The sequence below is a fragment of the Marinobacterium aestuariivivens genome, assembly GCF_042661465.1.
Classification (GTDB): domain Bacteria; phylum Pseudomonadota; class Gammaproteobacteria; order Pseudomonadales; family Balneatricaceae; genus Marinobacterium_A; species Marinobacterium_A aestuariivivens.
The window spans coordinates 1,877,228-1,988,891 of sequence record NZ_JBHSWE010000001.1; the positions used below are offsets into that span (position 1 = coordinate 1,877,228).

Annotated in this window: 105 protein-coding genes and 7 pseudogenes (2 of these 112 cut by a window edge); 45 read left to right on the top strand and 67 right to left on the bottom strand. The window is 64.0% G+C overall.

Annotation, left to right across the window (positions count from 1 at the left end; all coding sequences use genetic code 11):
- Position 1 carries a 1-nt sliver of a branched-chain amino acid aminotransferase gene (locus ACFQDL_RS09820; RefSeq protein ID WP_379908844.1) on the top strand. Its footprint begins 995 nt before the window's first position, so only 1 of the gene's 996 nt is visible here; the start codon falls outside the window, past its left edge; the stop codon is cut by the window's left edge — 1 of its three bases falls inside, at position 1.
- Between the two features lie 174 nt (positions 2-175).
- Here the strand turns inward: ACFQDL_RS09820 and glnE are convergent, their stop codons facing one another.
- Both glnE and ACFQDL_RS09830 read right to left on the bottom strand, forming a co-directional pair.
- Complete coding sequence (gene glnE, locus ACFQDL_RS09825) at positions 176-3,094, bottom strand: bifunctional [glutamate--ammonia ligase]-adenylyl-L-tyrosine phosphorylase/[glutamate--ammonia-ligase] adenylyltransferase (RefSeq protein ID WP_379908845.1); 2,919 nt, start codon at positions 3,092-3,094, stop codon at positions 176-178.
- A 154-nt stretch (positions 3,095-3,248) separates the two neighbouring features.
- Positions 3,249-4,367 (bottom strand): CYTH domain-containing protein, encoded by a 1,119-nt coding sequence (locus ACFQDL_RS09830; RefSeq protein ID WP_379908846.1) that lies wholly within the window; start codon positions 4,365-4,367, stop codon positions 3,249-3,251.
- Positions 4,368-4,568: 201 nt separating this feature from the next.
- On the opposite strand from ACFQDL_RS09830, the gene ACFQDL_RS09835 reads away from it, so the two are divergent.
- From ACFQDL_RS09835 to ACFQDL_RS09865, 7 genes are all read left to right on the top strand, one after another.
- A complete protein-coding gene (locus tag ACFQDL_RS09835) occupies positions 4,569-5,249 on the top strand; it encodes a TIGR00153 family protein (RefSeq protein ID WP_379908847.1) in 681 nt (226 codons plus the stop codon).
- Positions 5,250-5,272: 23 nt separating this feature from the next.
- A complete protein-coding gene (locus ACFQDL_RS09840) occupies positions 5,273-6,538 on the top strand; it encodes an inorganic phosphate transporter (RefSeq protein WP_379908848.1) in 1,266 nt (421 codons plus the stop codon).
- Positions 6,539-6,677: 139 nt separating this feature from the next.
- Entirely contained in the window at positions 6,678-7,844 is a 1,167-nt protein-coding gene (gene argE / locus ACFQDL_RS09845; protein WP_379908849.1) for an acetylornithine deacetylase, read from the top strand.
- A gap of 1 nt (position 7,845) precedes the next feature.
- On the top strand, positions 7,846-9,192 hold the full coding sequence (gene argA, locus ACFQDL_RS09850; RefSeq protein ID WP_379908851.1) for an amino-acid N-acetyltransferase: 1,347 nt from the start codon (positions 7,846-7,848) through the stop codon (positions 9,190-9,192).
- 254 nt (positions 9,193-9,446) lie between these two features.
- Positions 9,447-10,511 (top strand): YjgN family protein, encoded by a 1,065-nt coding sequence (locus ACFQDL_RS09855; protein ID WP_379908852.1) that lies wholly within the window; start codon positions 9,447-9,449, stop codon positions 10,509-10,511.
- Positions 10,486-10,704 carry a DUF7092 domain-containing protein gene (locus tag ACFQDL_RS09860; RefSeq protein ID WP_379908854.1) on the top strand — a complete coding sequence of 73 codons (219 nt, stop codon included), beginning with the start codon at positions 10,486-10,488 and terminating at the stop codon, positions 10,702-10,704. Before ACFQDL_RS09855 ends, ACFQDL_RS09860 begins: the two co-directional genes overlap by 26 nt.
- An 89-nt stretch (positions 10,705-10,793) precedes the next feature.
- Positions 10,794-11,498: a M48 family metallopeptidase gene (locus tag ACFQDL_RS09865; protein ID WP_379908855.1), complete on the top strand. Its 705-nt coding sequence runs from the start codon at positions 10,794-10,796 to the stop codon at positions 11,496-11,498.
- A 39-nt stretch (positions 11,499-11,537) separates the two neighbouring features.
- Here the strand turns inward: ACFQDL_RS09865 and ACFQDL_RS09870 are convergent, their stop codons facing one another.
- The 4 genes from ACFQDL_RS09870 to ACFQDL_RS09885 all read right to left on the bottom strand — a co-directional run bounded on the left by ACFQDL_RS09870 (position 11,538) and on the right by ACFQDL_RS09885 (position 14,809).
- Positions 11,538-12,902 carry an ATP-binding protein gene (locus tag ACFQDL_RS09870; protein ID WP_379908856.1) on the bottom strand — a complete coding sequence of 455 codons (1,365 nt, stop codon included), beginning with the start codon at positions 12,900-12,902 and terminating at the stop codon, positions 11,538-11,540.
- A complete protein-coding gene (locus ACFQDL_RS09875; RefSeq protein ID WP_379908857.1) occupies positions 12,902-13,585 on the bottom strand; it encodes a response regulator in 684 nt (227 codons plus the stop codon). Before ACFQDL_RS09875 ends, ACFQDL_RS09870 begins: the two co-directional genes overlap by 1 nt.
- Positions 13,586-13,596: 11 nt before the next feature.
- A complete protein-coding gene (locus ACFQDL_RS09880; protein WP_379908859.1) occupies positions 13,597-14,001 on the bottom strand; it encodes a PepSY domain-containing protein in 405 nt (134 codons plus the stop codon).
- A gap of 256 nt (positions 14,002-14,257) precedes the next feature.
- Positions 14,258-14,809 carry a glycine zipper 2TM domain-containing protein gene (locus ACFQDL_RS09885; protein ID WP_379908860.1) on the bottom strand — a complete coding sequence of 184 codons (552 nt, stop codon included), beginning with the start codon at positions 14,807-14,809 and terminating at the stop codon, positions 14,258-14,260.
- 362 nt (positions 14,810-15,171) lie between these two features.
- On the opposite strand from ACFQDL_RS09885, the pseudogene ilvD reads away from it, so the two are divergent.
- Positions 15,172-17,015, top strand: a pseudogene (ilvD, locus tag ACFQDL_RS09890) (dihydroxy-acid dehydratase).
- Between the two features lie 400 nt (positions 17,016-17,415).
- Positions 17,416-17,610: a (2Fe-2S)-binding protein gene (locus ACFQDL_RS09895; protein WP_379908861.1), complete on the top strand. Its 195-nt coding sequence runs from the start codon at positions 17,416-17,418 to the stop codon at positions 17,608-17,610.
- A 164-nt stretch (positions 17,611-17,774) separates the two neighbouring features.
- Here the strand turns inward: ACFQDL_RS09895 and ACFQDL_RS09900 are convergent, their stop codons facing one another.
- The 10 genes from ACFQDL_RS09900 to ectA all read right to left on the bottom strand — a co-directional run bounded on the left by ACFQDL_RS09900 (position 17,775) and on the right by ectA (position 24,863).
- Positions 17,775-18,122 carry a TSUP family transporter gene (locus ACFQDL_RS09900; RefSeq protein ID WP_379908862.1) on the bottom strand — a complete coding sequence of 116 codons (348 nt, stop codon included), beginning with the start codon at positions 18,120-18,122 and terminating at the stop codon, positions 17,775-17,777.
- Complete coding sequence (locus ACFQDL_RS09905) at positions 18,122-18,535, bottom strand: TSUP family transporter (protein WP_379908863.1); 414 nt, start codon at positions 18,533-18,535, stop codon at positions 18,122-18,124. Before ACFQDL_RS09905 ends, ACFQDL_RS09900 begins: the two co-directional genes overlap by 1 nt.
- 10 nt (positions 18,536-18,545) lie before the next feature.
- Positions 18,546-19,790: an EAL and HDOD domain-containing protein gene (locus ACFQDL_RS09910; protein ID WP_379908864.1), complete on the bottom strand. Its 1,245-nt coding sequence runs from the start codon at positions 19,788-19,790 to the stop codon at positions 18,546-18,548.
- Between the two features lie 203 nt (positions 19,791-19,993).
- The gene (locus tag ACFQDL_RS09915; RefSeq protein ID WP_379908865.1) at positions 19,994-20,146 is read right to left on the bottom strand and encodes a hypothetical protein; all 153 of its coding nucleotides are present in this window, start codon (positions 20,144-20,146) and stop codon (positions 19,994-19,996) included.
- 5 nt (positions 20,147-20,151) lie between these two features.
- Positions 20,152-21,582: an aspartate kinase gene (locus ACFQDL_RS09920; RefSeq protein ID WP_379908866.1), complete on the bottom strand. Its 1,431-nt coding sequence runs from the start codon at positions 21,580-21,582 to the stop codon at positions 20,152-20,154.
- On the bottom strand, positions 21,491-22,228 hold the full coding sequence (locus ACFQDL_RS09925; RefSeq protein ID WP_379908867.1) for a phytanoyl-CoA dioxygenase family protein: 738 nt from the start codon (positions 22,226-22,228) through the stop codon (positions 21,491-21,493). Before ACFQDL_RS09925 ends, ACFQDL_RS09920 begins: the two co-directional genes overlap by 92 nt.
- Positions 22,177-22,575 (bottom strand): phytanoyl-CoA dioxygenase family protein, encoded by a 399-nt coding sequence (locus ACFQDL_RS09930; protein ID WP_379908868.1) that lies wholly within the window; start codon positions 22,573-22,575, stop codon positions 22,177-22,179. Before ACFQDL_RS09930 ends, ACFQDL_RS09925 begins: the two co-directional genes overlap by 52 nt.
- A gap of 101 nt (positions 22,576-22,676) precedes the next feature.
- A complete protein-coding gene (locus tag ACFQDL_RS09935; protein WP_379908869.1) occupies positions 22,677-23,078 on the bottom strand; it encodes an ectoine synthase in 402 nt (133 codons plus the stop codon).
- A 13-nt stretch (positions 23,079-23,091) separates the two neighbouring features.
- Positions 23,092-24,369, bottom strand: a complete 1,278-nt coding sequence (gene ectB / locus ACFQDL_RS09940; protein WP_379908870.1) for a diaminobutyrate--2-oxoglutarate transaminase — start codon at positions 24,367-24,369, stop codon at positions 23,092-23,094.
- A 53-nt stretch (positions 24,370-24,422) separates the two neighbouring features.
- Positions 24,423-24,863: a diaminobutyrate acetyltransferase gene (gene ectA / locus ACFQDL_RS09945; RefSeq protein ID WP_379912992.1), complete on the bottom strand. Its 441-nt coding sequence runs from the start codon at positions 24,861-24,863 to the stop codon at positions 24,423-24,425.
- Positions 24,864-25,247: 384 nt separating this feature from the next.
- On the opposite strand from ectA, the gene ACFQDL_RS09950 reads away from it, so the two are divergent.
- Together ACFQDL_RS09950 and ACFQDL_RS09955 are read left to right on the top strand one after the other, a co-directional pair.
- Positions 25,248-25,745 carry a MarR family winged helix-turn-helix transcriptional regulator gene (locus ACFQDL_RS09950; RefSeq protein WP_379908872.1) on the top strand — a complete coding sequence of 166 codons (498 nt, stop codon included), beginning with the start codon at positions 25,248-25,250 and terminating at the stop codon, positions 25,743-25,745.
- 69 nt (positions 25,746-25,814) lie between these two features.
- Positions 25,815-26,555 (top strand): HD-GYP domain-containing protein, encoded by a 741-nt coding sequence (locus ACFQDL_RS09955; RefSeq protein WP_379908873.1) that lies wholly within the window; start codon positions 25,815-25,817, stop codon positions 26,553-26,555.
- Here ACFQDL_RS09955 and ACFQDL_RS09960 read toward each other — a convergent pair.
- Positions 26,550-27,758, bottom strand: a complete 1,209-nt coding sequence (locus ACFQDL_RS09960; protein WP_379908874.1) for a GGDEF domain-containing protein — start codon at positions 27,756-27,758, stop codon at positions 26,550-26,552. The genes ACFQDL_RS09955 and ACFQDL_RS09960 overlap by 6 nt on opposite strands.
- Before the next feature lie 130 nt (positions 27,759-27,888).
- Between ACFQDL_RS09960 and ACFQDL_RS09965 the strand changes: the two genes are divergently transcribed.
- On the top strand, positions 27,889-28,503 hold the full coding sequence (locus tag ACFQDL_RS09965; RefSeq protein ID WP_379908875.1) for a M15 family metallopeptidase: 615 nt from the start codon (positions 27,889-27,891) through the stop codon (positions 28,501-28,503).
- Between the two features lie 145 nt (positions 28,504-28,648).
- Positions 28,649-31,219 carry an ATP-dependent chaperone ClpB gene (gene clpB, locus ACFQDL_RS09970; RefSeq protein ID WP_379908876.1) on the top strand — a complete coding sequence of 857 codons (2,571 nt, stop codon included), beginning with the start codon at positions 28,649-28,651 and terminating at the stop codon, positions 31,217-31,219.
- Between the two features lie 214 nt (positions 31,220-31,433).
- Here clpB and ACFQDL_RS09975 read toward each other — a convergent pair whose 3' ends face one another.
- Positions 31,434-31,739, bottom strand: a complete 306-nt coding sequence (locus ACFQDL_RS09975; protein WP_379913492.1) for a hypothetical protein — start codon at positions 31,737-31,739, stop codon at positions 31,434-31,436.
- Here ACFQDL_RS09975 and ACFQDL_RS09980 point away from each other — a divergent pair.
- The 3 genes from ACFQDL_RS09980 (at position 31,632) to purT (ending at position 33,522) form a co-directional block, all read left to right on the top strand.
- A complete protein-coding gene (locus ACFQDL_RS09980) occupies positions 31,632-32,033 on the top strand; it encodes a hypothetical protein (RefSeq protein WP_379912994.1) in 402 nt (133 codons plus the stop codon). The genes ACFQDL_RS09975 and ACFQDL_RS09980 overlap by 108 nt on opposite strands.
- Positions 32,033-32,194, top strand: coding sequence for a hypothetical protein (locus ACFQDL_RS09985; protein ID WP_379908877.1), 162 nt, complete (start codon positions 32,033-32,035; stop codon positions 32,192-32,194). Before ACFQDL_RS09980 ends, ACFQDL_RS09985 begins: the two co-directional genes overlap by 1 nt.
- Positions 32,195-32,346: 152 nt before the next feature.
- Positions 32,347-33,522: a formate-dependent phosphoribosylglycinamide formyltransferase gene (purT, locus tag ACFQDL_RS09990; RefSeq protein ID WP_379908878.1), complete on the top strand. Its 1,176-nt coding sequence runs from the start codon at positions 32,347-32,349 to the stop codon at positions 33,520-33,522.
- A gap of 28 nt (positions 33,523-33,550) precedes the next feature.
- On the opposite strand, the gene ACFQDL_RS09995 is transcribed toward purT, so the two are convergent.
- Positions 33,551-33,790 carry a GlsB/YeaQ/YmgE family stress response membrane protein gene (locus ACFQDL_RS09995; protein WP_379908879.1) on the bottom strand — a complete coding sequence of 80 codons (240 nt, stop codon included), beginning with the start codon at positions 33,788-33,790 and terminating at the stop codon, positions 33,551-33,553.
- A gap of 259 nt (positions 33,791-34,049) precedes the next feature.
- On the opposite strand from ACFQDL_RS09995, the gene ACFQDL_RS10000 reads away from it, so the two are divergent.
- Positions 34,050-35,075, top strand: a complete 1,026-nt coding sequence (locus ACFQDL_RS10000) for a phytanoyl-CoA dioxygenase family protein (RefSeq protein WP_379908880.1) — start codon at positions 34,050-34,052, stop codon at positions 35,073-35,075.
- A gap of 65 nt (positions 35,076-35,140) precedes the next feature.
- Positions 35,141-35,476: a DOPA 4,5-dioxygenase family protein gene (locus ACFQDL_RS10005; RefSeq protein ID WP_379908881.1), complete on the top strand. Its 336-nt coding sequence runs from the start codon at positions 35,141-35,143 to the stop codon at positions 35,474-35,476.
- 67 nt (positions 35,477-35,543) lie between these two features.
- Here ACFQDL_RS10005 and ACFQDL_RS10010 read toward each other — a convergent pair whose 3' ends face one another.
- From ACFQDL_RS10010 to ACFQDL_RS10020, 3 genes are all read right to left on the bottom strand, one after another.
- Positions 35,544-36,425 (bottom strand): nitrilase-related carbon-nitrogen hydrolase, encoded by an 882-nt coding sequence (locus ACFQDL_RS10010; RefSeq protein ID WP_379908882.1) that lies wholly within the window; start codon positions 36,423-36,425, stop codon positions 35,544-35,546.
- Positions 36,422-37,009 carry a GNAT family N-acetyltransferase gene (locus tag ACFQDL_RS10015; protein ID WP_379908883.1) on the bottom strand — a complete coding sequence of 196 codons (588 nt, stop codon included), beginning with the start codon at positions 37,007-37,009 and terminating at the stop codon, positions 36,422-36,424. The genes ACFQDL_RS10010 and ACFQDL_RS10015 overlap by 4 nt, the downstream gene beginning before the upstream one ends.
- Positions 37,010-37,229: 220 nt before the next feature.
- Positions 37,230-37,496 carry a hypothetical protein gene (locus ACFQDL_RS10020; RefSeq protein ID WP_379908884.1) on the bottom strand — a complete coding sequence of 89 codons (267 nt, stop codon included), beginning with the start codon at positions 37,494-37,496 and terminating at the stop codon, positions 37,230-37,232.
- A gap of 418 nt (positions 37,497-37,914) precedes the next feature.
- Here ACFQDL_RS10020 and ACFQDL_RS10025 point away from each other — a divergent pair, with 418 nt between their 5' ends.
- Both ACFQDL_RS10025 and ilvN read left to right on the top strand, forming a co-directional pair.
- On the top strand, positions 37,915-39,636 hold the full coding sequence (locus ACFQDL_RS10025; RefSeq protein ID WP_379908885.1) for an acetolactate synthase 3 large subunit: 1,722 nt from the start codon (positions 37,915-37,917) through the stop codon (positions 39,634-39,636).
- 2 nt (positions 39,637-39,638) lie between these two features.
- On the top strand, positions 39,639-40,130 hold the full coding sequence (gene ilvN, locus ACFQDL_RS10030) for an acetolactate synthase small subunit (RefSeq protein WP_379908886.1): 492 nt from the start codon (positions 39,639-39,641) through the stop codon (positions 40,128-40,130).
- A 352-nt stretch (positions 40,131-40,482) separates the two neighbouring features.
- On the opposite strand, the gene ACFQDL_RS10035 is transcribed toward ilvN, so the two are convergent.
- Positions 40,483-43,521 carry an MFS transporter gene (locus ACFQDL_RS10035; RefSeq protein ID WP_379908887.1) on the bottom strand — a complete coding sequence of 1,013 codons (3,039 nt, stop codon included), beginning with the start codon at positions 43,519-43,521 and terminating at the stop codon, positions 40,483-40,485.
- A gap of 92 nt (positions 43,522-43,613) precedes the next feature.
- On the opposite strand from ACFQDL_RS10035, the gene ACFQDL_RS10040 reads away from it, so the two are divergent.
- A complete protein-coding gene (locus tag ACFQDL_RS10040) occupies positions 43,614-44,210 on the top strand; it encodes a pyridoxamine 5'-phosphate oxidase family protein (RefSeq protein WP_379908888.1) in 597 nt (198 codons plus the stop codon).
- A 175-nt stretch (positions 44,211-44,385) separates the two neighbouring features.
- Here ACFQDL_RS10040 and ACFQDL_RS10045 read toward each other — a convergent pair whose 3' ends face one another.
- Entirely contained in the window at positions 44,386-44,913 is a 528-nt protein-coding gene (locus ACFQDL_RS10045) for an Orn/Lys/Arg family decarboxylase (protein ID WP_379912996.1), read from the bottom strand.
- 36 nt (positions 44,914-44,949) lie between these two features.
- Positions 44,950-46,640 (bottom strand): annotated as a pseudogene (locus ACFQDL_RS10050) (Orn/Lys/Arg decarboxylase N-terminal domain-containing protein); the annotation flags it as partial.
- A 230-nt stretch (positions 46,641-46,870) separates the two neighbouring features.
- On the opposite strand from ACFQDL_RS10050, the gene ACFQDL_RS10055 reads away from it, so the two are divergent.
- Genes ACFQDL_RS10055 through ACFQDL_RS10070 form a run of 4 tightly spaced genes read left to right on the top strand, consistent with a single transcriptional unit; the run spans position 46,871 to position 49,963 of the window.
- Positions 46,871-47,230: a hypothetical protein gene (locus tag ACFQDL_RS10055; protein WP_379908889.1), complete on the top strand. Its 360-nt coding sequence runs from the start codon at positions 46,871-46,873 to the stop codon at positions 47,228-47,230.
- Complete coding sequence (locus tag ACFQDL_RS10060; protein ID WP_379908890.1) at positions 47,188-47,535, top strand: ABC transporter transmembrane domain-containing protein; 348 nt, start codon at positions 47,188-47,190, stop codon at positions 47,533-47,535. The genes ACFQDL_RS10055 and ACFQDL_RS10060 overlap by 43 nt, the downstream gene beginning before the upstream one ends.
- Positions 47,436-49,370 carry an ABC transporter ATP-binding protein gene (locus ACFQDL_RS10065; protein WP_379908891.1) on the top strand — a complete coding sequence of 645 codons (1,935 nt, stop codon included), beginning with the start codon at positions 47,436-47,438 and terminating at the stop codon, positions 49,368-49,370. The genes ACFQDL_RS10060 and ACFQDL_RS10065 overlap by 100 nt, the downstream gene beginning before the upstream one ends.
- Positions 49,313-49,963, top strand: coding sequence for a Crp/Fnr family transcriptional regulator (locus tag ACFQDL_RS10070; protein WP_379908892.1), 651 nt, complete (start codon positions 49,313-49,315; stop codon positions 49,961-49,963). Before ACFQDL_RS10065 ends, ACFQDL_RS10070 begins: the two co-directional genes overlap by 58 nt.
- Here the strand turns inward: ACFQDL_RS10070 and folX are convergent.
- Positions 49,945-50,325, bottom strand: a complete 381-nt coding sequence (gene folX, locus ACFQDL_RS10075) for a dihydroneopterin triphosphate 2'-epimerase (RefSeq protein ID WP_379908893.1) — start codon at positions 50,323-50,325, stop codon at positions 49,945-49,947. The two genes, ACFQDL_RS10070 and folX, sit on opposite strands and share 19 nt — an antisense overlap.
- Positions 50,326-50,476: 151 nt before the next feature.
- Here folX and radD point away from each other — a divergent pair, with 151 nt between their 5' ends.
- Positions 50,477-52,219, top strand: a complete 1,743-nt coding sequence (gene radD, locus ACFQDL_RS10080; protein ID WP_379908894.1) for a DNA repair helicase RadD — start codon at positions 50,477-50,479, stop codon at positions 52,217-52,219.
- A 41-nt stretch (positions 52,220-52,260) separates the two neighbouring features.
- On the opposite strand, the pseudogene ACFQDL_RS10085 reads toward radD, so the two are convergent.
- Positions 52,261-54,064, bottom strand: a pseudogene (locus tag ACFQDL_RS10085) (PhoX family protein).
- A 236-nt stretch (positions 54,065-54,300) separates the two neighbouring features.
- Between ACFQDL_RS10085 and ACFQDL_RS10090 the strand changes: the two are divergent.
- A complete protein-coding gene (locus ACFQDL_RS10090; RefSeq protein ID WP_379908895.1) occupies positions 54,301-54,960 on the top strand; it encodes an HAD family hydrolase in 660 nt (219 codons plus the stop codon).
- Positions 54,961-54,973: 13 nt separating this feature from the next.
- Positions 54,974-55,375 (top strand): acyl-CoA thioesterase, encoded by a 402-nt coding sequence (locus ACFQDL_RS10095; RefSeq protein WP_379908896.1) that lies wholly within the window; start codon positions 54,974-54,976, stop codon positions 55,373-55,375.
- Between the two features lie 28 nt (positions 55,376-55,403).
- On the opposite strand, the gene ACFQDL_RS10100 is transcribed toward ACFQDL_RS10095, so the two are convergent.
- Positions 55,404-55,964, bottom strand: a complete 561-nt coding sequence (locus ACFQDL_RS10100) for a methyltransferase domain-containing protein (protein WP_379908897.1) — start codon at positions 55,962-55,964, stop codon at positions 55,404-55,406.
- Positions 55,965-56,054: 90 nt separating this feature from the next.
- Here ACFQDL_RS10100 and ACFQDL_RS10105 point away from each other — a divergent pair, with 90 nt between their 5' ends.
- The gene (locus tag ACFQDL_RS10105) at positions 56,055-57,068 is read left to right on the top strand and encodes an MBL fold metallo-hydrolase (RefSeq protein WP_379908898.1); all 1,014 of its coding nucleotides are present in this window, start codon (positions 56,055-56,057) and stop codon (positions 57,066-57,068) included.
- Between the two features lie 212 nt (positions 57,069-57,280).
- Here the strand turns inward: ACFQDL_RS10105 and rep are convergent, their stop codons facing one another.
- Positions 57,281-59,293 carry a DNA helicase Rep gene (gene rep / locus ACFQDL_RS10110; protein ID WP_379908899.1) on the bottom strand — a complete coding sequence of 671 codons (2,013 nt, stop codon included), beginning with the start codon at positions 59,291-59,293 and terminating at the stop codon, positions 57,281-57,283.
- Positions 59,294-59,597: 304 nt separating this feature from the next.
- Here rep and ACFQDL_RS10115 point away from each other — a divergent pair, with 304 nt between their 5' ends.
- Entirely contained in the window at positions 59,598-60,659 is a 1,062-nt protein-coding gene (locus ACFQDL_RS10115; RefSeq protein ID WP_379908901.1) for a GGDEF domain-containing protein, read from the top strand.
- Positions 60,596-61,309 (top strand): putative bifunctional diguanylate cyclase/phosphodiesterase, encoded by a 714-nt coding sequence (locus ACFQDL_RS10120; RefSeq protein ID WP_379908902.1) that lies wholly within the window; start codon positions 60,596-60,598, stop codon positions 61,307-61,309. Before ACFQDL_RS10115 ends, ACFQDL_RS10120 begins: the two co-directional genes overlap by 64 nt.
- Positions 61,310-61,492: 183 nt before the next feature.
- Here ACFQDL_RS10120 and ACFQDL_RS10125 read toward each other — a convergent pair.
- Together ACFQDL_RS10125 and ACFQDL_RS10130 are read right to left on the bottom strand one after the other, a co-directional pair.
- Positions 61,493-63,003: pseudogene (locus ACFQDL_RS10125) on the bottom strand (YifB family Mg chelatase-like AAA ATPase).
- A 103-nt stretch (positions 63,004-63,106) separates the two neighbouring features.
- Complete coding sequence (locus ACFQDL_RS10130; protein WP_379908903.1) at positions 63,107-63,376, bottom strand: accessory factor UbiK family protein; 270 nt, start codon at positions 63,374-63,376, stop codon at positions 63,107-63,109.
- A gap of 321 nt (positions 63,377-63,697) precedes the next feature.
- Here ACFQDL_RS10130 and glnK (ACFQDL_RS10135) point away from each other — a divergent pair, with 321 nt between their 5' ends.
- The 7 genes and pseudogenes from glnK (ACFQDL_RS10135) to astB all read left to right on the top strand — a co-directional run bounded on the left by glnK (ACFQDL_RS10135) (position 63,698) and on the right by astB (position 71,124).
- Positions 63,698-64,036, top strand: a complete 339-nt coding sequence (gene glnK, locus ACFQDL_RS10135; protein ID WP_379908904.1) for a P-II family nitrogen regulator — start codon at positions 63,698-63,700, stop codon at positions 64,034-64,036.
- 41 nt (positions 64,037-64,077) lie between these two features.
- A complete protein-coding gene (locus ACFQDL_RS10140; RefSeq protein ID WP_379908905.1) occupies positions 64,078-65,352 on the top strand; it encodes an ammonium transporter in 1,275 nt (424 codons plus the stop codon).
- A gap of 463 nt (positions 65,353-65,815) precedes the next feature.
- Positions 65,816-66,154, top strand: a complete 339-nt coding sequence (glnK, locus tag ACFQDL_RS10145) for a P-II family nitrogen regulator (protein ID WP_188858634.1) — start codon at positions 65,816-65,818, stop codon at positions 66,152-66,154.
- 273 nt (positions 66,155-66,427) lie between these two features.
- On the top strand, positions 66,428-67,255 hold the full coding sequence (locus ACFQDL_RS10150) for a DUF1338 domain-containing protein (RefSeq protein WP_379908906.1): 828 nt from the start codon (positions 66,428-66,430) through the stop codon (positions 67,253-67,255).
- 19 nt (positions 67,256-67,274) lie between these two features.
- Positions 67,275-68,309: an arginine N-succinyltransferase gene (gene astA, locus ACFQDL_RS10155; RefSeq protein WP_379908907.1), complete on the top strand. Its 1,035-nt coding sequence runs from the start codon at positions 67,275-67,277 to the stop codon at positions 68,307-68,309.
- Positions 68,306-69,777 (top strand): annotated as a pseudogene (gene astD, locus ACFQDL_RS10160) (succinylglutamate-semialdehyde dehydrogenase). Before astA ends, astD begins: the two are co-directional and overlap by 4 nt.
- A 21-nt stretch (positions 69,778-69,798) precedes the next feature.
- The gene (gene astB, locus ACFQDL_RS10165; protein WP_379908908.1) at positions 69,799-71,124 is read left to right on the top strand and encodes an N-succinylarginine dihydrolase; all 1,326 of its coding nucleotides are present in this window, start codon (positions 69,799-69,801) and stop codon (positions 71,122-71,124) included.
- Between the two features lie 115 nt (positions 71,125-71,239).
- On the opposite strand, the gene ACFQDL_RS10170 is transcribed toward astB, so the two are convergent.
- Both ACFQDL_RS10170 and ACFQDL_RS10175 read right to left on the bottom strand, forming a co-directional pair.
- Positions 71,240-72,523, bottom strand: coding sequence for a sensor histidine kinase (locus ACFQDL_RS10170; protein WP_379908910.1), 1,284 nt, complete (start codon positions 72,521-72,523; stop codon positions 71,240-71,242).
- Positions 72,520-73,224, bottom strand: coding sequence for a response regulator (locus ACFQDL_RS10175; protein ID WP_379908911.1), 705 nt, complete (start codon positions 73,222-73,224; stop codon positions 72,520-72,522). The genes ACFQDL_RS10170 and ACFQDL_RS10175 overlap by 4 nt, the downstream gene beginning before the upstream one ends.
- A gap of 144 nt (positions 73,225-73,368) precedes the next feature.
- Here ACFQDL_RS10175 and ACFQDL_RS10180 point away from each other — a divergent pair, with 144 nt between their 5' ends.
- Positions 73,369-73,854: a Spy/CpxP family protein refolding chaperone gene (locus ACFQDL_RS10180; protein WP_379908913.1), complete on the top strand. Its 486-nt coding sequence runs from the start codon at positions 73,369-73,371 to the stop codon at positions 73,852-73,854.
- A 71-nt stretch (positions 73,855-73,925) separates the two neighbouring features.
- On the opposite strand, the gene ACFQDL_RS10185 is transcribed toward ACFQDL_RS10180, so the two are convergent.
- The 22 genes and pseudogenes from ACFQDL_RS10185 to ACFQDL_RS10290 all read right to left on the bottom strand — a co-directional run bounded on the left by ACFQDL_RS10185 (position 73,926) and on the right by ACFQDL_RS10290 (position 95,496).
- Positions 73,926-76,025 (bottom strand): TonB-dependent receptor family protein, encoded by a 2,100-nt coding sequence (locus ACFQDL_RS10185; RefSeq protein ID WP_379908914.1) that lies wholly within the window; start codon positions 76,023-76,025, stop codon positions 73,926-73,928.
- Between the two features lie 85 nt (positions 76,026-76,110).
- Entirely contained in the window at positions 76,111-76,902 is a 792-nt protein-coding gene (locus ACFQDL_RS10190) for an ABC transporter ATP-binding protein (RefSeq protein WP_379908915.1), read from the bottom strand.
- A gap of 22 nt (positions 76,903-76,924) precedes the next feature.
- Positions 76,925-77,998 (bottom strand): FecCD family ABC transporter permease, encoded by a 1,074-nt coding sequence (locus ACFQDL_RS10195; RefSeq protein ID WP_379908916.1) that lies wholly within the window; start codon positions 77,996-77,998, stop codon positions 76,925-76,927.
- Positions 77,998-78,999, bottom strand: coding sequence for a FecCD family ABC transporter permease (locus ACFQDL_RS10200; RefSeq protein ID WP_379908917.1), 1,002 nt, complete (start codon positions 78,997-78,999; stop codon positions 77,998-78,000). Before ACFQDL_RS10200 ends, ACFQDL_RS10195 begins: the two co-directional genes overlap by 1 nt.
- A gap of 16 nt (positions 79,000-79,015) precedes the next feature.
- Positions 79,016-79,963 (bottom strand): ABC transporter substrate-binding protein, encoded by a 948-nt coding sequence (locus tag ACFQDL_RS10205; protein WP_379908918.1) that lies wholly within the window; start codon positions 79,961-79,963, stop codon positions 79,016-79,018.
- A gap of 74 nt (positions 79,964-80,037) precedes the next feature.
- Entirely contained in the window at positions 80,038-80,817 is a 780-nt protein-coding gene (locus tag ACFQDL_RS10210; protein WP_379908919.1) for an HpcH/HpaI aldolase family protein, read from the bottom strand.
- The gene (locus ACFQDL_RS10215) at positions 80,817-82,016 is read right to left on the bottom strand and encodes a type III PLP-dependent enzyme (RefSeq protein ID WP_379908920.1); all 1,200 of its coding nucleotides are present in this window, start codon (positions 82,014-82,016) and stop codon (positions 80,817-80,819) included. The genes ACFQDL_RS10210 and ACFQDL_RS10215 overlap by 1 nt, the downstream gene beginning before the upstream one ends.
- 14 nt (positions 82,017-82,030) lie before the next feature.
- The gene (locus ACFQDL_RS10220; protein WP_379912997.1) at positions 82,031-83,245 is read right to left on the bottom strand and encodes an IucA/IucC family protein; all 1,215 of its coding nucleotides are present in this window, start codon (positions 83,243-83,245) and stop codon (positions 82,031-82,033) included.
- Positions 83,145-83,837 (bottom strand): annotated as a pseudogene (locus tag ACFQDL_RS10225) (IucA/IucC family protein); the annotation flags it as partial. The gene ACFQDL_RS10220 and the pseudogene ACFQDL_RS10225, both read right to left, overlap by 101 nt.
- A gap of 2 nt (positions 83,838-83,839) precedes the next feature.
- The gene (locus tag ACFQDL_RS10230) at positions 83,840-85,021 is read right to left on the bottom strand and encodes an MFS transporter (protein ID WP_379908921.1); all 1,182 of its coding nucleotides are present in this window, start codon (positions 85,019-85,021) and stop codon (positions 83,840-83,842) included.
- Positions 85,018-86,070: an IucA/IucC family protein gene (locus ACFQDL_RS10235; RefSeq protein ID WP_379912999.1), complete on the bottom strand. Its 1,053-nt coding sequence runs from the start codon at positions 86,068-86,070 to the stop codon at positions 85,018-85,020. Before ACFQDL_RS10235 ends, ACFQDL_RS10230 begins: the two co-directional genes overlap by 4 nt.
- Positions 86,001-86,786: an IucA/IucC family protein gene (locus ACFQDL_RS10240; RefSeq protein WP_379908922.1), complete on the bottom strand. Its 786-nt coding sequence runs from the start codon at positions 86,784-86,786 to the stop codon at positions 86,001-86,003. Before ACFQDL_RS10240 ends, ACFQDL_RS10235 begins: the two co-directional genes overlap by 70 nt.
- Positions 86,783-87,994: an ATP-grasp domain-containing protein gene (locus ACFQDL_RS10245; protein ID WP_379908923.1), complete on the bottom strand. Its 1,212-nt coding sequence runs from the start codon at positions 87,992-87,994 to the stop codon at positions 86,783-86,785. Before ACFQDL_RS10245 ends, ACFQDL_RS10240 begins: the two co-directional genes overlap by 4 nt.
- 636 nt (positions 87,995-88,630) lie before the next feature.
- Positions 88,631-89,323 (bottom strand): tRNA (guanosine(46)-N7)-methyltransferase TrmB, encoded by a 693-nt coding sequence (gene trmB / locus ACFQDL_RS10250; RefSeq protein WP_379908924.1) that lies wholly within the window; start codon positions 89,321-89,323, stop codon positions 88,631-88,633.
- A gap of 119 nt (positions 89,324-89,442) precedes the next feature.
- Positions 89,443-90,234, bottom strand: coding sequence for a thiazole synthase (locus ACFQDL_RS10255; protein ID WP_379908925.1), 792 nt, complete (start codon positions 90,232-90,234; stop codon positions 89,443-89,445).
- Between the two features lie 46 nt (positions 90,235-90,280).
- The gene (thiS, locus tag ACFQDL_RS10260) at positions 90,281-90,922 is read right to left on the bottom strand and encodes a sulfur carrier protein ThiS (protein WP_379908926.1); all 642 of its coding nucleotides are present in this window, start codon (positions 90,920-90,922) and stop codon (positions 90,281-90,283) included.
- A gap of 154 nt (positions 90,923-91,076) precedes the next feature.
- Positions 91,077-91,934 (bottom strand): RNA polymerase sigma factor RpoH, encoded by an 858-nt coding sequence (gene rpoH, locus ACFQDL_RS10265; RefSeq protein ID WP_379908927.1) that lies wholly within the window; start codon positions 91,932-91,934, stop codon positions 91,077-91,079.
- 354 nt (positions 91,935-92,288) lie between these two features.
- Entirely contained in the window at positions 92,289-92,546 is a 258-nt protein-coding gene (locus tag ACFQDL_RS10270) for a hypothetical protein (RefSeq protein WP_379908928.1), read from the bottom strand.
- Positions 92,477-93,295, bottom strand: a complete 819-nt coding sequence (locus ACFQDL_RS10275; RefSeq protein ID WP_379908929.1) for a cell division protein FtsX — start codon at positions 93,293-93,295, stop codon at positions 92,477-92,479. The genes ACFQDL_RS10270 and ACFQDL_RS10275 overlap by 70 nt, the downstream gene beginning before the upstream one ends.
- Positions 93,282-93,953 (bottom strand): cell division ATP-binding protein FtsE, encoded by a 672-nt coding sequence (gene ftsE, locus ACFQDL_RS10280; RefSeq protein ID WP_379908930.1) that lies wholly within the window; start codon positions 93,951-93,953, stop codon positions 93,282-93,284. The genes ACFQDL_RS10275 and ftsE overlap by 14 nt, the downstream gene beginning before the upstream one ends.
- Before the next feature lie 22 nt (positions 93,954-93,975).
- Positions 93,976-95,274, bottom strand: coding sequence for a signal recognition particle-docking protein FtsY (gene ftsY, locus ACFQDL_RS10285; RefSeq protein WP_379908931.1), 1,299 nt, complete (start codon positions 95,272-95,274; stop codon positions 93,976-93,978).
- Positions 95,275-95,364: 90 nt separating this feature from the next.
- Positions 95,365-95,496 (bottom strand): hypothetical protein, encoded by a 132-nt coding sequence (locus tag ACFQDL_RS10290; RefSeq protein ID WP_379908932.1) that lies wholly within the window; start codon positions 95,494-95,496, stop codon positions 95,365-95,367.
- 130 nt (positions 95,497-95,626) lie between these two features.
- Between ACFQDL_RS10290 and ACFQDL_RS10295 the strand changes: the two genes are divergently transcribed.
- Both ACFQDL_RS10295 and rsmD read left to right on the top strand, forming a co-directional pair.
- Positions 95,627-96,811: a hypothetical protein gene (locus ACFQDL_RS10295; protein WP_379908933.1), complete on the top strand. Its 1,185-nt coding sequence runs from the start codon at positions 95,627-95,629 to the stop codon at positions 96,809-96,811.
- A 100-nt stretch (positions 96,812-96,911) separates the two neighbouring features.
- Positions 96,912-97,547, top strand: a complete 636-nt coding sequence (rsmD, locus tag ACFQDL_RS10300) for a 16S rRNA (guanine(966)-N(2))-methyltransferase RsmD (RefSeq protein ID WP_379908935.1) — start codon at positions 96,912-96,914, stop codon at positions 97,545-97,547.
- 181 nt (positions 97,548-97,728) lie between these two features.
- Here the strand turns inward: rsmD and ACFQDL_RS10305 are convergent, their stop codons facing one another.
- Both ACFQDL_RS10305 and ACFQDL_RS10310 read right to left on the bottom strand, forming a co-directional pair.
- Positions 97,729-98,355 carry a TetR/AcrR family transcriptional regulator gene (locus ACFQDL_RS10305; RefSeq protein ID WP_379908937.1) on the bottom strand — a complete coding sequence of 209 codons (627 nt, stop codon included), beginning with the start codon at positions 98,353-98,355 and terminating at the stop codon, positions 97,729-97,731.
- Between the two features lie 70 nt (positions 98,356-98,425).
- Positions 98,426-99,688, bottom strand: a complete 1,263-nt coding sequence (locus ACFQDL_RS10310) for a M48 family metallopeptidase (protein ID WP_379908938.1) — start codon at positions 99,686-99,688, stop codon at positions 98,426-98,428.
- A gap of 165 nt (positions 99,689-99,853) precedes the next feature.
- Between ACFQDL_RS10310 and coaD the strand changes: the two genes are divergently transcribed.
- Positions 99,854-100,333 (top strand): pantetheine-phosphate adenylyltransferase, encoded by a 480-nt coding sequence (gene coaD, locus ACFQDL_RS10315; protein ID WP_379908940.1) that lies wholly within the window; start codon positions 99,854-99,856, stop codon positions 100,331-100,333.
- A gap of 33 nt (positions 100,334-100,366) precedes the next feature.
- Positions 100,367-100,615: a YfhL family 4Fe-4S dicluster ferredoxin gene (locus tag ACFQDL_RS10320; RefSeq protein WP_379908941.1), complete on the top strand. Its 249-nt coding sequence runs from the start codon at positions 100,367-100,369 to the stop codon at positions 100,613-100,615.
- Between the two features lie 93 nt (positions 100,616-100,708).
- Here ACFQDL_RS10320 and ACFQDL_RS10325 read toward each other — a convergent pair whose 3' ends face one another.
- The 4 genes from ACFQDL_RS10325 to ACFQDL_RS10340 form a co-directional block, all read right to left on the bottom strand.
- Positions 100,709-101,215, bottom strand: coding sequence for a DUF501 domain-containing protein (locus ACFQDL_RS10325; protein ID WP_379908942.1), 507 nt, complete (start codon positions 101,213-101,215; stop codon positions 100,709-100,711).
- Between the two features lie 4 nt (positions 101,216-101,219).
- Positions 101,220-102,182, bottom strand: a complete 963-nt coding sequence (locus ACFQDL_RS10330) for a M14 family metallopeptidase (protein WP_379908943.1) — start codon at positions 102,180-102,182, stop codon at positions 101,220-101,222.
- A gap of 146 nt (positions 102,183-102,328) precedes the next feature.
- Positions 102,329-104,392, bottom strand: coding sequence for an ATP-dependent DNA helicase RecG (gene recG / locus ACFQDL_RS10335; RefSeq protein ID WP_379913001.1), 2,064 nt, complete (start codon positions 104,390-104,392; stop codon positions 102,329-102,331).
- Positions 104,393-104,402: 10 nt separating this feature from the next.
- On the bottom strand, positions 104,403-105,317 hold the full coding sequence (locus ACFQDL_RS10340) for a hydrogen peroxide-inducible genes activator (protein ID WP_379908945.1): 915 nt from the start codon (positions 105,315-105,317) through the stop codon (positions 104,403-104,405).
- Between the two features lie 15 nt (positions 105,318-105,332).
- Between ACFQDL_RS10340 and ACFQDL_RS10345 the strand changes: the two genes are divergently transcribed.
- Positions 105,333-106,214, top strand: a complete 882-nt coding sequence (locus ACFQDL_RS10345; RefSeq protein ID WP_379908946.1) for an SDR family oxidoreductase — start codon at positions 105,333-105,335, stop codon at positions 106,212-106,214.
- Positions 106,215-106,350: 136 nt separating this feature from the next.
- Here ACFQDL_RS10345 and ACFQDL_RS10350 read toward each other — a convergent pair whose 3' ends face one another.
- The 6 genes and pseudogenes from ACFQDL_RS10350 to ppk1 form a co-directional block, all read right to left on the bottom strand.
- Positions 106,351-106,941, bottom strand: a complete 591-nt coding sequence (locus ACFQDL_RS10350; protein WP_379908948.1) for an ABC transporter permease — start codon at positions 106,939-106,941, stop codon at positions 106,351-106,353.
- On the bottom strand, positions 106,872-107,825 hold the full coding sequence (locus ACFQDL_RS10355; protein ID WP_379908949.1) for an ABC transporter permease subunit: 954 nt from the start codon (positions 107,823-107,825) through the stop codon (positions 106,872-106,874). Before ACFQDL_RS10355 ends, ACFQDL_RS10350 begins: the two co-directional genes overlap by 70 nt.
- A gap of 64 nt (positions 107,826-107,889) precedes the next feature.
- Positions 107,890-108,468, bottom strand: coding sequence for a transporter substrate-binding domain-containing protein (locus tag ACFQDL_RS10360; protein WP_379913003.1), 579 nt, complete (start codon positions 108,466-108,468; stop codon positions 107,890-107,892).
- Positions 108,399-108,644 (bottom strand): transporter substrate-binding domain-containing protein, encoded by a 246-nt coding sequence (locus ACFQDL_RS10365; RefSeq protein WP_379908951.1) that lies wholly within the window; start codon positions 108,642-108,644, stop codon positions 108,399-108,401. Before ACFQDL_RS10365 ends, ACFQDL_RS10360 begins: the two co-directional genes overlap by 70 nt.
- Positions 108,645-108,841: 197 nt before the next feature.
- Positions 108,842-109,616, bottom strand: a pseudogene (locus tag ACFQDL_RS10370) (ABC transporter ATP-binding protein).
- A 534-nt stretch (positions 109,617-110,150) separates the two neighbouring features.
- Positions 110,151-111,664, bottom strand: the 3' portion of a protein-coding gene (gene ppk1 / locus ACFQDL_RS10375) for a polyphosphate kinase 1 (protein WP_379908952.1). It continues 673 nt past the right edge of the window; 1,514 of the gene's 2,187 nt are visible here — the last part of the coding sequence; its start codon lies beyond the right edge, outside the window — the gene reads right to left on this strand; it ends in the stop codon at positions 110,151-110,153.

Consider the following 111,664-nt stretch of genomic DNA (forward strand, 5'->3'; position numbering starts at 1 on the left):
AGCGGTGACGCGCTACCCGCTCGGTGTGACCCAAATGTAGGGTGGAATGAGTGCCGAAGGCGCGAATTCCACCGGTGCCACCCGGTTACTCCGTGCCTTCCCCCTCGATTGATCCCACCGGCGCCTGATATCGCCGGTGGAATTCGCAAGCTCATTCCACCCTACGCTCTTTCAATCAACTTTGCCGCTCAGCCCCCTCCATCACCTGCGCCCAGATCCGGCTGACGCCTTCGCGGTAGTCCTGCATCTCCGAGTCGGCGATGACGCTGGACTGCTCCTGCAGGCTGAGACGATGGCCGACCGCGCGATAGGCCTTGTAGGCTTCGCGCAGCAGCTCGGTATCCGCCGCCGGCAACAGACCGGCCTGCTCGACGGCATCCAGAATGCGGATGTTGTCGGTGTACTGCATCAGTGCCGGATACTGATGAGCGTGGGCCAGCACCTGATACTGCACCATGAACTCGATATCGACGATGCCGCCGGCATCCTGCTTCAGATTGAACACCGCCTCCTCGTCGCCGGCCGCCGGGCGTGTTCCGAGGTGCTCGCGCATTTTCTGCCGCATCTCCACCACTTCCTGACGCAGCTTCCCGCTCTCCCGTTCCCGCGCCAGGATCTCGGCCCGGACCTCTTCGAAGCGCTGCGCCAGACGCGGACAGCCGGTGACGACCCGGGCGCGGGTCAAAGCCTGGTGCTCCCAGGTCCAGGCCTCCTTGAGCTGGTACTCGCGAAACGCCTTCAGCGAGCTGACCAGCAGGCCCGCATTGCCCGAGGGACGCAGGCGCATGTCGACCTCATACAGCAACCCGCCGGCCGTGAAGGTATTGAGCATATGGATGATGCGCTGTCCCAGGCGGGTAAAGAAAACGCTGTTGACCAGCGGCTTCTCGCCGTCGGTCGAGAGGTTCGGGTCGGCGTCATGGATAAAGACCAGGTCGAGGTCGGAACCGTAGGACAGCTCGATACCGCCAAGCTTGCCGTACCCCAGCACCACGAAATCGGGGTCGCAGGGCTCGCCGGGCGCCTTCTGTGGCAGGCCGTGCTTCTCGGTCAGCAGACGCCAGGCCGTCTCGAACACGCTCTCGAGGATGCTCTCGGCGGTCCAGGTCAGGTAGTCGCTGACCTTCATAAGCGGCAGCACACCGGTGATCTCCGACGCCGCAACGCGCAGTACATGGGCATTCTTGAAGTAGCGCAGCGCCTCCATCTGCTGTTCGGTATCCTCCTGCGGGATGCGCAGCAGCTGTTGACGCAATTCGTGCTGCAGCATCTGCTTGTCGGGCGGGGCATAGAGGGTGCGCGGATCGATCAGTTCGTCGAGCAGGATCGGCAGCCGCGAGAGCTGGTCCGAGAACCAGCGGCTCACCGAGCAGAGCCGTACCAGCTGCGCCATCGCCGCCGGGTTTTCCGCCAGCAGCACCAGATAGGCCGAGCGGCGCAGCACCGCCTGGATCAGCTGAAGCACCCGTGACAGCGTTTCGGTGGCGTTCTCCACCCGGGCCACCTGCACCAGCAGCGATGGCAGCACCGCGCGCAGCCGTTCGAGGCCGACGGCCTGCAAAACGCCGACGGTACGTGACCGGCGCAGATCGTCCAGCAGCGCCCAGGCCTTCGCCGGATCGTCGAAACCGCGTTCGGCCAGAAACTGCCCGGCGGCCTCTGCTTCCAGGTCGCCCTCCCACAGCGCCAGCCAGTCGGCGGCACCATCGACCGTCTCGACGTGCGTTTTTTCAGCCGGCGCGATCACATCGGCGAAGTGAGTGCGCACACAGCCTCGGTGCCGCTCCAGCTCGGCGCTGAAGGACTCCCAGTCATCGGAGCCCAGCGTGACCGCCAGGCGCAGGCGCGTCTGATCGTCGAGCGGCAGCTCCTGGGTCTGCTGATCGTTGAGGGCCTGCAGCGCATGTTCGACATTGCGCAGATATTCGTAGGCCTCGAGCAGTTCGTCGATGGCCGCCCGGGGCATGCCGAACTCGGTCAGCAGCGGCAGGATATTGAGCAATTCACGCTGCTGCAGCCGGCGATCGCGACCGCCGCGGATCAGCTGGAACGCCTGCGCGATAAACTCGACCTCGCGGATGCCGCCGGAGCCGAGCTTGACGTTCTGCTCCAGCCCCTTGCGTCGCACTTCGCGATTGATCATCTCCTTCATGTCCCGCAGCGACTCGAAGGCACTGAAGTCGATATATTTGCGGTAGACGAAGGGCCGCAACAGCTCGAGCAGCCGGACGCCGGCACCATGGTCGCCGGCCACGACACGTGCCTTGATCATGGCGTAGCGTTCCCACTCGCGCCCCTGGTCCTGATAGTAACCTTCCATTGCATCGAAACTGACGGCCAGCGGGCCCGCGGCGCCGAACGGACGCAGCCGCATGTCGACGCGGAACACGAAACCGTCGACGGTGACATTGTCCAGCGCCTGAATGAGCTTTTGCCCCAGGCGGATGAAGAAGTCCTGGTTTTCGAGGCAGCGGCGGGCGCCTTCGGTTTCGCCGTTGCGGGGATAGGCAAACATCAGATCGATATCGGACGACAGGTTCAGCTCGTGGGCACCCAGCTTGCCCATCCCCAGCACCACCAGTTTCTGGGGATGGCGCTGCCCCTGCGCATCGGGCCGGGAATGGGGCGTACCCCACTTTGCGCAGGCCTCCCGGTAGAGCCAGTCCAGCGCCTCCTCGATGCAGGCATCCGCCAGCCAGGACAGCTCCCGGGTGGTCTGGCGCATATCGGCCAGCCGGGTCAGGTCACGCCAGACGATGCGCACCATTTCGCGGTGGCGGAACTGCCGCAGTGCACGCTGCAGACCCGCTTCATCCGACTGTTCGCGCAAGCGCCCGCCCAGGGCGGCGCGATAGTCCGGCTGGCCATAATCCCGGTGCAGGTCGCCGCTGCCAACAAGTTCTGCCAGCAGGCCGGAACGCTGTGCCAGCTGTTCGGCGACATAGTCGCTGCCGAGCAGCACCCGGGTCAGCTCCTCGGCCAGGCTCGCCGGCACCTCCTCCAGGGAGGCCAGGCAGGCATCGAGCTTCCGCCAGCGCTGGTTGACGAGGTCATGCAGCGGTTGCGGGATCTGGGCAAGTTGCGGTTCTAGCATTCTCGGTCCTCTTCATTCGGCGGCCAGGGATCGCAGGTTGGAATGAGCCCCGAAGGGGCGAATGCCGACGCAGCGCCACGAAACCCGGAATTCGCAGGCTCATTCCAGGCTACGGGTGAATTCCGACACCTGGACCGGTCCCCCAACGGACAGTTTAAAGCGGCAGCTTATCAAGCTCCGGGGTGAAAAACGCCAACGGCTGCTGCGCTGTCGCAACGTCTGCGGCCCGATTCAGCAGCCGGCTGCACTCGAGCAGCAGCAGGCCCGGCTCCGGTGCACGCAACAGCGCATCGAGACGTCGCAGCGCGACGGGCGCCTGTTGCGCACTCCAGCCTGCAACCTGGGACTCGTCGAGCATCGCCAGCAGGGTGCGCCAGGACAGCGCCTGATCGAGTGCGCAGTTCAGAAGACCCAGACGCGACAGCAAGGACTCGCTTTCGCCCGACAGCAGCGGCGCAAAGCAGGCCAGCGAGGCCCTGAGGCGCTGCAGTGCCTGCGCCGCCAGCGTTGCGCCCAGCCAGTCCTGGTTGTCGCGCCAGAGTTCCAGTCCGCGGCTGACGTCATTGAGAGCATGCTCGGCCAGTGCCTGGAAGGCCTCGCCGGCACGCATCGTTTCGGTCACCGGCGATGCCCCGGACATTGCCGGCTGCTCGGCGGTCAGGAGGCGATAGCCGCGCTCGGCCTTGCTGATATCGCTGATCAGCAACGGCACCGCGCCGGCCAGCTCCAGTGCCGCCGCGTAGAGCTCTGCAGGCTCACCCTCCTTCAGTTCCAGCTCGACCTCGCACAGCAGCTCGTGACCCTTATGACCGTCCCGGGCGACAGCCGTGACCTCCCCCTGATCGAGGGCGATCTCGATCAGGGCACCGTCGCGTCGCAGCAGCCAGGTCGTGCGTTCGAAATCGGTGCGAAAGACAGGCCCGATGCACTGCAGCACAGAGTCGGACGCCAGACGTCCGGGCCATCGGGCCGTTTTCAGCAGCTCTTTGTCCAACTCGTTGCCGGCAAGATCCCATTCCCACTCGTTGCGCTGATGCAGCCCGCCCTGGCTGGCTCCCCGGGTTTTGAGGGTCTGGATATGGCGACCGTCCTGCTCGCGGATGCGAAGCGCCACGCCCGCAGCCGTCAGCGCCAGGTCCGGTGTGTCGAAATACTGGTTGTGCAGCGCCCGGCGGCCGCAATACTCGGCCTCCTCGACCAGCAATGGCAGTCGCTGCAGCCGTTTCACCTGGTCCTGCGCCAGGCAGAGCTTGAGTTCTATTTCCCGCGCCATCTTCTTCGTCTCTCCATTCGGCCCAGGCCCCAGTGTAACCGGCCCGACAGCAACTGCGTAGGGCCATTGCCGCGCACCAGCAGTACGAAAACCGGGACAGAGATCATGAATTCGTTAAAAAAAGATTAAGCTTTGACTACAACCACGCTTTTACCGCACTTATACTTGCGCCCGAAGTCGTGACAACCAACAGGGAACCCCATGGTAACCAACAATCCGATCCTGCAGATGTTTGCGCGCTCGCCGTTCAAACCGATGCAGGAACACATTGCCAAGGCACATGCCTGCGCCCTCGAGCTGGTCCCCTTCTTCGATGCCGTGATGGCCAACGACTGGGAAAAAGCCGAGGCCGTCCAGCAGAGGATCGCCACGCTGGAGCATGAAGCGGATGCGTTGAAAAAGGATGTTCGCGCCCACTTGCCCAACAGCATTTTCCTGCCGGTGCCCCGCTCGGACCTGCTCGACCTGCTGCGCATGCAGGACAAGATCGCCAACCGGGCCAAGGATATCGCCGGCCTGATGCTGGGTCGCAAGATGGAAATTCCGGCGGCGATCCAGCCGCAGATGAAGACCTTCGTGCGCGGAGCACTGAAAACCTCTGCCCAGGCCCTGACCGCCCTGAATGAGCTCGACGAGCTGATCAGCTCCGGGTTCGGCGGCCACGAGGTCAACACGGTGGAAAACATGATCCACGATATCGACGACTACGAGCATGATGCCGACGACCTGGAACGTGAAATCCGCAGCGCCCTGTTCCAGGTGGAAAAAGAGATGCATCCGCTGGATGCGATGTTCCTCTACAAGGTGATCAACTGGATCGGTGATCTCGCCGACCGGGCCCAACAGGTAGGCGGACGCCTGCACCTGCTCCTGGCCCGCTAAGCCCCCGTACCAAGGAATCCAACATGAGCATCATTGCGCAATACGGCGACATTATCGTCATTCTTGCCTGCATCTTCGGTTTCTTCATGGCCTGGGGCGTCGGCGCCAACGACGTGGCCAACGCCATGGGCACTTCCGTCGGCTCCGGCGCCCTGACCCTGAAACAGGCGATCCTCATCGCCATTATGTTCGAATTTCTCGGCGCCTATCTGGCCGGCGGTGCCGTGACCGCCACCATCCGCAAGGGCATCATCGACCCGGCCCTGCTGTCGGGCTCGCCGGAACTGCTGGTCTACGGCATGCTGGCCTCGCTGCTGGCCGCAGGCCTCTGGCTCCTGATCGCCACCCACTACGGCTGGCCGGTCTCGACCACCCATTCCATCGTCGGCGCCATCGTCGGTTTCGCCGCCGTCGGCATTTCGGTCGAAGCGGTACAGTGGGGCAAGGTCAGCAGCATCGTCGCGAGCTGGGTGGTATCGCCACTGACGGCCGGCGTGATCGCCTTCTTCCTGTTCAAGAGTGTGCAGCGCCTGATCCTCGACACCGCAGATCCCTTCGCCAACGCCAAGAAGTACGTGCCGGCGTACATCTTCCTGGTCGGCTTTATCGTCGCCATGGTGACGTTCACCAAGGGACTCAAGCACGTCGGCCTGCACCTGAGCTGGGGCCAGAGCGCACTGGCCTCGATCCTGATCGGCATTCTCACCATGCTGGCCGGCATCTGGCTGCAGCGCAATATCAAGCCCAACGCCGCAGCCGACCGTGACTACCACTTCTCCAGTGTCGAGAAGATCTTCGGCATCCTGATGATGTTCACCGCCTGCGCCATGGCCTTTGCCCACGGCTCCAACGACGTCGCCAATGCCGTCGGTCCGCTGGCTGCCGTTGTCGGCGTCGTCGCCGCCGGTGGCGAAGTGGCCCAGAAGACAGCGATGCCGGCCTGGATCCTGCTGCTCGGCGGCGGCGGCATCGTCGCCGGCCTGGTGATGTACGGCCACAAGGTCATCGCGACCGTCGGCAACAACATCACCGAGCTGACCCCGAGCCGGGGCTTTGCCGCAACTCTTGCCGCCGCCACCACCGTGGTGGTCGCTTCCGGCACCGGCCTGCCGATCTCGACCACCCACACCCTGGTCGGTGCGGTGCTCGGCGTCGGTATCGCACGCGGCCTGGCGGCACTCAACCTGAGAGTCGTCGGTACGATCTTCGTGTCCTGGATCGTGACGCTGCCGGCCGGTGCGCTGCTGGCGATCATGTTCTTCTTCATGTTCAAGGGGATGTTCAGTTAAGGGTGTCGCGTCACCGCCATGGATGGCGGGTGTGCTGACAACGCAGGAGCAGTTGTCAGTAGACGCGTGACGCGACCATGGAATACCGACCTCAAAGGCTGCACAATAGGCACACGCCATTCTGCAGTCGAGGTCGACCATGCCCGCCATCCCCGATCTGGTAACCATGCTCCGTGAACTGATCGCGACCCCGTCGATCAGCTGCACCGCGCCTGACTGGGACCAGAGCAACCTCGGCGTCATTGAAAAACTCGAAAGCTGGCTCTCGGAGCTCGGTTTTCGTACCGAAGTCATGCCCATCACGGGCTTTCCCGGCAAGGCCAACCTGATCGCGACGCTGGGCACCGGTCCCGGCGGCCTGGTGCTCTCGGGCCACACCGATACCGTGCCCTGCAACGCCGAGCTCTGGCACAGCGACCCCTTCCGTCTCGACGAGCGCGACAACCGCTTCTACGGTCTCGGCACCTGCGACATGAAGGGCTTTTTCCCGCTCGCGATCGAGGCCGCCCGCCGCTTCGTCGACCAGCCGCTGCAGCAACCGCTGATCATCCTCGCAACGGCCGATGAGGAGAGCTCGATGAGTGGCGCCCGGGCCCTGGCCGAAGCCGGACGCCCCAAGGCGCGCTATGCGGTGATCGGCGAGCCGACCGGCATGAAGCCGATCTATATGCACAAGGGCATCATGATGGAAGCGGTCAGGATCACCGGCCGCGCCGGCCACTCCTCGGACCCGAGCCTGGGCGCCAGCGCGCTGGAAGCGATGCACGGCGTCATGGGCGAACTGATCGCTTTCCGTCGCGAGCTGCAGCAACAGTACCGCCAGAGCGACTTCGCCGTTTCGGTGCCGACACTGAACCTCGGCTGTATCCACGGCGGCGACAACCCGAACCGGATCTGCGGCCGCTGCGAGCTGGAGTTCGACCTGCGCCCGCTGCCGGGCATGAGTATCGACGTGCTGCGCGAGGCGATCCACAAGCGCCTGGCGCCGCTGCAGCAGCCCTATGGTGTCAGGATCGAGGTCGAGGCGCTGTTCCCGGGCATTCCGTCGTTCCAGAACGAACGCACCTCGGAACTGGTACGGACCGCCGAGCAGCTTACCGGGCACCCGGCCGAAGCGGTCGCCTTCGGCACCGAAGCCCCCTTCCTCAAGGACCTGGGGATGGACACCATTGTCATGGGGCCTGGCCACATCGACCAGGCCCACCAGCCCGACGAGTACCTGGGTTTCGACCAGATCAAGCCGACCGTCGCGATACTGGAAAACCTGATTCAGAAATACTGCCTGCAGGGCACAGCGGACACCTGAAGTGATTAACGAACTACAGCAATACGTCAACTGGTTTCGCCACTCGTCCCCCTATATCAATGCCCATCGCGGCAAGACGTTCGTGCTGATGCTCGGCGGGGATGCGGTGGTCGATGCGAACTTCGCCAACATCGTCCACGATATCGCGCTGCTCAACAGCCTTGGCGTGCGCCTGGTGCTGGTCTACGGTTCACGCCTTCAGATCGAGCAGCGCCTGGCCGCCCGCGGCATCGAATCGCGGCTGCACCACGACATGCGCATCACCGACAGCGAAACCCTCGAGTGCGTGATCGAGGCCTGTGGCTATCAGCGCGCCCTGATCGAGGCCCAGCTGTCGATGGGGCTTGCCAACACGCCGATGCACGGCGCCCGTATCCGCGTCTGTTCCGGCAATTTCGTCACCGCCCGCCCCTATGGGGTCTACGAGGGCGTCGACCTGCTGCACACCGGTGAGGTACGTCGCATCGACAGCAAGGCGATCGGCCGTCACCTCGACCATGGCGAGATCGTGCTGCTGTCCAATATCGGCTACTCGCCGACCGGCGAGATGTTCAACCTGGCCATCGAGGAGGTCTCCACCGCCGCCGCCAGGGCGCTGGAGGCCGAGAAACTGATTCTGTTCGGCGCCGACAAGGGCGTGTTCGACAGCCGCGGCGAGCTGCGCAGCGAACTGTTGGCCCGCACGGCTGAGCGCATGGTCAATCAGTACCTGCACCGAATGGAGTCCGAAGCCCCCGACCAGGAATACACCGAACTTGCCCGCCAGCTCGAAGCGGCGGTCGAAGCCTGCAATCTCGGCATTCCCCGTTGTCACCTGATCAGCTACCAGGAGGACGGCGCCCTGATCTCCGAACTCTTCACCCGCGACGGGTCCGGTACCATGGTGATCCGCGAATCCTACGAGCAGGTTCGCCAGGCCACGATCGAGGATGTCGGCGGCATCATCGAGCTGATCGCCCCGCTGGAACAGGCAGGCATTCTCGTGCGCCGTTCCCGCGAGCTGCTCGAGGCCGAGATCGAGCAGTTCACCATCGTCGAGCGCGACAGCGCCATCATCGCCTGCGCGGCGCTCTACCCCTTTACGGACGAGGCGATCGGCGAGCTGGCCTGCGTCGCCGTCTCCAGCCTCTACCGCGGCGGCGAACGCGGCGACATGCTGCTCAACGCCGTCGAGGACCGGGCCCGGGAGCTGGGCCTGGAGCGCCTCTTCGTGCTGACCACCCGCACTGCCCACTGGTTCGTCGAGCGCGGCTTTGCCGAAGCCTCGCTGGACAAGCTGCCGGGCAGGCGCCAGGAACTCTACAACTACCAGCGCAACTCCAAGGTGTTTATCAAAAAGCTGGGGTGACGGGTTACGCGTTACGCGTTACGCGTGGGTAGGATGGGTCAAGCGATGCAACGACACTATCCTCCAGTTCCCTCGCGGCCCGGGCATCGCGGACCCATCATATCGATCGTATTGCAGATCGATTTGTCACCGGCGGCACGACAACCGGCGACAGCCAGGGTGACGGTGGCAAGATGCGGCTGCCTGGTCCAGAATTGTACGAGTCGCAGGAAAGCGACTCTCTTTCATCCAACGCTACCAGGGAAGGTTCCGTTATGAACTGCTCAGCCCCCGCTGCGTCCGGATCGCTCCGGGCCGCTCCCCGTCGCCTGCCGTTCGAGTTCAGCGGCGACACCCGGGAATATTTCCGCATCTGGATAATCAACCTGTGCCTGACCGTCCTGACCCTTGGCCTCTATTCCCCCTGGGCCAAGGTACGCAAGATGCGTTACTTCTATGGCCATACGGCCCTGGACGGCAGCAGTTTCGAATATACCGCCGACCCCGTGACCCTTCTCAAGGGGCGGCTGATCGCAGTTGCCGCGCTGGCACTCTACGCCCTCTGCACCACCTACCTGCCGCTTATCGCACCGCTGTTCGGCCTGGCATTCATCGTCGCGATGCCCTGGCTGATCGTGCGATCGCTGCGGTTCGGACACTATCACAGCCGCTACCGCGGCATCCGTTTCGATTTCGACGGCCAGTATCGCAATGCAGCCATCTGGTACCTGCTCGGCCCCTTGGCCAGCGTCCTGACCCTGGGTCTGGCCATTCCCTACTTCGCTTGCCGACAGCAGCAGTGGCTGGTACGCAACAGCCGCTTCGGCACCAGCCGCTTCGACAGCGACCTGAGGGTCGGCAGCGTCTACGGCGTCTATATCATCGGGCTCGGCATCGGCCTGCTCGGGTTCCTGATACCGGCCCTGCTCGGTACCGCGTCAGTGCTGCAACCCGGCACCGGCAGCCTACTGGCCCCACTGTTCGGGCTGCCGTTCTTCTATCTGGCCGGTGTCTTCGTCAGGACCCGGATCACCAACCTGACGCTGAACCATGCATGCCTCGACGAACACCGCTTCGAGAGCCGGATGGAAACCCCGGCGATGTGCTGGCTGCTGGTGACCAATACCCTGGCGATCCTGTGCTCCTTCGGCCTGCTGATCCCCTGGACCCAGATCCGCATGGCACGCTACCGGGCCGACTGTACCGAAGTGTGCCGGCCGTCGAGCCAGATCACTTCATCCAGGCTCAGGAAGCACAGCTCAATGCCCTGGGTGAAGAGCTCGGCGAGGCCCTGGATATCGAAGTCGGCCTCTGATGCAGATCGAGGGCTTTATCTATGACGGCGACAGTTCGGCCCGGCAACCGGGTACGCTGGAAGTCGATGACTCGGGCCGGATACTGTTGCCGGACGGCACCCGGCTAGACTGGCGCGCGCTCCACTGCAGCGAAGCCGTCGGCAGCGCCCCCGTTATATCGCCCTGCCAGACGGGCGCCGCTTCGAGACCCGCGACCACCGCCAGCTCGACCTGCTAGACCGGCGCTTTGCCCCCGGACGTGCCGGTCACCGACTGCACTGGCTGGAGGGCCGTCTGGCCTGGACGCTGGCGGCCGCGGTTCTGACGGTGCTGGTCTGCGGCGCCGGCCTGCGCTACGGCTTGCCCGCACTGGCCCGCCAGGCCGCCTTCTCGCTGCCGGCCAGCGTCGCTGAACACAGCAGTCGGCAGACGCTGGCAGCGCTGGACCGCTGGCTGTTCGAGCCATCGCTGCTGCCGGAAGAACGGCGGCAGCAGGTGGAGGCGCTGTTCGACACCCTGGTCGCCGACCTGCCCGGCGACTTTCATTACCGACTGGCGTTCCGCCGCTCCGAGGAGGTCGGCGCCAACGCCTTTGCGCTCCCCAGCGGCCAGATCGTCGTCACCGACCAGCTGGTCGAGCTGGCCGCCGACCCCGATGCCCTGGCCGGCGTACTGGCCCATGAGATCGGTCACGTGCGCGAGCGTCACGGCCTGCGCAGGGTGCTGCAAAGCAGCGCCCTGCCACTGCTGCTGATCGCCGTCACCGGCGACCTCAATGCCGCCGGCTCGGTGCTGGCGGCACTGCCGACGGTACTGGTGGAAAGCCACTACTCCCGCCGTTTCGAACGGGAAGCGGATCGCTACGCGCGTGAAAGCCTGCTGCGTCAGGGCCGCGACCCGTCGCGGCTGGCCGGGTTGCTGGACAAACTGCAGCGCCAGCGGAAAAGCGGCGTGCAGCTGCCGGGCTGGCTGAAAAGCCATCCGGACAACGACGAACGCCGGGCACTGCTCCGCGCAACCGATGTGCAATGAATGGTGCGGTTCGTTGCACTCACCAGCACCCTACCGCAGCTACACCGCCGGCAGCGTCAGACTGAAGCGGGCACCGCCCAGCGGTGCCTCGCCGATGCACAGCTCGCCGTCGTAGCTGCTGAGGATATCGACGGCTACGGCCAGGCCGATGCCCTGTCCCGGGGCCGAGGTGTCGAGACGGGCGCCACGCTGAAGCACCGTATCGCGCCGCTCGGGCGAAACCCCGGGACCATCGTCGTCGATATCGATCTGCAAATCGCCGTCCTGCAGCGAAGTTCCGACCCGGACCTGCCGTTTGCCGTACTTGCAGGCGTTTTCAAGCAGATTGCCGAGCAACTCCATCAGGTCGCGTTCGTCACCGGCGAATTTCAGTCCGGGCTGCTGCTGCAAATCGATCTCGACCCCCTTGTCTCGATAGACCTTCATCAACGCGCCACTGATCCGCTGCAGTACCGGCCCGATCTCGACGCCGGCCGCCATTGGCCGGCCGTTGCTTTTAACGGCACGAGCCAGCTGGTACTGGACGATCTGATCCATGCGTTCGATCTGCTCGTCGACGATGGTGCGGTAGGCGTCATAGGGCAGCGCCTCTTCGGCCGAGCCGCGGATCACCGCCAGCGGCGTTTTCAGGCTGTGGGCCAGGTCGCCCAGGGTATTTCGGTAACGCTCACGCTGACGGCGTTCGCTGTCGAGCAACAGGTTGAGGTTGGCGGTCACGGGCTGAACCTCGAGCGGGTAGCGACCGCCGAGGCGGTCGGCGTCGCCGCTCTCGATCCGTTTCAGGTCCCGCGCCAGGCCGTCGAGGGGCTTGAGGCTCCAGCGCAGAATCACGTACTGCACCAGCAGCGCCAGCAGAAACAGCAGGCTGAGCCAGCCCACCAGCTGGTTGCGATAGGCCTGCAGCTCCTTCAGCAATGGGGTATCGGTTTCCAGCACGTTGATCAGGAAATGGTGTTCGCGCCCGCCACCCTCCCAGACGACCGGATACTGATACAGATAGAGGCCATGCTCGGGCAGGTGGGCGAACAGCACCTGCCCGGGCCTGAGAGGTGCATCGTCCAGCGCCAGCAACAAACCGGCGGGCAGTAGCATACTGGACTCGGAACGCCACTGCAGAGCGCCGCTCTGGCTCTGGATAACACCGTAAAGCCCGGACTCGAGCTGACCGAAACGGGGCTCGCGCAGAGTCTGGGGGATACTCATGCGCCCGCTCTGGAATTCGGCGGCCCCGAGCAGCAGATAGACCTGCAGCTTGAGCCGTTCCCGTTCCGCCGTTTCCAGACTATGGAGAAAAGCGTTCTGCAGGGCGAACCAGGCACTGAAAAAGACCACCGGCAACAGGCTGCAGGAGAAAACCAGCAGCCGTGCCCGCAGCGAGCGCACCCGGGGCCAGCGCAGACGCATCAGGCGTCGGCCGGCGCCAGGTCGAAACGGTAGCCGAGGCCCCGTACCGTGGTGATCGGCTGCAGTGTCTGCTCGGGATCGAGCTTCTGACGCAGACGGCGAATAAAGACCTCCAGCACATTGCTGTCGCGGTCGAAATCCTGATGGTACAGATGCTCGGTCAACTCGGTCTTGGAGATGGTTTTGCCGGCATTCAGGATCAGATACTCCAGCGTCCGGTACTCGTAGCTGGTCAGCTTGACCGGCCGGTCATTGAGCGTCACGACCCGGCCTGCGGTATCCAGCGCAATGGGGCCATAACGCATCACCGGGGTCGCATGGCCGGCGGCGCGACGCAGCAACGCATTGAGACGCGCCACCAGTTCCTCGATATGAAACGGCTTGACGAGATAATCGTCGGCTCCGGCCTCGAGCCCTTCGACCTTGTCCTGCCAGTCGCCGCGGGCGGTCAGAATCAGCACCGGAAAGGTCTTCTGCGCTTCGCGCCAGCTTCGTATCACATCGACACCGGGCAACTTCGGCAATCCCAAATCCACCACCGCCAGATCGTAGGGATATTCGAGCCCCAGAAACTCCGCATCCTCGCCGTCCGCGCTTTCTTCCACCGTGTAACCGCGACTTTCCAGCGCCGTTTTCAGCTGGCGCCTCAGGTCGTTGTCATCCTCGACTATCAGTACTTTCATCCGCTTCTACCTCAGGGATTAATGATCTGTCCCGACTGCGCATCGACCAGCACTTCGCGGACCCGGCCTTCATGGACCAGACGGATGCGATAAGCCGTCCGGCCCTGGGACTCGATCGCCGTGGCCTTGACCACCTGCCCCTTGTAACGGCTCCGGACCAGCTCCACCGCCTGCTGCAAGCTGACCTCCTGCTGCGCCACACTCAGGCGCCGCGACTGCCCGGGCGGCGTCACCATCGCCGTCACCGGCTGCACACCGGACAGCAGCGCCGGGCCGTCAGCATGTCGCGACAGCAGCAGCGCGCCGGGTGTCGTGGCCGCTTCGGCACGGGCAAGCGGTGACAGCAGCAGGCAGAAGCCGAGCCCGACAACCGCCAGCAGGGACGGTACGGGGTGCCAGTGCGACATTCGCAACATCAGGTTGTGCTCCTCTTGTTCCGCCCCCGGCTGAGGCATTATCAAGCCGGTATGAAAATACCGTTCATGTCCACATGATGCGTGGAGGCATCATCATTGGCCGAAGGCCAATGCGAGCCCTTGAAATTCAAGGGGTTTCGCAAAATTCCGCCCGGTTTTCAAGGGCGGTCACGCACATGCATCCATGCGTGCGCGACATACCGTACATCCTGTACATAACAATTAAATAGGCAAGGATGGCTATTTAATTGCCGGGTTAATAGCCGTGCCAGTGAACCGGCGACACATCGACTCTGACCCTGATACGTTTGCCGGGGTGGCGTTCGGTACGGGTATGGTAGATCCGGCCACGATAACGATAGCGGACCTGGTAGCCGGTAACGGCTTCATGATACTCAAAATCGGGCTCGACGGCACAGCGACGCTCCGTGACGTAACGGCTGCGATGGTGTCTCTGAGCCGCCAGTTCATGCCCCAGCGCCGCGCCTACGGCGGCACCGACCAGGGTACCGGCCCGAGGGTCACGCTCACCGAACTCATGTCCGACGACACCGCCGATCACAGCGCCCATCACGGCGGCGCCGGCCCGGTCTCCAGGATGCGCCCCGTCAACCCGGACCCGCTCGTCCCAGCAGACTTCGCGCTCCACCCGCACCCGCTGCCGCCGCACGATCGGGTCGACATCGATCACCCTGGCATAGTCGTAACCGCGGCCATCACGATGATGATGACGATGACCGTTATCCGCCTGAGCCGGGGAAGCCAACAACAGGGCGACCACCAGAGCGGATATCAGTGTGCGCAGCATGGTCAGCCTCCTAGTCCCGGCCGGACATGTCTCATTCTGGAGACCACTCTAGTCGCAAGCGGCTGAATCCGGCATGAACTTTGGGAAAGCCACAGGCTAGTGTACTGTTTCACCCTAATAGATACTTATAGAGCCCGCCAAGGGGCCGTCCGCGGTGTTGCATTTTCTCGACATAGACCCACTATGCCTTCAAAAATGCGCCTTGCGGCCAACCCCTTGGCGACTCGCTATAAGTGCCTTTAAGAGTGAAACAGTACACTAGAAGCGGCAACTCTTGGTGGTCCGGCCTCGGCCTCTGATATACTCGACCCTTAGCCAAACAAGCATTCAGAGACTCTGCAAGCAGCCGAGGATATCAGGTCATGCCGCAATATCGTTCCAAGACCTCAACAGCAGGTCGCAACATGGCCGGGGCACGTGCGCTCTGGCGCGCCACCGGGATGAAAGACGAGGATTTCCACAAGCCGATCATCGCCGTCGCCAACTCCTTTACCCAGTTCGTGCCCGGGCACGTGCACCTCAAGGATATGGGCCAGCTGGTGGCGCGGGAAATCGAAAAGGCCGGCGGCGTGGCCAAGGAATTCAATACCATTGCAGTCGATGACGGCATCGCCATGGGTCACGATGGCATGCTCTACTCGCTGCCGAGCCGCGATATCATCGCCGACTCCGTCGAGTACATGGTCAACGCCCACTGCGCCGATGCGCTGGTCTGCATCTCCAACTGCGACAAGATCACGCCGGGGATGCTGATGGCGGCGATGCGTCTCAACATCCCGGTGATCTTCGTCACCGGCGGCCCGATGGAAGCCGGCAAGACCAAGCTGGCCGAGCACAAGCTCGACCTGGTGGATGCGATGGTCATCGCCGCCGATGACAGCGCCTCCGACGAGAAGGTCGCCGAGTACGAGCGCTCCGCCTGCCCGACCTGCGGCTCCTGCTCCGGCATGTTCACCGCCAACTCGATGAACTGCCTGGCCGAAGCCCTGGGCCTGGCCCTGCCGGGCAATGGCACCGTGGTCGCGACCCACGCCGACCGGGAAAAGCTGTTCCACCGCGCCGGTCATACCATCGTAGAGCTGGCCAAGCGCTACTACGAACAGGACGACGAGTCGGTACTGCCGCGCAGCATCGGCAACCTGAAGGCATTCGAGAATGCCATCACCCTGGACATCGCCATGGGCGGTTCGACCAACACCATCCTGCATCTGCTGGCGATCGCCCAGGAAGCCGAGCTGGACTTTACCCTCCAGGATATCGACCGCCTGTCCCGCACCGTGCCGCAGCTGTGCAAGGTGGCGCCGAACACCCCGAAATACCATATCGAGGACGTCCACCGTGCCGGTGGCATCATGGCGATCCTCGGCGAGCTCGACCGCGCCGGCAAGCTGCACACCGATGTACCGACCGTCCACAGCGCGACCATGAAAGACGCCCTGGACCAGTGGGATATCATGCGCAACCCCAGCCCCGAAGTGGTCGAGTTCTATAAGGCGGGTCCGGCCGGCATCCCGACCCAGGTCGCGTTCAGCCAGGCCACCCGCTGGCCGACCCTGGACGGTGACCGGGCAAACGGCTGCATCCGCTCCCTCGAGCATGCCTTCTCGCTCGAAGGCGGCCTCGCGGTGTTGTACGGCAACATTGCCGAAGACGGCTGCGTGGTAAAAACCGCGGGCGTCGACGATTCCATCCTGGTGTTCGAGGGTCCGGCGCACATCACCGAATCCCGGACCAGGCGGTGCACCATATCCTCGAAGGCCAGGTGAAGTCCGGCGATGTGGTCATTGTCCGCTACGAAGGTCCCAAGGGCGGGCCCGGCATGCAGGAAATGCTCTACCCGACCTCCTACCTGAAGTCCAAGGGACTGGGCAAGGAATGCGCCCTGCTCACCGACGGCCGCTTCTCGGGCGGCACCTCGGGCCTGTCGATCGGCCACGTCTCGCCGGAAGCGGCGGCCGGTGGCGCCATCGGTCTGGTCGAGAAAGGCGACATCATCCGTATCGACATTCCCAACCGCACCATCGACGTCAAGCTGTCGATGGAGGAGCTGGCCCACCGCCGCTCGGCCATGGAAAACAGGGGCAAGGACGCCTGGAAGCCAGTCGAAGAGCGCCCGCGCAAGGTATCGGCCGCGCTCAAGGCCTATGCCCTGCTGGCCACCAGCGCCGACAAGGGCGCAGTACGCGACCTGTCCAAGCTCGACTGAGCGTGTTCCCAACGCACTAAGGGCAGCTTCGGCTGCCCTTTTTTGTGACGGGTGACATGCATTGCCTGCAGGTTGAGTGGAAGTCGGAACGACCGTAACCAATCGACCTGTACTGCGATAGATATGACGGGTTTCCCGATAACCGCTCCTGCGTTATCGGGATTTCCACCATCCCTGGCGGTTCCCCGATGCCCCGGCCGCCTGGAATGTGTAGAGGCCGTGCCATTGCATCGCTCTACCCATCCCGTCTTTACGTCTTTAGGCTATCGATTACAAAATATCAGTAGCCAAAACTTATCAAAAATCTTTCAAGTTAAACGCCGCGATTGCCTGTTGCCAATAAAAGTGATGATAACTATTATCATTACCGTTCTATCAAAAAAGCATCCCGGACCAGCGCATGAAGATCTGCATCTGCAAAAATGTCAGCGACCGCGAAATTCGTGAAGCCATCGATAACGGCGCCCGCAGCATGCGCGACCTGCGCGAAGAGCTCGGTGTCGGCAGCGACTGCGGCAAATGCGCCTGCGCGGCCAAACGGATCATCCGCACCCACAATTACGACGACCTCGCCGTCGAAATTATCGCTGCCTGATCAGGCACGACAGCACCGGCCCGCGCACCGAGGACCAAGCCTTTTTTCGCAGGATGCCGCAGAGCGCAGCGACCACCAGGGATGGTGGGAAGTCTGGCATTGCAGGAGCAAATGCCAGCGAAGCTGCATCATATCGGTAAGCACAGCCCCCAACGCCAACCTCTTCAGCCGACCGACATCGACTGCCAGATCAACCGCACCGCCAGCAGCGTCACGATTAGCCGGAACAGCGGCCTGAACCAGGCCGGCGGCATGCGATCGAGCAGTTTCAGCCCCAGCCAGGTACCGCACGCACCTGCCGTCACCATCAACAGCACGAACGGCACCCATTCGAGAAACATGAACCCGAGACTGCCGAAAACCACGAGCTTGAGACAGTGCTGCACACTCATGCAGGCTGCGAAGGTCGCCACGGTGGGAAACTTGCCGGCGTTGAAGCGGTGTACCCAGGCCGCCACCAGCGGGCCGGTGGCCCCAACGAACATCGAGATCAGCGTTGTCAGGGCGCCCATCAGCAGCAACCCCGGCCGACTGAGCTCCCCTTGCCGAACCCCGGTCCCCAGAGCAGGTAGAGGATGAAGCCGGCGACGCTGAGCTGAATCCAGCTCAGCGGCAGTTGCACCAGCACCCAGACAGCCGTTAGCGCGCCGAACAGTGCGCCCAGGGCGAAGGGCGCCACCCGCGGCCAGTCGACATGGCGGCGCGTCATCAGCGCGCGATTGAAATTGGAGCCCAGCTGAACCAGGCCATGGACGGGAATCAGGGCGGCGACCGGCAGCATCGAGGCCATCACCGCCAGCAGCAGCACGCCACCGCCGATACCCAACGCCGCAGTGATCATCGAGGTCAGGCCACTGAGCAGCGTCAACAGCAGCGCCTGCTCCAGGCTCAACGCCGACGGCAGCCAACCGTAAAGCCAGTCCATGGCGGCGGTCTCAGTTATCGGACATCGCCTGCATTACCTGCTGTCCCCAGGCGAGGCTGTGACGGTAAGCCACCTCATAGTAGGCCGATTCGACCAGGCGGCGCAGGGCCTCGAACTCGCCACGCTCGTAATGCTCGACGTCGTCCAGCACCTCGCCCAGTTCCCCGGCGCGATTGAGCAGCGCATCCTTGATCTCCTGGCGCAGCGGCACCTGCTCCATCAGGTCCGCCATCTCCATATCGAAGAGTACGTCCAGCTGCGACAGCAGACCGACGATAAAGTAGTTGATCGGCTGGCTGCGCCCCATCAGCTCGGCCAGCAGCTCGCACATGCGCCCGCGTACCAGCATATTGCGGGTCAGCTCATCGGGCTTGCCGACTTCGCCGCTGGCCAGAAAGAGGGTGACCCAGCGACGGATCTGATCCAGCCCCAGCAGGGTAATGGCGTGAGACAGCGACTCGATCTCGCGGCGAAGGTTGAAAGCCGCCGAGTTCACGACCCGCAGAATCTTGTAGGTCAGGGCGGCATCGTTGACGGCGATCTGTTCGAGGGCCGCCGCCGTGGTCTCGGGATTCTGCAGTTCGGCGAGCAGCTGCAGCAGCACCACCTTGTTGCCGCCAATTTTCTTGCCGCGCACCGGCACCGGCTTGCTGAGGAAGAATCCCTGGTATAGAGAGAAGCCCATCTCCAGGCACTGGCGGAACTGATCCTGATTCTCGACCTTGTCCGCCAGCAGCTCGAGGTTGAAACGCTTGAGTTTCTGGATGATCGCCGGCAACGCGTGCAGACCCAGCTTGAGAATATCCAGCTTGAGCACATGGACGATCTCGAGCAATGGCTCGAACCTGGGATCCTGGGGGTCGTAATCGGCAAGTACCAGGCGGTAACCGCGGCGTCCCAGATCCCTGAGCTTGTCCAGCAGCGGTGGCGTCACCTCCGTATGCCCCAGCAACTCCAGGGCGAAGGTCTCTTTCGGCAGCTCCGGTAGCGAGCTGTCCAGCAGCACCTTGTCTGTCAGCTTCAGATAACAGGGCAAGCTGCGGATCTCGCCGTCGCGACAGATACTGGCGTAGGTGTTGACGATCACCGAGAGGGTGGCACGATCGTCGGTCACCGAGTTGTCGAATTCGCCGGTCTGGTTGCGAAACAGCAGCTCGTAGGCAACGACATCCTGGTTCTTGGTGAAGATCGGTTGCCGGGCGAGCAGCACCGGCAACTGCTCGGACTCTTTAAGGGATTTCAGCGCGGCACTCAAGGTCAGGGCTCTCCGATAGCTCCGTCATTCAGGTCTTCAACAGACGCTGCCAATAATGACATCAACGGCCGGCGAAATCGAATTTTCGCGAGCCTGACCCCTGCAGGAGCTGCGCCCCGCAGCGAACACCGCCGGCACCTCGGCCAACGTGTTCGCACCGGCGCGGCGCTCCTACAAGTGTTATTCAAGCTTCGGCGCGACCTTTATGCCGCCGAGATCACGTCCTCGTAGCCTTCGCGCTCGACCAGTGCACGGTGCAGCACGGCGACCGCCTGGGCGTAATCCTCTTCGTTGACCACGCACTGCATCTCGACCTGACGGATCGACTTCTTGCGGGTCGTGGCCCGCCTGGACATCTGTTTTACGCCGCCGAGATCACATCCTCGTAGCCCTCGCGCTCGACCAGTGCACGGTGCAGCACGGCGACCGCCTGGGCGTAATCCTCTTCGTTGACCACGCACTGCATCTCGACCTGACGGATCGATTGATGCGCTGCCTGGACACTGATGTCGGCCTCGGCCAGCGCCGACATCATCCGTGCCAGCATGCCCTTGACCTTGAGATCGGAGCCGATCGCCGAAACGATGGCGACGTTGTGCACGTTGACCTCGGCGGCCCTGTACTGCTCCTCGATCAGGCGCGCGGCGCGATTGACCTTCTTGCGCGAGCCGGAAACATAGTAGGTGATGCTGTTGGCATCGGAGTCCTTGTTGACGACATAGAGCTTGAGCTGCTTCAGCAGCCGGGTAATCTCGATATCGTAGGCAACATCACCGAGCATCTCCTGGTCGAACACCTCGAGGCCGAAGACGTCCTTGCGCCCAGCGACGATCTCAACGCAGGGACGGTCGCTGGTATAGGACTGGCTGATCAGGGTGCCGCCGTGCTCCGGCTCGAAGGCGTTCTTGATGCGCAGCTCCACGCCGGCGCGGCGCAGCGATTTCGCAGCCTTCGGATGGATTGCCTCCATGCCGAGATTGGACAACTGGTCGGCGACATCGAAGTTGGTGCGGCCGATCGTCACCACCTTATCGGTACCGACCAGCATCGGATCGGCACTGCTAAGATGGTACTCCTTGTGAATGATCGCCTCGCGGGCACCGGTTTCGGCCGCGATCTGGGCAAAAGTGATCTCGCTGTAACCGCGATCGTAGGTGTTCATCAGGCCTTCGGCGCAGTGGGTGTAGCCGGTGGCCACCGCCAGTTCGCTGGCGAAATCGACCTGGGCGAAGCTGGTGCGCACCATCTCGTCGAAGGACTGCGGCGCCTCCTGGTGCCAGCCGGTCAGATCCACCAGCCGGGCATTGACGCCGCGGGCACGCAGCGCCAGCACGGTATTGTGGGCGCTGTGGGCCTCGCCGATCGCTGCCAGCATCTCGCGCACTTTCATCAGGTGCTCCTCGAGCTGGAAGTGGCCGTAGGTACAGAGGCGCTGCAGGCTCTGCATGCAGTCGCGGGCATCGTCGATACGCTCCTGCACGAAGCGGTCCGCCGCACTGCGCTCGTAGTCGGCGGCAAACAGTTCGGCATTCTTGCGCAGCATGCGATCGCGCACATCCTCGAGCGCGCCGAGCCAGGCATCCTCGCTGTCGGCATCGGCGAAGCGGGCATAGATGCCGGGCTCACCGGTTTTCTTGTGCTCCAGCAGCAGGTTGGTCATGCCGCCATAGGCCGAAACCACGAAGATGCGGTTATACAGGTCACTGCCGGCGCGATCGCCGAGCAGAATATTTTCCATGACTTCCTCGAAGCGGCTCATGGAGGTACCGCCGATTTTCTCTACTGTATGCATAGTTGTTGTGGGGGTCATGTCCTTGTGAGTCCGGCGCCGCCGGATGGTCAGGCGCCGGAATATGAATGGATGGCAACGGCTCAGAGATACCGCTGGGGGCAATGGCCAGCGGCGCTACAGGACCGCGATCGGCGATGAAGCCCGGGCGCGGTGCCTGATGGCAGTACGGATCCTGCAGACTGTTCCCGACCTGGTTGTAGACGAAGAACAGATTGCTGCGTGGCGCCGGCGTGATATTGCTGTTGGAGCCGTGCATGGTATTGCAGTCGAAAAACACCACGGAGCCTGCCGGCCCGGTTGCGGTATCGATACCATAACGACTGACAAGCTCGCTCAGGCTGTTATGGTCCGGCACACCGTATTCCTGCTTGCGCAGCGAGTGCTGGTAGTGGTTTTCCGGCGTTTCGCCGACACAGGTGATGTAGTGACGGTGCGAACCCGGTACCAGCATCAGCGGACCGTTGTTGATGTCATTGTCGGTCAGCAGGATGGAACAGCTGAGCGCCCGCATGCGCGGCATGCCGTCCTCGACATGCCAGGTCTCGAAATCGGAGTGCCAGTAGAACTCCTTGCCGTTGAAGCCGGGCTTGAAGTTCATGCGCGACTGATGGATGTAAATATCGCCGCCCAGAATGAAGCGAGCCACCTCGGCGATACGCGCATCCCCGCCACGCGGGCGAACAGCGGGTTACTCTTGTGGATCTCGAACAGCGAGCGCAACGCGCCGCTCTGGGGCTCCCGGATGGCCTCGTCCGATGCCAGCACCTCGGGATCCTGACGCAGGCGATCCAGTTCAGCACGCAGCACCGCCACTTCCTGCGGAGAAAAGAGTTCCGGCAACACCATATAGCCGTCGCGCTCGAACCGAGCCATCAGCTCCGGCGCAACAGGCGCGGCTTCCAGGTCTTGCCGGTACAGGACCGGATCCTGGCGTTCCAGCCATTCTGGCCGGTCCAGCTGACGTGACGGATACAGATCTTCTCGCGAACTCATGGGCCCTCCAATCGGGTTTAACAGTCTGACGACAGGCCCCCGGCCGGGCGCCTGCCGGTAATACGGCGACGGGGATCTTTCGATCCCCGCCCTGGCAGCTATCAGGCGACTTCTTCGGCTTCCAGCGGATAGACGCCATTCTCGTCATGGACTTCCTTGCCGGTGAGCGGCGGGTTGAAAACGCAGGCGAGCTTCAGCTCGCTGTTCGCCCTCAGCAGGTGCTCGTCGTGCTTGTCGAGGTTGTAGAGCGTGCCGGGCCGGATCGGATAGATCTTGCCGTCGGCCAGGGTCTCGATTTCACCTTCGCCGCTGATGCAGTACACCGACTCGAAATGGTTCTGATACCAGATGTGCGTCTCGGTGTTGGCGTAGATGGTGGTGATATGGAAGGAGTAGCCCATGTTGTCCTGCTTCAGCAGCATGCGCGTACTTTCCCAGGTGCCTGTTTCCGATTCCACGCGACGTTCGGACTTTTCGCACTCTTCCAGTGTTCTGACGATCATTCCAGGGGTCTCCTCAGGATGCAGCAGTTTCAAGGTTTTCGGCCATGGCACCGGCAAAGGCACCGTCCAGAATATCCAGCGCGGCACGCAACTGATCTTCGGAAATCGTCAGCGGGCACAGGCATTTGACGACCTGATCACGGGCGCCGCTGGTTTCGATCACCAGATTCCGCGCAAAGGCGCGACGACAGATATCGGCAGCGACTTCGCCATCGGGACACTCGATGCCGACCATCAGACCGCGGCCCTTGACCCTGAGTGAATCCGGGCCGTGGCGCCGGACGATGTTCTGCATGCGTTCCCTGACCAGCGCGCCCTTCTTCTTGACCTCTTCACCGAACTGGTTGTCGCGCCAGAAGGTTTCGATGGCGGTGGCGGCGGTGACGAAGGCGTGGTTGTTGCCGCGGAAGGTGCCGTTGTGCTCGCCCGGCTTCCACTGGTCCAGCTCCTTGCGCAGCACCAGCACGGCGAACGGCAGGCCGTAGCCGCTGAGGGACTTGGAGAGCGTCACCATGTCCGGCTTGATTCCCATTTCCTCGAAGCTGAAGAAGGTGCCGGTGCGGCCGCAGCCCGCCTGGATGTCGTCGACGATCAGCAGCATGTCGTGCTTGCGGCACAGGCGCTCGAGGCGGCGCATCCAGTCGGCGGAGGCGACGTTGAGACCACCCTCGCCCTGCACGGTTTCGACGATCACGGCGGCCGGCTTGTCGATGCCGCTGCTCGGATCGGACAGCAGCTTGTCCATGTAGGCGATGGTGTTGAGCTTGTCGCCCATGTAACCGTCGAACGGCATGCGGGTGACGTCACCCATTGTCACGCCGGCCACGCCACGGTGGTGCTGATTGCCGGTCGCGGCCAGCGCACCGAGGGTGCAGCCGTGGAAGCCGTTGGTGAAGCTGATGATATTGCGGCGTCCCTTGACCTTGCGCGCCAGCTTCAGCGCCGCCTCGACGGCGTTGGCGCCGGTGGGGCCGGTGAACTGCACGACGCAGTCGCCCATGCCGCGTGGCGCCAGAATCACGCGATTGAACACCTCGAGGAAGGTTTCCTTGGCGTCAGAATGCATGTCCAGACCGTGGGTCAGGCCGTCCGCTTCGATGTACTCCAGCAGCGCCTTTTTCAGAACCGGGTTGTTATGGCCGTAGTTCAGGGTGCCGGCACCGGCGAGAAAATCGATGTAGCGGGTGCCGTCCCGGGTGATCAGCTCGGCGCCCTTGGCCTGCTTGAACACCACCGGGAAGGAACGGCAGTAACTGCGGATTCCGGATTCATTCTGCTCAAAAATGTTCATTCTTTCTCCTGTTAATCGAATTGGGGGATCGGCTGTCGCTGTCTCGGGGTCGACTATTTGAGCTCGGGCACCGGCAGCCTGAACGGGCCGGCGCGATACAGCAGCTCGTCGTCATGCTGACCGGCGAAATGGACCTCGCGCGAGAACAGCAGTTTGCGATCCCAGGGAGCATCGAGGATGCCGAAGACCTTGCGAAACAGGGCTTCGGACGCCTCGTTGCCGGGCGAAATCGTGGTCTCGATATAGCGCACCCCTTCCTTTGCCTGCCGGCGCACCAGCGCCAGCAGCATGCGGCTGCCGAGCCCCAGCCCTCGTGCGGCCTCGTGGACGGCCACCTGCCAGACAAAGAGGGTGTCGGGCCTTTTCGGCGGACGGTAGCCGGAAATGAAGCCCAGCAGTCGACCGTCATCGGCCTCGGCAGCAATGGCGGTGTCCGCAAAGTCGGAACACTGCAGCAGATTGCAGTAGACGGAGTTCGTATCAAGTGGGGGCAGCTGGCAACCAGCTGATGAAGTGCGTGACCGTCTCGGTCACAGGGCGGGCGAAACGTTATCGAGTCAGTATCCATAGCCTGTTAATATTTAGCAATTCTATGCTTTTTAGTATAAAACATATCCAACATAGAACATCAACCTTAGTCAGGCGCATAATTATCAATGATTTGAGCATTGCGCGCGCTATCACAGGAAGAAAACTCATTAGCATTGCTATGTTTTGTTACAATACAGAGACTGTTTCACTAAGAAAAAGTTTCGTTTGCCGAAACATATCAACGGAACCCGCGCCGCCGTCGCCACCATTACCGGTTCGAAACCATTGCATTAGCCGGCACGAAAACGTACAAAGTGCCGTCCGACTCACCCAGCCACCGAGCACCAATGAGAAAAAGCCAGTCCGCTCTTATCCTGATTCGCCAGATCATTCGCGCCACCGATCTGCACGACAAGCAGCTCAGCCGGGCCACCGGACTGACACTGCCCCAGTTGCTGACCCTGCAGACCCTGCAGGAGGGCGGTTCGATGACCATTGGACGACTGGCACGCGAGCTGAACCTGGCCCAGGCCACCGTCACCAGCCTTTTGGACCGGCTGGAGAAGAAGCAACTGATCGAGCGCCAGCGCGACAGCCAGGACAAGCGCAAGGTCTGGGCCTGCCTCTCCGAGTCAGGCAATCAACTGCTGGCCTCGGCGCCGACCTCGGTGCAGGACAGCTTTATCGATCAGTTCGAGGGGATGGAGCAGTGGGAGCAGTCGATGGTGATCACCGCCCTTGAGCGGGTCGCCGGAGTGCTCAACGCACTGGACATCGACGCCGCACCGGTGCTGGATATTGGTGAGCTGGATCGCTCATCGGGCGACCGTGACAAACACCAGTAACAGACAAAAAAGACACCTGCCGGCTGCCTGTTTATACTGATAACCCAGACCCTATTGCAGGATGCCGGAATGAATGGACTCTATCGTCTCCCCGATCTCGGGCCGGACGCACTTCAGCAGGAACTGGCATCAGTGCAGGACACCGCCATTCTCTGCCTGGCATCGATGGCCCGCATGCGCGACCATGCCACCGGCAACCATATTCTGCGTACCCAGCATTATGTCCGCATCCTGGCTCTGCACCTGCGCGACCATCCGGGATTCAGCGACCCGCTCGACGATGATCTGACGCTGGAACTGCTGTGCAGGACGGCCACGCTGCACGATATCGGCAAGGTCGCGATACCGGACGGCATCCTGCTGAAACCGGGCCGGCTGACCGCTGAGGAGTTCGAGCAGATGAAGCTGCATACCGTCTACGGTCATCAGGCGCTGCAGAACGTGGAGGCCCTGACCGCCGTAACGCTCGGCCACCATAGCCGGCTGTTCCTGCGCATCGCCCGCGAGATCACCCTGAGCCACCATGAACGCTGGGATGGCCAGGGTTATCCACAGGGACTGATGGGCGACGAGATCCCCTGCACGGCCCGCATCATGGCACTGGCCGATGTCTACGATGCGCTGATCTCCCGCCGCCCCTACAAGGACGAAATGTCCCACGAGCGGGCGGCCGCCTGCATCCTCGAGGGCGCGGCAGCCATTTCGATCCGGCTGTCGTGGATGCCTTCGACGCGCGGCAGGAGGAGTTTGCGGCGATCGCCCGCCAGATGGAGGTCCAATACCCCCACCCTGGCGCCGGAACCCTCATGAACCGGAGCGGCCGGACGCCTGATCCGCCGCACCGGCACTGTCTTCGGAATCGCCCGGATCACTCTGCTGAATGCGCCTGATATGGCTGCCGCTGGCCGCATGACTATGCTCTTTGGCGCTGTACATGGCTTGATCGGCCAGGCTCGTCAGCTCTTCCGGCCCCAGGCTTTCGTCTGGAGAGGTCTGGGCGATACCGATGCTCAGTGAAACGCCACCGTGGTCGAGTTGTTCGAACAGCTCGACCAGCCGCCGGGCCACCCCTTCCGCCTGTTCCAGTACCGTTTCCGGCAGAATCAGCACGAACTCGTCGCCACCGTAACGGCAGGCGATATCACTGGTCCGGCTCACTTTCATGAGCACATGCCCGAAGCCGGCCAGCAGCTCGTCGCCGGCCGGATGCCCCTCGCGGTCGTTCAGCTCCTTGAAGTGGTCCATGTCGACGTAGAGCAGGCAAAGACTCGAGCCCTGGCGCTCGGCCCGGGCCACTTCCCGTCGCAAATGTTCGTAATAGGAGCGCTGATTCTGCAGCCCGGTCAGCGGGTCTGTCTTCGACAGCTGCTCGAGTTCGCGGGTGCGTTCGGCGACGGTATTTTCGAGGCTTGCGGCATAATCTTCGACCTTGTGACGGATGGATTCGACCTCCGACACCAGGCTGTGGATATAGGTATCGAAGACGAACTGCACATCGAACATCATCAGCCGGTGCAGCGACTGCCATACCTCCTCGGCCTCGGCCTGGCGCTCATCGCCAGCCTCACCCAGCAGGTGCAGTCGCAACACATCCTGCAGGTTGACGATGGCGCCGATATAGAGCTTGGGCGACACGCCGATCTGCTTGTGCACCTTGCCGATCCGCAGACGCTTGTTGACGTATTCGGAATCGTAATAGCCGTCGAACAGCTCGAGTACGTAGCGGCGCAGCGAATTGTGCAGCCGACGGAAAGTTTCGGAGTCGCCGATCAGCAGCGCCACCTCCGAGATCGCCCGCTGGCGCCGATAGAACTCGTCGACGATCAGATCGATATCGCGCTGCACTATCGGCTTCCACTTCTGCAGCTGCGCCACGTCAGCCTCGCCGAAGCCGACCAGAGACTTACGCTCCTCGATCTCGCGCTCGGTGATCTTCAGCTGCTCGGCCAGCGTCTGTTCGGTGACGTTGGCCTTCTTCACACTGTGCTCATCCGGTGGTATCTGCGAGTGCATTCCCTAGCCTCCCGCGCTGTTGCTGAATTAAAAGGAAACTATAGACCACCGACACTATACCAACGGCGCAGGGCCTGCAGTAAGCGTCCCGCTGGAATACACTAGGGAGACCAACCCAAGGAAGACGTACGTGACCGCACCCGCCCCCTTTATCGACCTCATCGAGCTCTGCCCGACGCTGCGCCTGGATATCAGGTACCACGGCAGTGACAATTTCATCGGCCTGCCGGTGGACGGCTACGAAGCGCCCCGCGCCTGGCTGACAGGGCCCGCCGCCCGGGCTCTGGTGCAGGTTCAGCGCCGGCTGGAGCTGTTCGACCTGTCGCTGAAGATTTTCGACGCCTACCGGCCGCAGCGGGCGGTGGACCACTTCATCCGCTGGTGCGACAGCCCCTGCGATCCGCAACTGAAAACCCTTTACTACCCGGAACTGGAAAAGTCCCAGCTGTTCGAGGAGGGTTACCTGAACCGCCATTCGACCCACAGCCGCGGCAGCACCGTAGACCTGACCATCGTTTCGTGCGACGGCGCGACGGAACTGGACATGGGCACCCGATTCGACTTCTTCGGCCCCGAGTCCTGGCTCGACTGCGACAGCATCCCGCCCCAGGCCCGCGCCAACCGCCTGCTGCTGCAGCGCCTGATGGTCGAAGCCGGCTTCATCCCCTTTCACCACGAGTGGTGGCACTTCACGCTGCGCGACGAGCCCTATCCCCATACCTGTTTCGATATACCGATACGGTGATCCCCGGAGATTTGGCCCCCTTATTATTCAGCTTTCCCTAATTTATTACACCAAAACCCTTGAAGCGCTGTGGATATGCCACCATATCTTTTGCCAACCACTGTATTTCCGCCAAGGCGGTCTGAAGCGCACTCAGGAGGGCTCGATGCGACCCGACAAATTCACGTCCAAACTGCAGGAAGCACTGGCCGATGCCCAATCGCTGGCGGTCGGCCGCGATCACAACATGATGGAGCCGATCCACCTGCTGGCGGCTTTCACCGAACAGCGTGACGGATCGATCCGGCCACTGCTCGGACGCGCCGGCGCCAATCTGCAGACCCTGACGAGACAGGTCGGCGAGGCGCTGGACCGGCTGCCCCAGGTGCAGAATCCGGACGGCGAGATCCGGCTGTCGCAGAACATGGCGCGGCTGTTCAACCTCACCGACAAGCTGGCGCAGCAGCGCGGCGACCAGTACATCGCCAGCGAGCTGATACTGCTGGCGATGCTCGACGACAAGACCGATGCCGGCAAGCTGTTGCGCGAGGCCGGCATCACCAAGGCCACCCTGGAAGAGGCGATCAATCAGATGCGAGGCGGTGAAAGCGTGCAGGACCCCAATGCCGAGGAATCCCGTCAGGCGCTGGACAAATACTGTATCGACCTGACCGAGCGCGCCGAGTCCGGCAAGCTCGACCCGGTGATCGGCCGTGACGACGAGATCCGCCGCACCATCCAGGTGCTGCAGCGCCGCACCAAGAACAACCCGGTGCTGATCGGCGAGCCCGGCGTCGGCAAGACAGCCATCGTCGAGGGCCTGGCACAGCGCATCGTCAACGGCGAGGTGCCGGAAGGCCTCAAGCGCAAGAAGGTGCTGGCGCTCGACATGGGCGCGCTGATCGCCGGCGCCAAGTTCCGCGGCGAGTTCGAGGAACGCCTGAAGGCCGTGCTCAACGAACTGTCGAAGCAGGAGGGCCAGATCATCCTCTTCATCGACGAGCTGCACACCATGGTCGGCGCCGGCAAGGCCGAGGGCGCCATGGATGCCGGCAACATGCTCAAGCCCGCGCTGGCGCGCGGCGAGCTGCACTGCGTCGGCGCCACCACCCTCGACGAGTACCGCAAGTACGTCGAGAAGGACGCGGCACTGGAGCGTCGCTTCCAGAAGGTGCTGGTCGACGAGCCGACCGAGGAGGACACCATCGCCATCCTGCGCGGCCTCAAGGAGCGCTACGAGATCCACCACAGCGTCGACATCACCGACTCGGCGATCATCGCCGCAGCCAAACTGAGTCAGCGCTACATCACCGACCGCCAGTTGCCCGACAAGGCGATCGATCTGGTCGACGAGGCAGCGTCGCGCATCCGCATGGAGATGGACTCCAAGCCCGAAGACATGGACCGCCTGGAACGGCGCCTGATCCAGCTGAAGATGGAACGCGAGGCGCTGAAGAAGGAGAAGGACGAAGCCTCGCGCAAGCGCCTGGAAGAGCTGGAACAGAACATCGCCAAGCTGGAGCGCGAGTACGCCGACTTCGAGGAGGTCTGGAAGGCGGAAAAGGCGATGCTGCAGGGCTCCCAGCATATCAGGGAACAGCTCGACCAGGCCCGCGTCGAGATGGAGCAGGCCCGTCGCGCCGGCGATCTGACGAAGATGTCCGAGCTGCAGTACGGCCGCATTCCTGAACTCGAGAAGCAGCTGGCGGTGTCCGATGAGGCCGAGGTCAAGGAAACCAAGCTGCTGCGCAACAAGGTCACCGAGGAGGAGGTCGCCGAGGTGGTCTCGCGCTGGACCGGCATCCCCGTGAGCAAGATGCTCGAGGGCGAGCGCGAGAAGCTGCTGCGCATGGAGGAGGCGCTGCACCAGCGTGTCGTCGGCCAGGACGAGGCCGTGATCGCGGTATCGAACGCCGTGCGCCGCTCCCGCGCCGGCCTTGCCGACCCGAACCGGCCCAACGGCAGCTTCCTGTTCCTCGGCCCGACCGGCGTCGGCAAGACCGAGCTGTGCAAGGCGCTGGCCAGCTTCCTGTTCGACACCGAAGAGGCGATGGTGCGTATCGACATGTCGGAGTTCATGGAGAAGCACTCGGTGGCGCGGCTGATCGGTGCACCTCCGGGCTACGTCGGCTACGAGGAAGGCGGCTACCTGACCGAGGCGGTGCGGCGCCGGCCCTACTCGGTGCTGCTGCTCGACGAGGTCGAAAAGGCGCACCCGGATGTCTTCAACATCCTGCTGCAGGTGCTCGAGGACGGCCGCCTCACCGATGGCCAGGGCCGCACCGTGGATTTTCGCAACTGCATCGTGGTGATGACCTCGAACCTGGGCTCCGACCTGATTCAGAACTACAGCGATGACGACGACTACAACCTGATGAAGGCGGCGGTGATGGAAGCGGTCGGCAGCCACTTCCGCCCCGAGGTGATCAACCGCATCGACGAGGTGGTGGTGTTCCACAGCCTGCGCAAGGAACAGGTCTCCGGCATCGCCGAGATCCAGCTCGAGCGGCTGCGCAGGCGCCTGGCCGAACGCGAACTGGGTCTGACGCTGACCGGCACCGCGATGGACAAGCTGGTCGAGGTCGGCTTCGAACCGATCTACGGCGCGAGGCCGCTGAAGCGGGCGATCCAGCAGTGGATCGAGAACCCGCTGGCGCAGCGCCTGCTGGCCGGCGACTTCGCGCCGGGCGACGAGATCGTCGTCGACGTCGAGGCAGGGGAGTTCGTATTCCGCTGATCTCGCCCCATAGGCACCACCGAGAGCCCGCTGCTTCGACCGCGGGCTCTTTTTGTGCGCCACCTTGACGATTGCGCGTGACGACTGGCGCCAATTCATTTCCCGGACCATGCTTGTCGAGCGCGTCGCGCATCACCTCCACAGAACCGGCGACAGGGGCCAGATAAACGAGGGTTTCCGAATGAAGCTTTTCAGTCCAGTTGTATACGGGGGCTCAGGCGCCCTGCTTGCACTGGTTGCAGCGCTGGTTGCGGGATGTTCGATGCCGCAGAAAGAGGTCACCGGAGCCGGCACCTACGAGGGCCCGCCGGTTACCATCGGTCAGGGCGAGGCACGGGCGTTCGTCACGTTCGACGCGCAGGGCCAGGCCCGTACCCTCGGCATCAGGCTGTCCGAAGCGGCGCTGTCCGGCCTGCCCGCCGAACTCCCGCCGCCGGGCGTCCAGGAGTTCGAACTGAGCCTGCCGGCCGAAGCGGCGGCCACCGGCTACGACCATGTCACCGTCGACTGGAACCCCCACGGCCATATACCCGAGGGGTTTACGACAGGCCCCATTTCGATGTCCATTTCTACGCCATCGACAGCACGGCAAGAAACGCCATTACGGCTGTCGGCGACGACCTGGAGCGTGCACACAAGACCCCGGCGCACAGCCATATGCCGGTCGACTATGTGCTGCCACGCGGCACCGAGGTGCCAAAGATGGGGGCCCATGCGATCGATCCGGGCAGTGCCGAGTTCCAGAACCAGCCCTTTACGCAGACCTTTATCTACGGTTTCTACGACGGCAACATCATCTTCATGGAGCCGATGATGACGCTGGAATTCCTGCAGACCCGGCCCAACGTCTCGACACCGATCAAACAGCCGCAATCGTACCAGGCGGACTTCGCCTACCCGACCCGCTACGGCGTTCGCTACGACCCGGAGTCGCGGCAATTCGAGATCACGCTGGACGAGCTGACGCGGCACTGAGTCTTCTCGCAGAATCCGTAGGAGCTGCGCCCCGCAGCGAACCGATTTGGCGCGGCGGTTGTTCGCACCGGGGCGGCGCTGCTACAGGCGCTGGCCGATCGGCCAGCGCATCCCTACAATAGCGTCCAATTTTTAACCGACTGGATGCTCCCATGTTAGGAACAGCGCTCACCCCCGGCTCGACCCGCGTGCTGCTTTGCGGCTGCGGCGAGCTCGGCAAGGAAGTGGTCATCGAACTGCAACGCTTAGGGCTCGAGGTCATCGCCGTGGACCGCTACGACAACGCCCCGGCGATGCAGGTCGCCCACCGCAGCCATACGCTCAACATGCTCGACGGCGAGGCCCTGCGAGCCATCGTCGAACAGGAGAAACCCGACCTGATCGTGCCGGAAATCGAGGCGCTGGCGACCGACACCCTCGTTGCCCTCGAACAGGAGGGCTACCGCGTGGTGCCGACCGCCCGCGCCACCCGGCTGACAATGAACCGCGAAGGCATCCGCCGCCTCGCCGCCGAGGAGCTCGGGCTGCCGACCTCGCCGTACCGGTTCGCCGACAGCGCGGAGGAATATCGCGCCGCCATCGAGGCCGTCGGCCTGCCCTGCGTCGTCAAACCGGTGATGAGCTCCTCCGGTAAGGGCCAGAGCCTGGTCCGTGGCGAGGCCGATGTCGACGGCGCCTGGCACTATGCCCAGCAGGGCGGACGCGCCGGACAGGGCCGGGTGATCGTCGAAGGCTTCATCCGGTTCGATTACGAGATCACGCTGCTGACGGTCAACGCCATCGACGGCATCCATTTCTGCGCCCCGATCGGCCATCGCCAGGAAGACGGCGACTATCGCGAGTCCTGGCAGCCGCAGGCGATGACGCCGAAGGCGCTCGAGCGCTCGCAGCAGATCGCCCGCGCGGTGGTGGAGAACCTCGCAGGCTACGGCCTCTACGGCGTGGAGCTGTTCATCGCCGGCGACGAGGTCTGGTTCAGCGAAGTCTCGCCGCGCCCCCACGACACGGGCCTCGTGACCCTGATCTCCCAGGACCTGTCGGAATTCGCCCTCCATGTCCGCGCGATCCTGGGACTGCCGATCGGCGAGATCCGGCAGCAGGGGCCGAGCGCCTCGGCGGTGATTCTCGGCGAAGGCCGGTCCCGCAACCTCGGCTTCGACGGAATCGCAGACGCCCTGGCCGTGCCCGGCAACCAGCTGCGCCTCTTCGCCAAGCCGGATATCGACGGTCGCCGCCGCCTCGGCGTCGCGCTGGCAAGAGCGGAGTCGGTCGAAGAAGCCGTCGAACGCGCCAAGGCCGCCGCCGCGAAAGTCAAAATCCGCTATTGAACGGCGGTGACGCGTAACACTTTACGCGTCACTTTCTCAACAAGCGCCCGAGATAGAGCAGGATCACCGCCCCGATGGTGGCGGTGATCACCGAGCCGATGAAGCCGCCGGTGCGCACGCCGACGAAATCGAACAGCATCCCGCCGACCACGGCGCCGACCACTCCCAGCACAATATTGCCGACCAGGCCGAAGCCGTCGCCTTTCATGATGGTCCCGGCAAGCCAGCCGGCCAGCCCGCCAATAATCAGAAATACGATCAATCCCATAGACTCTCCCTCTCGCGCCCGACCATGCAGGGTGGAACAAGCGGAGCGGCCCCTCCCGTCCTGCGATGGCGAAACCGACGCGACTTGCTTCCCAAAAGCCCTCAGTATAGCCGCCAACATGGCGGTTCCATGAAGCTTGCGCCAGATCAAGCACAGCGGCGGCGACGGCCGGCGACACTTGTCAGACGCCCCATCGCCCTATAGTGTGCTGCCTGGACATTCCCGGCGCGGCCGGGTCGCTATTTCTCGAGGATCGCGGATGAGTGCACTGCGTTGGTTAAAACTGCCGATCTGGCTGGCGGAGCTGGCCACCTCGGCCAAGTCGTTCCGGGACAACCCGATTATCGGCAGTGAGGCGCTGAACCGGCGCGGCCTGCATGTATTTCGCAAGAAGCTGGCCTGCGACCTGGCCGACTGGCGCCGCAAGCGCCTGGCCCGCCGCCTGAGCCAGGAGGACGTCGCCCAGTTCGAGGAAAACGGCTTTATCCTCAAGCAGAAGCTGCTGCCGGAGGCCGAGTTCGCCGCCGTGCGTCGCGAAATCTATGGCTACAGCGGCGAAATGCGCGAGATGATCCAGGGCAACACCGTCACCCGGCGCATCCTGCTCGACGGCCGCACCCTGAAAGACATGCCTTCCGTCGACCGGCTGCTGCGCAGCGAGCGCTGGCAGGGACTGATGCATTATGTCAGCAGCTATGCAATGGAGCCGGTCTACTACATCCAGGTGATTCTGACCCATGTCGACGGTGCGCCGGACGACCCCCAGACCGTGCTGCACATGGATGCCTTCCACCCGTCGATGAAGGCCTGGTTATTCATGGACGAGGTGGAACCGCACAAGGGCCCCTTCACCTATGTGCCGGGCTCGCACCGGGCCGATGCGCCGCGCCTGGCCTGGGAGAAACAGAAGAGCCTGACCGTCGCCAAAGGCGACGACCGCCTGGCCGCCCGCGGCTCGCTGCGGATCCAGCCGGAAGAGCTGGCGGCGCTGGGGCTGCCGCAGGCGCGGCCACTGACAGTGCCGGGCAACAGCCTGGTGGTCGGCGACACCGTCGGCTTCCATGCCCGCGGCCGCAGCACCGAGCCGTCGGTCCGGGTCGAACTCTGGGCCTATGCCCGCCGCAACCCCTACCTGCCCTGGCTGGGGCTGGACGTTTTCTCGCTGCCGTTCATCCGCGGCCGTCAGGTGCGCCTGTTCTGGTGGTACCTTGACCTGCGCCACTGCCTGACCGGCCGCGGCCGCCCTGGACGCCGGTGCGACGCAGCAGCATCACCGAACCGGTGACGCGTGACGCGTAGCGCGTTCGGGTTACACTCTAACCATTAACCACGACGATACCTGGAGTCCGAATGACCGACGCCCACGCCTTCCACGCCCATGTCTATTTCGACGAACGAAGCGCCGAGCAGGCCGAAGCGCTGTGCCGTCGCGCCGGCGAGGAGCTGGGCGTGCGGGTCGGACGCTTCCACCACAAGCGGGTCGGGCCGCATCCGCGCTGGAGCTGTCAGCTGTCGGACCGCATCGAGCGCCTGGGCCCGGTGCTGACCTGGCTCGCCCAGCACCGCAACGGCCTGACCGTCTTCACCCACCTGGTCACCGATGACGACCTGAAGGACCATACCGATCACGCCATCTGGATGGGTGAACTGCTGGAACTGGACCTGCGCCAGTTTCAGCAGGGCTGAGGTTCTGCCGTCGCATTCACCACCTCGACGACCTGGTGTTCGAACTGCTCCGGCCAGTCGCGCCGGGTCAGTACCTGCCCACGCAGTCGCACGCCATGCAGCGCCGCGAAGTCGAGCTCGCAGACCAGCCAACTGGACGTCCCGACCTGTGCCGATGCGCTCTGTGCCAGCACGCCATCATCCGGCAGGCCGTAATCCGGCGGCAGATAGAGCGCCGCCCGGCCGGTGTTGATATCCACTGCCGGCGACCAGTCGGCAATGCCGGCCGTCGGCGACTGCAGCACCGCAATCTGCCCCTCGAGGGCCCTTGCCGGCAGCCGATGCGCACCCGGCGATAACCGGCCATCGTATCGGTACAGCTCGGGGCGAGGATCAGGTCTGCGCCGGCTTCGACCAGCTGGCGGCCGAGGGCCGGGAACTCGTTGTCGTAGCAGATCAGGATGCCGATGCGGGCGAAGGGGGTCTCGAACACCCGCAGGCCCGCGCCCGCTCCAATAAACCACTGCTCGCGCTCGAAACGCGTCATGATCAGCTTGTCCTGATGACCGGCGACGCCGTCGGGTCCGAACAGCCAGCAGCGGTTGCGGTAAATGCCGTCGTCGTCCAGCACCGGCAGGGTGCCGGGACAGAACCAGACACCATGCTGCCGCGCCAGCGACGCGCAGAAGTCGAACCAGCGCGGGATCAGATCCTGCATCGCGGTGATCGAGCCCTGCAGATCGGAACGGAGACCGGGTGGCAACTGGCCGGTCAGGGCCATGCCGGCATATTCGGGCAGCAGCAGCAGCTCGGCGCCTTCAGTCACCGCCTGCTCGACCAGCGCAGCCAGGTGACGCGCGTAGGCATCCCAGTCCTCGAACAGCTCGATGGCGTACTGGCAGGCGGCGATCTTGACCCGATGGGGGTTCGTCACGGTGGCGCCCCCGCTGATCTCGAAATTGACGTTCACGACAGCTCCCTGATCCAGAACGACATCGGCTTGGTGCTTTCCTGTTCCTCACCGATATCCTTCCAGCGGTATTCCGTGCGCAACTGCGGCTGATGCCGGTAGCCACGGTTGGCCCAGAAGTCATTCAGCGACACATAATCGGCCGGGCGCAACGGATGATTTGCCGGGCGTTCCACGGCGCAGAAGGCGCAGTAACGGAAACGGCCAAACCGTCGGGCATAGGCCTCGCGCTCCTCGAAGAAGCGCACGCCCAGCCCCTGGCCGCGGTACTCCGGCAACAGCACCGACTCGCCAAAATAGAAGATCTCGTCCGGGTTCCAGCCGGCCTCGGCGAAGGGGCGCTTGAACGCGTCGGTCTCGTCCTCCATCGGCACGCCGGTCGCGGCGCCGACGACGCGGTCGCTCTCCTGCGCCAGCACGAACAGGCTCTCGGCCGAGCGGGCATAGGTGCTGAGATAGTCCCGCTCGTAAGCCAGGTCGCCATCGTAAAGATAGGGAAAGGCGCGAAAGACCTCGATGCGCAGCCGCGCCAGGTCATCGATATGGGGTGCGATCGCCTCGCCGCAGAAGGTCTTGATCTGCATGGTAAAGCTCCGGCTGGTTGTCAGACGGAGCGGTTATACCATATCGGGCTCAGCGGGGAATGGCCGAGAGCGACATGCGTAGGAGCCGCGCACCTGAAGGGCACTTACTCGCGGCGAACCGACCTGGCACCGCGGTTGTTCGCGGCGAGGCGCCGCTCCTACAATCAGAACCGGCTTGGCAGCGTGCCGCCCAGTTCGCCCGGGGGCCGGGCTCCTACAATCAATACAACGCCTTTTCGTCCCGCACCACGTCGCGAAGCACCTGCAGGAACAACTTGTCGGCATCGCTGTGCTTGGCCGGGATCTTGACGTTGGTGGTCGACGACAGCTCTTCGGCGATCAGCTCGTCGGCATTCTTTTCGTTGACATACTTGCGGGCAATATCCAGTGCCTTGCTGTTGATATCGGGCTCGACCAGCACCTTGCGGATAAACAGCAGCAGTTCGTTGATCACCTTTTCCGGTTGTTTGACTTCGGACACTCTCATCGTGCAGCTCTCCTGAAACAGTTGCCAAAACTATAACCCCTTTTGTCGATTCTGTTTAGGTCGTTGCTGGCACCTGACTCAGGTTTTTCCAATGTTTTCAGCCCTTTTTGGTTGAACAAAAATAATACGGGTGCGAGAATGACCGCCTCATTTTGAGGCCTTGAGTGTGTAGGTAAACCCGAAGCTCTGGCGAAACGGTCTCCCGTACTGTTTCCCGCTGGCCTGCCGGCTGGGCAACCCCCTGCTCCGGCAAGCACCCGAGCGCGAGCCTCCACTTCTCTACCCTGGAATGGTCGAGAATTTTTCCACCGCAGCAGCAATCAAGCTTGAGTGGGTGGCTCCTGTTCAACGTTGCAGAAACAAAAACTGTTACGCGCCTTTCCCTTGCCGGGGACTGGTGCACTAGAGGGTGAATACAGTGGAATTACTTTCAGGCGCAGAAATGGTTGTTCGTGCCCTTCGTGACGAGGGCGTGAAATACATCTATGGCTATCCGGGCGGGGCCCTGCTGCACGTCTATGACGCCCTGTTTCAGCAGGAAGATGTAAAGCATATCCTGGTGCGCCACGAACAGGCGGCCACCCATATGGCCGATGCCTATGCCCGTGCCACCGGTAAGGCCGGCGTCGCGCTGGTAACCTCGGGCCCCGGCGCGACCAACGCCGTGACCGGCATCGCCACCGCCTACATGGACTCCATTCCGATGGTCGTCATTACCGGCCAGGTCATGAGTCACCTGGTGGGCGAAGACGCCTTCCAGGAAACCGACATGATGGGCATCTCCCGCCCGATCGTGAAGCACAACTTCAGTGTTTCCCGCCCCGAGGAGATCGCGGCCACCATCAAGAAGGCCTTCCATATCGCCCAGACCGGCCGTCCCGGCCCGGTTGTCGTCGATATTCCGAAGGACATGACCACCCCGACCGAGCGCTTCGAATACGAATATCCGAAGTCGGTCAAGCTGCGCTCCTACAACCCCATTACCCGGGGTCACAGCGGCCAGATCAAGAAAGCCACCGACCTGCTGCTGAACGCCAAGCGTCCGGTGATCTATGCCGGTGGCGGCGTCATCATGGGCAATGCCAGCGACGAACTGACCGAACTGGCCAGGCTGCTGAACTTCCCGGTGACCTGCACCCTGATGGGTCTGGGATGCTTCCCGGGTACCGACCATCAGTCGATCGGCATGCTCGGCATGCACGGCAGCTACGAAGCCAACATGGCGATGCACCATTCGGACCTGATCCTGTGCGTTGGCGCACGCTTCGATGACCGTGTCACCAACGGTGTCGACAAGTTCTGTCCGACCGCCAAGATCGTCCATATCGACATCGACCCGGCCTCGATCTCCAAGACCGTCAAGGCCGATATCCCGATCGTGGGCCCTGCCCAGTCGGTGCTGACCGAAATGATCGAGCTGATCGCGGCGGCGAAGAAGACGCCCGATGCGACCGCACTCAAGGCCTGGTGGGAGCAGATCAACGAGTGGCGTGCACGCCACGGCGGCCGTTACCGCACCGACGACTCCGAGATGATGAAGCCGCAGCAGGTCATCGAGATGCTGAGCAAGGTCACCAACGGCGACGCCTACGTCTGTTCCGACGTCGGTCAGCACCAGATGTTCGCGGCCCAGTACTACAAGTTCAACAAGCCCAATCGCTGGATCAACTCCGGCGGCCTCGGCACCATGGGCTTCGGCCTGCCGGCGGCGATGGGCGTGAAGCTGAACTTCCCGGACGCCGATGTCGCCTGCGTCACCGGCGAGGGCAGCATCCAGATGAACATTCAGGAGCTCTCCACCTGCAAGCAGTACGACCTGCCGGTGAAGATCATCAACCTGAACAACCAGTCCCTGGGCATGGTGCGGCAGTGGCAGGACATGAACTACGAGTCGCGTCATTCGCACTCGTACATGAAATCGCTGCCGGACTTCATCAAGCTGGCCGAGGCCTATGGTCACGTCGGCATGAAGGTCGAGAAGTACGAGGACCTGGAAGGCGCGATGCGCGAAGCCTTCGCACTGAAGGATCGCCTGGTGTTCATGGATATCTACGTGGACCCGTTCGAGCACGTCTACCCGATGCAGGTGGCGCGCGGCTCGATGCGTGACATGTGGCTGAACAAGACGGAGAGAACCTGAGCATGAGACATATCATTTCAGTTCTGTTGGAAAACGAACCGGGTGCCCTGTCTCGCGTCGTCGGACTGTTCTCCCAGCGCAACTACAACATCGAGTCCCTGACCGTGGCCCCGACCGACGACGCGACCCTGTCGCGCCTGACCGTGACCACCATCGGTGACGACCGGGTGATCGAGCAGATCACCAAGCATCTGAACAAGCTGATCGACGTGGTGAAGGTGGTCGACCTGACCGAAGGCGACCATATCGAGCGCGAACTGATGATGATCAAGCTCAAGGCCTCGGGGGCCGCCCGGGCCGAGATCAAGCGCACAGCGGATATCTTCCGCGGCCAGATCATCGACGTCACGCCGAACACCTACACCGTGCAGCTGATCGGCGCCAGCGACAAGCTGGATGCCTTCATCAGCGCGCTCGGCGCCGCGAACATCATGGAAGTGGTACGCTCCGGCGTCTCCGGCATCGCCCGCGGCGAGAAGACGCTCAGTCTCTAGGCCACTCGCCTTCGGCGCAACGAAAACGCCCGCATCCGATGCGGGCGTTTTTTTGTGGCTGACGCCTCAGGGAAATAAGGTGGTGGCATCGTAGGATGGGTGGAGCCGCAATGGCACTGTACTCTCAGTGCGCAGGAGACCGGTTGCGGCGCAACCCATCAATGACTCAGGCTTCTGCAATACTGACCCGACACCCGAAGATGGGTTACTCGACGCCCTATTTTCGTAAGGGTCGGATATCCCGTGGCCATGCGTCGCTCCACCCATCCTACGAATACTGCATTCTTTCCGCTAAAACGCGATGTACCTTTTTTACGGGTGACGCGCTAGGCGTTACGCGTAACAAAGAACATCACGAGGCGGCGCCGTCGGCGACCAGCCTGCCGTCCACCGCCGGCCTCGCACGGCGGCCCACCATCGAGATCGCCAGCGCGGCGATGATGGCCGGTACGCCGACGGCGATGAAGTTCATTTCCACATCCAGCTGCGCGGCCATCAGCACGCCACCGAGGATCGGGCCCAGGATGGCGCCGAGCCGGCCCACGCCCGAGGCCCAGCCGATGCCGGTCGAACGGCTGGACTGCGGATAGTACTGCGCCACATAGGCATAGAGCAGGATCTGGGTACCGATGGTGCAGGCGCCGGCAATGGCGATCAGCAGATATTGCACCGTCATCGAGCCCCTGAGCAAGCCGAGCAGGCCGATCGACAGCGCGGCCGCCACGAACATGATGGTGATGACGCGACGCAGGTGGAAACGGTCGGCCATCCAGCCGCCGCCGATGGCACCGAACATGGCGCCCAGGTTCAGCACCAGCAGGAACAGCAGGCCCTTCTTCACTTCGTAGCCCGCCGCTTCCATGATCTTCGGCAACCAGGAGGCCAGCGCATAGACCATCATCAGGCAACAGAAGAAGCTGAGCCAGAACATCAGCGTCGACAGCAGGCGGCCGCTGCTGAACAGGGTCAGCAGCGATCCGCCGCGGGCCTCGCCGGTCTCCGGCAGCAGCAACCTGTCGTCCGGCATTGCCCGGCAGCGCGGATCGACACGGTTGAGTAACCGGGCCGCTTCGTCCGTCCGGCCCGACTGGACCAGGTAGCCGATCGACTCCGGCAACAGCAGCCAGATCAACGGCAGCAGCAGCACCGGGATGCCGGCGATGAAGAAGACCGACGGCCAGCCATGGGCCGGAATCAGATGCATGCCGACGAAGGCCGAGGCCATGCCGCCGATCGAGTAGCCACTGAACATGATGGCGACCAGAGTGCTGCGCAGCTTCTTCGGCGCGTACTCTGTCATCAGCGCGACGGTGTTGGGCATGACGCCACCGATGCCGAGGCCGGCGACGAAGCGGCAGAGCCCGAATTCCATCGGGTCCCGGGCGAAACCGTTGAGGAAGGTGACGCCGCTGAACAGGGCGACACAGATCATGATGGTCTTCTTGCGCCCGATCCGGTCCGACAGCTGGCCGAACAGCAGCGCCCCGAACATCATGCCGAACAGCGCGGTACTGCCGAGGGTACCGGCATCCACCGGCGACAGCTTCCATTCCGCCATCAGTTTCGGCAGCACGACACCGTAAATGATCAGGTCGTAGCCGTCGAAGATAATGATCAGGCCGGTCCAGAACAGCACCAGCCAGTGAAATTGATTGAATCGAGCCTCGTCGATTATCTTGTGTACATCAACCGTTTTCACAGCATTCTCCCGCCAATACACCTTATTGTTATTTCGCCCGGCCCATCGAACCGAGGGCGCTCGAGTCCGACTCCGCGCCGTACCCTGACGGGTCAGGCGCTGTACGGCCGGAGCCTTGTCTCGAAGTATCCGGGGTTTGGCGAAGAACAAAATGACGCCCAGCGCAAAGACTATCCAATGACTGCAACGGCCGGCCGCGGCGCCGGATCCATCAAAGCGCGGTACCGCGGCGCCGCATCTCCCGGTACAGGATCCCGAGTCCGCGCTCGATCGTCTCCTCCCGGTAGCCGGCAAAGCCGATGACGAGGCCCTGCAACCCCGCCGAATCCCCGTAATAGCGCGAGAGCGGCCGTATTCCCAGCCCCCGGGCCCGCAGCGTCCGGCACAGCTCGAGGTCGGAAAGGGCTTCCCGCAGCAGGAATACCGAATGCATGCCGCCGTCGGCCTGCACAGCTTCCAGGCGGTAGCCAAACAGCGCCTCGACCCTGGCGTTGAGAAAGTCGCGGCGCTGCCGGTAGAGTTTGCGCATGCGCCGCACATGACTGGCGAAATGACCGGAGGCCATGAACTCGGCCAGCGCCAGTTGCGGCAACAGCGACAGGCCGCCGTCGAGGTAGCGCCTGGCGTTGTGGAAAGGCTCGACCAGCGCCTGCGGCGCACCAGGTAACCGAGCCGGATGGACGGATGCAGGATACGGCTGAAGGTGCCGGCATAGAGCACGCGCTCCTCGCCGCCGAGCCCCTGCAGCGATGTCAGTGGCGGACCGTCGTAGCGGAACTCGCTGTCGTAATCGTCCTCGATCAGCCAGCTGCCGGTTTCGGTGGCCCAGCTCAACAGCTCGAGCCGCCGCTGCAGGCTCAGGGTGTAGCCCATCGGGTAGTTGCGCGACGGCGTCAGCAGTGCAAGACGCGCCCCGGGCGCTTTGGCCAGGGCATCCTGCAGGCGAAAGCCCTCTTCGTCGGCGGCGACGGCGACCCGCTGCGCCCCGATGGCGGCAATGGCGCCATCGATGCCCGCGTATCCCGGCTCCTCCACCAGCACCGGATCCCCGGGATCCAGCAGCAACTGCAAAGCCAGGACGAGCGCCTGCTGCGATCCCGCGCAGATCATCAACTGCCGGGGTTCGCAGCGTACACCCCGCACCACCTGCAGATAGCGGGCGATCTCGCCCCGCAGCGCCTCGCAGCCCATTGTCCGGGCATCCGCCTCATGCCGCATCCGGCGCGCGGCACGGCTGACGGCCCGCTGCCACTGCGCCCAGGGGAAGCTCTCCAGGCAGGGGCGTGCCGGGGCCAGCAATTCGGATTCGGAGCGCTCGTAAAGGCGCTCGGGCGGCGGCAGCCGCGCGGCCATCGCGGACATCCTGACAGGGCCTTCGCGCCCGCCGCGCAGGCGGTCCGCCTGGCCGCTTCGAAGCTCAACGTCGGGCAGCTGTCCCGATACGAAACTGCCGGCCCCGTGGCGCGTCTCGATATAGCCTTCGGCCTGCAGCATCTCGTAGGCGGTCTTGACCGTGTTGCGGGAGACGCCCAAGGCGCTGCAGAGCGCGCGGCTGGCCGGCAGCCTGGCCCCTGCCGCCAGGTCGCCCCGCAGGATCGCCTGCTGGAAGGCGCGGAACAGGCTGCGGTAGCGGGGTGTCCCGTTATCGGTCTTGAGAAAGGGCAGGAAGAGCTCGGACGGAAATTCGGCCATCGATAGTGGGCCCATTAAATTTTCTAAAATGGATCTCTTGTTGAGCCCATTAAGCCGTTAACCTGAGCCGCGTTCAAGCTCAGGAAAGCACCATGTCAACAATCGAAGTCACAGACAGAACCCGCCTCAGACGCGGCCCCAAGCGCGCCAGTTACGATCGCGAGACGATCTACCGGATTCTCGATGAAGCCCTTGTCTGCCATATCGGCGCCAGCATGCACGGTGGACCGGCGGTGCAGCCGAACTTCCATTGGCGTATCGGGGACGAGCTCTATGTTCACGGCTCGAGCAGGAACGGCCTCTTTCAGTCGATCCTGGCCGGCGAGAGCGCCTGCATCACCGTGACGCTGCTGGATGGCCTGGTATTCGCCCGCTCGGCCTTCCACCACTCGGCGAACTTCCGCTCGGTGATGCTCTATGGGAAGGGGCGCCGGGTGGAGGACCCGGTCGAGAAACGGCAGGCACTGGACAGCATGCTGGAGAAATTCAGCCCCGGCCGCTCGGCCGAGGCACGGCCGCCGAACGAGACCGAGATGAAGGCGACCGCGGTGATCGCCTTCCCGATCGAGGAGGTTTCGGCGAAGATCCGCAGCGGTGGCCCTGTCGACGACGCGGAAGATCTGGACTGGCCGGCCTGGTCCGGCGTCAGGCCGCTGATCACGACCCTCGGCGACCTGATACCGGATTGACTGTCCGCTAGCCGGACGCCCTGCCGGCGGACATCAAGGCGCCTGCGGCGCCTATGACGGGTTACGCGGCGCCCGGACCAGGTGCCAGACGGTCGAATCGATCGCCATGGCGCCGCTAACCCATCCTACGCCCGAGCCACCTATGGAGTTCGCATAGGGCAACGCGTCACCCCGCTTACATCTTCACCGCATCGACGAAGTAGTGATCCTCGCCGTCGATCTTCTCCCGCACCAGGCCGTGGACGTCGGTCTCGAAGCCCGGGAAGCGGCCGTTGAAGTCGCGCACGAACTGCAGGTACTTGACGATGGTTTTGTTGTAGCACTCGCCCGGGATCAGCAGCGGAATGCCCGGCGGATAGGGGGTCACGAGCATCGCGGTGATGCGCCCTTCGAGTTCGTCGATCGGCACCCGCTCGACCTGCCGGTGCGCCATCTTCGCCCAGGCTTCGGCCGGGGTCATCGCCGGCTGGATCTTCGACAGGTACATGTCGGTGGTGATCCGCGCTACGTCATACTGGCGGTACACTTCGTGGATCTCGTTGCACAGATCGCGCAGCCCGACCCGCTCGTACTTCGGGTAGGCCTTGGCGAATTCCGGCATGATGCGCCACATGGGCTGGTTGTGGTCGTAGTCGTCCTTGAACTGCTGCAGTTCGGTCACCATCGAGTTCCAGCGGCCCTTGGTGATGCCGATGGTGAACATGATGAAGAATGAGTAGAGCCCGGTCTTCTCGATGATGATGCCGTGTTCGGCCAGGTACTTGCTGACGATCGCCGCCGGAATGCCGAACTCGTCGAAGTTGCCGTCGACATCGAGCCCCGGCGTGATGATGGTGGCCTTGATCGGATCGAGCATGTTGAAGCCCGACTCGATCTCGCCGAAGCCGTGCCAGCGGTCGCCCGAGTGGATCACCCAGTCGTCGCGATCGCCCACGCCCTCGTCGGCCAGGTGATCCGGCCCCCAGACCTGGAACCACCAGTCGTCGGCCCCGAACTCCTCGTCGACCTTGCGCATCGCGCGGCGGAAGTCCAGCGCCTCGAGGATCGACTCTTCCACCAGCGCCGTGCCCCCGGTGGCTCCATCATCGCCGCCGCGACGTCGCAGGACGCGATGATGGCGTACTGCGGACTGGTCGACGAGTGCATCAGGTAGGACTCGTTGAAGCGGTGAGTATCGAGCTTGCGCGTCTTGCTGTCCTGCACCAGAATCTGCGACGCCTGCGACAGCCCGGCCAGCAGCTTGTGGGTCGACTGGGTCGCGAACACCAGAGTGTCGTCGGAACGCGGCCGGCCGGCACCGATCGCATGCATGTCGCGGTAGAAGCTGTGGAAGGCCGCATGGGGCAGCCAGGCCTCGTCGAAGTGCAGCGTATCGATGGTGCTGCCGAGCATGTCCTTGATGGTTTCGACATTGTAGAGCACGCCATCGTAGGTGCTCTGGGTGATCGTCAGGATGCGCGGCTTCTTGTTCGCGGCATTGCGGGCGAAGGGGTTGTCCTCGATCTTCTTGCGGATCGTTTCCGGGTCGAACTCGCTCTTCGGTATCGGGCCGATAATGCCGTAGTGGTTGCGCGTCGGCATCAGGAACACCGGGATGGCGCCGGTCATGATGATCGAGTGCAGGATCGACTTGTGACAGTTGCGGTCCACCACCACGATGTCGCCGGGCGCCACGGTCGAGTGCCAGACCACCTTGTTGGAGGTCGAGGTGCCGTTGGTGACGAAGAACAGATGATCGCAGCCGAAGATACGGGCGGCATTGCGCTCGCTGTCGGCCACCGGGCCGGTATGGTCCAGCAGCTGGCCGAGCTCGTCGACCGCGTTGCAGACGTCGGCCCGCAGCATGTTCTCGCCGAAGAACTGGTGGAACATCTGGCCCACCGGGCTCTTCAGGAAGGCGACGCCGCCGGAGTGGCCGGGACAGTGCCAGGAATAGGAGCTGTCGCTGGCATAATCCATCAGCGCGTTGAAGAACGGCGGCGCCAGCGAGTCCAGGTACTTGCGCGCCTCGCGTATGATATGGCGCGCGACGAACTCCGGCGTGTCCTCGAACATGTGGATAAAGCCGTGCAGCTCGCGCAGGATCTCATTGGGGATATGGCGCGACGTGCGCGTTTCGCCGTACAGGAACACCGGTATGTCGGTATTGCGCTTGCGCACCTCCTGGATGAAGCCGCGTACGCCGGCCAGTCCGCGTTCGACGTCGGCGTCGCTGCCGTCACCGAACTCCTCGTCGTCGATGGAGACGATAAAACAGGAGGCGCGACTCGCCTGCTGGGCGAAGGCGGTCAGATCGCCATAGCTGGTGAAACCGACAACTTCCACGCCCTCCTGGCCGATGGCTTCCGCAAGATCGCGGATACCGGAGCCGGAGATGTTCTCGGAGCGGAAATCTTCGTCAATGATGACAACGGGAAAGCGAAATTTCATGTGCGGCCAGTCACTCGATCAGTACGGGAATGAATGGAAGGCAGGCGCCTGTTGAATAGTAAGGATAGCATTGCCCACCTGACCGTGAGAGACGGGCGGGGAAGGGCCAGTAATAGTAACCAGTTCCGCGGAGCCGGGATAGTGAAGATTTCGCGTCGCGCCGCCGCGCCCTGGCATACGCCGGACAGGGCTACACTGGAACAATTCAACCACCAGGAAACGCCTGCGGCATGACAAAGCCCGACGCCCCTTCTGCAACCACTCCCGAACGGCTCGAGCCCACGTTGATGCGCTTTATCTGGCGCTACAGCGCGCGCCAGCAGCTCGCACTGCTCGGTATTACCCTGCTGTCGTTCCCGATTCTCTACGCCAGCCTCGAACTGCCCAAACGGATCCTGAACGACGCCATCGGCGGCACCGTATTCCCGCTGCAGCTGTTCGGCTTCGAAGTCGCGCAGGTGCCCTTTCTGCTACTGCTCTGCTTCGCTTTTCTGCTGACGCTGCTGCTCAGCGGCCTGATCAAGATGCGCCTGAACGTCTACAAGGGGTGGTCGGCGAACGCCTGCTGCGCCGTCTGCGCTACCGGCTGATCAACCACATGCTGCGCTTTCCCACCAGCCGTTTCCGGCGCACCTCCCAGGGCGAGCTGGTCTCGATGGTCACGGCAGAGGTCGAACCGCTCAGCGGGATCATGGGCGATGCACTGGCGCACCCGCTGTTCCAGGCCGGACAGATGCTGACCATCCTCACCTTCCTGTTCGTACAGAACCCTGGTTCGGCCTGGCGGCGGTCGCCATGGTGCCGCTGCAGGCGATCATCACGCCGATTCTGCAGCGGCGCATCAACCGCCTGCACCGGGAAAGAGTCGGCCGGGTGCGCAAGCTGTCCGAAATGATCGGCGAAACTGTGCAGGGCCTCGAGGACCTGCGCGTCAACGGCGGGGTGCCCTATGGGCTGGCGCTGTTCAGCCACCGCCTCGGCGGCATTTTCCGGATCCGCGAAGCGATTTTCCGCAAGAAGTTCTTCATGAAGTTCCTCAACAACTTCATCAACAACCTGCCGCCCTTCTTCTTCTATTCGGTTGGCGGCTACCTCGTCATTCAGGGCAGCCTCACCGTCGGCGCCCTTGTTGCCGCCGTGGCTGCCAACAAGGATATCCTGGCACCCTGGCGCGAGCTGCTCGGTTATATCAGCCAGATGCAGGAAACCAGCGACCGCTACCGCTCCCTCGTCGACCAGTTCCAGCCCGAAGACCTGATGCTGGCCCACCTGGTCGAGGATCATCCGGCTGAAATCCACCACCTGCGGGGCCCCATCCGCCTGGATGATGTCAGCGTCGTCGACGACAACGGCACGGCGCTGCTGTCCGATATCAACCTCGAGATACCGGCCGGCGCCCTGGTCGCGGTGGAGAGCCGCAACAGCCAGGTGCGTCGCACCTTTGCCCAGTTGCTGACGCGTGGCATCAACGCATCCAGAGGGGGTGTCAACATCGCCGGGCACGACTTGGGCGGCCTGCACCAGGCCGTCATCGCGGCGCGTATCGGCCTGGTCACCTCGACGCCCTATCTCTTCAACGCATCCGTGGGGGAAAACGTCTATATGCCCCTGCGTGCCAATCCGTACGGTACCGAGCCTCCGCTCGACAGCGACGACCCGGACCTGCGCGAGGCTCTGGCCTCGGGCAACAGTATCTACCCGGTCAACGTCGAATGGCTGGACCTGCAACGTGCCGGATTCAAAAGTTCCGACGAGCTGCAGAAATGGTGGCTGCAGCTCGTCGAGGCCATGGGCAGCGAGAGCTATCTGCTGCAGCGATCGCTCGATGCGCAGTTCGATCCCGCAGACCGGCCGAGCCTGGCGGCCGGTCTGGTCGAGTTGCGCCAGCGTGTGAGAACGCGCCTGGAACAGGAAAACCTGCTCGGTCACCTGCAGGGGTTCAGTCGCACGGAAATGCACGGCGGACTGACGCTGGCCGAAAACCTGCTGTTCGCCGTCCATACGCGGTCCAGCCGCGAAGAGCGGGATCGCAATTGCACTCTGCTGGGCGACTGGTTCCGCAAGGCCGGCTTCGGCCCCGAGCTCGAGCAGTATGCCGGCAGCCTGCTCGAAACCCTGGTCCAGACCTTCGCTTCGGTCGGTCCCCAGCACCCGCTGTTCCAGCGACTGAGCTGCCTGACGCCCGAAAACTATCGCGCGCTCGAAGGGGTGTACCAGAAACAGCAGGGCCGGCGCAGGCTGAACGCTCAGGAGCACCGCCTCTGGCTGATGCTGCCCTTTATCGTCACGCCCGAGCAGCTTAATATCCCGCTGCCCAGGGCATCGCGGCGGCGGCGCTGGCGGTTCGGGAAGATTGCATCGCCCGCTTCGGCGGACAGTTGCAGAACCACTATCGCCCGCTCGACGAGACGGAAGTCAACCCCGGCCTTAGCGTACTGGAGAATGTGCTGTTCGGCCGCATCGGGCGCATCGGCGAGACGCGCGAGAAAAGCATCCGCGCGCTTGTCGCAGAGGAGGTGCAGCACTCGGGCCTGCGGGCACCGCTATCGCTGTTGCTGCGCAGTATCCCCGCCGGTATTGGCGGTTCCGAACTGCCCCCGACATCCCAGGAGCGCTTTGCCTTCCTGCGCGCCGCCGTCAAGCGACCGGATATTCTCATCCTGGATCAGGCCATGGCGACCCACGACAAGGAGCAGCGCCGGGAAACCCTGTTCCAGGTCAGGCGCCTGATGCCGGAGACTACCCTGATCGTGCTGGAACCGGAATTCAGCAACACCGACGATTATGACCTGGTGCTGAAGCTGCACGATGGCAGGCTGCAGCAGGACGAAGCCACCGCCGAACGAAACCGGCTCGACAGCACCGCGGATTTCGAAAGCAAGCGCAGGATCATCGCCGGCGCCGATGTTTTCTCGCACCTGAGGCCCGCCCAGATCCGCCTGCTGGCCTACGCCTCTCACTGGGTCCGGGTCGAGGCCGGCGACTACCTGTTCCGGGCCGGGGACTTTCCCGATGGCGCCTATATACTGGCAGAAGGTGTTGCCCAGATGCGCTTTGCGGGCTCGGCGCCGGAGGCCCCGTCGGTCACCGATGTCGGCCCCGGCCGCCTGATCGGCGACCTCTCGGTCATTCTGGACCGCCCTCGCAGCATGAATCTGCTGGCGATCCGCCCGGTGCTGGCTCTGCGACTGGAGCGCCGCGAGCTGCTGCAGATCATCGACAACGACGTCATGGTGGCCACCAGCCTGCTGCGCACCGTCTCCGGCCACCTGTACGAAGCGGCCGAGTCGATCCGGGTCGAGCGCTACGAAAATGACGGCTGATCCCGCTGCCACTCGAGGGACAGCGACACCGAGTCGGCAAACCTCAGGGCATGTGGCTTGTCGATCCTGACACGGACATGGCATACCGGTTCGGGTTCACAACAGATGGCCAGCACGTCGCCGACCAGCTTTTCCAGCAGCAGAAACCGCCCCTCCTCGACATGCCGGATCACCTGCTTGGTAATCTGCTTGTAGTCGAGAGCTGCCTGCACCTCGTCGGACAGGCAGGCGGGCGCAAGGCCGTAACGGATCTCGATGTTGATCACCACATCCTGCTGCTTGGCGCGCTCCTCCGGATTGAAACCTATAAAGGTGCGCAGTCGCAGGTTGGTGATCTTGATAAGGGCATCGCTGAGGCTCATCTTGGCTCCTTCACCGGCAGGCGTTTCGCACGCAGTGCCCTCTATACGGCGCGACCGTCCGGACGGATCTCGGGCGCGCTGTCGGCCGTCGCTTTGCAGCACCGGACCCGGCCGGTATGATCGCGTTTTCCCGAGCCTTGAACCGAACCCCATGAGCACCATCAGCCTGCGCCCCTATCAGCGCGAAGCCGTCGACGCCACACTGCGCCATTTTCGCGCCAGCGACGAGCCGGCCGTGATCGTGCTGCCGACCGGTGCCGGCAAGAGCCTGGTGATTGCAGAGCTCGCGCGCCTGGCACGCCGCCGCATACTGGTGCTGGCCCACGTCCGGGAGCTGGTGGAACAGAATCATGCCAAGTACGCCGCCTTCGGCCTGGAGGCCGGAATCTTTTCGGCCGGTCTCGGGCAGAAAGAAACGCTGCATCAGGTAACCTTCGCCAGCGTACAATCGGTGGCCCGCAACCTGGAAAGGTTCTGTGGCGAATATTCGCTGCTGATTGTCGATGAATGCCATCGCGTCGGTGACGACGACGGCAGCCAGTATCAGCAGGTGATAAACCGGTTGCGCGAGCAGAACCCGCGCCTCAAGGTGCTGGGGCTGACCGCCACCCCCTATCGCCTCGGCCAGGGCTGGATCTACCAGTACCACTACCGCGGCTTCGTGCGCAGCCCGGAAAGCCGTCCCTTCCGCCATTGCATCTACGAGCTTCCGCTGCGCCACCTGATCAGCAAGGGTTACCTGACAAGGCCCGAAACCGTCGATGCCAGCATCGCCCATTACGATTTCTCGGCCCTGATGCCCGGACGCTCGGGCGAGTACAGCGAACGCGATCTGAACAGTCTGCTGACGCAATACCCGCGGGTCACGCGGGCCATCTGCGAACAGCTCCTCGTGCAGGCCGAATCCCGTGCCGGGGTAATGATCTTCGCCGCCACCCTGGACCATGCCCGTGAAATCACCGGCTATCTCCCGGGCGAAGCCACAGCGCTGGTCACCGGCGACACCCCGGGGCCCGAGCGCGAGGCTCTGATCCGCCGCTTCAAGTCGCGGGAGCTGAAATACCTGGTCAACGTCGCGGTGCTGACCACCGGCTTCGATGCGCCCCATGTCGACCTGATCGCCATCCTGCGCCCGACCCAGTCGGTCAGTCTGTACCAGCAGATTGTCGGCCGCGGCCTGCGTCTGGCCCCGGGCAAGAAGGACTGCCTGGTGATCGATTATGCCGGCAACGGTTTCGACCTGTTCGCGCCGGAAGTCGGCAGCCCCAAACCCGACAGCGACAGCGAGCCGGTACAGGTCTTCTGCCCCGGCTGCGGGTTCGCCAATATCTTCTGGGGCCGCACCGACAGCGACGGCAAGGTGATCGAACATCATGGCCGGCGTTGCCAGGGCCTGCTGGAAGACGACGCCGGCAACCGGGCGCAGTGCGACTACCGCTTCCGCTTCAAGTCATGCCCCCACTGCGGTGCGGAGAACGACATCGCGGCACGCCGCTGCCAGCAATGCAGCAAGACCATCATCGACCCGGACGACCTGCTGAAAAAGGCGCTGCAGCTGAAGGACGCCAGGGTGATCCGCTGCGCCGGCGTGAGCTTTTCGGCACAGGGCAAGGCGCTGCGCATCACCTATCACGACGAGCAGGGGGAGGAGTTGCACGAGCGCTTCGACCTGGCGCACAGCGGCCAGCGCGCGGTCTTCAACCGTCTCTTCGGTCGCCGCTTCTGCGCGGCGGCAAAACCGCGGGAGTTCCGGGCACTCGACGAGGTGCTGGCCGTCGCCGGCGACTTCAGGGGACCGGACTTCGTCGTCGCCCGCAAGAGCGGTCATCACTGGCGCGTGCGTGAGCGCCTGTTCGACTACGCGGGGCGTTATCGCAAGGCGAATGAGGTGTGAGGTGTGAGGGGTGACGCGTTACGCGTAACGCGTCACCATTTTCAGGCGCCGATCACGCCGCCGTCTTCGCGGGTCACCATGACGATGCTCGAGCGGGGCTTGCCGCCTTCGCGGTAGTCGGGGAAGCCGCCGGTCGGGTGCTGGATGCCGACGAACATCGTCCTGTAGTCGTCGGAGAAGGTCAGGCCGGTGACCTCGCAACCGGTCGGACCGACCAGGAAGCGACGGATCTCGCCCGTCCCGGGGTCCGCACAGAGCATCTGGTTGTTGCCCATGCCGGCGAAATCGCCCGCGTTGGAGTCGTCGCCGTCGGTCAGGATCCAGAGGCGGCCATCCCTGTCGAAGCCAAGCCCGTCCGGGCTGTTGAACATGTTGTCGGCACTGATGTTCGACGAGCCGGCATAGGCATCCTGGTGCGCGGTCGGGTTGCCGGCGATCAGGAACAGATCCCAGTCGAAGGCCTCTGCGGTATGGTCGCCGCCCTGGCTTCCCAGCGGATGATCTGACCGTAGTGGTTGGCGGCGCGGGGGTTCGGACCGTTCAGCGGATGGCTTTCCTTTTTGCCGCGATGCTTGTTGTTGGTCAGGGTGCAGTAGACCTGGCCGTTGAGCGGATTGGCGCTGAGCCACTCCGGCCGGTCCATGGTGGTGGCACCAGCCTGCTTCGCCGCCTTGCGGGCATTGACCAGCACCTCGGCCTGATCGGCGAAGCCGTTTTCGGCCGTGAGGCCGTTCTTGCCGTGACTCAGTTCGATCCAGAGACCATTGCCTGCATGCTTGTCGCCGTCTCCTCCCTCGAACCGGGCAACGAAGAGGGTGCCCTCTTCCAGCATCCGACGATTGGCGGCATCGTTCGCGGGGTCATACTTGCCCCTGGAGACGAATTTGTAGATATGCTCGCCGCGTTCATCGTCCCCCATATAGACGACCACATGGCCGTCCCCGTTCAGGACCAGCTCGGCGTTTTCGTGCTTGAAGCGCCCGAGAGCGCTGCGCTTCATCGGCTTCGATTCGGGATCGAACGGATCGACCTCGACCACCCAGCCGAAACGGTTCGCCTCGTTCGGGTTGCGGCTCAGGTTGAATCGCTCGTCGTGCTGCCACCAGCGATACCGATCCTCGGCGGCCTTGACGCCGTAGTACCGGGCCATCTCTGCCGGCACATCCTCGTCCCGCTCGGCACCGAAATAGCCATGGAAGTTCTCTTCGCAGGTCAGGTAGGTGCCCCAGGGGTACGACCATTGGCACAGTTGTTGACGGTGCCGAGCACAGTGCGTCCACTCCGGTCGGCGGAGGTCTGCACCAGTGCATGGCCGGCGACCGGCCCGGTCAACGCCATCTCGGTTTCGAGGTGAATACGGCGGTTCAGTTTCGAACCCCGTAGATAGCGCCACTGGCCGCCTTCGCGCACCAGCTCGACGACGGTAACGCCGTGCGCCGCCTTGGCTTTTTCGACGTCTTCGCGGGACTCGGTCTGGCCGCTCTGCAGCAGATATTCGTTGTTGCAGTACTCATTGTTGACCGCCAGCATCGCGTGATCCGGGTCGACTGAACCGTCGGCACGACGGAAATGGAACAGCGCCATGCCATCGGTGTTGTCGCCGAACTGGCCGGCCTGGTCAGCCGCGCTGTTGCCGCCGGCATGGTCGAACCCGGGCGCCCCCGGCAGCACGGGGTCGCCCCATGACATCAGGATGGAGCTGCGATAGCCGGACGGCAGCCTGATCGCGTCGTCGACCGAGGCCGGTATACCGGCAAAACCCAGCAACGCCGACGACTCTACCGCCGCAGCGACCGCACGGGCAACCGGCGATACGCCGAAAAAGCCGGCAATGCCGAGCGCCATCCCCCTTCAGCAGGCCGCGACGGCTGATCGCCTTGTCCACCAGAGCATCGAAGTCGGTGCCGGGAATGGCGTCGCTGTCCTGGGTATTCACATCTTTGAGTTCGCTGTTCATTGGAGTCCCTCCATACAGATTGCCGGCATCCTAGTGGGCCTGTGTGACGAACAGATGAAGCCTCGGGCAGGCCCGGCAATGACTTTATGGTAGAGTGCGCAGCGACACACGGGAGGAAGCGCCTATGGCACTGCAAGCGATACTGTTCGATCATGACGGCACCCTGGTCGACTCCGAAGCCACACACCTGCAACTCTGGCGACAGGTTGTTGCGCCCTTCGGCGTCGAGATCCGCGACCAGGACTACTGGGAGCTCATGCTCGGCGTGCCGGTGGAACGCAACGCCGCCGACCTGATCCGCCTCTATGGGCTGGAGGCCGAGGCGGCGGACCTGGTCAACGCCAAGCTGGACGCCAATAGCCGTTTCCTTGCCGGGAGCTTTTTCCCGGCGATGGCCGGTGCCGACAATGTATTGCAGGACCTTGCCGGGCGCCTGCGGCTGGGGCTGGTCAGCGGTTCGCAACGCAACTGTGTCGAGGCCTCGCTGCAGGGACACGGCTGGACGTCGCTGTTCGAACAGGTCGTGACCGGGGACGATGTCAGGCGCAACAAGCCGCAGCCCGATGGTTACCTGAAGGCGCTCGAGCTGATGCAGCTCGAGGCCTGCCACTGCCTCGCCGTCGAGGACACCGAGGTCGGCGTCCGGGCTGCACAGGCGGCCGGCCTTCCGGTCATTGCCATCCGCAGCCCGCTGGCCGGCAGCCACGATTTTTCTGCGGCCTGCGCCGTGGTCGACAGCCTGACCGGCGCTCGCGACTGGATCACCACTGAATTCAAGCTTTGAGGAGCAGAACCGCATGAGCCAACCCTTTCGCCTCGAACTCCAAGTACGGGACTACGAACTGGACATGCAGGGCATCGTCAACAACGGCGTCTACTTCAACTACCTGGAACATGCCCGGCACGAATACCTGCTGCACAGGGGCGTCGATTTCGCGGCCCTGACCCGGGATGGCATACACCTGGTGGTGATCCGCTCGGAGCTCGACTACAAGGCCTCCCTGAAAAGCGGCGACCGCTTCGTCGTCGAGGTCACTACCGAGCGGCTCGGCAGGGTGAAATTCGGCTTCCGCCAGCGCCTGATCCGCCTCGCCGACGAAAAAGTCGTGCTCGAAGGCCTGGTCATCGGCACCGCCCTGAACGAACGCGGCCGCCCCTATATTTCACCGGCGGTCGAGCAGCTGTTCGACGACGCCTAACGGGTCACCTGTCAGGCGTCACGCAGTACTATTTCCGCCTGAAGATATAACGGTCGAGACAGTCGCCGTCGCATTCAAGCGTGCTGTAGCCGATCAGCTCCAGCCGCGGCTCGATATCGACCAGCTCGCGCGGTGCCAGGCAGAAACGTTCGGAGAAGCCGCTGCGGCGATGGTGCTCCAGGTTGAAGGTGACAAGCGCCAGGATACCGCCGGGCACCAGTGCCGCTGCCAGCTGCGGCCAGAGCCCGGCCTCCGGCTTGTAGCGGCAGACCAGGATGCTGTCGAACGCCCCGAGGGACTCGAGACAGCCTGTCTCACCGAGGTCGACACAGGCGGTGCCCAGCCGCAGGCCCTGCGCATCGGCGAAGCGCTCGAGCCGTGACAGCCCCTCCCCGGCGATATCCACCGCCGTGACGTCGAATCCGCGGGCCGCCAGCCAGAGGCTGGCCGCGCCATCCCCCGCCCCGACATCCAGCAACCTTCCCGGCCGCAGGCGCGGCGCCAATTCGGGCACGAAGGCCGGGACCGCCGGCGGCTCCGCACCGCGCGCCCGGTAGCGCCGGTTCCATTTGTCACGAACGGATTGCATAGATCTCCATCCAAGTTGGTAAGTGGTGAGAAGACAGTTAACAGTAAACAGAGAGCCGTGCCAAACCGATACCCAGGATGGAACATTCTGATGCCATGCCGCGAAAGACCTCAACCCCTGGACGCCGAGCTGATCAATGGCGTCTTCGGCGATCCGCTGCTGCTGCTGAGCGTGCAGCAGTCGCGCCGTTACCTGCTGTTCGACCTGGGCGATACCCGAAACCTGCCGCTGCGCTGCGCTCACCGCGTCACCGATGTCTTCGTCAGCCATGCCCACCTCGATCATATAGGCGGCTTTATCGGCCTGCTGCGGGCACGCCTCGGCACGGACAACAGCCTGTGCCGCTTCTACGGCCCTCCGGGACTGAGCGGCCATATCGCCGGTATGCTGCGGGGTATGCTCTGGGACCGCATCGGCGACCGCGGCCCCATCTTCGACATCCACGAATGGCACGGAGGGCGGCTGCTCCGTTATCGCCTGCAGGCCGGTATCGAATCGCCGCAGAGACTCGCGGACAGGCCGATAGAGAATGGCATCCTGCTGGTCGACGAGGATTTCCGCATCCGCGCGACCGAACTGGACCACGGCACGCCGGTGCTGGCCTATGCCTTCGAACCTGCGCCGGGCTGGCAGATGGACAAGAAAGCACTGGAACGCTCGGGACTGCCGCCCGGCCCCTGGCTGGGTCAGCTGGTGGAAGCCAATCGCGGCGGCAAGCCGGACCGACAGCTGCAGCTGCCCGATGGCCGCCGCCTCGAGGCAGGACCTCTGGCCGAACGGTTGCTCGTCGCCAGACCGGTGGCAGGCCTGGTCTACGCCACCGACCTGGCCGACACGCCGGACAACCGCCGCCGCCTGATCGAACTGGCCGGCGGCGCCGATACGCTGTTCTGCGAGGCCACCTTCGCCCAGGCCGACGAGCGTCGGGCACGGGCGCACAGCCACCTGACCACCCGCGCCTGCGGCGAGATCGCCGCCGCCGCGGGGGTGCGTCAGTTGGTGCCCTTCCATTTTTCGAAGCGTTACGAGGGGCGGGAGGAAATGCTTTATGACGAGATTGGCAGGGCGCTAAACGATACCGTCATTGAGTTGGTAAAGATGTAGGATGGGTTCCGCGATGCACCGATAAAAAATCGAACGATTGTCGCGTGTTACGGGCATCGCGGAACCCATCATATCGACCGTAGTGCAGGTCGATTGGCTGCGGTTCGCACGGACGTACAGGCCGCTGGGTTGCGTCCCTTCGGTCCTCCACCCGACCTACGTTCTATTGTCGGGTTTCGCTACGCTCTACCCGACCTACGGTGGAAAAGAGATCAAAGCCCGTCGAGCAGACTCTTGAGACTGTTGAGGGTCGCCTTGCCGCGGGCGCGATTCTGCTCCTGGCAGCGCTCCTGCCCCTCGATCTCGAGATCCTCCTGCGGGATCTCGTCGAGGAAGCGGCTCGGCATGCAGTCGACCAGCTCGCCGTACTGCTTGCGCTGTTTCGCCAGCGTCATGGTCAGGGTCTGGCGCGCGCGGGTGATGCCGACATAGGCGAGGCGCCGCTCCTCCTCGATATTGTCGGTCTCGATGCTGTTGCGGTGTGGCAGCAGCTCCTCCTCCATTCCCATCATGAAGACATGGGGGAATTCCAGCCCCTTGGAGGCGTGCAGCGTCATCAGCTGCACCCGGTCGGAATCGTCCTCCTCCTCCTGGCGCTCCAGCAGGTCGAGCAGAATCAGCCGGGCGATGGTCTCCTCGATGCCGGCATCGGGATCGTCTTCCTGCAGCCTCTCCATCGTCGAGCGGATCGAGTCGACCAGGAACCAGATATTCTGCACCCGCTTCTGGGCCGCGGCCTCGCTGGCGGTGTTCTGGTAGATCCAGCCCTCGTAGTCGATATCGAGGATCATTTCACGGATTGCCGCCACCGGATCCGACTGCTGGCACTGCTGATAAAGGCGCTGCATCCAGCTGCAGAAACGGCGCAGCCGGTCCACCGCCTGCGCCGGCAGCAGCTGCTCGAGCCCCATCTCGTCGCAGGCGGCGAACATGCTGACCTGGCGCTCCGAGGCATAGCTGCCGAGCTTCTGTAGGGTACCGGGACCGATCTCGCGTCGTGGCGTATTGATGATACGCAGGAAGGCATTGTCATCGTCCGGATTGATCAACACCTTGAGGTAGGCCATCAGGTCCTTGATCTCTGCACGGGAGAAGAAGGAGGTGCCGCCGCTGAGCTTGTAGGGCACCTGATAGGCCTGCAGCTTGACCTCCAGCAGCCGCGCCTGGAAATTGCCGCGGTAGAGGATGGCAAAGTCCCTGAACGGCACGGCCTTGCGCAGATGGCGGTCGAGGATCTCGGTGGCGATGCGCTCGCACTCGGTCTCCTCGTTGCGGTTGTAGATCACCCGGATCGGATCACCGAAGCCCATGTCGCTCCACAGCGTCTTGTCGAAGACGTGGGGGTTGTTGGCGATCAGGGTGTTGGCCGCCTTGAGGATGCGCCCGGTGGAGCGGTAATTCTGCTCCAGCTTGACCACTCTGAGGCTCGGGAAGTCCTCGTTGAGCTGCACCAGGTTCTCAGGACGGGCACCGCGCCAGGCGTAGATCGACTGGTCGTCGTCGCCGACCACCGTGAGACCACCGCGATGCCCCACCAGCTGGCGTACCAGCCGATACTGCGACAGGTTGGTGTCCTGGTACTCGTCCACCAACAGGTAGCGGATGCGACCCTGCCAGCGCTCCAGCACCTCGGGATGGTTGTGGAACAGCATCACCGGCGTCAGGATCAGATCGTCGAAGTCGACCGCATTGTAGGCCTTCAGATGCAGGTTGTAGGACTCGTAGGCGCGGGCGGCACGTATATCGTCCGGGCCTGCCGCCTGAACCAGGGCCTGCTCCGGCGTCAGCATGTCGTTCTTCCAGTTGGAGATCTGGTGCGCGATGCTGTCGACCTGGTCGGTGTCCTCGTTGTGGTGCAGCAACAGGTCCTTGAGCAGCGCCTTGCTGTCCTGATCGTCGAACAGCGAGAAGGCCGACTTGAGCCCCAGCACCTTGTGCTCACGACGGATGATATTGAGCCCGAGGTTGTGGAAGGTCGAGACCGTCAGGCCACGGGCGGCCCTGCCCTTCACCAGCTGGCCGACACGCTCCTTCATCTCCCGCGACGCCTTGTTGGTAAAGGTCACCGCAGCGATATGACGCGCCTCGACGCCGCACTTCTCGATCATGTAGGCGATCTTGCGGGTAATGACGCTGGTCTTGCCGGAGCCGGCACCGGCCAGCACCAGCAACGGGCCGCCGACGTACTCGACGGCTTCCTTCTGTCTCGGGTTCAGACTGCTCATTTAAATATTTATATTCAAGAATGCTAAAAAGCGGCCGTTAACAGAGTGTATCGAACGGATAACCCCGGGCGCCGTTCAGAGCTGGACAGTTGCAGAAATCGTCTAAACTGGCTATTGCAACTGGCTGATTGCACGGGCTTAAACGAGCGTTTGTATTCACCGTTCTTCGTGCTAAGTTTATTGATCCACAGCACCAGGCGGCACATTATGCCACGTTCGGCGCTGTACAGGCACAGAGAACAGCTGAGCATTCTTCAGCTGTGCGCTGAGCCGGCCATGGAGTCTTCTTTGGGGTATAGAACTGATGCAGTCCGCCCATCAGCAACCAAATGAGTCCGGTATCCGTCTGCTGATCGTCGCCGAGGACCAGCAGGTAGCCGACAGGATCGGGGCCCTGCTGGGAGACGATCCGGCCTGCGAGCTGCAGTGCTGCACCGCGGTCGACCAGGCGCTGAAGCGGGTGCGGCGCCAGCCCGTCGACCTGCTGTTTCTCTGTCTGCCGGCCGCCGAGCTGCTGGACAGTTCAACCCTGCTCGCCTTCCACCGCTGCAACAGTTCGATTCCGATCATCGTGCTGGACGACGATATCGACGACTTCACCGGCCGGCGCCTGCTGCACCAGTCCGCGTCCGACTATTTGCCGCTGCGGACGCTGGCCGCCGACACCCTTCAGCGCGCCATCCGCTACGCACTGGGCTCGCAGCGCCAGCATGCCGAAATCGACTACCTGCGCCATGCCGATCCACTTACCGCCATCGGCAACCGTCAGTATTTCTACCGCCAGCTGCTCGAATCCCTGGCCCGCATCGACTCAGAGCAGCACCAGCTGGCGCTGGTCACCGTCGATCTTGACGGCTTTCGCAAGTTCAACAACAGCATGGGGCACTCGGCCGGCGACGATATCGTCAAACAGCTGAGCCAGCGGCTGCAGAGCTGCCTGCAGGAAGAGAAGCTGGCGCGCATCGGCGGTGACGAGTTCGCGATCATCCTCGAAACCGAGGCGGACACCGACCTCAAGGCGGCGACCCTCGAGCTGATCGGCCGACTGATGCAGCGTGTCAGCCAGCCCTACCGCAGCGGCGAGCGTGACATCATGCTACCCAGCAGCATCGGCGTCGCCTTCGCGCCGGCCCATAGCCGCGAACTGGATGCGCTGATCCGCCAGGCCTCCAGGCACGACAGCGGGCCAAGCAGCTGCACGGCTGCAGCTATGCCATCTTCGAGCCGGACAAGGACTCGGACCCGGCCACCAAGATCACCCTCGAACCGGAGCTCTGGACGGCGCTGCGTCAGGAGCAGTTCGTGCTCTTCTATCAGCCCCGCGTCGATCTGCGAACCGGCAAGATCATCGGCGCCGAGGCGCTGATGCGCTGGCAGCATCCGGAACGCGGCCTGGTGCAGCCCGACGAGTTCATCCCGGTTGCCGAGAAGACCGGCCTGATCGTGCCGATGGGCTACTGGGCCATACACCAGGCCGGCCAGGACATGCGCCGCTTCCGCGAGGCGGGCTTCCGCTTCGGCAGCATCGGCGTCAACCTGTCGTTCCGCCAGTTCAAGGACGATTTCCTCGCCAAGACCATCCGTCGCATTATCGACAAGAACGAGATCGACCCGAGCCGGCTCGAGTTCGAGCTGACCGAGACCGCGCTGTTCTCCGACGAAGCCCATGTGCAGAGCTGCCTGAAGGAGCTCAGTGCCCTGGGCATCGACTTCTCGCTCGACGATTTCGGCACCGGCTACTCGTCGTTCGCGCTGCTGCAGAAGCTGCCGATCAGCACCCTCAAGATCGACAAGTCCTTCGTCGCCGGCGTCAACACCAGCAAAGACGACGAGGAGATCGTGCGTGCCATCATCAATCTGGCGCACAACCTGCACAAGAAGGTGATCGCCGAAGGCGTCGAAAACAAGGCCCAGCTCGAATTCCTGATCCGCCACGAATGCGACCAGGTGCAAGGCTATTTTTTCAGTCCCCCGGTCCCGGTGGAAGATTTCATGCGAATGTTGCGGGGCAACTGAGCCAGGAGTTTCATCAATGCTCGAATAATGCGTAGGGTGAAATGAGCGGAGCGAATTCCACCGGGAATATCGGATTCGACCAACGTCCTTGCACACTCAAAGCCCCGGTGGAATTCGCCTTCGGGCTCATTCCACCCTACACGGGCACGGGCAACCAGATGGCCTTCACCCTCTAACCGGGCGTCAGGAATTCTCCGACTGTGCCAACCCCTGCCTGAACCCGAGCGCCTCGAGCAGCTGGACTTCGCCCACCGGATCCTCGCCGGCCAGATCGGCCAGGGTACGCGCCACCCGCAGCACCCGATGACAGGCCCGGGCGGAGAGACCCAGGCGGGTCGCCGCTTGCACCAGCAGCTCCCGCCCCCGGCTATTCAGCCCGCAGGCCTTCTCCAGCGCACCCGTTTCCAGATCCCGGTTGAGACAGCCCTGCCGTTGCTGCTGACGCGCCAGGGCTGACGCCACCCGTGCCGCCACCACCGCGCTCGACTCCCCCCGCGCCCCGGCCACAACAACTGCTCCGCAGGCAGGGCGGCCACGGTCAGTTGCATGTCGAAGCGGTCCAGCAGCGGGCCTGAAAGCCGGCCACGGTAACGCTGGATCTGGTCGGGTGTGCAGCGGCAGCGCCCCGATGCATCGCCGAAATAGCCGCAGGGACAGGGGTTCATCGCCGCCAGCAGCTGAAAGCGCGCCGGGAAACTCATCTGGTGCGCGGCGCGGGAGATCAGTATCTCGCCGGTTTCCAGCGGCTCGCGCAGCACTTCGAGTACCGCACGGGGGAACTCCGGCAACTCGTCGAGAAAGAGGACGCCGCGATGGGCCAGGGAGATCTCGCCGGGACGGGGCTGACTGCCGCCGCCGACCAGGGCCGCCGCCGAGGCGGTATGGTGGGGATTGCGAAACGGCCGGGTTCCATGCGCCAGGGCATCGACCGGGCGACCCGCGACCGAATAGACGGCGGCCACCTCGAGCCGCTCCCGCTCGTCCAGCGGCGGCAGCAGACCGGGCAACCGCGCGGCCAGCATGCTCTTCCCGCTGCCGGGAGGACCGCCGAAAAGCAGGTTGTGCCCGCCGGCCGCAGCCACTTCCAGCGCGCGCCGGGCCTGCAGCTGCCCCTTGACGTCGGCCAGGTCCGGCAGATCCGGCCGCGGCGCGGCCACGACGGCGGCCGGCCGCTGCAGCTCTCCCTGCCCGCGCAATGCCGCACAGACCTCCAGCAGGTGATCGGCGAGCCGGATGTCGGCACGCTCGACCAGCGCAGCCTCGGCAGCGTTCGCGCCGGGAATCAGCAGTTGACGCCCAAGTCCCCGGCAGGCGATCGCAGCCGGCAGCACGCCGGTCACCGACCGGACCTGGCCACCGAGCGTCAGCTCGCCCAGCACCTCGCAGTGATCGAATGCGCCAGCGGGGATCTGGTGCGATGCGGCCAGCACGCCAAGGGCAATCGCCAGATCGTAGCGTCCCCCGGCCTTGGGCAGATCGGCCGGTGCCAGGTTGACGGTAATGCGGCGCTGCGGGTAATCGAAACCGGCATTGATCAGCGCGCTGCGCACCCTGTCCTTGCTTTCGCGCACGGCAGCCTCGGGCAAACCGACGATGGACAGCGATGGCAATCCGCCGGACAGGTGGACCTCAACCGTCACGGCCGGTGCCGCGACGCCGAGAATCGCGCGTGAATGTACCACTGCGAGTGACATGGTGACCGTCCCTGGCAAGACAGCTGGACGCTTGAAGGAGCCGCCAGCTGTCGGATTCCTGCACCATTCCTGTGCATTTATTGATCAGCGGTTTGGCCGCTGCCTACTCCTCCCGGGTGTCGACCTGACCGAGACGCTGCTCGATTTCGGCGAGTTTGAGCTCCATCTGGTCGACTTTTTCCCGGGTCCGCGCCAGTACGGCGGCCTGGGCATCAAACTCCTCGCGGGTCACGAGATCGAGCCGGGCGAAGCTGCTCTGCAGCAGCGAGCGGACCTGCTGGCGCATCGCTTCCTGGCCCGGCAGTTCCCGGCCGCCGGCAAATAGCTCGCTGAGCTGGCTCGACAGGGTTTCTATCAGTTTCTGATTCAGCATTTCGAAGACTCCGTGGATTTGTTCCAGATTAGCATTTTCGCCCGCTCCCCGCAGTGCCGACGCACGGCGCCGGTGCCTAATGACTGCATGCCTCAGGAAGAAGCACCGAAAGAGTGCATGCACAAAAAGTGTGCAGGCTGAGGTCCCTTTCTGGTGCCTTTCACCGCCACCTTATCCGGGCGGACAGGGCATCTACAACTTAACCCATTGTTTCAATTGAACTTTAAAAAAGTGGCACGTCTTTGGCTAAAGACTTGTTAACCGTTTCGGGTCGCCGGGGCGGCTCGTGAAGGAACAAGACCATAGACGGGAGACAGACCCATGAAACTGATATCGGCGATTATCAAGCCATTCAAGCTGGATGATGTCCGGGAGGCCCTCTCCGAGATCGGCGTCCAGGGCATCACCGTGACGGAAGTAAAGGGTTTCGGCCGCCAGAAAGGCCATACCGAGCTCTACCGCGGTGCCGAGTACGTTGTCGACTTCCTGCCCAAGGTCCGGGTTGACGCCGCCGTATCGGCCGAGATTGTCGACCAGGTCGTGGATGCCATCAGCAAGGCCGCCCAGACCGGCAAGATCGGTGACGGCAAGATCTTCGTCACCCCGCTCGAGCAGGTCATCCGGATACGAACCGGCGAAACCGGCAAAGACGCACTCTGATTATAAATTGAACAATCGCGCCTGAACGGAGGGCTGACGAGATGGAAGAACTTCTCAAGACAACCGCTGCGGATCTGACGCAGCTGAAATACGCCGTCGACACCTTTTATTTCCTGGTGTGCGGCGCCCTGGTCATGTGGATGGCCGCCGGCTTTGCGATGCTCGAGGCGGGACTGGTTCGTGCCAAGAACACCACCGAGATCCTCACGAAGAACATCGCGCTTTATGCCATCGCCTGTACGCTTTACCTGCTGTGCGGCTACTACATCATGTACAGCTCCGACGCCGGCGGCATCCTGCCGAACCTCGGCGGCCTGATCGGCAGCGAGAACAGCGTCGACTCGGTGCTGGCCGGTGGCGACGATGCGCCCTACTACTCGTCCCGCTCGGACTTCTTCTTCCAGGTGGTGTTCGTGGCGACCGCCATGTCGATCGTCTCCGGTGCCGTGGCCGAGCGCATGAAGCTCTGGGCTTTCCTGGCCTTTGCCGTGGTCATGACCGGCTTCATCTACCCGGTTGAAGGCTACTGGACCTGGGGCGGCGGCTTCCTGAGCGAGGCCGGCTTCTCCGACTTCGCCGGTTCCGGTATCGTCCACATGGCCGGTGCGGCCGCAGCCCTGGCCGGCGTGCTGGTACTGGGTGCCCGCAAGGGCAAGTACGGCAGGAACGGCGAAATCAACGCCATTCCCGGTGCCAACCTGCCGCTGGCCACACTGGGTACCTTCATCCTGTGGCTGGGCTGGTTCGGTTTCAACGGAGGTTCGGAGCTGAAGTTGTCCGATGTCGGTGAAGCCAATGCCGTCGCCCAGGTCTTCGTCAACACCAATGCCGCCGCTGCCGGTGGTGTCATTGCCGCGCTGATCACCGCCCGCCTGTGGTTCAAGAAGGCGGACCTGACCATGGCCCTGAACGGCGCCCTGGCCGGCCTGGTGGCGATCACCGCCGACCCGCTGTCTCCGAGCGCACTGGCCTCCACTCTGGTCGGTGCCATCGGCGGCATCCTGGTGGTCTTCTCCATCGTCTCCCTCGACAAGGTCAAGATCGACGATCCGGTCGGCGCCATCTCCGTCCACGGCGTAGTCGGTATCTGGGGCCTGCTGGCGGTACCCTTCAACAACGCCGACGCCACCTTCGGAGCGCAGCTGCTGGGTATCATCTCGATCTTCGGCTGGGTGTTCCTCGCCAGCCTGGTTGTCTGGCTGCTGCTGAAAGCCGTCATGGGTGTACGTGTCAGCGAAGAAGAAGAGTACGAGGGTGTGGACCTGACCGAATGCGGCATGGAAGCCTACCCGGAATTCAGTGCCAGCAAGAAGTAAGGCACCTATCCGATAAAGGGCGCTGCGGCGCCCTTTTTGTATATGGACGTACTTATCCTGCGAGCACATGGATGTGCAGGAGCAGGGTTTGTATATGGACGTACTTCACCGATTTTGCTCCTGCGAAAGCGGACGGTGCCGCGCCCGGCTTCCCGTCATCCCTGACGGTCATCCTGCGAGCACCTGGATGTGCACGACTACAGGGATGTAGGCGATAGAGCGACGCAGGACGCCAAAGCCGAGGACCAGGGTTTGCCGTTTGCCGGACAGCCGATTGCGGGCCCGGCCATAGGCGGCCGGGGCCGATAGCAGTTATACTGGCGTCAATTTATCGAGAAATCCGTGTATCGGAACGGTCGGATCACCTGGGCGCAGCCAGGCCGTCGTTGCCCCACGGGTTAAACCATCCACCACAGCGCCCCGTGCCGACAGCCGGCACAGGGATGCCTGAAGGGAGCATGCTATGAAACTGATCACAGCGGTTATCAAACCATTCAAGCTGGACGACGTTCGCGAGGCCCTGTCCGAAATCGGTATCCAGGGCGTCACCGTGACCGAGGTCAAGGGTTTCGGTCGCCAGAAGGGCCACACCGAGCTTTACCGCGGAGCCGAGTACGTCGTCGACTTCCTGCCCAAGGTCAAGATCGAAGTCGCCGTCGACGACGATATGGTCGACCAGGTGATCGAGGCCGTTACCAAGACCGCCAATACCGGCAAGATCGGTGACGGCAAGATATTTGTCATGCCGCTCGAGCAGGTCATCCGTATCCGGACCGGCGAGACCGGACCGGACGCGCTCTGAGCTAAAGACTCCAGGCCATCCAAGGCACTCTCCGGAGTGCCTTTTTTATTGGGTGACGGGTGCCGGTAAGCGCTGCGAACCCTTTTCTGCCGGTCCTTTCCCGTGCGCGCCCCCTTCCCTCTGCGACTGCCGTCGAAAAAACCGCGGACCGTCTACACTGAAATCCAGTGAATGCCGGGGCTCGCATCACAGGAGCACGCCGGCGCAACCCGGGCAGCAACGTGCCAGACGCGTTCCAACCCAAGTGGATCTCGAATCCGGGGAGGCTGCAATATGAACCGCGAGCAACTGAGACCGGCACTGGAGGCGATGTGGCAGGACTTTCTGTCGCTGAGCCCCCAGACCCGCCGCATCCATGACCTGCTGGAGACGGACAATCCCCGGATCCTGAACGACCATATCGCGCTGCGCACCTTCGACCTGCCCCGGGTCAATATCGACCGGATCTCGCAGCCCTTCGTCGAAGCCGGCTACAGCGCCTGCGGCGAATACCACTTCCCGGTCAAGATGCTGTTCGCGCGACACTACGAACACCCCGACGAGGATCTGCCGAAGCTGTTCATTTCCGAGTTCCGCGTCGACGAACTAATCGACGAAGCCGACGACGAGGTCCGCAATATCATCCACCAGCTGGTCAGCCAGATATCCGACAGCGATCTGGAGCGCGACGATTTCAGCTATTCCGGCCGCCACTGGAAAATCGATTACGGCACCTATCAGCAACTGCAGCGGGTATCCGAATATGCCGCCTGGGTCGCGGCCTTCGGTTTTCGCCCGAACCACTTCACGGTACTGCTCAATGCGCTGCAGTCCCATGGCAGCATCGACGATCTGAACGATTTCCTGCTGCAGCACGGCTTCCGGCTCAACGCCGCGGGCGGACTGGTCAAGGGAGGCCCCGACGAGTATCTCGAGCAATCCTCAACCCTGGCCGACCCGGTCGAAGTCATATTCAGCGACCGGGTCGCGATACTGCCCGGCGGCTACTACGAGTTCGCCAGACGTTATCCACAGCCGGATGGCCGCCTTTACCAGGGCTTTTTCGCCGCTTCCGCCGACCGAATTTTCGAAAGCACCGATAACCGGCAGCCGGGCTTTTGAGCGTGCAAGGAGAGCGCCGATGATCATCATCCGACCGATCCGCGAAACCGATGTCGAGGTCTTGCGCACCATCGCCCGCGAATCCGGACCGGGCTTCACGTCACTGCCCGACAACCCGGAACTGCTGGAAGCCAAGATCGCCCGCACCCGCAAGGCACTCGCGGCGGAGGCCCGGCTCGACGGCAGCCAGGGCTACCTCTTCGTCGCCGAGGACCTGGCCACTGGCCGGGTGGTCGGCACCTGCGGCATCGAAACCGCCGTGGGGCTGAACGAGCCCTGGTATCACTACCGCATCGGCACCGTCGTGCATGCCTCGCGCGAACTCGATGTTTACAATGCCTTCCGCACCCTGGACCTGTGCAACGACTACACCGGCTGTGCCGAGGTTTGCACGCTCTATCTCGCCCCCGATTACCGCAAGGGCAGCAATGGCAATCTGCTGTCGAAGAGCCGCTTCATGTTCATGGCCGAATTCCCGGAACGCTTTGCCGAAAGGGTCATCGCCGAAATGCGTGGCTATTCCGACGACCAGGGCCGCTCGCCCTTCTGGGACGGACTCGGGCGCCACTTCTTCTCGATGGAATATTCCGAGGCCGATTACCTGACCGGCTCCGGCAACAAGGTGTTCATTGCCGAACTGATGCCCAAGCACACCATTTACCAGCACCTGCTGCCGGAGGCCGCCCAGCGGGTGATCGGCCAGGTTCACCGCAATACCGAACCGGCCCGGCGCATGCTCGAGAACGAGGGTTTTCGCTTCGAGGGCTACGTCGATATCTTCGACGCCGGTCCCACGGTTGCGACCCGGCTCGGCGATATCCGCAGCGTACGCGACAGCCGTTACGTCAAGGCCCGCGTCAGCGACACACCGCCACGCGGCGAGACCCTCTACCTGGTCAGCAACACCGCTCTGGCCGAGTTCCGCTGTACCGTTGCGCCGCTGCTGCCGGAAGCCAGCTCGGTGCAGATCGGCGGCGAACTGGCCGAGGCGCTGCAGGTCGGCAGCGGTGACCCGCTGCGAATCGTTCCACTCAAAGCGAGGCAGCCGGCATGATCGAAGGCCCCTCTCTCTTTATCAATGGCCAGTGGCTGCCGGGCGACGGCGCCGACCTGGAATCCGGCAATCCGGCCAACGGTCACCGCGTCTGGCGCGGCCGCTGCGCCAGCGTCGAGCAGGTCGACGACGCGGTCCTGGCGGCCCGGGAAGCCTTCGAGCACTGGCGCCTGATGACCTTCGAGCAGCGCGCGACCCTGGTGCGCCGGTATGTCACCCAGCTGCAGCAGCATCGCGAACTGCTGGTCGATACCATCGGCCAGGAGACCGGCAAGCCGCTATGGGAAGCGGATACCGAGGTGGCGGCGATGATCGCCAAGGCCGACATCTCGATCCAGGCGTGCCTCGAACGGACCGGTGAAAAGCGCAGGCACAACGGCGGGATCACCTCGACGCTGCGCCATCGGCCCCACGGCGTGGTAGCGGTCTTCGGCCCCTACAACTTCCCCGGCCACCTGCCCAACGGCCATATCATGCCGGCACTGCTGGCCGGCAATACGGTGCTGTTCAAGCCCAGCGAACTGACCCCCGGGTGGCCGAACTCTGCCTGCACCTGTGGCAGAAATCCGACCTGCCGGACGGCGTGCTGAATCTGCTGCAGGGCGGACGCAGCACCGGCCAGGCCCTGGCCTCGCACCCCGGCATCGACGGCCTCTTCTTCACCGGCAGCGCCAGCACCGGCAGCTACCTGCATCAGCAGTTCGGCGGCCATCCGGAGAAGATTCTGGCGCTGGAGATGGGCGGCAACAACCCTCTGATCGTGGCCGATGTCGGCGATATGCGAGCGGCCCTGCTGATGACGATACAGTCCGCCTATCTCAGTGCCGGTCAGCGCTGTACCTGTGCACGCCGGTTGCTGGTGCCCCGCAACGCCCGCGGCGACGATTTCATCGCGCAGTTGCGCGAGGCGGTGCTGGGGATCGAAACGGGCCCCTACAACCAGCAGCCGCAGCCCTTCATGGGTGCCCTGATCAGTAGCGCGGCGGCACAGGACCTGTTGCAGGCGCAACACCGCCTGGCTGAACTCGGCGGCCGGGTACTGGTATCGATGAGCCAGTTGCGGCCGAAAACAGGCCTGCTGTCACCGGGTCTGATCGACGTCAGCGCGATCGCCGAGCTGCCGGACGAAGAGTATTTCGGACCGCTGCTGCAGCTTATCCGTTACGACAGCTTCGATGAGGCGTTGCAACGGGCCAATGACACCCGCTACGGCCTCTCGGCGGGACTGATCAGCGACGACGAACACCTCTACCAACGCTTCCAGCTGCGCATCCGTGCCGGTATCGTCAACTGGAACCGGCCGTTGACGGGGGCCAGTAGCAGCCTGCCGTTCGGCGGTATCGGCCTGAGCGGCAACCACAGGCCCAGCGCCTGGTATGCCGCCGACTACTGTGCCTATCCGGTCGCCTCGCTGGAAGCCGAAACGCTGCAGATGCCATCCGAACTGCCGCCGGGACTGAGCCTTTGATACCTGTATCCGGGAGACGCCATGTACGCCTTCGAAGTCAATTTTGACGGCCTGGTCGGGCCGACCCACAACTATGCCGGACTCTCACCGGGCAATATCGCCTCGCAGACCCATGGCGGCCTGGAATCATCGCCGCGTCAGGCCGCCCAGCAGGGACTCGACAAGATGTGGGCGCTGCACGAGCTGGGGCTGCCCCAGGGCGTCTTTCCACCCCAGCACCGGCCGGCGACCGAACTGCTGCGGCGCCTCGGCCACCGCGGCAGCGATGCCGAAATCGTGGCACGGGTACAGCGCGAGGATCCCTGGTTGCTGGCCTGCTGCTATTCGGCCTCGGCGATGTGGGCGGCGAACAGTGCCACCGTCAGCGCCGGTGCCGATACCCGCGACGGCCGGGTGCACTTCACGCCGGCGAACCTGGTCAGCCACCTGCACCGTTCCCTCGAGGCCGAAGCCACCAGCCGGCTGCTGCGCCAGCTGTTTGCCGACGCCGATCATTTTTGCCACCACCCGGCGCTGCCTTCACTGGCCACATTCAGCGACGAGGGCGCAGCCAACCATACCCGGCTGACGCCGGAGCCGGGTCAGCGAGGGCTGACGCTGATGGTCTGCGGCAGCGACGAGCAGCGCCCAAGACGTTATCCGGCACGCCAGTCACTGCAGGCTTCTCGGGCAATCGTTCGCCAGCATTTACTGCATGATGAACAGGTATTGCTGCTGTATCAAAACCCGGAAGCGATCGATCAGGGTGTATTTCACAACGATGTGATCTGCGTCGGACACCGCAACCTGCTGCTGATCCACGAAAAGGCGCTGCTCGGTCAGCACGAGGCATTGAAACGGATTCGGGCCGCCTGGACAGCCGATACGCCACTGCATATCGAGCAGATCAGCGAGGCGGAACTGCCACTGGCCGAAGCCGTATCGAGCTACCTGTTCAACAGCCAGCTGGTGACGCTGCCGGACGGCGGCATGGCGCTGATCTGCCCGCAGGAATGCAGGGAAAGCGCTGCCGCGAAGGCCTGTATCAAGCGTCTGCTGCAGGGCGACAACCCGCTGCGCCGGGTGAAGTTCTTCGACCTGCGCCAGAGCATGCACAACGGCGGCGGCCCGGCCTGCCTGCGGCTGCGGGTACCGCTTTCCGAGGAGCAGCTGATGGCGATGCACCAGGGGGTACTGCTCGATGCGCCGCTGTATCAGCAGCTCGGCGACTGGATCATGCGCCACTACCGCGATCACCTGACGCCGGACGACCTCGTCGACCCGGAGCTGATCGAAGAGTCGCGGGTGGCACTGGACGAGCTGACACGGATTCTGCAGCTGGGCAATCTGTACGATTTTCAGCGGTGAGATGCGGTGCGGTGCGCTTCGCTTACCGACACCCTACGAAATCATCCGCTTTTGCAGGGTGCCGGTGAGTGCAACGAACCGCACCGTCCAGACGTAACGCGTTGCCTGTCACCCATTAACCTGCCAGCGGCATTGTAATCACCACTTCCAGCCCGCCGCCGGGGTGGTTGCGCGCCTCGATTTTCCCGCCAAGCCGGCTGACGGCGCGACGGGCGATGCTGAGGCCGAGACCGTAACCGTCCGGGTCGCCGTCGCCGCTCTTGCGGCGAAAGAAGGGGTCGAACAGCCGCGGCAGCGAATCTGCCTCGACACCCGCGCCATGATCGCGAATCCGAAGCTCGATCCCTTGACCCTGCCGGCGCAGGCTCACCTCGAGTGCGCCGTTTTCCGGCGTATGCTTGAGCGCATTGTTCAGCACATTGCCCAGGGCACGTTCCAGCAGCTGAGGGTTGCCGCGGACCCGGCAGCCCTCGTCCAAATGACGCTGCAGTGGACGCGCAGGGGCCTGGAAGCTGACATCGTCGAGCAGTTCACGCGTCAGTACGCCCACATCGAAAGGTTCCTGACCGGGATCCAGCGCCTCGAGGCGCGACAGCGACAGGATCTCGTCGATCAGGCGGTTGATCCGGCTGCATTCGCGATTCAGCCGCTGCACCAGCGCATCCTCTTCACCCAGCCGCTGTTCCAGCAAACCGGCCGCTGCCTGCATGCGCGCCAGCGGCGCGCGCAGCTCGTGGGAAACGTCCTGCATCAACCGCTGACTGGCGCCAAGGGTACGCTCGACGTAATCCGCCATCGCATTGAACTCCCGCGCCAGTTCGCCGATCTCGTCGCCCCGCAAGACCAGCCGCCGTTCGCTGCGGGTCGCCAGGTCGCCCTGGTACAGCGCCCGCGTATGCTGCCGCAGCCGGTTCACCGGCCGGACCACCAGGGCACTCAGCAAGAGGCTCGTCAGCGCCGAGACCAGCAGGATCAGCACAAACTGCACCGAGACCAGCATCCCCAGCAGGCGATTCAATTGGGTCATGCGCGGACTGGGCGCCAGCTCGAGCCTGTAAAGCCGGCCCGAGTCGCTTTGCACCGAAATTTCCCTTGCCGGCTCCGGCCCGCGACGCGGCAGGCTGTCGTGAACAACACGCCCACTTTCGGGGTCGGTAAGGCGCATGCCGGGCCAGCGCCTCCGGCGGCGTTCGTCGCCTTCTTCATGCCGGCTGGCACTGCGTTCGTAGCGGTCGAGCAAGCGCTCGGCCACCGCCCGGGCACGGGCCTCCTGGACCTCCTGATCGCGCTGGCGATCGGCCATGCCACCAATGATCAGCACCGTCGCCACCACGATCAGGGCGCTGCTGAGCCAGAGCGTCAGGAAGATTTTCCAGTACAGGCTGCGATACCACTTCATGACGACTCCCGCACCAGCAGATAGCCCTCGCCCCTTACCGTCTTGATCAGTTCAAGGTCGCCGAGACAGGGCGCCAGTTTCTGTCGCACCCGGCTGACATGCACATCGATGGCCCGGTCATAGGCGGTCAACGGCCGGTGCAGGACCAGTTCGGTGAGCTCGGACTTGTTCATCACCCGTCCCGCGTTCTGCAGCAGGTAGGCCAGCACATTGAACTCGGCCGAGGTCAGCTCGACCGGCTGCCCGCCAACGCTGACCTCGCGCAGACCGGGGTCCAGACGGATGCCGTGAAGCTCCAGCGGGCGCTCCGGAAAACGGCTGCGCGCACCGCTGTTGTCGCTGCGGCGGCGGACGGCCCGAATCCGCGCCAGCAACTCCCGCGGATTGCAGGGCTTGCCGAGGTAGTCATCGGCGCCCATCTCGAGGCCCAGAATACGGTCGATCTCCTCGCCACGGCCGGTCAGCATGATCACCGGCAACTGTATGCTCGGGCGCAGCTGCTGCAGCAACTCCAGGCCGCTCTGGCCCGGCATCATGATGTCGAGCACCATCAGCTCATAAGTTTTACCGCTGCGCAGAGACTGCAAAGCCTCATCCGCATTATGGGCACAGTCGATTTCGTAGCCTTCATGGCGCAGATAGTCGCCCAGCAGCTGACACAGCTCGATATCGTCGTCGACCAGCAGCAGACGTTCTTTCATTGCGCTCCTCCTTTATCCGGCTTCCATGATAGCGCCGCCGGGCCGCGCCCCCATCGTCTTTACCGAACTTTACAGTATCGCAACCCAAGTTTGCGCAGGGCCCGGTCATACTGGCCCCATCAACTCGAACAACGGAGACAGACCATGCGCAAGCCACTGATTATCGCAATGACGGCCCTGACCCTGAGTGCAGGCGCCATTGGACTGGCCCAGGCCCACGACAAGGGCGAGGGCGGCCGTTACAGCCCTGAGAAGCGCCTGGAACGGATGACCGAGCAGCTGCAACTGACCGACGAGCAGCGCGGTCAGATGCAGACCCTGATGGAACAGCAGCGTGAACAGCGCCCCGAAAAGGGCCAGGGCCGCGAGATCCACCGTCAGTTGCGCGACCTCGATCCGGCTGCCGAAGACTATCAGCAACGCCTCGACGATCTGGTCGGACAGGCCCAGCAGCAGCTCGGTGAACGCATGCGCGCCCGCGCCGCCCACCGCGCCGCGATGGCCGAGATCCTGACCGACGAGCAGGAGCAGAAACTGGCGGACTGGCAGAAGGATCGCTGGGGCAAGGGCCACCATGGCGACAGGGGTCACGGCGGCAAGCATCGTCGCGGCGATTGCGACGACGAATGACGGATTCGGGTGCCGGCGAAGCAGCCGGCACCCGAATCCGGGGGCGATACCCGGGCGGGTATCGCCGCTGATCAGAAGTCCAGGCGGGCTTCGACGATGAAGGCACGTCCCGGTGCCGGCACACGTCCGACCGGGCTGACATCGGCACCGCGGAAATAGTAATCCTCGTCCAGCAGGTTGGTCGCCGCCAGTCCCAGGTTGAGGTTGTCACCGCTGCCAACCGCGATATCGCGACCGATGCGGGCATTGACCAGGGTATAGGACGGCAGCTTGCCGGCACTGCCATTGGCGGTTTCGTCGTCGGTGTTGGCGGCATCGCTGAAGCTGTCGCTGACGTAGTTGACGTTCAGGTTGGCGCTCCACTGCTGCAGGCGGTAACGGGCTTCGGCGCTGAAGCGATGCTGCGGCGCGTTCGGCAGTTCGTTGCCCCCGTTGTCGCCACTGCGCTGCTCGGTATCCAGGTAGGTGTAACCCAGGCCGAATTCAAGCTGCTCGCCGGCCTGCCAGTCGGCTTCCAGCTCGATGCCCTCATGGCGCGTGTCACCCAGGTTCTCGAAGCGACTGGCTGCCTTGTTGAACTGGATCTGATCCTTGTAATCGATCTGGTACAGGGTCGCCGTGGTGGCCAGCGCCGGCGTGGCCTGCCAGCGGGCACCCAGCTCGTAGTTCCAGGCGGTTTCGTTGGCCACCGCCTCGCCCCGCGCGATCTGCGCGATCTGCACCGGTACCAGCGACTTCTGGGCATTGGCGAACAGGAAAATGTCACCGGTCGCCTGCAGGCCAACGGTCAGGCCCGGCAGCCACTTGTCGGGGCTGTTGGTCGAGCGGCTGTCGTTAAGGGCATCGCGGAAATTCATTTCGACATCCTCGAAACGAATCCCCGGCGTGATTTCCAGCCGGCCGTCGAGCAGGCTCAGCGTATCGCTGGCATACAGCGCCACCGCATCGGTTTCCGAGTCCCACTCCCGTACCCTGGCGTAGCTGCCACTGGACAGCTCCTCGCGATTGACGTCGAAATCGACCTCTTCGCTGATATAGCGCGCGCCGAGGGTCAGCGTATGGATGCCCTCGCGGACCGTCAGCCGCGGCTCGGTGCCCCAGACATTGAAAATCCGCGGCGAATCGGCGACATGGCTGGCATCTGCATCCGGGTCGGCCCAGTGGCCGCCGCTGACCAGATCCTGGCCGAAGAAAAAGGTGCGATCCGCACGGTGGGCGAAATTGCGCCATTCGAACTCGACATCGTCGGTAGGACGGAAGGTCCAGCCCAGGGTGCCGCGCACCATGTCGGCCTCGTAGCCATCGAGCGGACGCTGCGATTGGGTGCGGTCCTGCTCGTAGGCATTCGGGCTCAGGGCGCCCGGCAGCTCGGCGTCGACATCATAGTACTGCAGACTGGCATCGAGTTCGTTGCGCTCGTCGATGAAGTACTCGGCATCGACGATGAAGTTGTCGACCTCGGTATCGGAGTGGTCGCGGAAGCCGTCACCGCGCTGGATATTGGCCTGGAACTGCAACGCCAGGTCGTCGTTGACGAAGCCGCCGATGCGGTAATAGGTGTCGCTGAAGACGTTGCCGGTTTCCTCGGCGATCGTCAGCCGCTGCTGCAGCGTCTGTTCGGTCTGGCCCGGAATCGGTTTGGTGTGGAAGTTCATCACGCCGCCGACGTTGTTGGGACCGTAGTGCACGGCCGCGCCGCCACGGACGATATCGATGGTATCGACGCTCGGCAGCGTCACCGGGAACAGCGACACGCCGACGTTGCTGTAGGGCCCGATCGCGATCGGATAGCCGTCCACCAGCATCTGCAGCCGCTCGCTGCGCAGCGGGTTGAGGCCGCGCAGGCCGATGTTCGGCAGGATACCGGTTCCGGTCTCGTCGAGGATCTGCACGCCCGGCGCCGAACGGATCGCGTCCTCGAGGTTCAGCGCTCCGCTTTCCTGTAGCTGCTGCGACTCGATGAGGGTACGGGAACCCGGATAGACCTTGACCTCTTCCCCGGTCGGATTGCCGATCCAGTCACCCTCCACCTGCAGTGTTTCCAGCTCCGCGGCCTGTTGCGCCAGTGCCAGGGGACTGAGCGACGCCGTGGCCAGGCTGACCGCCACGACGAGCTTGTTCCGGAACGGCAGTGTGCGGGCCGGCGCCTGTCCGAAAGACGAAGGGTTCATCGAGTTCTCCAATTGCGATAATAGTTAATTGTAATGATAACGGTTCGCAATTGTATCTGTATCTTTATTTCCGATTCAAGCGAATTTACAGAATCGGCACTACCATCGACGACAGCGGCACGAATTGCGGTTTGCCGGAGGCGGTATCGGCCGAGACCCGGGCCCGTACCCGGAACACCTCCGCCAGCAGGGTTTCGGTCAGCACCTCGCCCGGCTCGCCGGCCTGCTCGAGCCGGCCGCTGCGCATCGCGACCAGGCGGTGGCCGTAGCGCGCCGCCTGATTGAGGTCGTGCAGCGACATGATCACGGTCAGCCCCTGCTGCCGGTTGAGTTCCTCGAGCAGCTCCAGCACTTCGAGCTGGTGCCCGAGGTCGAGATAGGTGGTGGGTTCGTCGAGGATCAGAATCGACGCCTGCTGGGCCAGCGACAGCGCGATCCAGGCGCGCTGGCGCTCGCCGCCCGACAGCGCCGACAGCGGCCGCGTCTCGTAGCCGGCCAGGCCCGTCACCCGGATCGCCCAGCGCACCACCTTGCGATCCTGGTCGCCGAGCTGGCCGAACAGCCCTTGATGGGGAAAGCGGCCATAGCGCACCAGTTGCTCGACCGTCAGCCCCTCGGGCGCGCTCGGATGCTGCGGCAGCATCGCCAGCCGCTGCGCCAGCTCGCGGCGCCCCCAGCGATTCACCGCCCGGCCGTCGAGCAGCACCTGTCCCTGTCGCGGCCGCAGCAGGCCCGCCAGCGCACGCAGCAGGGTGCTCTTGCCGCAGCCGTTCGGGCCGATGAGGCAGTGGATACGGGAGCTCTCGAGCTCCAGACTCAGCTGCGGCACTATGACCTTGTCGCCGTAGCCCAATCGCAGTTGCTGTGCCGATAACATAGTCTCTCCTGAATGGGTGGCCTCAGCGCTTGCGCGCCAGCAGGTAGATAAAGAAGGGCACGCCGAGCAGCGAGGTGATCACCCCGATAGGAATCTCGGCCGGCACCAGCACCAGCCGTCCGAGCAAGTCCGACGCCGTCACCAGCAGCACGCCGTACAGCGGGCAGAGCAGCAACTGCCGGCGCAGATCGGGCCCGGCGGACAGGCGGGCGATATGGGCGACGATCAGGCCGACGAAACCGACCGGCCCGACCACGCCGACGGCGCTGGCGGCGAACAGCACCGCGACCAGCAGCAGACCGAAACGCCACAGCTCGACCCTCAGCCCCAGGGTGGCGGCCACGTCGTCGCCCAGCTGCAGCAGGTTGCCGCCATGCAGCAGCAGCGGCAGCAGCAACAGGGCCGAGAGGGTCCAGGGCAGCAGCGCGACGAGGTGCTCCCAATCGCGGCCGAACAGGCTGCCGGCCAGCCAGACCAGCACCGTCTCGGTATTGACCTGGGCCCAGCCGGCGAGCACGCCGGTCACCAGCGCCCCGAGAATGCTGGCCACCGCGATGCCGCAGAGCACCAGCCGAACCGGCGTGACGCCCCTATTCCAGCTCAGCCGGTAGACGACGGTCGCCGCCAGGATACCGCCGCCACAGGCGACCAGCGGCAGCCAGTGCAGCTCCAGGGCTCCGCTGAGATAGGGATTGCCATCGCCCGCCAGGCGCTCGGCCGCGGCGAAGGCGACGACGGCGGCGAGACTGGCACCGCCGTTGATGCCCAGTACCCCGGCGTCGGCCAGCGGATTGCGCATCACCGCCTGCAGCAGCGAGCCGGCGATGGCGAAGTGCACGCCTGCCAGCGCGCCGACCAGCAGTCGCGGCAGGCGCAGGTTCCAGACGATGTCCCGGGCGACCGCATCGCCGCTGCCGGTCAGCGCCAGCCAGACCCGCTGCGGCGACAGCGTCGCGGCGCCGAACAGCAGGTTCGCCAGCGCCGCCCCGAGGACCAGCATCAGCAACAGCGCCGCAAGCCCGAACAGCCGGTTTGCCCGCGGCAGTGGCAGCGGGCGAGGCGCCACGCCCTGGGCGGTTGCGTTTGAAGCCTGCATCAGAGCGCCCTCCCGCGTATCAGCCCGATAAACAGCGGGCCGCCGAGCAAAGCCGTGAAGATGCCCAGCGGCAGTTCGGCAGGCGCCATAAGGGTACGGGCCAGCAGATCGCCAAGCGTTACCAGCAGAGCCCCCGCCAGTGCCACCGCAGGCAAGGTCAGGCGCTGGTCGCTGCCCAACAACAGGCGTACCAGATGGGGCGCCACCAGGCCGATAAAGCCAACGGGACCGGCCACCGCCACAGCGGCCGCAGTCAGTGCCACGGCGATCGAGACAAAGCCCAGACGCCACAGCCGCACCTGGCCGCCGAGGGTGCGGGCCACCTCGTCCTCGAGCTGCAGCAGATTCAGGTAGCGGGCGCCGAGCAGCGCCAGCGCCAGGCCTGTCGTCGCCCAGGGCAGAATCAATTCGACGTGGCTCCAGCCACGACCGAGCAGGCCGCCCGCCAGCCATAGATAGAGCTGCTGGGCCTGGGCGCCGGAAAACAGCAGAAAGGCCGTTGCCAGTGCCGAGGCCATGGCAGTCACGGCAATACCGGCCAGTGCCAGTCGCAATGGTGTGAAGCCGCCCTGGGCGGCCAGCACGAACGTCAGCAATGCCGCCGCTGTACCGCCCAGCAGGCCGAAACCGGGCAGCCAGCCAGCCTCGACATTGAAACAGACCTGCACCAGCACCACGGCCAACGAGGCCCCCGCCACCACACCGGTGATGCCCGGGGAGGCCAGCGGGTTGCGGGTCACTGTCTGCATCAACTGGCCGGCGACTGCGAGACTGGCACCGACAAGCAGACCGGCGAGAAAGCGTGGCAGGCGCAGCTCCCAGACCAGGATGGCTGCGATGCCGTCGCGCCGGCCGCCGAGCGCCTCGCGGATATCATCGGCCCCGATTGGCACGGTGCCGGCGACCAGTGCCGCATAGCCGGTTGCGGCCAGCGCTGCCAGCAACAGCAGACCGCCCAGCCAAGCGGCAAACGCCAGCCGCGGGCTGCTTGCGTTAAACATAGGGGCCCCCGTCGGCTTACTGGAATGGACGACTGGCAATGCTGTCCGGCACTTCGGGTCGCTCGAAGCGGTCGGGATAGAGCCGCCAGGCCATCTCTTCCAGGATCAGGTTGCGCGCGATCGGCCCACCGCCCTCCTTCCAGTGCAGGCCCACCTCGTAGACACGGCCTTCGCGTACCGCCTTGAGATGAGGCCAGATCGGATTGTCGGCATAGGCATGGCGGGTACTGGAAGCGAACAGGAAGATGACATCGGGATCCAGGACCAGCAGTTGCTCGAGACTGATCTGGTAGCCAAAGGGAATGGGCTGCTCCGGCGTCGGCGACGGTCCCGGGGCATTGGTGGCCCTGAGCCGACCGAGCAGGCCGGCACTGAGAAAGTGATTGTAGTAGGCGAAGGGGGCTTCACCGCTGCCGGCCAGCAGCACCGCGCTGATACCCCCGGGCGCGCGGGCACCGTAATCGGCCACCTTCGCCTCGAAGGCATTGTTCAGCTTTTCCCCTTCCTGCGCCTTGCCAAGTGCGGCACCGATGCCGGCCACGGCACGCAGGCTGTCAGCATAGCTGATCACATCGAAGGCATAGAAGGGCGCTATGGCTTCGAACTGGCGGGCATGGGGTTCGGTATAGCGCCGGATCGCCAGGATCAGCTCCGGCTGCAGCTCCGACAGCAGCTCCAGATTGGTGCCGGCACGCTGGCCCAGGCTCGGCACGCCGTCCATGACCGGCCCCAGAAAATCCGGCACGGGCCGGTCGCCGAAGGTCGAGGCCCCCACCGGTTTGACTCCCAGCGCCACCAGGCTGTCGGCCGCGAAGGTCGATATCGCCGCTACCCGCTCGGGTGCCCGTTGCTCGATGCGGGTGCCGCGGTCATCGGTCAGCTGCAGCGGAGCCGGTACCGGCGCCGCCTGAAGCGTTGCCGCCAAGGCGCCTGCCAACAAGGCCATCAGGCTTCGCAGTTTCATAACCATCCTCTGTTCTGCACGTTTTGACCGGCATTATAAGACGAACAATAATGGTTTGCATTTAGATTGGTTAATTAATCCCTGCTCCCATCGAATGCGAAGCCACGCCGGTAGGCTTGCAACCGGCGAAACAGGATGCCGCGGTCCTCGCCGAGCAGGAAGGTCGAAACGCCCTCGTCGCGCCAGCGCTCGAACTGCCCCTCGACCCGCGGTATGGCACAGAACTGCAGACCCGCCTCGCGGGTCTTGCTAGCCGTGGTGGCAATCGCCTGCTGGACCTGCGGATGCTGGTGATCCGGCGCCACCCCGAGGGAGTGGGCCAGGTCCATCGCCCCCTCGAGGATCCAGTCCAGCCCCGGCACCTGCAGGATCTCGTCGAGATTGTCGACACCCCGCTGCGACTCGATCATCAGCACCACCAGGATTTCGCCGTTGGCCCGCGCCAGGTAGTCGCCCAGCGCCAGGGTGCCGAAACCGGTGGTGCGGCCGCCGGTGATGCCGCGCCGGCCCAGCGGATGGTAACGCGCCGCGGCCACCACCGCCCGGGCCTCGTCGGCGCTTTCGACCCGGGGCACCACGACCCCGAGGGCCCCGGCGTCGAGCACCCGCTGGATCGCCGCCGGGTCGATGCCCGGCACCCGCACCAGCGGTGCGATGCCGGCGCTTTCGGCGGCCCTGATCATGTGCTCGAGCGACTCGGGATTGACGCTGAGATGCTCCAGGTCGAGGATCACGAAGTCGTAGCCGGCGTAACCGAGCATCTCGACCAGCCAGGGGCTCGGCACCGAGTTGAGCATACCGCAGACGCTGCCACCGGCCGCCAGCCTGCGCTTGAGCGGATTGTGTTGCAGCATCAGCCGGCCTCCCCGTCGTCGAGGAAGTGCAGCAGCGGCGCCGGGTGGCGCAGGAACTGCTGATGGGAGATGTTCCAGGCATAGGCGCCGGCAAGGCTGAACAGCAGACGGTCGCCGACGGCGATCTCGTCGACCTCGACGTCCCGCGCCAGCACGTCCTTCGGCGTACAGAGCTGACCGACGACGCTGATGCTGGCATTGCGCACCGTTGTGCCGCCGCGACCGGGCAGCCGGACGAAGGGATGGCTGTGCCCCTGCGCCGCCGGCGTGCGGAAATGGTGGGTGCCGCCGCGGCAGACCGCGAACCAGTGGCCGTGATTGCGTTTCAGATCCAGCACCTCCATCAGGTAGTAGCCGCAGGGGGCGGTCAGGTAGCGGCCGCACTCGAAGCGCACGCGCAATTGCTGCAGACCCTCGCGCTCGATGAGCTCGCCGAGTCCGCGACTGAAAGCGTCCCAGTCGAACTGGCGCTCCGGTTCGCGATAGTTGATGCCGATGCCGCCGCCGACGTTGACCTCCTCGCAGGCGAGCCCGAATTCCTCCTGCCAGGCGCGCAGCTGGGCGAAATAGTCCGCCAGCAACGCCAGGTGCGCCGTGGCATCGAGCTGGTGCGAAACCAGGTGGAAATGGAAACCGCGCAGTTCGAGCCGGGGCTGGCTGGCGATCAGGTCGAGACAGGCCGGCAGGTCGACAGGATCGATGCCGAACGGCGTCGGCCCGCCGCCCATGGTCAGCGTCGTGCGCGGCAGGCTCGGCGGCACCAGGTTCATGCGCAGCAGGATCGGCTGGGCACAGCCGCTCTGCTCCAGCAGCCGGGCCAGGCGCCGCAGCTCGCCGAGACTCTCGACGTGGATCAGCTCGACGCCCTGCTCCAGCGCCAGCCGCAGCTCGGCATCCAGTTTGCCCGGCCCGCCGAACAGCAGCGGCACCCCGGGGAACTGTTCCCGGACCCAGGCGATCTCGCCGCCCGAGGCGACCTCGAAGCCCTGGACCCGGCCGGCGAGCGCCGCCAGCAGCGGGCGCTCGGCATTGGCCTTGACGGCATAGAACATCTCGCAGTTGGCCGGCAGCGACGAAACGATACGGTCGACATGGCGCCGCAGCGCCGGCAGGTCATAGAGATAGGCGCAGACGGGATCGTCGCCGTCGCGCTGCAATCGGGCGGCGGCCGCCGCCACTTCGGAAATACGAAACTCCATCGTTGGCCTCCGGATCAGGATTGGCAAAAGGGGCTGGGCAGCGGCACGTACTCCGAACCGCTATCGGCCCGCTTCAGTACCCGGTTCAGCAGGTTGGTCTTGTTGGGCCAGGGCTCGCCGTCCAGCACCCGCGCGATCAGTCCGGCGGAGCGGTCGTTGCCGTGGCGCCGCTGATAGCCTTCGAGGCCTGCGGCCAACTGCCGCCACAGCGCCTGCTCGAGTTCGCCGTCCTGCCGCGCAATATGGAACACCGCCTGGGCCAGGTTGTTGATCAGCAGGCAGTAGGCGACCCGCTGCCAGGCCTTATCGGCGTCGTACCAGACCGACTCGCGGGCCCGCGGCGACAGGCCCGTCAGGCGCTCGGCCGGCCACAGCTCCGGCACCAGCTTGGTTCCCTCGAGGTCGCGGATATGGATCCGTGCCGGCAGCGCATCCCGCAGGCCGATGACGACGTTCTGCAGATGCGGTTCGAACACCACCCCGAGGCGGCACAGCGCATAAAGCACCGGATGGACCAGCCGTTCGACATAGGCGTCGAACCAGAGCAGCGCCGCTTCGCGATAACCGAGCCCGCGGCGGTCGGCGAGCCGCGTCACCGCCCGCTGCACCGGCGCCTCGCCGGCCGGGCTGTCGCCGAACAGGGCACCGGCCAGCAGCGGCGTTTCGCCCTCTTCCCAGCGGGGCTTCTGCCGCAGGATCAGGCCGAAGGCCTCCTGCAGTTCGATGCGCTGCGCTGGCGCCAGGTCGCGAAAATCGACGCTGACGAAGGCCGGCTCCGGCATCAGCGTCAGGCCCGGGAAGGTCTCGGTCAGTTCGCGACAGTGCTGGCTCAGGAGCCCGCTGAGGCCGACGGCGCTCTCCAGTTCGTACCAGGCATTCTTGCGTACGCAGTTGGTCAGGCGCACATGAAGCGAACATTTCAGGAAGCTGTCGCGCCCGGGCTGGTAGAGGGTGCGCACCGAGGCGGTCGGGTACCAGGCCTCGCCGGCCGGCCCCAGGTCGAGCAGGCGGCCGCTGGCCAGCGCCGCCTGGACCGGCGCCAGCGCACGGATATGACCGGCCTGCCAGGTGAACCGGCAACGCCTGATAGCCGGACGGCAGTGCCAGTTCCGGCAGTTGCCGCGCGAGCTGCTCGCAGCCTGACGCCGGCAGATGGGATTGCTGCAGCAGGTCCTCGCGGCGCACGGCGAAATAGTGCAGCCGGAAGGCAGCGCCCAGTTCCGGCGAATAGCGGCGGATCGATGCCAGATCGATACCTTCGCGGCTTTTCGGCGTCGGATGGAAGGCGTGGCCGAAGGTCAGCGCCTGTTCCGAGCGCAGGTAGGCCGCCTCGCCCTGGCCCCAGTCCGTTGCGGCCGGCGCGCCGGCGATGAACTCGCCCATCAGCGCCACGCTGTTGCCGATCTGCGCCAGCAGCTCGTCGTTGAACGGCTGCCGATAGCGGGCCGCCAGCTCGCTGAGCAGCAGCCGGGCTAGCGCCTGCCAGTCCAGCGGCTGCCAGGGCTTGCCGAATCCGCCGCCATAGGGCTGTGAACGGAAGTCGAAGTTCAGTGTCGGCGACGGCCGGGCAACCGCGATCAGGATACGATAGCCGCTGCGCGACAGCTCGATCTGCAACACCCGGCTGCCCTGGGACCCTTGTGCATGCTTCAGCGCCAGCGGCCAGGCTCGCTGGCCGAAGGGGCTGTCCAGTTGCAGCTCGCCGGCGGGTGATGCCACCTCGCGGCAGTAACAGTTCAGCAGGGCGACGATAGAGCGGGTACCGGCCTCGTCGTTCTGGCGCTGGCGGCGAAAGGCCAGCGCCGGTGATTGAGCGGACATCTTCAGCTCCTCTGAGACAATGATGATGAATGGGAAACGATGGCGGTTTGCAGGCAGAAACAGAGCGGCAGCAGCAGCAGTGCCGCCGCCAGCAGCGGGCTGGCCAGCCCCCAGAGACCGCTGAGGACGCCGGCACCGAGCCCCGCGCCCACACCGGCCCATTTGGAGGCGGCATCGAGGCGGCCGAACAGGTGACCGGCCCGCACCTGGCTGGCGGCACTCATCAGGCGGTGCAACATCAGGAAGGACGCGGTCATGGCAAACCCCATCAGCAGCCGCAGCAACAGCAGCGACGTCACGTCGTCGGCCTGATACTGCCCCCAGTAACTGAGCGCCAGCAGTGCCAGCGCGAGCTGCAGCGCGCGCAGCGTGGACCAGCCCTGCAACCAGCGCCCGAGCGGCCGGGCCAGCAGCAGATAGACCAGGTGTGGCAGGCTGAACAGCCAGGCCAGCTGCACCCGGCCGAGCCCGTCGAAACGCGCCCCGGCATCGGCGATGAAGTAGGGGAAGCCGATGACGCAGGCGAAGGAGAAGCCGAACTGCAGCAGGAACAACAGCGCCGGTGCGACCCGATCTCCGGTTTCGCAGGCCTCCCGAGGAGGCTTCGCGACCCTGGCGGCGCCGGCGCCATGGGCCGGCAGCCGGAGCAGCAGCAAAGCCGCCAGCAGCGGCAGCAGTGCCAGATAGCCATACAGTGCCAGAGGCGTCAGCCACGCCATCAGCCAGCCGAACAGCACCGGCGCCACCACCAGCGCGGCCCGGGCCGAGCCCTGCATCGCATTCAGCGAACGCGCCAGCCCCTGCCCCTGCGTCAGCGTCGCCAGGTAGGCGTTGGAGGCGGCGAAGGTGCCGCCGAGCAGCCCCTGCACCACCAGCGCCAGCGCGAACCAGAGCGGCGACGGCGCCAGGCTGGCCAGCAGGAAGCCGAGCGCCAGCCCCAGTTGCGCCCGCAGCAGCGACGGCCGCGCGCCGTAGCGGTCGGCGAAGCGCCCCCACCAGGGCGCGGCCAGGGCGGTGCAGAGGGTCGGCAGCACATAGAACCAGCCCACCAGTTCGGTCCGGCCCGAGCCGAACTCGTCGAGCAGGATGGTGGCGAAGAAGGGCGGCATGCCCAGTGCCGCCAGCGCCGCGATGAAATGGCACAGCATCACCACCCGGACCGGGTGGCGCTGCCGCACCGTCACAGTGCCTCCCGCAGAAAGTTGGGGGCGCTGCGGCCGTAGTGCTTGTTGATGTCGGCGGCGCCCGAGCGCGCCTTGCTCTGCAGGGTGCCGGCGGTCAGCAGATACTTGGCATCGAGCCGCTCCGCCTCCAGCAGCAGCTCGCGCAGCTCGCGGTCGTCTTCGCCCTCGAGCGCGCCCAGGCTCCGCTCCAGCGCCTGCACCACCCGGCCATAGAGCTCGCGTCGGGCACCGTAGCCCCGTGACGCCAGCCCCTCGATCAGCGGCGCCACGTTGAGCTGCAGCGTGATGGTGCCGAACATCTGCCCCAGCGCCAGCCGCTCGCGGCAGCAGATGCGCGGGTCTTCCAGCCCGTCGACGAAGCGGTACAGCAGCGGCCAGCGGCGTTCGAGATACTCGCCATCGATACGCGGCGCATCGTTGTCCTTCAGAAGCAGCCGCAGGCCGCCACCCTCCTCATCGAACAGCAGCATCGAATTCTGCTGGTTCGACTCCAGCGCGATGCCGTAGCGCAGCCAGAGCGTCACATGGACGGCGAAGGTCAGCGCCAGGTAGTCCTCGAGCAATGCCAGGACATCGCCCCGGTAGAAACGGTTGCCCAGCGCCTCGAACAGGCACTCGCCCGAGGGCGTGTCCGCCAGCAGTCCGGCGACCGAGACCAGGGTGCCCCGCTCCACCGCCTGCGGGTAGCGGCGCAGGATATAGCCGAGGAAGCTTTGTCCGTCGACGTGGGCCCCGCGACTCTCGTCGGTCAGCAGCAGCCGCCCGCGCAGCAGCGGTTCCTGTTCGGCGATGGCGCCGAGCAGGCGCTGGACGCGGTTGCCGTCGCCGATGGTGCTCGGCTTGACGGTGCGGATATTGCGGCTGCCCAGGGTGCGGATCGTCAGCGGCAACTTGATATGAATTTCGGGCCGCTCGACCAGCAGCAGGCTGCGCACCGACAGCGTCGGCATCACCTCGACGCAGGCTTGGGGCGCTGCGATCACCTGCCCCTCGAGCCCGGCGTCGCGCAGCATCGCCTCGAGCTGTTCGCCCCAGAGGAAGGGGTGCACCGGTACCAGCGCATGGCTGTCGGCAAGTGCCGGATCCAGCCCGACCTGTTCGAAACGGGGCCACCAGTCGGGCATACCGGCATCCGCCCCCGGATCAGCGATCGCGGCACCGCCAGCCAGCGCAGGCGGAATCGGGGCCCGAACTCGGGTGCGTAACGCGTCAGGTCCTCGACGTCGAAGCCGCTCTTGGCTCGGGCCGTCGGATAGTAGGGGTGGTCGAGATAGGCGGCGAGGCGGTCGTAGTGCAGGAACCGCTGCGCCCAGTGCTCCAGCGCCGGCGGCGCCGTACGGCACCCCTCGAAGTAGTCCTGCCGCGCCTGCCGGCAGGCGCGGTGCTGGCGCTCGGCGTCCTCGCACTCGCGGGCAAAGCACCGGTAGTGTTCGCGCTCGTCCGGCTCGAGCCCCTGACCGAGCCAGTCGATCAGCGCGGCGCTGTCGTCGAGGCTCAGCCAGCTGCCGCTGCCCGCCAACCGTGCCAGCACCGGCCCCTCGCGGTAACGCCAGCGCTGCATGAATTCAGCCGGCCGGACCGGTATCCAGAGCTCGCCTGCCGCCGGGGAGGCCCGCCACCAGGGGCCGTCCCGCTCCGCCGCCGGTACATCGGCCGGCAGTGTCTCCCGTTCCTCTCCGTCGCTCAGCAACTGCTGAACATCCTCGCGCAACAGGGCGTCCAGCACCCGCGCCAGGAAGTAACGGCCAGTCGCGTCAACGCTCATGCCTGCACCTCCCAGCGCAGCCCCTGCAGCAGTTGAGCCGCCCGCTCCTGCAGTTCAGCCAGGCTCTCGCCCGCCGCCCTGATCACGCCCAGATAGTCCTTGTTCGAATGGCTGAGCTCCAGCCGGTCGCCCTGGCGGCGCAACGGCTGGAAATCGACGAAGCCCCGTCCCCAGCGCTCACGACGGGCGGCCGGCACCTGCTCCAGCCGTCCCGGCTCCGTCGCCAGCACGTAGTGGATCAACAGCCGGGTATCGGACAGCGCCAATGCCGGCAGTGGTTCGCCCAGATGCAGTTGCAGCACGCGCTCAAACAACGGCAGCCCCAGTGTTTCGGCCAGCAGGAACTCGCGACCGTCACCGATGGTGCGGTAGTTGATTTCGATCAGCCGGGGGCCGCGCCCGGTCAGTACGAACTCGCTGTGGCAGGAACCGAAACCGATGCCGAAGTCCCGCAGGGTGCCGACCATCTGCTGCAGCTGCCCCTCGCCCAGCTCCAGCCCCCAGTGCGCCGCCCGTTCGATGAAATGGGGCGGTTCCGACAGTTCGACCCGGAAGCCGCCGAGCACCTCGAAGCGCTCGCCGTCACCCAGGGTCTCCAATGTGCAGAGCGGGCCTTCGAGGTACTCCTCGATCAGCAGCGGCTGACCCGGCTGGCGCGCCCACAGCCGCTCACAACAGTCGTGCAGCTCCTGCGCCGAACGGACCAGGGAGACATCGAGACTGGCCACCCCCTCGCGGGGCTTGACGACACAGGGCCAGGGACAGTCGGCGAGCAGTACATCGAGCTGGTCCTGCGCCGTCACCAGGCGATACCAGAACGGCTCGCCGCCCATCGCGGCCAGATGCGCCCTCATCGCCGCCTTGTTCTTGGCGCGGTAGCACACCTGCCAGTCCTTGCCCGGCAGGCCGAAGTACTGCGCGACCAGGGCCGTCGCGGTCTGCAGATGGTCGCTGTGGGAGAACACCGCGGCAGGACGGATGCCCGCCTCCTGCAGGGTCTCGATCACCGCCAGCGGGTTGAATACATCGCAGCTCAGGACGAGGTCCGGATAGGCTCGCAGGTCCTCTTCGGCGAAGTGGCGCCGGTGTTCGGCCGCCAGATCGGTGACGATCACGGGATCGAGACCGAGCGCCCGCGCGGCGGGCAGAAACCCCTCGTTGAGCACCTCCGTGACCACATGGGCGATGAAGACTATCTGACCTGGCATGCCTGAGCTCCCTTTCAATTTGTATTCTGTGTGACCTGTCTAGCCGACTGGCGGAACCGACAGGCGACTGGGTAGAACGCTGATACTAAATAATAATACTTATCATTTGCAACACTATTTAATACATACGTTTAAAATATCCCGCTGAAAGCCACGGGTCAGAAATCGAGGACGGAGAGCGGAACGACAGATCGAGGATTGGACGCGAAGGCGAGACGATGGCGGCAGCATACAGGCGCCAGCACGATGGCACGCGCTGGCGTGCCGTCAACAGGGGGCGTCAGGAAAAGGCGGATTCAGGAGGGCTTGCCCTGCCGTTGCCCCACAAATCCCCCTCAGCGAGTCGCCAAGGGGTCAGCCGCACGACGCAGTTTTGAAGGCATAGTGGGTCTATGTCGAGAAACTGCAACACAGCGGATGGCCCCTTGGCGGCTCGCCCGAAGCCCCCAATTCGCCCTCGGCTGTGTTGCCATCCTTGGCAAGAGAACCACTATTCCCTGCAAACGGCGCCTTGCCGAGAACGAATTGGGGGCTCTGAGGGGAGACTTGTGGGGCAAGGGCAGGGCTTGCCACCGCCACGAACGGGCAGCGGCTCTAGCCGAGGGCCGGCGCATGGCGAGCCCATGCGCCGGCGCTTTATTCGGTGCGTTCGAAAATAAGGTCCCAGACGCCGTGGCCGAGACGTTCGCCGCGGTTCTGGAACTTGGTGACCGGACGGAAGTCCGGTTGCGGCGAGTAGGCCCCTGGGCCGGCCGCATTGCGGAAGCCCTCTGCCGCGCTCATGACTTCCATCATCTGCTCGGCATAGTTTTCCCAGTCGGTGGCCATATGGAACTGGCCGCCGACTTTGAGCTTGCGGCGGATGGCCTGGACGAAGGCCGACTGCACGATGCGGCGCTTGTGATGACGCTTCTTGTGCCAGGGATCCGGGAAGAACAGCTGCAGGCAGTCGAGGCTGCCATCCGGGATGCACTGCGCCAGCACCTCGACGGCGTCGTCGCAGTAGACGCGGATATTCCCGAGGCCCTCGTTGCGGGCATTGTTCAGCAGCCGGCCGACACCGGGCTTGTGCACTTCGATGCCGATGTAGTTTTTCTCCGGCATCTGCCGCGCCATCTGGATCAGGGAATCGCCCATGCCAAAGCCGATCTCCAGCACCAGCGGCGCCTCTCGCCCGAACACCGCGGCCGGGTCGATCATGCCATCGGCCTTTTCGAGCCCCATCTGCGGCCAGGCCTCTTCCAGCGCGCGCTGCTGACCCTCGGTCATGCGGCCGGCACGCAATACAAAACTGCGCACCTGGCGCATCGGTTTCTGTTCTTCAGTCATGGTGTAAGGGTTACGAGTTGCAGGTTACGCGTGACGCGTAATCGCCACGGACGGCGGGAATCCTGAAAACGCAGGAGCAGTTTTCAGGGAACCTGTCACGCGTCACGCGTCACGCTTTTTCAAATAGTGCCTTCGAGCGGCGACGAGGCGCTGGCGTATTTCTTGCGGGGCATGCGCCCGGCCAGGAAGGCCTCGCGGCCGGCTTCGATCGCCTTGCGCATCGCCGAGGCCATCAGGATCGGATCCTTCGCCGCGGCAATGGCGGTATTCATCAGCACGCCTTCGCAGCCCATCTCCATCGCAATGGCCGCATCGGACGCGGTGCCGACGCCGGCATCGACCAGGATCGGCACCTGTGCCGCTTCCATGATCAGGCGGATATTGTGCGGATTGAGAATGCCGAGACCCGAGCCGATCAGCGAGCCGAGCGGCATCACCGCGACACAGCCCATCTCCTCGAGCTGTTTCGCCACGATCGGATCGTCGTTGGTGTAGACCATCACTTTGAAGCCGTCCCTGATCAGGGTTTCGGTGGCTTTCAGGGTCTCGACGATATTCGGGTACAGGGTTTTCTGGTCGCCCAGCACCTCGAGTTTCACCAGATCGTGGCCGTCGAGCAGCTCCCGCGCCAGACGGCAGGTGCGCACCGCGTCCTCGGCGGTATAGCAGCCGGCGGTATTCGGCAGGATGGTGTATTTTTCCGGCGAAACCGCCTCCAGCAGGTTCGGCTCGTCGGCATTCTGGCCGATATTGGTGCGACGCACGGCGACCGTGACGATCTCGGCTCCGCTGGCCTCGATGGCCCGGCGGGTTTCGTCCAGATCCCTGTATTTGCCGGTCCCGACCAGGAGCCTGGAGTTGAATTCCCTGCCCGCGATAATCAGCGGGTCATGACGCTTTTGCTCTGACATTCCGTCTCCACCATTCTTTGTTATGTCAACTTGCCCGGTAACGGCCTCAGCCTCCACCGATCGCATGCACGATTTCGACCCGGTCGCCGTCGCTCAACTGCAGGCTGCGGTGCTCGCTGCGCGGCACGATTTCCAGATTGACCTCGGCAGCGATGCGCTTGTCGCCGAGCCCGAGCTTTTCGACCAGGTCCGCGAGGCTGCTGCCATCGCGCAGTTCCATGGTGTCACCGTTTACCTGAATTCGCATTGATCCAATTCCGATCTTTCTGTTCGGCCAGTACTTAACGACCGACGCTGTCTGAGGATGGCCGGGAGACCAGAGACCCCGCTGCAATCGCCAGCGACAGCCAGCCCAGCAGGAAAGCGGCGCCCCCAGCGGCGTGACCATACCGAACCGGTGAATGCCGCCCAGCGCCAGCACGTAGAGGCTGCCGCTGAACAGCAGGATACCGGCGCCGAAGCAGCGCGCGCTGAGACGAAGCCAGAGCGAAGGCGCCGAGCGCAGGGCCAGCACCAATACCAGCAGCCAGGCCAGGCTGTGATAGAACTGGTACTGCACCGCGGTCTGCAACACATCGAACATCGCCGGCGGCAGCCGGCCTTTCAGACCGTGGGCCGCAAAGGCTCCGATGGCCACCGCGACAAAGCCGCTGAGTGCCGCAAGACGCAGATGGGTCGCTGTATTCATCTCGTACCAAAAACCGGACCCGCCTGTGCGCTCGGATCCCCCGGGAATGGAGGCCCATTGTATCCGAAACGGACGAGCAACGGGATGACCCCTTGTAAACGAAAAGGCTGCCCGGAGGCAGCCTTGTTCAGGTCCTGTGGTTCAGGGAAGACGATCAGGCCTGCAGCAGCGAACCCTTGATCTTCTTCATGGCATTCTTTTCCAGCTGGCGGATGCGCTCGGCGGATACCTGATACTTGGCCGCAAGTTCGTGCAGGGTGGCCTTTTCCTCCTGCAGCCAGCGCTGTACCAGAATATCCTGGCTGCGCTCGTCGAGCTGCCGCATGGCCGAAACCAGCTTCTGCTGCGATTGCGCTTCCCAGTCGGCATTCTCCAGCTGCATGGCCGGGTCCGCGCTCTGGTCCTCCAGATAGCTGGCCGGCGCCAGGTAGGCCCGTTCCTCGTCTTCGTCCACGGGCGCATCGAAGGCGGTATCGCTGGACGCCAGACGGCCTTCCATCTGCCGCACGACCGAGGCTTCGACGCCAAGGTCCTCTGCCACGGCCTTGACCTCGTCGTTGGTCATCCAGCCCAGGCTCTTTTTCTGCGAGCGCAGATTGAAGAACAGCTTGCGCTGCGCCTTGGTGGTGGCGATCTTGACGATGCGCCAGTTGCGCAGGATGAACTCGTGCATCTCGGCCTTGATCCAGTGCACGGCGAAGGAGACGAGACGCACCCCCATGTTCGGGTCGAAGCGCTTGACCGCCTTCATCAGGCCGACGTTGCCCTCCTGAATCAGGTCACCCAGCTGCAGCCCGTAGCCGGAATAGGTCTTGGCAATATGAACGACGAAACGCAGATGGGACATGACCAGCCGGCGTGCCGCTTCCAGATCGTTCTGATAGTAAAGGCGGTCCGCCAGCTCGCGTTCCTCCTCGGCCGTCAGTACGGCGATCGAGCTCACCGACTGCATGTAGGCATCCAGGTTGCGTCCCGGAGAGAGGGTTTCGACGACTTGCAAGCTCTTGCCCATTCAGTTTGACCTCACTGATAACATTCAGCCTGTAGTTTGAATCCGCTGCCTAAGACCGCCCGCCAGACACGAAGTTCCGCAGGGCCGACTGTATTGAAACCGCGAGCGGACCGGTAAAAATAACGGCAACCAGCCTAAACCGCAAGTGTGCAGAGTTCATGACGGCGATATGCCCCCCGTAGGGTGGAATGAGCCTGCGAATTCCACCGCTGATATCAAGCACCGGCGGGGCCAAACGAACATCGGACTCAGCCAAACGAAATGCGATTCACCGGTGGAACGCCACCCGGTGGAACGCCACCCGGTGGAATTCGCGCCTTCGGCACTCATTCCACCCTACATCCGAGCCCTCCGTCAGCTCGGCTCGATCTCGCGCAGATGGTGACCCACCGCCAGCCAGGCGCCGAGCCATCCCAGCAGCAGGCTGCTCAGCAGCAGCAGCAGCGATCCGGTCAGTCCCAGACCCGAGGGTTCGAAATCGCTGCGGTAGAGCCGGGCCAGCTCGGTGACCGGCTCCCTGAGCGTCAGCAGACTGAACTGAATCAGGCACCAGGCCAGCACCGCGCCGAGCAGGCCATACCAGACGCCGCTATAGAGGAAGGGCCTGCGCACCCAGGCATCGGTGCCCCCACCAGCTTGGCGACGAGGATCTCGTCACGGCGGTTCTCGATCGACAGCCGGATGGTATTGCCGACGACCAGCAGCACGGCCAATCCCAGCAGCAGCCCCAGCACCAGCACCGCCCGTTCGGCCAGCATCACGAAAGCATTGAGTCGCTGCAGCCACTCCATGTCCAGCACGGCCTCGTCCACCTGGTCGAGCGCCTCCAACTGGGCCTTCAGCACAGGTAGCGCCGCCAGTCCGGTATCGGCCGGCTGCACCAGGATCACCGCCGGCAGGGGATTCTCCTCCAGCAGGTCGACGATATTGCCAAACCCCGACAGCTCGCGGAACTCATGCAGGCCCTGCTCTCGGCTCACCAGCTCGACCGCCGCCAGATCGTCGCGCAGCAGCAGTTCGCGGCTGAAGCGGTCGGCCGCGGTATCGTCGAGATCGGCCCGCAGGTAGAGGCTGATCCGCGGCTCATGGTCCCAGCCGTCGCTGAGGCGCTGAACGTTGTTCAGCCCGGTGAGCAGGAAGCCCGGCAGCGCCAGAGCGATGGCCAGAACCGCCAGCGTGATCAGGGTCGGCAGCGGGGTCGTGAAGAGTCGCTGCCAGCTCTGGCGCGCCTCAAGCAGATGGTGTCGCCGCCAGTTACGGCTGCGATCGCGCAGCGCGATGCGGTGCTGTTCGGCGCCCCGCCTGGGCGCTGCAGCTTCCCGGCGCTCGGCGCCGCGTTCGCTTCGGTTATCCGCGGCCATCGGCGATCAGCCTCCCGTTGCGCAGCACCAGGGTCCGGTGCCGCATGCGCTCGATCAGCGACAGGTCGTGACTGGCGATCAGCACCGTGGTGCCGACCCGGTTGAACTGCTGGAACAACTTCATGATCTCTTCGGAGAGCTGGGGGTCGAGGTTGCCGGTCGGCTCGTCGGCCAGCAGCACCCGGGGCTTGTGCACGATGGCCCGGGCGATACCGACCCGCTGCTGCTCGCCACTGGAGAGGCTGATCGGATTCTGCCGCTCCTTGTCCAGCAGACCGACCTTGTTCAGCGCCGCCCGCACCCGCCGTGCCGCATCTTCCCTGTCATAGCCGCAAATCTGCAGCGGCAGCACCACGTTGTCGAACACGCTGCGGTCGAACAGCAACTGATGGTTCTGGAACACCACCCCGATGCGGCGACGGTGATAGGGCAGCTCGCGTCGCGCCAGCCGCGACAGATTCTGGTCGCCGACCACCACCTGCCCCTGGGAGGGCCGCTCCATCAGCATGATCATGCGCAGCAGGGTGCTCTTGCCGGCACCGGAGTGCCCGGTCAAAAACGCCATCTCTCCCTCGCGCAGCGTGAAGGAGATATTGCCCAGTGCCTCCTGGCCGCTGGGGTAACGCTTGCTGACATTATCGAAGCTGATCAGTGCCATGATGGAATACCCATATCCAGACTCAGTCGAACAGCGCCTTGACGAATTCGTCGGCCTGGAAGGGCCGCAGATCATCCACCTGCTCGCCGACGCCGATAAAGCGGATCGGCAGCCCCAGCTGCTTGGCGATGGCAAAGATGATACCGCCCTTGGCGGTACCGTCGAGCTTGGTCAGGGTGATGCCGCTGACGCCGACCGCTTCGCGGAAGATGCGTGCCTGGTTCATGGCATTCTGGCCCGTACCGGCGTCCAGCACCAGCATCACTTCGTGCGGCGCCTCGGGGTCGAGTTTCTGCATCACCCGCACCACCTTCTGCAACTCCTGCATCAGGTTGTCCTTGTTCTGCAGGCGGCCCGCGGTGTCTGCGATCAGTACATCGGTGCCCCGCGCCCTGGCCGACTGCAATGCATCGAACAGCACCGATGCCGAGTCGGCGCCGGTATGCTGAGCCACGACCGGTACCCGGTTGCGCTCGCCCCAGACCTGCAACTGCTCCACAGCCGCAGCACGGAAGGTATCGCCGGCCGCCAGCATGACCGACTTGCCTTCGGCCTGGAAACGCCTGGCCAGCTTGCCGATGGTGGTGGTCTTGCCGACACCGTTGACGCCGACCATCAGGATCACATACGGGGTCTTGGCGGCTGGAATCTGCAGTGGCTGTTCAGCCTCGTGCAGCAGCGACGCCAGTTCCTCCTGCAACGCCTGTTTCAGCGCCGCCGGATCGGCCAGTTGCCTGCGCGCCACCCGGTCGGTCAGCCGCTGGATGATCTCGGTGGTCGCCTCGACGCCGACATCGGCGGTCAGCAGCAGGGTTTCGATATCTTCCAGCAGCTCGTCGTCGATCTCCTTGGCGCCCAGGAAGAGGTTGCCCAGCTTCTCGCCAAGATTGGCCTTGGTCCGGCTCAGGCCGGCCCGGATACGGGCGAACATGCCCGTTTTCCTCTCGGCGCTGTCAAGGACCGGCGCGGCAGCGGTCACCGGTTCCGGTTCCGGTTCCGGTTCCGGTTCCGGTTCCGGTTCCGCAGATGTTTCATCCGACGGCAGCACTTCCACAACCGACGCCTCTGGGGCCTTTTCGGTCGCTTCGGCTTGCGGCGGTTCCGTGACGTCCTCGGCGGCTTTCAGCGCCTCGGCTTCCGGCTCGGCCTGCGGCTCTTTCTGCTCCGGTTCCAGGATCTGCACCGCATCAGCGACGGCCGCTTCCGGGGCTCCTGCATCCTGCTCCTGCGCGTCGCCGGACGCTTCTTCAGCGACCGGGCGCGGGTCCTCGGCCCCGGGGGCGCTGGACTTGTCGAACAGGGATTTGAGTTTCTTGAACATCGAATGTCCTCGGATCTTATCAGGGCCGGCAGTGGGCTTTTCGCCCGCCTCAACCGGCTGACAACCTCTTGAACCGGACGAGGGCGGCACTCAGGACCGCTTGTCGCCCCGGATATAGATATAAATCGTGATCATGATCAGCAGAAAAACGGCCGCGCCGACGTAGGTGACGACCGAGGGGTTCCAGCCATTATCGACCAGCCATCTGAATAAAACTTCCATCCGGGCGCCCCGCGCAGCTTTTCTGTGGAGCGCGATATCTTATCATAGGAGCCTGCCATTATTTGATCTCGGCGTTGCGGCACGCGGTAAAATTTCACCGCGGCAGGACGGCGATACAGGACCAGGACCGATGCCCGAAACCCGCAAACCGCTGTTCAGCCGACGCTACCTGAAAGCACTGATATGGCTGCTGCCGGGGCTGATTCTGCTGCTGGCCTCCGCCGGTCCCGACAAGCTGCCCGCGATCCAACAAAGTCCCGAACTGAAGCTGTACTGGCTCGAGCAACCGGAGCGGGCCGAGCACGAAATGCGCCTGTTGTTCGATAGCGGTGCCATCCTGACGCCGTCCCAGAGAATCCTGCAGCAGGTACTGGCCGAACATTTGCAGGCCCGGCTGCAACAGCCTGAAATCCAGTCCCTGCTACCGGCGCAGCACAACAGCGAGGTGGCCGCGCTGACCGACCGGCTGCAACTGAAGCTGCAGTGGCCCGCCGCTCAGCCGGCGCCGAGGCTGGGGCCGCTGCTCGCTGCCCTGGCACAGCCGGGAGATCCGGCCTGGCAGCAGCGGCGGTTCGAGCAGCAGCGGGCTCAGGCCTATCTCGATAGCCAGACCCCTGACCAGCGGCTGCTGAACCTGATGCAAGAGGCACTGCGTGAAACACCTTCGGAGCCGGTCTCGCCCGGCCATCTGCACGCATTCGAGCAGCGGCTGTTCAGCCAGCCGCCACTGGTGCTGCTCGGCGGCCCCGCTGCGGCCGAAATGGCGGCGGCGATCGGTCTGGAAAGTATTTCAGAGGGGACGGCCAAAGCGTCACGCCTCCATTTGCATGACGGCATCATCAGACTGCGGATCGAAGATCCCCGTCTTCCCCACGCGCTGCTGCTCGGCACGGTAACCGATGGTCAGGCGTCCAAGGAGCAGGCCAGGGAACGGCTCGCCCTCGCCGCCCTGCAGCACCTGCTCGAGCAGCAGCCCGCCCTCGAGTTCCGGCTGGTCTGGCGCTCTTGGCGACGCCAGGGCTACCAGGCGCTGATCCTGCTGGGCGAAGCGCCGCCGCTGCAGCCGCTCGCCGACCAGGCCGACGGAGCCCTGATCGGACTGGCGCGCGAGCAACTGCTGCAGGACTACCGCGACCGCCTGCGATCCCCGGACGGCCAGCTGGACCGACTCGAAACCATCGCCTTCTACGGACTGCCCGACCGCCAGCTCGATACCCAGCTAAGGACGCTGGAGCAGGTCCCGGTGGGTGACATTGCGGCACGAATAACGCAGTATCTCGATCCCGAGACACAGATACGCATCGAGCTGAATTAGGCGTGAGGCGTGAGGCGTGAGGCGTGAGGCGTGAGGCGTGAGGCGTGAGGCGACCATAATCGCTGTGAACTGAAAACTGTCAACTGGATACTCGAACTCGATGGGCCGACACAACCACAAATCCCGAGGACAAACGAGAGCGCCGGCCCCGGGCGACGGCGAGCTGCGGATCATCGCCGGCGAATGGCGCGGGCGCAAGCTGAACTTCCCGGAACTGCCCGGACTGCGGCCGACACCCGACCGGGTGCGGGAGACGCTGTTCAACTGGCTGCAGTCCTATCTGCCGGGCGCGCGTTGCCTGGATCTCTTCGCCGGCAGCGGCGCCCTGGGCCTCGAGGCACTGTCCCGCGGGGCGGCCAGTGCCACCTTCGTCGACAACGCCCCCCAGGTGGTACAGCGGCTGCGGGAGAATCTGCAGCGCCTCAAGGCCGACAATGCCGAAGTGATCCAGGCGCCGGCGATGGACTGGCTGAACGCACGCCAGACCGACCTGGAGCCGCGCTACGACCTGGTGTTTCTCGATCCGCCGTTTCGCTGCGACCTGCTGCCGCTGGCCTGCGAACTGATCGAGTCCCGCAATCTCCTGGCCGATCAGGCGCTGATCTATATCGAGGCCGAAACGGAACTCGGCCTGCCGCGCCTGCCGGAGAACTGGCACGAGCTGCGCAGCAAGACCGCCGGCCAGGTCAGCTACCGGCTGTTCGTGCGCGAGCCTGAGGCAGCCCGTGACGCGTAAAGACGTAAAGACGTAAAGACGTAAAGACGTAAAGATGTAGTCAGTTGGGTAGAGTGCCGAAGGCGCGAAACCCAACGATGTCCGAAACCCAGCGCCCGACAGATGATGCGTTTCGCTGCCATTTGCTCCTGCAATACCAGGCTTCCCACCGTCCATGGTGGTTGCTGCACTCTACGGCATCCTAAGGCGCGCCGGCCGCCAGACCGGCGCGGCAATTGCCGATCAGCAGTCGCCCCTGCTCCTGCCAGCTGAATAGCGAAGGTGCCAGCCAGGCAGACTGCCACACGCCGATCAGCAGGCAGCAAATCGCCCGCGCCATCGGTTCGAGATCCCTTTTCTTGAGGCCGACCTGTTTCTGCTTGCGGGCCTGCTTGAGGAAATGCTGGATATGCGCCACCGGTTGCTGCAGCACCTGCTGGCGACGGGGCGCCAGGGCCGCCAGTTCCGGACAGGTATCACTGCCGGTATAGAACAACCGGTACAGCTGGCGCGCCCGCTCGTCGTCGCTGATATCCCGCAGCACCCCGAGCAGGTAAGCCTCCAGGGCTTCGAGCGCATGCTGGCGGGATGCCTGCAACTGCTCCAGATAATGGGGTTCGAAGGGCAGCGCCGCCTCATCGAACAAGGCCTGGAGCACGGCTTCGCGGTTGTTGAAATGCCAGTAAAGGGCGCCGTGGGTCACACCGGCTCTCGCGGCCACCTCCTTCAGGGTGCCGTTGCCGGCACCCTTTTCGCTGAACACCTCGAGAGCGGCCTGCAGCAGCGCCTGACGCGTTTGAGCCGCTTCTTCCGCTGAACGTCTGACCATTCTTATGACAACTCCATGACAGTTCCTTTACATGCTGTCGTCAATCTATAGCCGTCAGATGACAGTTTGTTTACAGCGGCTGCGCATCGTCGACATAGTATTTCAGCTGCATCCGGCTCAGGGCACCGACCTTGAAGTCCGGTATGTCAAAGACCGTGCCGAAAGCCTGGCCTGGCCTCAGGGAACCCGGAACCGGCGCGATGTATCGCTGCACCTCGCCGGCCCCGTCCCTGATCATCACGCCCATCACCAGGCCCTGCAGCGGCACCTGCCCGCGATAACGCCAGCGGACCCGCCAGCTGTGCTGGTCGATCACGGTCTCCGAGACCTTTTCCATCTCTTCCATGACTGCCACCACGAATGCGATCTGCCGCTGCTGACGCGCTTCTTCCTGCCGGGCCCCCTCGTGCTGCACATAGGCACCCAGAGCGGTCCCCAGCAGCGCTGCGACACCGCCGCCCTGGCCCGCAGCGACCACCGGTGCACTTTTGCGCCAGAGCACGTTGTCCTGCAGCAGCTCGGCCGCGCGGGGATTCTCCCGCCCCGGGCTGTAGTAGGTCATCACCCGCCTGGCGGTTTCGCGGTTTTCCGCCGCCCGCTCACTGTTGACCGGATGGGTATGGAAGAAGAGTCCGCGGGCATTGCCCTGCTGCCGGTACTGGCGCTCCCAGATGCGGCTGGCCGCCATCGGGTCAAAGCCTGCCAGTGCCGAGTAGAGCACACCGATACGATCCGCCTCGCGCTCGCTCTCATGGGTGAAAGCGGCCTGGTATCCGTCCCGACCGGCGGACCCGGAACCGGCAAGGGTCGTCAGCGTCTGATGCCCCTGCCGCTCGAAGGCATGGTTGGCGACGGTATGGGCGATCTCGTGGGCGACCACGGCCGCCACCTCGTCATCGTCCTGCAATTGCTGCATCAGACCAAGGTGCACCACTATATAGGTGCCGCCGGTGGTGAAGGCGTTGAACTCGGGGCGGTCGATCAGCACCGCCTGCCAGCGCTCGTCGCTCAGATGACCGATGCGCTGCACCCGATCGAAAATGCCGACCAGACGCCGGTACTGCCTCGCGTCGAGCTCCGAACTGACCTTGCGACCGGACTGCAGCTCCTGCTGCAGCAGCTGCTCCACCACGGCATTGCCCTGGCGTATCTGCCCCTGGCGACCGGCGAAGGAAAGACTGCGCTGTCCGGTGACCCGGTCCTGTTCGCTGACGCTGTCCACCGCCCGGTAAAGCCCCCGGTCGACCGCCTGCATCGACTCGCACCCGGCCAGCGAAAAAACCGCGAGCAGGGGCAGCAGTCTGAGCCCGGGCACCGCTGAAATCCGTACCATCGAAACCTCCGAAACTTTTATATCATTACAGAATATAAGAGAATGCTTTTTATAACCTAACTGGAAAGACACATTCCATTATTGTATTTGTACGCGTATGCCAATTCCGCTAACATGCCGCATTCGCAATAGACTCCCGGCAGAATAACCGTCAGTGAGAGCGATATGAACACCGCTGTCTATCCCGGCACCTTTGATCCGATCACCAACGGCCATACGGACCTGGTGGAACGTGCCGCCCGTCTTTTCGACAGGGTGATCGTTTCAGTGGCTGCCAGCCCGAAAAAGGCGCCTCTCTTGCCGCTGGACTTGCGGGTCGATCTGGCAAAAGAGGTCCTGGGGCACCTGCCGAATGTCGAAGTGATCGGATTTGACAGCCTGCTGGCCAATCTGGTGAAAGAGCAGAACGCCAATATTATTCTGCGCGGACTCAGAGCGGTTTCGGACTTCGAGTACGAGTTCCAGCTGGCCAATATGAATCGCAAGCTGGCGCCACAGGCCGAAAGCATGTTCCTGACCCCGGCGGAACATCTGTCCTTCATCTCTTCGACCCTGATTCGGGAGATCGCCAGCCTTGGCGGCGATGTGAGCAAATTCGTTCACCCCGCTGTCGAAAAAGCATTGCGCGAAAGTCTGGGGCAATAACGTAACTTTTCGTAGTCAGTGAGGTAGCCAGCCATGGCATTGATGATTACCGACGAATGCATCAACTGTGATGTATGCGAGCCTGAATGCCCGAACGAGGCCATCTCTCCGGGCGACGAGATCTATGAGATCGATCCTGGCAAGTGCACCGAGTGCGTCGGCCACTACGACACCCCGCAGTGCGTCGAAGTCTGCCCTGTCGACTGTATTCCGAAGGATCCGGACCACGTCGAAACCCAGGATCAGCTGATGATCAAGTACAAGAACCTGACCGGCAACTGATTCCGGTCAGCGTTCCACAAAGAAGCAGGCTTCGGCCTGCTTTTTTGTGGACGTCGGGTTAAGGGGAAATCGTGACGCGTCACTTGTCACCTGTCACAGCTTGATAACCAGCTCCTTCAGCCCGAACTCCGCATCCATGCGCTGCCCGATCACGTTGTCACCGCACAGGTGGTGGGCGTACTGCATGTGCAGGCAGCGCACCTTGTCCCACTGGGCGATGCCGCCGATACCGTACTGGTCGAACAGATGGGTAAAGCCAAGACGCTCGATACAGGCGCGGTCCGACGGGTCCATCAGTTGCCAGCGCAGCGCCACATAGTCCTCGTGGTTGCGGCGGTAGGCCTTGCGCAGATCATCGTCCTGCTGCAGCTCCCACTCGATCTGCTTGACCCAGCCCGAGGTCTCGATCTCGGCGATGGCACGATAGAGATCGCGGGAACAGAGCCAGTACAGGGTCGGAAAGGGCCTGCTGTCCACCAGCGAGCGCATCTGCAGCACCGTCGGGACGCCCTCGGCCGTCTGGTGGGCAATGCGCACGATGCCGCGCGGCTTGCGCCCGATTTGCTTTTCGATAAGGTCGTTCTGGGCCTGGGTCAGCATAAGGCTATCCGATAAATTCTGCGAGGGTCACGGCCTCGGCGCCGCACAGCGGGATCCGCGCCGGCATGATCAGGATGCAGTTGTCGAAGGGCGCCACCAGCGGGTCCGGATCATGGGCGAAGACCGCGCCCCGCTCGATGCGTTCGAACCCGCGATAGGCACGAACGAAACGGAAGTGCTCGCTCTGCGCCTCGATCACTTCGCGGATGCGGTAGTGACCCGCGGTATGGTCCGGTTCGTAACCCCAGGGCGGCACGATGGCATCCTGCTCCTGCAGGCGGAAGCGGCAGAGCAGACGCCGGGTGATGGCATGGGCCTGCTGGGCGCTTTCCAGTGCGAAATGGGCGCCGCACTCGGCCACCAGCCCATGGCAGCCACGACGGCCGTGCTGCATCGCATAGGAAATCAGCATGCCCGGGTGGTAGCTGCCAAGCTTGTACAGCAGCTGCGGGAACGGGAAGTCCAGGGTCGCGGCCAGCGCCGTGCAGTCCGGCAGCTCCGGATAGATCAGCATCGGCGCGACCGGATGGCTGGTTGAATGCAGATCGAGCACGAAGTCGGCATCCAGCAGCAGCGGCGCTATCTTCGCCGACCGCCTCGCCTCCTCGCTGGAAGGATGCTTCAGGCGCTCCGGCAGCCAGGCGCGGTTGCCATCCTCGTCGACGCAGCGGCTGGCATAGGGACGCTGCGGATCGAAGCGCTGATAGGCCGCCACATTGTTGAAGATCAGCGTCAGGCTGCCGCGTAGCGGCCGCACATCCTGTTCCAGCAGTTCACAGAGGGCGTGGGCACCGCAGAATTCGTTGCCATGAGTCAGGCTGACAATGACCACATCCGGACCCGGCTTGCCGGAGTCGAAGCGGTGGCAGTAATCGATACCGGTATTGCCACGGCGATAGGGACCGATGTCGAGCGGCAACAGCTCGAGCGGCAGATCGGAAGCAAGGATGGAGGGCTGATCGTTCATGGTTACGACTGTGAGAAACGTCTGCAGAGTTTACCGTGAAAAAGCGGCAAGCGCTAAGCGGCAGGTCACCGCCAGGGATGGCGGGAGGCCGCCCCGCGGCTGTGCCGGCAACGCAGGAGCAGTGCCCGGTAGACGTGTGCCGCTTCTTAAACCTGACCGTACTCCTCGCCCTGACCGAGCCAGCGCCGGATCACCGCGGCGTTCAACGGTACATCATGCTCGATCTGGGTCGCCACCTGACGTACCCGCGGCAGCAGATCGGCATCGCGCTGCAGGTCGGCGATGCGAAACTGCATCATGCCGGTCTGGCGGGTGCCGAGCACTTCGCCGGGACCGCGCAGTTCCAGATCCTTTTCGGCGATGCGAAAACCGTCATTGGTCTCGCGCATCACCGCCAGCCGCTCGCGCCCCTGTTTCGACAGCGGCGCCTGGTACATCAGCACGCAGAAACTCTCGACCGAACCGCGACCGACCCGGCCACGCAACTGGTGCAGCTGGGCCAGCCCCAGCCGTTCCGGATTTTCGATGATCATCAGGCTGGCATTGGGCACATCGACGCCGACCTCGATCACCGTGGTCGCCACCAGCAGGTCCAGTTCGGCGGCCTTGAACTGTGCCATGACCGCGGCCTTTTCGGCCGCCTTCATGCGCCCGTGGACCAGACCGATGCGCACGCCCGGCAGGGCCTCGTGCAACTGCTCGGCGGTGACTTCCGCCGCCTGGCACTGCAGGGCTTCGGACTCCTCGATCAGGGTGCAGACCCAGTAGGCCTGACGGCCTTCTGCACAGGCCAGACGCACCCGCTCGACGACCTCGGCGCGGCGGCTGTCGGCAATCACCACGGTATTGACCGGCGTGCGCCCCGGCGGCAACTCGTCGATAATGGAACAGTCGAGATCGGCATAGGCGCTCATGGTCAGGGTGCGCGGAATCGGCGTCGCCGTCATGATCAGCTGGTGCGGCGCCCGCTCACCATTACGCCCCTTTTCCCTCAGGCTGAGGCGCTGGTGTACGCCGAACCGGTGCTGCTCGTCGACCACCACCAGCCCCAGATCCTGGAAGCGCACGTCATCCTGGAACAGTGCGTGGGTCCCGACCACGACGCGGGCCTGGCCGTCGGCGATGGCCGCCAGCTGCTTCTCCCGCGCCTTGCCCTTGACCTTGCCGGCAAGCCAGGCCACCTCGATGCCAAGCGGCTGGAGCCAGTTGCCGAAGTTGATATGGTGCTGCTCGGCGAGAATCTCGGTCGGCGCCATCACCGCGGCCTGAACGCCGTTCTCCACCGCCTGCAATGCAGCCATCGCCGCCACCACCGTTTTGCCGGAGCCGACATCGCCCTGTACCAGCCGCAGCATCGGCACCGGCTTGGCCATATCCCGCGCCACCTCGTTGCAGACCCGTTTCTGGGCCCCGGTCAGCGGAAACGGCAACGCTTCGAGAAAGGGCCGGATCAGCTCACCGCGATAGCGCAGCACCGGCGCACCCTGATGCTGCGCCTGATGGCGCAGCTTGAGCAGCGACAGGTGGTGGGCCAGCAGCTCCTCGAACGCCAGCCGGCGCTGGGCGGGGTGACGCCCGGCCAGCAGCAGCTCCTGATCCGCATCGACCGGCGGCTGGTGCAGATAGCGGATCGACTCCTCGAGCCCCGGCAGTCCCCACTGCGTGCGCAATGTTTCCGGCAGCAGATCCGGCAGCGCGCCCGACTGCAGGGATTGCAGCGCCAGTGTCACCAGGCTGCGCAGCCGGGTCTGGTGCAGCCCCTCGGTGGTCGGATAGATCGGCGTCAGACTGTCATCGACAGTCACCGCCGCGTCGCCGTCAATGCGCCGGTATTCCGGATGCACCATCTCGAGGCCCGCCGGGCCGGGCCTGGCCTCGCCGAAGCAGCGTAGCCGCACGCCGGGCCTGAGCTGGTTTTTCTGCGCTGCGGAAAAATGGAAGAAGCGCAGGCTGATCAGCCCGGAGCCATCCTGGATACGGCACAGCAAGGCGCGTCGCCGTCCCTGTACCAGGTCGGCAACCTTGACCTCGCCGGCGATCACGGCCTCGTCGCCCGGCCGCAGCGAACCGATGGGTACCACCCGGGTGCGATCCTGGTAACGCAGCGGCAGATGAAACATCAGGTCCTGCAGAGTACGGATGCCCAGGCGTTCCAGCTTGAGTTCCAGCGCCGCACCGACCCCTTTAGCGCCGTGACCGGCTGTTCGGATAGCGGCAGCGTCATGAAGCGGCTTCGGCCTCTTTCAGCTGACAGAGGCTCAGCGCCTCGACCAGCACGTCGATTGCCTTGGGCCGGGGAAAACTGGCGCGCCAGGCAATGGCGACGGTACGCATCGGCTGAGGGTGTCTGAAGGGCCGCGTCACGACCAGATCGGACTGGTAGTGACCCTCGACCGCCGACAGCGGCAGGACACTGGTACCGAGTCCCGACGCCACCATCATGCGGATGGTTTCCAGCGAACTGCCCTCGGTGACATGGTGCTGCTGATGCAGCGACTGGGACAGCGTCGGACAGGCCTCCAGCACATGGTCGCGGAAGCAGTGGCCTTCGCCCAGCAGCAGCAGCTCGGCTTCGTCGAGACGCCGGCTGTCGATCTCCTCGAGCTCGGCCCAGGGATGGTGCCTGGGCAGCAGCATGACGAAGGGCTCGTCGTAGAGCGGGCGGGTCAGGACATCGGGCTCGCTGAACGGCAGTGCGACTATAATGGCGTCGAGTTCGCCGTTGCGGATCTTGCCGCGCAGCGTCTCGGTGAAGTTTTCCTCGATGTAGAGCGGCATCTGCGGCGCCAGGCGCTGCACTTCCGGTACCAGGTGCGGGAAGAGGTAGGGACCGATGGTGTAAATGGCACCCACCCGCAGCGGGCTGGACAGCTGATCCTTGCCCTGCTGAGCCAGATCCTTGATCGCCTCGGCCTGTTCGAGCACCTTCTGCGCCTGCTGCACGATGCGTTCGCCGGTCGGCGTCAGGCGCACCGAGTTCTTGCTGCGTTCGAACAGCGCAATGCCCAGCTCGTCCTCGAGCTTCTTCACCGCGATCGACAGCGTCGGCTGGCTGACATAGCAGCGCTCGGCCGCCCGGCCGAAATGCTGCTCCCGGGCGAGGGTAACGATATAGCGCAGTTCTGTCAGCGTCATGGTGGTTCCTTTGCTATGATGGCGGCCCAAGTCATCGGAGACCAGAGTATGCAGAAGCAGCGGATACTGATCGCGGGCTGCGGCGATGTCGGCAGCGCGCTTGGTCTGGAGCTCATCGCGGCCGGCCATTTCGTCCAGGGCCTGCGCCGTACTATAAACCAGCTGCCGGCAGGCATCCATGGCATTGCCGCAGACCTGACCGACCCGACATCACTGACCGGCCGCCTGCCGGCCTGCGATATCCTCGTGTACTGTGCCGCCGCCAGCCAGCATGACGAGGCCGGCTATCGCGCGGCCTATATCGAGGGCCTGCGGAACCTGCTCGAAGCATTGCCGGCACGGCCACGACATCTGTTCTTCACTTCCAGCAGCGGGGTCTATCACCAGGCCGACGGCGGCCGGGTCGACGAGACGAGTCCGGCGCAGCCGGAACGCTTCAGCGGGAAGGTCATGCTGGAGGCCGAACGGCTGGCGCACGACAGTGGCATGGCGGCGACGGTGGTGCGTTTCAGCGGCATCTACGGCCCGGGGCGCAACCACCTGATCAATCAGGTCAGGAGCGGCGTCGCGGCCCCGGCGTCGCCGGTGCACTACAGCAACCGCATACACCGCGACGATTGCGCCGGCATCCTGGCCCACCTGATCACCATAGCCCTGCGAGGTGAAAGCCTGGAGCCGCTGTATCTGGCCAGCGACGACGAACCGGCGCCACTGCACGAGGTGATGGAATGGCTGGCGGAGCAGCTCGGCATCGAGATCCGCGAACGCAGGCCCATTCGCCGCGGCGGCAGCAAGCGCTGCAGCAACGCCCGCCTCAAGGCCAGCGGTTATCGCTTTCGCTACCCCGATTACCGGGCGGGCTATCAAGAGATTCTCAAGGGTATCCAAGACTTGTAGGGTGGAATGAGCCTGCGAATTCCACCGGGACTATCTGCCACCGGCGAGGCCTGTTTGAGCCTGGTGCCGGAGTAAACTGCAACCACCGGTGGAATTCGTGCCTTCGGCACTCATTGCACCCTACGGTTGCCAATCCCTAGTCCTGCAGCCGCGGATCGACCTCGGCCATTTCGTGCGGGATATGGTGGCGGTAGTGCTGGTAGCGGTTCAGGCGCCGCTCAAGCAGACGGAAGCCACCGATGAAGCAGGCGCTGATCAGCAGATAGATCATGCCGGCAGCGAAGAAGATCTCCAGCGGCGTGTAGGTGCGCGCAATGATCGTCCGCGCCATGCCGGTCAGGTCGAGCAGGGTAATGGTCGAGGCCAGGGAGCTGCCCTTGAGCATCAGGATCAGTTCATTGCCGTAGGCCGGCAGCACGATGCCAAAGGCCCGTGGCAGCACGATGCGGCGCACCTGCAGCGGACGGCTCATGCCCAACGCCTCCGCCGCCTCCAGCTCGCCGCGCGGGATCGCCTGGATGGCACCACGTATCAGCTCGGCGCTGTAGGCGGCGGTGTTCATCGAAAAGGCGATGATGGCGCACCAGTAGGGCTCGCTCAGCACGTTCCAGAAAACCGACTGCTTGACCGCCTCGAACTGGGACGCGCCGTAGTAGATCAGGAAGATCTGCACCAGCAGCGGTGTCCCGCGGAAGAAGAAGATATAGGCGAAGGGCAGCGCCCGCACCCAGGGTTCGGCGATACCCGCAGCAGCGCCAGCGGCACCGCGATCAGGATGCCGATCAGGCCCGAGATGGCCACCAGCTCCAGCGTCAGCAAGGCCCCGTCGAGCAGGCGCGGCAGGTATTGCAGGATAATGCTCCAGTCCCAGCTCATCGGCCTGTCTCCCCCATGGCTCGCGTTCCCGTCATTGCCGCATTCATGCCCTGGCCCCCGGCTGACAGGATTGCTGGCCCGTTCCAGCATCAGGGTGATGCCGGTGGCGACGACCGTCAGGCCAAGGTAGATAAAGGCCGCCGCCATATAGAAGGTAAAAGGCTCCTTGGTATAGCCGGAGGCCACATAGGCCTGGCGCATCAGCTCGTCGAGCCCGACCACCGATATCAGCGCCGTATCCTTGAGCAGCACCTGGAAAAGGTTGCCGAGCCCCGGCAGCGCCAGGCGCCAGACCTGCGGCAGGATAATGCGAAAGAAAGTTTTGCGGCGGGTCATCCCCAGCGCATAGGCCGACTCCCACTGTCCCTTGGGCAGCTCCTGAATCGCGGCGCGAAACACCTCGGTGGCATAGGCACCGAAGGCTATCGACAGCGCCGTAACGCCGGCGACGAACGCGCTGATCTCGATATAGGCCTCATAGCCGAACCAGCCGGCGATCCACATCAGCAGCATCGAGCCGCCAAAATAGATCGTCAGCACCAGCAACAGCTCCGGAATGCCGCGTACCAGGGTGGTATAGAGGGTTCCCAGAAAACGTGCGACGCGCAATCCCGACAGCTTCGCCGCGGCCCCGATCAGACCGAAAACAAGGCCGACGCAGAGGCTGGCCAGCGCCAGCTTCAGGGTTACCCAGGCACCGGAGAGCAGCAGATGACCGAAACCTTGAAGATCCATTAACGGAAGTCCTGTTGCGGAGACCGCACCGGCACCTCCCTGTGCCGAACGCGGGCCGCCGCTATCAGTAGATGGAGAACGGGAAGTACTTGGCGTTGATCTGCTCGTAGGTGCCATTTTCGATAATGGCCTTGATCGCGGCGTTGAACTTCTCTTTCAGCGGATCGCCCTTGCGTACGGCGATGGCGATCTCGTCATCGATGTCGATATCCGAGCCCTTGAACTCATAACCCTGCCCCGCTTCGCTCTGCAGCCAGTCGTAAGCCGGGAACTTGTCGGACAGCAGCGCATCCAGACGGCCTGCCGCCAGGTCGAGATAGGCGTTGTCCTGGGTATCGTAAAGCTTGACGCCAACGACATCGCCGAGATTGTCTTCAAGGTACTGACCGGCGATGGTCGCCCGCTGGGCTCCGACGACCTTGCCTTTCAGGCCCTCTTCGGAGGTGTCAAGCGCCTCGCCCCTGGCCGCGACGAAGGCCAGTACGTTGGAGTAGTAACGGTCGGTGAAATCCACCACCCGCAGGCGCTCATCGGTAATCGACATCGAGGCGACGATGGCATCGTACTTCCGGGTCAGCAGGCCGGGGATGATGCCGTCCCAATCTGGGCCACCAGCTCGCAGTCGGCCTTCATCTGGTCGCAGAGCGCTTTGGCGATATCGACATCGAAGCCCTTCAGCTCGCCGCTCTCGTCGATCATGTTGAAGGGGGCATAGGCACCTTCGGTGGCGATGCGAATGGTTTCAGCCTGGGCGGGCGCCGCAGCCATCAGGCTGCCGGCAACCAGTGACAGGGTGGCGATCAGTTTGCGCATACTCATGGTTCTCGTCTCTCGCTGAGGGTTTTCTTCTTCTTGGCAAAAAATTGCTCATGCCTTCTTGTTGTAGTGAGCGGCACACAGTCCGTCCCTGGACCTGGCAAAAAATTGCTCCTGCATTTTTTGCACACAGTCCCTCCATGGACCTGGCAAAAAATTGCTCCTGCATTTTTTGCACACAGTCCCTCCATGGACCTGGTTCAGGACAGGTGGCTCGACATGAAGTCGCGCACACGTTGGGACTGCGGGTTGCCGAACAGCTGTTCCGGCGGCCCCATCTCCTCGATCTGTCCCTGGTGCAGGAACACGACCTGGCTCGATACGTCGCGCGCGAAGCGCATCTCGTGGGTCACGATCAGCATGGTGCGCCCCTCGTCTGCCAGGGAGCGCATCACCGCCAGCACCTCGTTGACCAGCTCCGGATCGAGGGCGGAGGTCGGCTCGTCGAACAGCAGCACCTGGGGATCCATCGCCAGCGCCCGGGCGATGGCGATCCGCTGCTGCTGCCCCCGAGAGATTGCCGGGGTAGGCCTTCGCCTTGTCGAGCAGCCCGACGCGTTCGAGCAGTTCCTCGGCCCGTGCCACGGCCTGGGCACGCGACTGCCGGAGCACCTGCATCGGCGCCTCGATGATATTTTCGAGAATGGTTTTATGGGGCCAGAGATTGAAGTTCTGGAACACGAAGCCGATACGCGAGCGCATCGACTCAAGCTGTTTGCGGTTTACCGCATCGAGGGCACCATCCTTGCCGGGCTTGAGCGCCAGTTCTTCGCCCGCCACCCGGATCTGGCCGGCGTTGGGCCTTTCAAGCAGGTTGATGCAACGCAGCAGGGTGCTTTTGCCGGAGCCGCTCGAGCCCAGGATGGAGATGACGTCGCCATCCCGCGCCTCGAGGGATATGCCCTTCAGGACTTTGAGCTCACCATAGGATTTGTGAATGTCGACCAGCTCGAGAGCTGTTTGCGCTTGGGACATCTTGTAGATTCCGTTATCGCCCATAGTCGCGGCGGCTGCATGCAGGATCACTGCTTGACCACCCCAGGTGACGCGCAATGCCCGATATAGCCCGCGCCCATAATTCTGTTATCGGGGTCCGGAAAGCTTCAGAACCCCGAGAGGGACGCCATTGTCCTTAAAATTCGGCAAAAGGCAACTTTTGGGCCCGGAAAAGCCCTGCCATTTTGCCGGTATTGAGAGGAAGTGTAGCGGCGGGAAGGCTGAGTGGGAAGCGAAGAGTGTGGAGGGTGGGTAGAGCGATGCACCACAGCCAGTCGAAACGTTTCGCACCTTGCATGGGCATCGCGGCACCCGCCATATCGATCGTATTGCAGATCGATTGGTGTCGGCTGGCAGAGCGGTTGTTGGGTTTCGCTGCTACGCCGCTCCACCCAACCTACGGGAAAGCGCATCGCGAAACCCGCCATATCGATCGTATTGCTGATCGATTGGTGCCGGTTGGCAGAGCGGTTGTTGGGTTTCGCGCCTTCGGCACTCCACCCAACCTGTGGTCTAACTGGCATATTCACTCATCAGCTGCTGCTGGGCGCTGAAAGGCGCTTCGCCTTCGGCCGGCTGGAGCAGGGTGTAACTGCCGTCCGAGGCCAGTTCCCAGCTCTGGGTGTTGTCCTGCAGGTAAAAGTCCAGTTCGCGCTTGATACGCTCGGCATGCTTGCCCGACAGCTGGAAGCCGGTCTCGACACGGTGAAGCATGTTGCGTTCCATCCAGTCGGCGCTGGAACAGAACACCTCCGGCTTGCCGCCGGCATTCTCGAAGTAGTAGACCCGGGTATGCTCGAGGAAGCGGCCGATGATCGACACCACCCGGATATTCTCCGAGATGCCCTCGAGTCCCGGACGCAGCCGGCACATGCCGCGCACCACCAGGTCGATCTGCACACCGGCCTGCGACGCCTCGTAGAGATAGCGGATCATCTTCGGCTCGGTCAGACCGTTGACCTTGACGATGATTCGGGCCGGCTTGCCGGCCTTGGCGTTCTTGGCCTCGCGCTGGATCAGCTCGAGCATCTTGGCATGCAGCGTGAACGGCGCATTGTGGAGCTTTTTCAGCCGCTGAATCTTGCCCATGCCGGTCAGCTGCTGAAACACCTTGTGCACGTCCTCGCCCATCTCCTGGTCGGCGGTGATAAAGCTGTAATCGGTGTACAGGCGCGCGGTGCCGGAGTGGTAGTTGCCGGTCCCCAGGTGGCAGTAGCGCACCAGCTTGCCGCCTTCCTGGCGCACGATCAGTACCGCCTTGGCATGGCACTTGTACCCCACCACGCCGTAGACCACCAGACAGCCGGCCTCCTGCAGCCGGCTGGCCAGATGCAGGTTGCTCTCTTCGTCGAAGCGCGCCCGCAGCTCGATCACCACCGTGACCTCCTTGCCGTTGCGCGCCGCCTCGACCAGGGCGTTGACGATATCGGACTTGACCCCGGTACGGTAGAGCGTCTGCTTGATCGCCACCACCTTGGGGTCCTTGGCGGCCTGGCGCAGCAAATCCACCACCGGCGAAAACGACTGGAAGGGATGCAGCAGCAGCTGGTCGCTGGAGGCAATGCTCTCGAAGATGCTCTTTTCGTCCTTGAGCTTGTTCGGAATGCCCGGCGAGAAGGGCTTCCAGCGCAGATCCGGGCGCTCCACCAGGTCGCGCACCGCCATCAGCCGGGTCAGGTTGACCGGGCCGTCGACGCGGTAGACCTGGCTGTCGTTCAGGGTGAACTCTTCCTGCAGGAAGCGGATGTACTCCTCGGGTGTACGGTTGTCGACCTCGAGCCGCACCGCATCGCCGTACTTGCGCGAATGCAGCTCGCCCTTGAGGGTGCGGGCCAGATCCTCGATCTCCTCGAAGTCGAAGGTCAGGTCGGCATTGCGGGTAATGCGAAACTGGTAGCAGCCTTCGATCGTCATGCCGGGGAAGAGGTCCTCGGCGAATTCGTGGATCATCGACGACAGGAATACCAGGTTGTCGCCACCGTCGCAGAGTTCGTCGGGCAGTCGTATCAGCCGGGGCAGCGAGCGCG

What these genes read in the sequence shown, in the direction of transcription:
- glnE (WP_379908845.1), bottom strand. Translation starts at nt 3,094, where the DNA reads ATGCTAGAACCGCAACTTGCCCAGATCCCGCAACCGCTGCATGACCTC.
- ACFQDL_RS09830 (WP_379908846.1), bottom strand. Translation starts at nt 4,367, where the DNA reads ATGGCGCGGGAAATAGAACTCAAGCTCTGCCTGGCGCAGGACCAGGTG.
- ACFQDL_RS09835 (WP_379908847.1), top strand. Translation starts at nt 4,569, where the DNA reads ATGGTAACCAACAATCCGATCCTGCAGATGTTTGCGCGCTCGCCGTTC.
- ACFQDL_RS09840 (WP_379908848.1), top strand. Translation starts at nt 5,273, where the DNA reads ATGAGCATCATTGCGCAATACGGCGACATTATCGTCATTCTTGCCTGC.
- argE (WP_379908849.1), top strand. Translation starts at nt 6,678, where the DNA reads ATGCCCGCCATCCCCGATCTGGTAACCATGCTCCGTGAACTGATCGCG.
- ACFQDL_RS09855 (WP_379908852.1), top strand. Translation starts at nt 9,447, where the DNA reads ATGAACTGCTCAGCCCCCGCTGCGTCCGGATCGCTCCGGGCCGCTCCC.
- ACFQDL_RS09860 (WP_379908854.1), top strand. Translation starts at nt 10,486, where the DNA reads ATGCAGATCGAGGGCTTTATCTATGACGGCGACAGTTCGGCCCGGCAA.
- ACFQDL_RS09870 (WP_379908856.1), bottom strand. Translation starts at nt 12,902, where the DNA reads ATGCGTCTGCGCTGGCCCCGGGTGCGCTCGCTGCGGGCACGGCTGCTG.
- ACFQDL_RS09875 (WP_379908857.1), bottom strand. Translation starts at nt 13,585, where the DNA reads ATGAAAGTACTGATAGTCGAGGATGACAACGACCTGAGGCGCCAGCTG.
- ACFQDL_RS09880 (WP_379908859.1), bottom strand. Translation starts at nt 14,001, where the DNA reads ATGTTGCGAATGTCGCACTGGCACCCCGTACCGTCCCTGCTGGCGGTT.
- ACFQDL_RS09885 (WP_379908860.1), bottom strand. Translation starts at nt 14,809, where the DNA reads ATGCTGCGCACACTGATATCCGCTCTGGTGGTCGCCCTGTTGTTGGCT.
- ACFQDL_RS09895 (WP_379908861.1), top strand. Translation starts at nt 17,416, where the DNA reads ATGAAGATCTGCATCTGCAAAAATGTCAGCGACCGCGAAATTCGTGAA.
- ACFQDL_RS09900 (WP_379908862.1), bottom strand. Translation starts at nt 18,122, where the DNA reads ATGGGCGCCCTGACAACGCTGATCTCGATGTTCGTTGGGGCCACCGGC.
- ACFQDL_RS09905 (WP_379908863.1), bottom strand. Translation starts at nt 18,535, where the DNA reads ATGGACTGGCTTTACGGTTGGCTGCCGTCGGCGTTGAGCCTGGAGCAG.
- ACFQDL_RS09915 (WP_379908865.1), bottom strand. Translation starts at nt 20,146, where the DNA reads ATGTCCAGGCGGGCCACGACCCGCAAGAAGTCGATCCGTCAGGTCGAG.
- ACFQDL_RS09920 (WP_379908866.1), bottom strand. Translation starts at nt 21,582, where the DNA reads ATGCATACAGTAGAGAAAATCGGCGGTACCTCCATGAGCCGCTTCGAG.
- ACFQDL_RS09930 (WP_379908868.1), bottom strand. Translation starts at nt 22,575, where the DNA reads ATGAGTTCGCGAGAAGATCTGTATCCGTCACGTCAGCTGGACCGGCCA.
- ACFQDL_RS09935 (WP_379908869.1), bottom strand. Translation starts at nt 23,078, where the DNA reads ATGATCGTCAGAACACTGGAAGAGTGCGAAAAGTCCGAACGTCGCGTG.
- ectB (WP_379908870.1), bottom strand. Translation starts at nt 24,369, where the DNA reads ATGAACATTTTTGAGCAGAATGAATCCGGAATCCGCAGTTACTGCCGT.
- ACFQDL_RS09950 (WP_379908872.1), top strand. Translation starts at nt 25,248, where the DNA reads ATGAGAAAAAGCCAGTCCGCTCTTATCCTGATTCGCCAGATCATTCGC.
- ACFQDL_RS09955 (WP_379908873.1), top strand. Translation starts at nt 25,815, where the DNA reads ATGAATGGACTCTATCGTCTCCCCGATCTCGGGCCGGACGCACTTCAG.
- ACFQDL_RS09960 (WP_379908874.1), bottom strand. Translation starts at nt 27,758, where the DNA reads ATGCACTCGCAGATACCACCGGATGAGCACAGTGTGAAGAAGGCCAAC.
- clpB (WP_379908876.1), top strand. Translation starts at nt 28,649, where the DNA reads ATGCGACCCGACAAATTCACGTCCAAACTGCAGGAAGCACTGGCCGAT.
- ACFQDL_RS09985 (WP_379908877.1), top strand. Translation starts at nt 32,033, where the DNA reads ATGACGCTGGAATTCCTGCAGACCCGGCCCAACGTCTCGACACCGATC.
- purT (WP_379908878.1), top strand. Translation starts at nt 32,347, where the DNA reads ATGTTAGGAACAGCGCTCACCCCCGGCTCGACCCGCGTGCTGCTTTGC.
- ACFQDL_RS09995 (WP_379908879.1), bottom strand. Translation starts at nt 33,790, where the DNA reads ATGGGATTGATCGTATTTCTGATTATTGGCGGGCTGGCCGGCTGGCTT.
- ACFQDL_RS10000 (WP_379908880.1), top strand. Translation starts at nt 34,050, where the DNA reads ATGAGTGCACTGCGTTGGTTAAAACTGCCGATCTGGCTGGCGGAGCTG.
- ACFQDL_RS10005 (WP_379908881.1), top strand. Translation starts at nt 35,141, where the DNA reads ATGACCGACGCCCACGCCTTCCACGCCCATGTCTATTTCGACGAACGA.
- ACFQDL_RS10015 (WP_379908883.1), bottom strand. Translation starts at nt 37,009, where the DNA reads ATGCAGATCAAGACCTTCTGCGGCGAGGCGATCGCACCCCATATCGAT.
- ACFQDL_RS10020 (WP_379908884.1), bottom strand. Translation starts at nt 37,496, where the DNA reads ATGAGAGTGTCCGAAGTCAAACAACCGGAAAAGGTGATCAACGAACTG.
- ilvN (WP_379908886.1), top strand. Translation starts at nt 39,639, where the DNA reads ATGAGACATATCATTTCAGTTCTGTTGGAAAACGAACCGGGTGCCCTG.
- ACFQDL_RS10035 (WP_379908887.1), bottom strand. Translation starts at nt 43,521, where the DNA reads ATGGCCGAATTTCCGTCCGAGCTCTTCCTGCCCTTTCTCAAGACCGAT.
- ACFQDL_RS10040 (WP_379908888.1), top strand. Translation starts at nt 43,614, where the DNA reads ATGTCAACAATCGAAGTCACAGACAGAACCCGCCTCAGACGCGGCCCC.
- ACFQDL_RS10045 (WP_379912996.1), bottom strand. Translation starts at nt 44,913, where the DNA reads ATGTTCACCATCGGCATCACCAAGGGCCGCTGGAACTCGATGGTGACC.
- ACFQDL_RS10055 (WP_379908889.1), top strand. Translation starts at nt 46,871, where the DNA reads ATGACAAAGCCCGACGCCCCTTCTGCAACCACTCCCGAACGGCTCGAG.
- ACFQDL_RS10065 (WP_379908891.1), top strand. Translation starts at nt 47,436, where the DNA reads ATGGTGCCGCTGCAGGCGATCATCACGCCGATTCTGCAGCGGCGCATC.
- ACFQDL_RS10070 (WP_379908892.1), top strand. Translation starts at nt 49,313, where the DNA reads ATGGCGACCCACGACAAGGAGCAGCGCCGGGAAACCCTGTTCCAGGTC.
- folX (WP_379908893.1), bottom strand. Translation starts at nt 50,325, where the DNA reads ATGAGCCTCAGCGATGCCCTTATCAAGATCACCAACCTGCGACTGCGC.
- radD (WP_379908894.1), top strand. Translation starts at nt 50,477, where the DNA reads ATGAGCACCATCAGCCTGCGCCCCTATCAGCGCGAAGCCGTCGACGCC.
- ACFQDL_RS10090 (WP_379908895.1), top strand. Translation starts at nt 54,301, where the DNA reads ATGGCACTGCAAGCGATACTGTTCGATCATGACGGCACCCTGGTCGAC.
- ACFQDL_RS10095 (WP_379908896.1), top strand. Translation starts at nt 54,974, where the DNA reads ATGAGCCAACCCTTTCGCCTCGAACTCCAAGTACGGGACTACGAACTG.
- ACFQDL_RS10100 (WP_379908897.1), bottom strand. Translation starts at nt 55,964, where the DNA reads ATGCAATCCGTTCGTGACAAATGGAACCGGCGCTACCGGGCGCGCGGT.
- ACFQDL_RS10105 (WP_379908898.1), top strand. Translation starts at nt 56,055, where the DNA reads ATGCCATGCCGCGAAAGACCTCAACCCCTGGACGCCGAGCTGATCAAT.
- rep (WP_379908899.1), bottom strand. Translation starts at nt 59,293, where the DNA reads ATGAGCAGTCTGAACCCGAGACAGAAGGAAGCCGTCGAGTACGTCGGC.
- ACFQDL_RS10115 (WP_379908901.1), top strand. Translation starts at nt 59,598, where the DNA reads ATGCAGTCCGCCCATCAGCAACCAAATGAGTCCGGTATCCGTCTGCTG.
- ACFQDL_RS10130 (WP_379908903.1), bottom strand. Translation starts at nt 63,376, where the DNA reads ATGCTGAATCAGAAACTGATAGAAACCCTGTCGAGCCAGCTCAGCGAG.
- glnK (WP_379908904.1), top strand. Translation starts at nt 63,698, where the DNA reads ATGAAACTGATATCGGCGATTATCAAGCCATTCAAGCTGGATGATGTC.
- ACFQDL_RS10140 (WP_379908905.1), top strand. Translation starts at nt 64,078, where the DNA reads ATGGAAGAACTTCTCAAGACAACCGCTGCGGATCTGACGCAGCTGAAA.
- glnK (WP_188858634.1), top strand. Translation starts at nt 65,816, where the DNA reads ATGAAACTGATCACAGCGGTTATCAAACCATTCAAGCTGGACGACGTT.
- ACFQDL_RS10150 (WP_379908906.1), top strand. Translation starts at nt 66,428, where the DNA reads ATGAACCGCGAGCAACTGAGACCGGCACTGGAGGCGATGTGGCAGGAC.
- astA (WP_379908907.1), top strand. Translation starts at nt 67,275, where the DNA reads ATGATCATCATCCGACCGATCCGCGAAACCGATGTCGAGGTCTTGCGC.
- astB (WP_379908908.1), top strand. Translation starts at nt 69,799, where the DNA reads ATGTACGCCTTCGAAGTCAATTTTGACGGCCTGGTCGGGCCGACCCAC.
- ACFQDL_RS10170 (WP_379908910.1), bottom strand. Translation starts at nt 72,523, where the DNA reads ATGAAGTGGTATCGCAGCCTGTACTGGAAAATCTTCCTGACGCTCTGG.
- ACFQDL_RS10175 (WP_379908911.1), bottom strand. Translation starts at nt 73,224, where the DNA reads ATGAAAGAACGTCTGCTGCTGGTCGACGACGATATCGAGCTGTGTCAG.
- ACFQDL_RS10180 (WP_379908913.1), top strand. Translation starts at nt 73,369, where the DNA reads ATGCGCAAGCCACTGATTATCGCAATGACGGCCCTGACCCTGAGTGCA.
- ACFQDL_RS10185 (WP_379908914.1), bottom strand. Translation starts at nt 76,025, where the DNA reads ATGAACCCTTCGTCTTTCGGACAGGCGCCGGCCCGCACACTGCCGTTC.
- ACFQDL_RS10190 (WP_379908915.1), bottom strand. Translation starts at nt 76,902, where the DNA reads ATGTTATCGGCACAGCAACTGCGATTGGGCTACGGCGACAAGGTCATA.
- ACFQDL_RS10195 (WP_379908916.1), bottom strand. Translation starts at nt 77,998, where the DNA reads ATGCAGGCTTCAAACGCAACCGCCCAGGGCGTGGCGCCTCGCCCGCTG.
- ACFQDL_RS10200 (WP_379908917.1), bottom strand. Translation starts at nt 78,999, where the DNA reads ATGTTTAACGCAAGCAGCCCGCGGCTGGCGTTTGCCGCTTGGCTGGGC.
- ACFQDL_RS10205 (WP_379908918.1), bottom strand. Translation starts at nt 79,963, where the DNA reads ATGAAACTGCGAAGCCTGATGGCCTTGTTGGCAGGCGCCTTGGCGGCA.
- ACFQDL_RS10210 (WP_379908919.1), bottom strand. Translation starts at nt 80,817, where the DNA reads ATGCTGCAACACAATCCGCTCAAGCGCAGGCTGGCGGCCGGTGGCAGC.
- ACFQDL_RS10215 (WP_379908920.1), bottom strand. Translation starts at nt 82,016, where the DNA reads ATGGAGTTTCGTATTTCCGAAGTGGCGGCGGCCGCCGCCCGATTGCAG.
- ACFQDL_RS10240 (WP_379908922.1), bottom strand. Translation starts at nt 86,786, where the DNA reads ATGAGCGTTGACGCGACTGGCCGTTACTTCCTGGCGCGGGTGCTGGAC.
- ACFQDL_RS10245 (WP_379908923.1), bottom strand. Translation starts at nt 87,994, where the DNA reads ATGCCAGGTCAGATAGTCTTCATCGCCCATGTGGTCACGGAGGTGCTC.
- trmB (WP_379908924.1), bottom strand. Translation starts at nt 89,323, where the DNA reads ATGACTGAAGAACAGAAACCGATGCGCCAGGTGCGCAGTTTTGTATTG.
- ACFQDL_RS10255 (WP_379908925.1), bottom strand. Translation starts at nt 90,234, where the DNA reads ATGTCAGAGCAAAAGCGTCATGACCCGCTGATTATCGCGGGCAGGGAA.
- thiS (WP_379908926.1), bottom strand. Translation starts at nt 90,922, where the DNA reads ATGAATACAGCGACCCATCTGCGTCTTGCGGCACTCAGCGGCTTTGTC.
- rpoH (WP_379908927.1), bottom strand. Translation starts at nt 91,934, where the DNA reads ATGGGCAAGAGCTTGCAAGTCGTCGAAACCCTCTCTCCGGGACGCAAC.
- ACFQDL_RS10275 (WP_379908929.1), bottom strand. Translation starts at nt 93,295, where the DNA reads ATGGCCGCGGATAACCGAAGCGAACGCGGCGCCGAGCGCCGGGAAGCT.
- ftsE (WP_379908930.1), bottom strand. Translation starts at nt 93,953, where the DNA reads ATGGCACTGATCAGCTTCGATAATGTCAGCAAGCGTTACCCCAGCGGC.
- ftsY (WP_379908931.1), bottom strand. Translation starts at nt 95,274, where the DNA reads ATGTTCAAGAAACTCAAATCCCTGTTCGACAAGTCCAGCGCCCCCGGG.
- ACFQDL_RS10290 (WP_379908932.1), bottom strand. Translation starts at nt 95,496, where the DNA reads ATGGAAGTTTTATTCAGATGGCTGGTCGATAATGGCTGGAACCCCTCG.
- ACFQDL_RS10295 (WP_379908933.1), top strand. Translation starts at nt 95,627, where the DNA reads ATGCCCGAAACCCGCAAACCGCTGTTCAGCCGACGCTACCTGAAAGCA.
- rsmD (WP_379908935.1), top strand. Translation starts at nt 96,912, where the DNA reads ATGGGCCGACACAACCACAAATCCCGAGGACAAACGAGAGCGCCGGCC.
- ACFQDL_RS10305 (WP_379908937.1), bottom strand. Translation starts at nt 98,355, where the DNA reads ATGGTCAGACGTTCAGCGGAAGAAGCGGCTCAAACGCGTCAGGCGCTG.
- ACFQDL_RS10310 (WP_379908938.1), bottom strand. Translation starts at nt 99,688, where the DNA reads ATGGTACGGATTTCAGCGGTGCCCGGGCTCAGACTGCTGCCCCTGCTC.
- coaD (WP_379908940.1), top strand. Translation starts at nt 99,854, where the DNA reads ATGAACACCGCTGTCTATCCCGGCACCTTTGATCCGATCACCAACGGC.
- ACFQDL_RS10320 (WP_379908941.1), top strand. Translation starts at nt 100,367, where the DNA reads ATGGCATTGATGATTACCGACGAATGCATCAACTGTGATGTATGCGAG.
- ACFQDL_RS10325 (WP_379908942.1), bottom strand. Translation starts at nt 101,215, where the DNA reads ATGCTGACCCAGGCCCAGAACGACCTTATCGAAAAGCAAATCGGGCGC.
- ACFQDL_RS10330 (WP_379908943.1), bottom strand. Translation starts at nt 102,182, where the DNA reads ATGAACGATCAGCCCTCCATCCTTGCTTCCGATCTGCCGCTCGAGCTG.
- ACFQDL_RS10340 (WP_379908945.1), bottom strand. Translation starts at nt 105,317, where the DNA reads ATGACGCTGACAGAACTGCGCTATATCGTTACCCTCGCCCGGGAGCAG.
- ACFQDL_RS10345 (WP_379908946.1), top strand. Translation starts at nt 105,333, where the DNA reads ATGATGGCGGCCCAAGTCATCGGAGACCAGAGTATGCAGAAGCAGCGG.
- ACFQDL_RS10355 (WP_379908949.1), bottom strand. Translation starts at nt 107,825, where the DNA reads ATGGATCTTCAAGGTTTCGGTCATCTGCTGCTCTCCGGTGCCTGGGTA.
- ACFQDL_RS10365 (WP_379908951.1), bottom strand. Translation starts at nt 108,644, where the DNA reads ATGAGTATGCGCAAACTGATCGCCACCCTGTCACTGGTTGCCGGCAGC.